The sequence below is a fragment of the Paraburkholderia phenazinium genome (assembly GCF_900142845.1).
Classification (GTDB): Bacteria; Pseudomonadota; Gammaproteobacteria; order Burkholderiales; family Burkholderiaceae; genus Paraburkholderia; species Paraburkholderia phenazinium_A.
Map to the genome: position 1 here is coordinate 3,257,290 of NZ_FSRU01000002.1, position 115,343 is coordinate 3,372,632.

The window sequence follows — 115,343 nt, forward strand, 5'->3', positions numbered from 1 at the left end:
CACCGGGAAGCTCATGGTCGGCGCGTGGAAGCCGTAGTCGGCGAGACGCTTGGCGACGTCGTCGACGGTGATGCCGCTGGTTTCCTTGATCGGACGCAGATCGAGAATGCACTCGTGCGCGACCAGTCCGCCCGGGCCCGAATACAGCACCGGATAGTGCGGCGCGAGCTTGTTGGCGACGTAGTTGGCGTTGAGGATCGCGGTTTCGGTCGCAGCGGTGAGATTCTTCGCGCCCATCATCGCGATGTACATCCACGAGATCGGCAGGATCGAAGCGGAGCCGTACGGCGCGGCGGACACTGCGCCAATGCCGTCAGCGGTGCGCTCGTAGCCCGACGACACCTGGTTCGGCAGGAACTTCGCGAGGTGCGCGCCCACCGCCACCGGACCGACGCCGGGGCCGCCACCGCCGTGCGGAATGCAGAACGTCTTGTGCAGGTTCAGGTGCGAGACGTCGCCGCCGAACTGGCCCGGCGCCGTGAGGCCGACCATCGCGTTCATGTTGGCGCCGTCCACGTAGACCTGGCCGCCGTGCGCATGCACGATCTCGCAGATTTCGCGCACGTTCGCTTCGAACACGCCGTGCGTGGACGGGTACGTGATCATGATGGCTGCGAGCTTGTCCGCGTGTTGCGCGGCCTTCGCCTTCAGGTCGTCAATATCGACGTTGCCTTGCGCGTCGCACGCCACCACCACGACCTGCATGCCGGCCATCTGCGCCGACGCCGGGTTCGTGCCGTGTGCCGAAGCGGGAATCAGGCAGACGTTACGATGCCCTTCGCCGCGCGAGGCGTGGTACGCGTGGATGATCAACAGACCGGCGTATTCACCTTGCGAGCCCGCGTTCGGTTGCAGCGAAACCGCCGCGTAACCGGTTGCCGCCACCAGCATCTGCTCGAGCTGATCGATCATTTCGCGGTAACCGACCGTTTGCTCGGCCGGCGCGAACGGGTGAATCTGACCGAACTCCGGCCACGTGACCGGCAGCATTTCCGAGGTCGCGTTCAGCTTCATCGTGCAGGAGCCGAGCGGGATCATCGAGCGGTCGAGCGCCAGATCCTTGTCCGACAGGCTGCGCAGATAGCGCAGCATTTCCGTTTCGGAATGGTGACGGTTGAAGACGTGGTGCGTGAGGTACGCGCTGGTGCGTTCGAGCGCGGGCGGCACGGTGCTCTCTGCGGGCAGTTCTGCGTCGAGCGCATCGATTTGCGGCACGTCGTTCACGAACGCCGCTTGGGCGAACACCGCCAGCAGATCGGCCAGATCGCTGCGCTTGGTGGTTTCGTCGATCGAAATGCCGACGCGCGTATCGCTCACGCGGCGCAGGTTGATGCGCTTGGCGGTCGCGGCGTCATGCAGTGCCTGGGTGCGGGCGCCGGTTTCGAACGTGAGCGTGTCGAAGAAGGTTTCGTTGACGAGCGTGTAGCCGAGCTTCTTCGCGCCGGCGGCGAGCAACGAGGCGATGCGGTTGACGCGTTGCGCGATCGTCTTCAGGCCTTGCGGGCCGTGATAGACCGCGTACATGCTGGCCATGATCGCGAGCAGCGCCTGCGCGGTGCAGACGTTCGAAGTCGCCTTTTCGCGGCGGATATGCTGTTCGCGCGTTTGCAGCGCAAGACGCAGGGCGGGCTTGCCTTGTGCGTCGACCGTGACGCCGACCAGACGCCCCGGCATTTGCCGCTTGAATTCGTCGCGCACGGCCAGATACGCCGCGTGCGGGCCGCCGAAGCCAACCGGCACGCCGAAACGCTGGGTGTTGCCGACGGCCACGTCCGCGCCCCATTCGCCCGGCGGCGTGAGCACGGTGAGCGCGAGCAGATCGGCGGCGACCACCACATGGCCGCCCGCTGCGTGGATCGCTTCAGCGAGTGCGCGGTAGTCGCGCACGTCGCCGTTCACGCCCGGGTATTGCAGCAGCACGCCGAACGCATTGGCGTTGGCGGCGTCCGCCGCCGGGCCGACCTTCACTTCGATGCCGACCGGCGTGGCGCGCGTCTTCACCACTTCGATGGTTTGCGGCAGCACGTCGTCGGCGACGTAGAAGACGTTCGACTTCGGCTTGCCCACGCGTTGCAGCAGCGTCATCGCTTCGGCGGCGGCGGTGGCCTCGTCGAGCAGCGACGCGTTGGAGATGGCGAGGCCGGTCAGGTCGATGATCATCTGCTGGAAGTTCAGCAGCGCTTCGAGACGGCCTTGCGAGATTTCCGGCTGATACGGCGTGTAAGCCGTGTACCACGCCGGATTTTCGAGCACGTTGCGCAGGATCACCGTGGGGGTGTGCGCGTTGTAATAGCCCTGCCCGATATACGAGCGGAACACCTGGTTCTTGTCCGCCAGTTCGCGCAGCGCGGCGAGCGCTTCGGCTTCGCTCTTCGGCTGCGTGAAGGGGCCGAGCGGCAGCGTTTCGCTGCGGCGGATCGTCTGCGGAATCACGGCGTCGATCAGCGCGGCGCGCGACGCGAAGCCGAGGGCTTCGAGCATCGCTTGCTGGTCGGCCGAGTCCGGGCCGATGTGCCGTTCAGCGAAGGCATCATGCACTTCGAGCGCGGCGAGCGAGAGAGGAGTGCGGTTCATCAGACGATCCGGGTGTTCGAGCTTCATGGGGTGTTCCTGGCGGTGCGGCCGTCCGCGTTCGTCGGACGCCGCACCTGACGGTTGATACGAGTGTTGAATGCCTCTTAGGCGCCGATGGACTTCGTATAAGCGGCGGCGTCGATCAGGCGGTCATGCGTGGCGTCGGCGGCCGGCTTGATCTTGAACAGCCAGCTTTCATACGGCGCGCTGTTGACGGAGTCCGGCGTGTCGGCCACGGCCGTGTTGGCTTCGATGATTTCGCCCGAGACCGGCGCGTAGATATCGGAAGCGGCTTTCACGGATTCGATGACCGCGACGGTGTCGCCGGCGGTCACGGTCTTGCCCAGTTCCTGGACTTCGAAGAAGACGATGTCGCCGAGCGCTTCTTGCGCGTGGTCGGTGATGCCGACCGTCAGCGTGCCGTCTGCTTCGGTGCGGACCCATTCGTGCGATTCGGTGTATTTCAGATCGGCCGGGATGCTCATCGGATGCTCCTATGCGGTGTGTTCGGGAATAGCTTAAAAGAGGGGGCGTACGCGACGGAGCCGCTTAAACCGCAAGCACCTTGCCGTTGCGCACGAACGGCAGTTTTACCACGCTTGCGGGAAGGGCTTTGTCACGGATTTGCACGTGGACGATATCGCCGGGTTTCACGTCCTTCGGCACGCGGGCGAAGGCGATGGATTCCTGCATGGTCGGCGAGAACGTGCCGCTGGTGATTTCACCGTCGCCGTGCGGCGTGACGACCTTCTGATGGGCGCGCAGCACGCCGCCCGCCTTGCCGTTTTCCTTCTGCAGGATCAGGCCGACGAAAGCGGCTTGCGAACCGTCGGCTTCGAGCTTCGACTTGCCGACGAAGTCGCGCGGCGAGGTCAGGTCCACTGTCCAGGCGAGACCGGCGTCCAGCGGCGAGACGTTGTCGTCCATGTCCTGGCCGTAGAGGTTCATGCCGGCTTCGAGACGCAGTGTGTCGCGCGCGCCGAGACCGGCCGGGCGCACGCCCTGGCGTTGCAGCGCGTCCCAGAACTCGCAGACGGAGGCGGCCGGCAGCACGATTTCGAAACCGTCTTCGCCGGTGTAGCCGGTGCGGGCAATCATCAACTCGCCGAACGGCGTGTTGTCGACAATGGCCGCGTTGAAGGGCTTGAGCAGTTCAGTGGAGGTGCGGCTGGACGGTGCGACTTGCCAGACTCTTTCGCGGGCGTTCGGTCCCTGCACGGCGACGATCGCCAGATCGCGGCGCGGCGTGATGGTGAGGCCGTAGTGGCCATCGGCGTTCAGCTTGCCGAACCAGGCGACGTCCTTCTCGGCCGTGCCGGCGTTGACGACCAGGCGGAAGTGATCTTCGCTGAAGAAATAGACGATCAGGTCGTCGATCACGCCGCCATTCGGGTTCAGCAGGCAGGAGTAGAGTGCGCGGCCCGGGGTTTGCAGCTTGCCGACGTTGTTGGCAAGGGCGTGTTCGAAGAAGGTGCGCACGCGCTCGCCCTGGAAATCGACGACGCACATGTGCGACACGTCGAACATGCCGGCGTCGGTGCGCACGGCGCGGTGTTCGTCGATCTGCGAGCCGTAGTTGACGGGCATGTCCCAGCCGCCGAAATCGACCATGCGGGCATTCAGCGCGCGATGGGTGGCGTTAAGCGGGGTGTGTTTGAGTTCGGTCATCAGGGCCTCAGGCAATCTCGACGGATACAAAAAGGCCATGCGGCTTGATCCCTCGCGGCCAAAATGCCTGCGAGCGATGCCATGCATGACCCCTCTGTCCTCGATACCTGAGAGATTGCGCTGCCGTGCGGGTTTGCAAGCCTTTGCAAGCCGTGACGGCGAAACGCGCGCCCCTTCGGTGGGCAGCCTGCCTGGCATCGACGATGTCCTATGCCGCTGGCTACTGCCGCTCTCCAGAGTGCGAAAAACCGGTGCCTGATGGAAGCCCGGACGATGCCGGTATCAGACGGGTTCTTCGACGCGGTCGGTCCTTTTGCCTGAGAGTTTGCGGGTGTGCCCCTTCGGCGGCGCGGCCTGCGAAAAACAATGCGGCCAGCGCGCTCTCCCGACGCGTGCGGCGAATGTACGCGAGGCCCGGAGGCTTGTCAAATGGAGGCTTGAGAGGACGGCGCGGTGGTGCGATGCACACGGCGCACGCCAAAAAAAAGCGCGGGGAATGATCCCCGCGCCTGTGCTTTCACAGCAGATTGCCGAGAGGCTTACTCGCCGATTGCGTGCGCTGCGCCGTCGAGTTCCTGGTTCAGCACGCGCTGTTCGTCGCCGGACAGGCCGCCGCCATGCTGCGCCGCCATGTCATGCGCTTCCTGACGGATCACGTCGAGGCGGTGATGCAATGCGCCGCCTTGCGGGGGCGGGTAGTAGCCTTGATTGACATGATTGTCGATGCGGTGGCTCAGGTTGTCGGCACGACCGTAAACCTGATTCAGGCGTTGAATGGCGATTTCATGCTGGTCGGGGTGCGGTGCCGGGGGCGGCGGCGCGACCACGCAGGCGGCCAGCGAAGAAACCAGCGCCACACCTGCCAGCGCACGGATGAAACGTTGCATACCTACTCTCCTAAGTCGTCGTCTTTTCGTGATCGATGCTCAGATCGATATCGTGTAGCAACGGCTAGCCGCTGCTACACGCTGACCTGAACTCAGCAATATATTGTAACGGAGCGTTCCTTTCGGAACTGTTGGCAGCGGTTACCGTCATGTAAGCCGCAACTTGCGATGACTTGCCACGACCTGCGCCGCGTTCTCAGCGAATCCGCTCGAATGGCAGGCGCTGGCCTTCCTCTTCGCTACGCGCGGCCAGTTCGATGATCGTCATGACGTCGACGGCGTCTTGCGGCCTGACCGGGAAGCGTTCGCCGTCGAGGATCGTGGCGGCCAGCGCCTGATAAAAACCGACGTAGTCGCCATCACGGGTGGGCAAAGTACGCTCCACTTCCTGATTGTTCGCGTCCAGCACGCGCAGCAACCCCGCCGCATTGCCGCCGCCGAAACCGGCGTCGCCAGGCCGCAGCCCCGCTTTCAACTGATCTTCCTGAGTGTCGAGTTCGCGTTTGACGTAGCTGCCGCGCGTGCCGTCGATGGCGAAACGCGGCGGCGCGAGAGCGTTGAGGGCGCTCGCGTGCAGCACGACTTCGAGGCCGGGGTAACCGAGTTGCAGATGCACGTAGTCGGGCGCGCCGCCGCCGTCACGATACGTCTTGACGGTGGCCGACACGGTCGCCGGCGCGCCGAACAGCGCAAGCGCCTGGTCGATCAGATGCGGCCCGAGATCGAACAGCAGACCGCCGCCGCGCGACGCCTCTTCGCGCCAGCGCGGCCGCACATCCGGACGAAAGCGGTCGAAGTGCGATTCGTAGTGCGTGACGCGGCCCAACTCGCCGCTCGCGAGCAGATCGCGAACGGTGAGGAAATCGCCGTCCCAGCGGCGATTGTGAAACGGCGCGAAGGTGAGGCCGCGCGCCAGCGCCAGATTGGCGAGCGTCATGGCCTCCGTGGCCGTCAGCGTGACCGGCTTGTCGACCACCACGTTTTTGCCGGCTTCGAGCGTGCGTTTGGCGAGGTCGAAGTGGGTATCGTTCGGCGTTGCGATCACGATGCACTGGAGGTCGTCGAGCGCGAGCAGTGCGTCGAGATCGGGCACGACGGTGGCGCGCGGATAGTCGGCGCGGGCCGGCTCGGGCTTGCTGGTGGCGATCGCCGCGACGGTGGCCCGGCCGCAGTGCTCGATCACCGGCGCGTGGAAGGTTGCGCCAGCAAAACCGTAACCCATCAATCCTGTTTTCAGCGGTGCAGACATGTGAGTTTCCTGCAAAAAAAGCGCGCCGCTTTGCCACCGCGGCGGCGGCGCGCGGCCTGTAATTGTGGCATGTCCCGCGTGCGGCCTGTTTCGGCGGCTCAGTTGGCAACCTGGTTGGCAACTGGGTTGGCTATTTCGCCGGCAACCGGGTTGGCAACCAAGTCGGCAACTGAGCGGACGGCACGCGGGGCGCGGCTCGCGGAGTGCGTGCGGGCTTCGTGTTAACATCGCTCCTCTCGCGCGAATCGGCTCAGCCGACCTGCCGCCGCAGTTCCCCCCTCAACCGTAAGACCCCATCCACACACGATGTCCGCAGGCCTGAATCCCGCCCAAAACGAAGCGGTGCGCTATCTCGACGGTCCCTGTCTCGTGCTTGCCGGCGCAGGCAGTGGCAAGACGCGCGTGATCACGCAGAAGATTGCGCACCTGATCGAAGTCAAAGGCTTCGAGCCGCGCCACATCGCCGCCGTGACCTTCACGAACAAGGCGGCGGCGGAAATGCGCGAGCGCGTCGGCAAGCTGCTCGAGGGCAAGACGCTGACGACGCCCGGCAAGGAAGGTCGCAAGGTGCCCGTCAATCAGTTGACGGTGTGTACCTTCCACTCGCTTGGCGTGCAGATCCTGCGTCAGGAGGCGGAACACGTCGGGCTGAAGCCGCAGTTCTCGATCATGGATTCGGACGACTGCTTCGGCATGATCCAGGAACAGGTCGGCTCGACGGACAAGGGGTTCATCCGCAAGATCCAGTCGATCATCTCGCTGTGGAAAAACGGCATGATCATGCCCGACGAGGCGATGGCGATTGCCGCGAACGAGGACGAACATCAGGCCGCGATCGTCTACCGCAATTACGTGGCGACGCTGCACGCGTACCAGGCCGTGGATTTCGACGATCTTATCCGCGTGCCCGCCGAGCTCTTTGCGAAGAACGAGCAGGTGCGCGAGCGCTGGCAGAACAAGCTGCGCTATCTGCTGATCGATGAGTACCAGGACACGAATGCCTGCCAGTACGAACTCGTGAAGCTGCTGGCCGGGCCGCGCGCGGCCTTCACGGCGGTGGGCGACGACGATCAGGCCATCTACGGCTGGCGCGGCGCGACGCTCGAGAACCTGGGGCAGCTCAGCAAGGATTTCCCGAAGCTGCATCTGATCAAGCTCGAGCAGAACTACCGTTCGACGGTGCGCATCCTGACCGCCGCGAACAACGTGATCGCGAATAACCCGAAGCTGTTCGAAAAGAAGCTGTGGTCCGAACACGGCATGGGCGACACCATCACCGTGACCGGCTGCAACGACGAAGAGCACGAAGCCGAATCCGTGGTGTTCCGTCTGTCCGCGCACAAGTTCGAGCGGCGCGCGCAGTTCCGCGATTACGCCATCCTCTACCGCGGCAATTTTCAGGCGCGCATCTTCGAACAGGTGCTGCGGCGCGAGCGGATTCCGTACGTGCTGTCGGGCGGGCAGTCGTTTTTCGACAAGGCCGAGATCAAGGATATCTGCGCGTATCTGCGCCTGATCGCCAACGCCGACGACGATCCCGCGTTCATCCGCGCGATCACCACACCGCGGCGTGGCGTGGGCAACACGACGCTCGAAGCGCTTGGGTCGTTCGCGGGCCAGGCGAAGGTGTCGCTGTTCGAGGCGGTGTATATGGGCGGCATCGAGGCGCGGCTGTCGGTGCGCCAGGTGGAACCGCTGCGCACCTTCTGCGATTTCATGCAGCGCCTGACCGACCGCGCGGACAAGGATCCGGCCTCCGAGGTGCTCAACGACCTGATGGACGCGATCCACTACGAGGCGTACCTGTACGACGCATTCGACGAGCGCCAGGCGCAGTCGAAATGGCAGAACGTGCTGGAGTTTATCGAGTGGTTGAAGCGCAAGGGCACCAAGCCGGAGCCTGCGGCGGGGTCCGAGGCCACCGGCTACGACAACGCCGACGGTCTCGCGGATACCGGCAAGAACCTGCTCGGCCTGATCCAGACGGTCGCGCTGATGTCGATGCTCGAAGGTAAAGAGGAAGATCCGGACGCGGTGCGGCTTTCGACGGTGCATGCGTCGAAGGGGCTCGAGTATCCGCACGTGTTTCTGGTGGGCGTCGAGGAAGGCATCATGCCGCACCGCGGCGGCTCGGACGACGCGCCGATCGACGAAGGACGCATTGAAGAAGAACGCCGGCTGATGTACGTGGCGATTACGCGTGCGCAGCGCAGTCTGCATCTGAACTGGTGCAAGAAGAGAAAGCGCGCGCGGGAGACGGTGGTGTGCGAGCCGTCGCGTTTCATTCCCGAAATGGGCCTCGACGAAGCGCCGCCGCCGACAGCGGATGAGGCGCCGATGTCGCCGAAGGACCGGCTCGCGAGTTTGAAGGCGCTGTTGCAGAAGCCTTGATTCGGGGGCCGCGGTGGGTCTTGTTGGCAAGACCCCGGGCGCGGCAGGTGCATCGGCGCTTTGCGGGCGGTGTCGCGCTACAGTGGCGCGGCCTGCTCAACGGAGACCCGCCCGCATGACCACCCCGCCGCTCGCGCGCTGCCGTAGCGCGCTCGAAACCTATCTCGACGCAAAGGACAACACGCGTGCCGAGCGCATCGCCGAAGTCTTCGCGCCCGATGCGGTACTCACCTTTTCCCTCGCCACCTCGAATATTGCGTTCCCGGCCCGCACGGTCGGGACGGCGGCGATCGCCAGGACGCTGGTCAGCGATTTCGGCGCGCAGTACGTGCAGTGCCGGACCTACTACGTGTGCGATGCGCTGACGGTGAGCGGCCACGAGATCGAAGCGTTGCCGTGGCTCGTGCTGATGCGCGAGCCGGCCGCGGACGCGCTGCGCGTCGGGCACGGCGTGTACCGATGGACGTTTGGTTTCGACGCAGCGACAGATGAATGGCGCGTGACGCACTTCCATATCCACATTGCACGGATGGACGTGGTGCCCGATCCGGATGGCGCCTTGCTCGCGGCGTTGCAGGACGGCTTGAGCTATCCGTGGCTGACGCCCGCCGCACTGCGCGAGCGCTTCGAGACGCTGGCACGGTCGACGCCTGCCCTGGCGTTCATTCATGCGTTTGCTGCGCCGGCTACTAGTCCGTCGCCCGATGTCAGCATGTAAAAAATCCCTGCCCGTATTGCTACGGGGCAGGGATTTTTGCTTTCCTGCTGCGACGACGCGCGAAACTCGCGCGCCGCTTATTTGGCCGCGCTGACCATGTAATCGACGGCGGCCTTCACGTCCGCATCCGACGCGTTCGATCCGCCCTTGGGCGGCATCGCACCCTTGCCGTGCAGGGCGTAGTTGTAGACCGTGTCCATCGGATCCTTGAGGCGCGGCGCCCAGGCGGTCTTGTCACCGAACTTCGGCGCATTGAGGACGCCGGCGGCGTGGCACGCCTGGCAAACCTGCTCGTAGAGCGCCTTGCCGGCCTGCGCGTTGTCGGCACTCTGCGTGGCGCCCGCGGGCGCGGCCGCCGGTGCGCTGGCAATGGCGGCGAGCGCGGCCGCCGCCTGGGACGCCGCCGCGCCTGCATCCGCCGTGGCGCCGGACGCGGGAGCTGCCGCTGCTGCGCCTGAAGCGGCTTGCGCCGCGGTCGGCACCGGCGGTTCGGCAAGGTTGCCACCCGAGTTGTTCGCCATATAGACGACGGCGCGGGCGATTTCGTAGTCGCTATAGTCGTCCGGGCTGGTGCCGCCGCGTGCGGGCATGGCGCCCTTGCCGGTCAAGGCGGTGTGCCAGAGCGTGTCGAAGCCCTGCGCGATGCGCGGCGCCCAGTCGGCGGAGTTGGTGAATTTCGGTGCGCCTGCCGCCCCGGTGGCGTGACAGGCCGAGCAGACCGCCTTGTAGACTTCCTCACCGGTCTTGTAGACGCGCGGCGCGTTGGCGTCGCGAATGTCGACCTGGGCGAGCGGCGCGATGCGCGCGCTGACCTCGGCGTCGGAGAGGCTGTCGGTACCGGCGCCCGTGCGGGTCCAGTTGTTCGCGTAGACCGCGAGCAGGATGATGACTACAACCGGGATAGCAAAACTGGCGATGATCGCCGCAATGAGCTGTCCAGGAGTTTTGATCGGGGCTTCGTGATTATTTGGTGCTTCGCTCATGCTTGTCTCGTCTCCCGTGGGTATTGTGAGCGGTACAGCGTGACGGCAACGACCTTATTCTTTATTTAGCCACGGACGATTATAGACGCAGAGTTTCGGCGGCGGCGAGCGGCGGCTGGGGGTCTTCAGCGGGCGTTTACCCGAATTGGGGCTGGCGCCCCCAGGCCGGGTGCGGGCGCTGGCGGGGCCTCTCCAGGGCGGTCGGTGGACGGGTCGACGGAAACCGGGTATCCTCTCGGTCTCGCTTTAGCGCCACTTCCCCAGTGCCGCTCTCGTGGTGAAGCGCCCGTAGCTCAATGGATAGAGTACTGCCCTCCGAAGGCAGGGGTTGCTGGTTCGATCCCAGCCGGGCGCACCAATAGCGATAAGGCTTTCAGCGATTTCTCTGCTTCGTCGTTTCCTCCCAGTACAGTGAAAATACAGTTGGTACAGTCAGCCGGCGGCCGTCTGCAGATCGACGACCTGGGTGTGCGGCTGAACCCAGCGCGCCAGATGATCGGCCGACAGGTGCGCGTAGCGTTGCACCATCTCCAGCGTTTCCCATCCTCCCAGCTCCTTCAAGACCTGTAACGGCGTGCCGCGCTGCACATGCCAGCTTGCCCACGTGTGGCGCAGATCGTGCCAGCGAAAATCGCGGATGCCGGCGCGTTTGCATGCTTCCCTCCACACCGTGTTCACCGTCTGCTAGACCGGCCTGCCGTGATACACGAACACGCTCTCTAGGTATTCCGGCCGCTTTTTCTTCGCCACCTGCCGCCGCAGCACCGCAACAGCCGTGTCCGACAGCGGCACCGTGATCGCCTTGCGGGCTTTCGCCTGGTCCGGATGAATCCAGGCGACCTTTCGCACCAGATCGACCTGTGACCATTGCAGCCCGGTCACGTTGGAGCGGCGCAGTCCGGTTTCGAGGCTGAACTGCGCCATGTCGGCCAGGTGCACAGGCAGCTCCGCCAGCAGGCGCCCAGCTTCCGCTAACGTCAACCAACGTATCCGGCGGGAGACAACTTTCGTCTTTTTCGTCCTGGGCACCCGGTCGATCCACTCCCATTCAGCCGCGGCGTTCAGCACGGTCTTGAGCACGCCGACAACCCGATTCACCGTTCACGCACTGACGTTGCGCCCGAGTTTCTTAGGCCCTTTGCGCGTCTGCACGACCCGCGGCTCCATCCGCTTCGCGTGCGCAATGGCATCAATCCGGTTGCGGTCGATATCGGCCAACTGCACGCCCGACAGGTGCTGATCGAGCCACCGGAGGTGTGTCTTGCTGGTTTCGAGACTCGCGATGCCCTCGCGTTCGCTGACGTAGCGGACCACTGCATCATTCCAGGTATAGCGCGGCTTGTGACCGAGCCTGGCCTGATTCCACGGATCCACCTTCAGGCGGTCGTAGAACTCCTGAGCCTGCTCCCTGTTGCTGGTGCCAGTGCTGCCTTGTATCACTGGACCGCCATCCAGCGGGGAAAGCCGGTAATACCAGTTTGGACTTCTACTCCGTTTGTAGAGCGACATGTTTTGACTTCCTCAACGTGCTCGCCCTGTACAACTCGCGGAATCCATTCTCCGATGAGATAACGCTGCGGGGCAACTACCGAAAACATCCAGCGCTACTGGCTGTGCTCAATACAGGAATATGTGACTGAGATTTTCTGGAATTGCGTCGGTCGGGAGGATTGGCAGTTGGAAAATCCCTGTGCCCCAGATACTTCTTTATTCGAAATGCATATTTGCAAGTGATGAGTTCGTATTGCGTGCAAGTTCAGAAAGTATTTGAGGATGCCCGGAGTGCATAACTCGTGACAGGTCTTACCTGCTGAATAGCGTTGCTGCGCAGTGTTCCTGCCTGAGCAAGTCACGTATGGCCAAAAGATACTTTCAAAGTATTTCTAAAGTTTTCCTGCGGCTTGCCGAAACAAGAAAGTAGGGACCGCATGTTTAAGGTTCCACGCGTGGCAGATAAATCACCAGCAAGCACGATCGCACGTCAGATACTGCTGCGGATTCGCATACCTGACAACATGGCCAATTATGAACGTTTGTAAAGTTGACACTCCTTGATCTTTGATGTTCGGCGTGTCCTTTAAAGTGTTGGCAAAGCAGTTCAATTAAAACGAATAACCTGACAACAAATGGGCCAATCGGGGCAACAAATCTCCCTGCGTCTGGGGCAACGGGACGCAGCACGTGAGGCGGCGCGCTTTGCAGTTAGCGTGTTGAGCGTTGATGCACGCCGGCCGTGGTGGATGCGTGCGACCGCGTCGGTCATGGCGGTCGTGATGTATCTGAGTCCGCTTCTGGTCCTGTTCGACGAGATCGCGCAGGCTGCGCCGATTGTGGACCCCCGTGCACCGATTCAGTTCCAGCCGACGATTACCCAGACGAGCACGGGCGTACCCGCCGTCAATATTGCCGCGCCCAATGCCAATGGCATCAGCATCAATAGCTATCAGACGTTCGATATCGACGGCACCGGACTGGTTCTGAACAACAGCCTCGTATCGGGCACACCTCTCCTCGGCGGCACACTGGCGCCCAATCCGAACCTCGCGGGGCGCACGGCGAGCGTGATCGTCAATCAGGTCACTTCCACGGGTCCGGCTTCGACACTGGTCGGGCCACTCGAGGTATTCGGCAGTCCCGCTTCGATCATTATCAGTAATCCGAATGGAATTTCAGTAAATGGACTTTCACTGACCAACTCTTCGAGCTTGGTGCTGACCACCGGGACTCCGCAGTTTCTCACGGCCGTAGGCGGTACCTCGACGAGTTTCACGAACGCCGGCGCACTTGCGTATAACGTTACGTCGGGAAACATCACGATCAACGGACCCGCAGGCACAAACGGCCCGGGTTCGGGGATCGAGGGCACGGTCGGCAATATCGATGTGATTGCGCAGACGATCAACCTTAACGCGCCGCTACTCGCGAGCCAGCGCATCAATCTGATTGCCGGCAACCAACTGGTGACGCCTGCCACCACCGACTCGTCGGGGACGAATTACGGCACCACAGCGAACGGTGTCACGAACACGGCGGCGTCGATCGGCAACAACGCGGTGGCGATCGATGCGAATCAGTACGGATCCGTCACAAGCGGGCAGATCTATATCGTGTCGACGGCCGCCGGCATGGGCGTGAACACCTCAGGCGCACTCTCTGCGACCGCGGGCAATCTCACGGTGACATCCAATGGCGACATTGCCGTCGCCTCGACCTACGCGCAGCAGAGCGCGACGCTCTCGGGCGCAGGCACGATAAGCATGGCTGGCGGGAGCCTGGCGAATCAGTACACCGTCAACGCGGCAGGCGACATCGCGGCTGCCACTGCGTCCGTACAGTCAGTGCAGGACCTGAACATGACGGCGGGCGGCAGTTTCAGCCTCGGCGCGGCGCAGTCCAACGGCAGCGTCAATCTGAAGTCTGGCGGCGATATGTCCGTGGGTTCGGTGGCGACCGGCAATAACCTGTCGTTGATCACCAGCGGCACCACCGGCAACGGCGACCTCACTGTGGGCGGCGCAGCTGCCGCACCGGGGACGATCACGATTACCTCCGCCCGCGACGCGACGGTGAATGGGTCGGTGACCGGTGGCAGCACAGTGCAGCTTGTAGCGCAGCGTAGCGCAACCGTGAACGGACGGGTCGCGGCGACCGGCGATCTTTCGCTGGTCGGACAGACGGGCAACGTGACCACGACCGGAGGGGTAGAGGCGAGCGGCAATCTGAACGCGAACGCCGGACAGACGATGACGCTTGGCGGCAACGTCAGCGCGACCGGTAACACGCTGTTGAATGCAGGTGCCGATCTGAACGTAGCGGGCGACGTGACGGGTAACGGCACGGGCGTGCTGAGCGCAGGGGGCAATCTCACCGCGAGCGGCACGGCAAGTTTCGGTCAGGACACCACGCTCAGCGCAGGGCAGAGCGTGAGCTTGCCCGGTGCCGTCAAGACGGGCGGTAACCTGGCGGTGACCGCAGGTACCAGCCTGACGGTCGGCTCCGCGAGCGCTGCGGGCAACGCGACGCTCACCGCGACGGCCGGTGCGGCCACGGTGAATGGCGCTCTCGCCAGCGGTGGCAATACGACGCTCACGGCCGGCACCGATGTGATCGTTTCAGGCACGCTTGCCGGGAACGGGACTGGCACGCTAAGCGCGGGGCGCAATCTGTCGGGTGGCGGTTCGGCACAGTTCGGATCCGATGCGACGCTGACGGCCGGGCAAAGTATCAACCTGTCCGGCTCATTGCAAACGGGCGGCAATCTCAATGCCACGGCCGGCACGAGCCTCGCAGTCGGTGCCGCAACTTCGGTGGGCAACGCAACGCTCAAGGCCAACGGCGGTGACGCAACGATCAACGGTGCGGTGCTGAGCGGTGGCACCCTATCGGGCCTGGCCACGGGCAACCTGACCGTGACGGGGAGCGTGACCAGCCTGGGCGCGACGACACTGACGGCGCAGACGGGGAACCTGCTGGCCCAGGGCGGGCTGAATTCAACCGGTGACGCGACCCTGTCAGCCGGGCAGACACTCGCGGTCACAGGCGCGACCCAGGTGGGCGGCGACGCGACGCTAACGGGTACCAACATCACGACCGGCGGCACCACGACGGTCTCGGGCAACCTCACTGCGAGCGCCCAGAACAGCGTCGATCTGTCCGCCGGTCAATTGAACGTCGTCGGCAATGCCACCGTGTCCGGCGCGAATGTGACGACTGGCGGCGCACTGATCGGCGGCAACCTGACGGCGACTGCATCGAACAAGGCAACGACGGCGGGCAGCCAGACCCTGGTGCAGGGTTCGGCGACGATCTCGGGGCAGAACGCCGTCACGAACACGGGCAACGTGCTGGCGGGGGGCGCGCTATCGGTCACCGGCGCGAATGTCACGAACGGTACGAACGCGAGCCTGATCTCAACCGCCGCGACCACCGTCAACGCGACGAACCTGAGCAACCAGGGGTCGATTGCCGGTCTGACGACGGGCGTCAGCGCCACCGGCTCGCTCACGAACAACAACGGCGCCATCATCGGCACCAACCTGCTGAACATCACGACGGGTAATCTGGCAGGCAATCAGAACGGCATCCTGTTCGCGGGCAACACGAGCTCGACGACACCCGGTGCGCCGGGCAACGCGACCGTGACGGTGATGGGCGGTAACGGCACGTTCAACAACACTGGTGGCCAGATACTTGCCCAGAACAATCTGACCTTGAATCTGCAGAACCAGGTATTCGATCCGTCGGCTGCAGCCAGCGGCACGCTCAACCTCGGCAACGTGCTGACGATCAATACGCTGCAACTGAACAATGCCGGTACGTGGGCGATGCCCGGCAATAGCGTGGCGATCAACGCGACGCAAGGCATCAGCAACAGCGGAACGATCAGCAAGGCCGGCGACATCACATTGTCGACAAACGGCACGCTGAACAATAGCGGCACGATCTCGGCGGGCAGCGACGTCAATCTCTCCGGTACGGTTGTCAACGAAGCGGGCGGGACGATTCACGCGAACGAGGACGTGAATCTGACCGGTGTCACGACCAACGCCGGCACGATCGCCGCGGTACGGGACGTCAATCTGAACGGGAGCAGCTTCGACAATAGTGGCGCGACGACAAAGGCCGGGCGGGACCTGAACGCGAATCTCTCAGGAAACCTGACCAATGTGGGCGGCATGATCTCCGCACAGAACAACATCACGATCAATGCCGCGAACGTGGATAACAGCCGGGCCGGTGCGAATGCCACGACGACCACGGTTACGACGACCACGGTCAACGCCGCCGGTCTTGGCGCAGCACTGTTGTCCTCACCGATAGGATCGCTGACTCTGAGCGATCCCATCACGACGCCCGATGGAACGACGACTGACTATACCGCGACCATTACGGGTCGGGTAGGCGATCTGCAGCCATCGACCGCGACGACTTCGACCGCGCCCGATCTGGGCGGCGGTACGTTCAATGGCATCGCGCTTCCGACGGTTGACCAGACAACTACGACCACACAACCATCGGGCGTGGGCGGCGTAATCGCCGCGGGACAGAATCTGTCGATCACCACGGGTGCCCTCAACAACCATGGGAGCACGATCTCGGCGGGCAACAACGTGTCGTTGACCGTCTCATCGCTCGACAATGGGGGCGATACCGGCGTCACCACAATTAGCGACAGCATCGACGCGGCCTCGTATGCGAGCTTCCTCACCCAGCTGAAGGCCGCCTATGGGGCGGGCTCACTGGTCGCGATGCCGGGACTGACCGATGCCGGACTTAACAACCCGGGCGGCAACCCGGTGAGCGTCTCGGCCAACATCATCACGAGTACCGCTCCACCCGCCGCGCAGATCTCCACATTGACGACCTATACCAGCGAAAGCGCGGGGCAGATCGTCGCGGGCAACAACCTGTCGTTGACCGGTACCGGTGGGAGCCTGACGAACGCTGGCAATCTGTACGCCGGGCAGGACCTCGTCATCACAGCAAACAGCTTTACGAATCAGGGCTATCACGCTTCCAGCCTGACCTCGAGCACCGGTTGTGTCGCAGGCGTCGCGGCAGTGGATTGCGGTTACTTCGGGACGACGCTGGGGTCTGCCAACGAGATGGTGATGTACGAGCGCCCGGGGCAGAATTTTACCGACGCATTGACCAACGCTGCGGCCGCACAGGAGCTTCTGCACTTTTACGCGATCTTTGGGCCCAACAACGATTCAGCCAGCATCTACGGCGACCAGACCAGTACCCAGACTTACAGCTACACGCAGACCAGCAACACGGTATTCGCAGGGCGCGATCTGATCATCGCTGCACCGACCGTCACCAACGTCGATGGCAATCTGACCGCTGGGCGCGACGTGGTGATCGGCGGAGCCGGGACGACCCGCAACAATACGGATCCGGACAATCCGCAGACGAACCTCACGCAAGCTTCAAACGTCACGAACACATCGGGCAACATCCAGGCGGGCCGCAACCTTGCGATCAGCACGGCAGCGCTGACCAACAGCCTGTCAGCCCCGGTTCAGATCTACCAGAACTACGGCACAACGGCCATGTATGGCTGTAGCGGTGCCTCGTACCACTATTGCGATGCCTTCGTCGATCAGCAGTCGGGCAATGCGTCGACGATTTCGGCGAACCAGAACGTCGCGATCACTGCCGGTACCGTGGTCAATACCGGCAGTCTGATCACCGCCGGAACCCAGGTGACGATCGCGGCTACGTCAACGGTGACCAATCAGAACCAGACGCTGAATGCGTACTGGCATGACGCTTTCTATGGCGGCGTGATCGGCGGTTCGGTGCCGCCGGACAATTTTGGCTGTGGGACCTCGTCCAATTGCGCGACGCTATTCGGCAGCGCGTACAACACGAGCGACGGAGTCCAGCCACCCACGCCGTACAGGAGCCTGCCTGGGACGATTCAGGCGCCGTCGCTGGCCGTGACCGCCGGCGGACAGGTGCAGAACTCCGGCAACGTCATGGGCCAGCAGGTTTCGGTCACCGGCGCCTCGATCGTCAACGGTCTGACGTCGCCGGGCACTTATACGCCGCAGTCAACGGGCTCGCAGCAGGTGATCTCGCTCGGGCCGGTCGGTACACCGGTCGTGGTGGCGAATGCCGTGAATCAGGCTGGTCTCATCGGGCAGGTCAGCGGTGGTCTGTCGGGCGCCTCGGGTATCGCGGGGGGCATCACAGTAGCGGCGAGCGGTTCGCTTGCCGCGGCAGGGAGTACGTCGGCAGGCCAGAGCCCGACATCGCTGAGCGTGCCGGCCATCACGGTCGCATCGATTTCCGTGCCCGCTTCGCCGGGTGTCGCGGTGTCGTCCAGCACGACGGCGCAGGCTGGAGCGAATGTCACTTACCTGATCAACAACCCGGCCTCCGCGGTGATAGGTGGCGTCGGGCCGGCCCAGTTGCTGGACAATTTGCCGGCGAACCTGCAACCGGCTACCACGCAGTTCTACTACGACCCGTTCACCGAGAACCAGTTGCTGCAGCAGGCGGCCCTGACGCAGACCGGCCAGGCGAGCTTTATTAGCGGCCTCAGCTACGACAGCAAGACGCAGGCCTCTGTGACGGATCAGGAGAAAGAGGATCTGTATGGCAATGCGATCCAGTATGCGAAGACGAATGGAATTGCGTTGGGGACGGCGCTCAGCCAGTCGCAGATCGCTTCGCTGGACGCGCCGATGTTGTGGTACGTCGAAGAGACGGTGCCTGAGCCAGGTTGCACGGCAACGGGTAACGCAACCTGCCCGACGGTGACGGCGCTGATGCCGCAGGTTTATCTGCCGCAGAACTACGCGGCGGTTCAGTACGACGGGACGATCAGCGGTCAGAACGTGACGCTGACCGCGTCGAACGGCGGCACGATCACGAACACGGGTTCGATCAGTGCGACCGGTACGTTGACGGTCAATGCGGGGACGCTGACGAACGAGCAGCGTTCGACCGACATCGGTACGCAGTACACGTATCTGCCCGATATCTACGGGTTGCTGACCACGACCGGGACGGTGGTGCAGGACGGCGGATTCATGTCGGCGGGCAACTACCAGATGAACGTCGACGCTGTGAACCAGATCGGTGGGGCGCTGCAGAAGCTCAACGCCGACGGGACTGTCGATACCACGGGAACCGAACAGCAGCTGGCTGCGCTCAAGGCGCAACTGGGTGACAGTTTTACCCAGAGCACGGTTCAGAATAATCTGCAGACGACGTTCAAATCGACGGCCGATAGCGAGGGGCTGTTCCAGGAAATCGGGATGCTGGCCGTCATGGTCGTCGCATCGGTCATGACGGCGGGCGCGGCATCTGCCGTGATCGGCGCCGCCGCACCCGCAGGCAGTACGTTTGCAGCCGCTACGGCGAGCACGACCGTCGGCGGTGTCGTAGTGCCGGGCGTTGCGGCCGGGTTGGGGAATATCGCGTTGTCAGCCGGTATTGCGGCAATGGCCAGCAGTGCGCTCGGTCAGGCGGCGGGCAACGGTCCGTTCAGCGTTGGTTCGATGTTCGAATCCGGCGGCGTCGCGATGCTGACCGCGGGACTGACCAACGGCATCACGTACAACAGCAACACCGGAGCACTGGGCTTCAGTCTGGGTGGCGCCAGTTCGCTGCCGGGCGGGGTGAGCACGCTGGGGCAACTGGCGGGTGTCACGCCGGGGCTGGGGACGGGGATTCCGCAGTCGACTGCAACGCTGGCGGGAAATGTGGCCGAGCAGGGCGTGGCGATTGCGGGTGAAGCGACCCTTCAGGCGGGTGTGCAGAGCGCGCTGGAGGGCGGGAGTTTCCTGAACAACCTGAAAAACGCTGCGGTCTCGGATGTGGCGGCGGCTGGGGCGTTCGATATCGGTAGCAGTACCGATCCGTTGACGTTTGAAAATGTAGCTGAGCACGCCATTCTCGGGTGTGCGGCGAGCGCGGCGGAAGGGAGTGGATGCGCCGGAGGTGCCATTGGCGGAGCCGTGTCGGCGGGATTGAACCCGATCATCAACAGCAGCGGTAACCTCTCGCCTGCTGCCTTGGCTGCGGTCGAAACGCTCGTCAGTGGCAGTGTCGCGGGCGCGCTTGGGCTCAATGTTCAGGGGGCGGTGACGGCGGCGCAGAACGAGACGCTGAACAATTTCTGCGAGCACAACTCCTGCGGGAAGTGGCTTACGGCGGTTGCGAACAACGTCAGCAATGCACTCAATGCAGGAGCCGACGTTCCGGCGATGGAGTCGGCGGCAGGTACCGACGTGCTCGCGGGTATCGGGAATACGGCGCTGAACGCGGCGACCTTCTCGCTGCCGGGGATGCCGGATTACGTGCCATATTTCCAATACAGCAATCCGGCGCTTGGTGCGCTGGGTGAGCTTTACGGCACGTTCGGGCTTGGCACTCTTGCTTCTTCGGCGTTCGCCGAATCAGTTGCCACAGACACCGCGGTGTCGGGCACAAGAGGCTTGGGGCAATATGGTGGGATTTTTTCTTCTTCGACGAACGCCGCAGGCGGGCAGGTATGGACGTCTGTTGGCGACATTTCGCAGAATGATTTTGCTAGTCTCGTAAATAGTGGCCTGTACACTGGAGAAGTCAATATTATTACTGGTGTTCATGGAATGGCGGATGGGACTACGATCGTTGATTCAAGTTTGTATCAGGCTGACATGAACGCATTTGGTCATATGTCGGGGGTCAACGTTTATAATTTCCCAGATTTGACCCCGGCGCAAATCAACTCCATTCTTAATAGCCGGGGGACGACAATTGGTGGATTCTGTAATAGTGGAGCATGCTTGGCTCCCTATAAGTGAGATGCTGATACTGAGTGTGAATTATGAAAACCTACCATGCAATAGTTTGGGTTGATGGTCCGGAGCAGCCCGGTAAGCGCGTCGTTTTGATTGCGGAAAACTTGGATGAGGCAAGAGAGAAGTTGGAGGCTGAATATGGAAAGAATTGCGAATACACGCTGAAAAACGAGGAGGATGCAGCAAAGCGGCGGTTATTTTAGGTGACACAATTCGAGCAATTTTAAGATGACGTGCCACAGATAGCGCTGCAACGCTCCGTGTCTCCAATGGTGTGACGCTTAATCCTGCATTGCCTACCCCACTGGCAGGTCTGGATTATGAGCCGACAATTTTGAATTCGACCAATCCCAATATTGCTAACTCTCAGCTCAACGGATACGTTGCAGAACTGAACTTGGCTAATCAGGTCGCAGAGCTGCCTGGGCAGACTGTAGTGGCATACGGTGACGCGGTGGGTACGCACGGTGCCGACGTGGTGTCGGTCGACGCGAGTGGTAATGTTACGCTTTGGGATAGCAAGTTCCGCAGCAGCAGTCAGTCGATACAGTCGTCCCCAACGTTTACACCGGGCTCGGATGCGGTGAATAATGCTGTTAATCAGGCGGTAAGCGCAATAGAAAATTCGAATTTGCCGCAGTCGACTATTAATAACGCACTTCAGAATTTGCAGGATGGGAACTTTACTGCCAATACGGTCGGATCAGGCAGTGTAAAAAATTCGGTTCAGGTGAAATTCTGTGGCGGAAAGCCGTGCTGAGGAAGAGATGAGATTTGATCCGGAAAAAACGAGAGAGGCTAAGCTGCGTCGGGATGGTGCGTTACTCCAGTTTTTATTGGATACCAAGTATGATCCGAATCGACCCATGGGGAACGTGGCTCAAAGCCAAATAGGAGACGTCATCAGCGCTTGGTTGGTCGGCCTTCATAAGGAAGTTTCGCTTGTGATTCATAGGTCAAATGAGTGGCTGGATCGGGCTATTGAGGAAGATGAGGGGTTTGGTGTTGATAAAAATCTTCATCGTAGAACTTTGCATTGGGCTAGGGCTATTGGTGAATGGCTTGAGACGGGGTGGAACGCGGAAGGCTGTTGGGACAATGCTCGTGTATTTGAAGAGGCGGCTTGGCGCTATGAAAAACGCCCTTGGTCAGCAAACGAAATCGTTAAGTCAGGCTTGGGCGATTACATGGCGTTTGCTTATCTCGGTGGAGAGCATAACGGTGGCTTCGATGCGGGAATTGACACATACGAACGCTGGGTCGGTGAGACAAAACCGTCGCTAAGAAAAACTCTGACGCCATATGAGTATGGTTACCTACTTTGCTTGCACCGAGAACGCCAACAGTTCGACGCAGCTGAGTTGTTTACTGCGGGACGAAGAATGCTACAGGCCAACCTAGAAGAAACGTGGTTGGGAGGGGGGCAGTACATAAGAGCGGCCACTTGGTTGAAGATTGTGTACTGTGATCATGACCCAAGTTTGACGCCGCTGCAGGTAGTACTCAGTGCCTATGACAATATGCCCAAGGTGGCTCGCCCCGAATTTTTGTGAATGGATAACAAGCCACAGACAGCGCAGGCGCGTTTGCTGCGGATGCGGGAAGTGTCAAGAATGTTAACCCCACGGGGTCGTTGCAGAACTGTACGAACTGCGTAGCGGTTGTCGACAACTTACTTACTACCGGGAATCCAGCTAGTGCATTGCCCAGAGCAACGCCCGTGCCCTTTAGTCAACTCGGTCAGATGTATGGGACTACATTTAGTGGCTGGACGACGCAAGAGAATATCGAGTCCGCGCTGCTCGCTGGTGGAAATGGTCACACGAGCTGTTGTGTACGGAACGGACGGGGTTACTGGGCACGTATGGAATGCTGTCGTGCAAAATGGCAGTGTGAACTACATCGATGGTCAAATTGGCGGTAGTGGCGCTGCTAACTTCCAGAACTTCTCGCACTTTCAATTTGGGATACTGCCATGACGCTGGATCTTGTCACTGCAAAGAGGATGGCGCTTGAGTATCTCGCGGAACAACAGACCAAACCTGGAGGAGTGCCCTATTCCATTGTTGATTCTCGAATCGTGGAAGATGACGAGGGATGGTACTTCCCTTACCAGTCGGTTGAGTTCTTGACGACCGGAGATATGAACGCTTCTCTCGTGGGAAACTGGCCGATATTTGTTCGTCGAGACGGTCTCCATGTTGGCCCGTGCCGACCTGAAAAATGGCTGCGTCGCAATTGACGTTATGAAGGTCGGTTCAACGTGCGGGCAGGATAGGCAAGCGCCGGTTTTTACCCGGCCACGGCGGTATCGATGAGCAGTGAACCAGACCCGGCTTCGGGCGGGTTCGTGCTTTATGGTCTCTGCGAGCATCGCGGCACCGTCGTCCGGTTTGAGCAATTCGCGGCGGTTGTGTGCGTACACCGGTTGGCTAGAAAAGCCGCTTTGCGACTTCGCGGCGGAAGTCTTCGTTGCGGTGCATTTCCTTCGAAGTCCGCATCGCGCTCTGGATCCACTCGGAGGCACAATCCCGCTTTGTGTCCTGCTGCGTGTCGGGCGGCAGTGCCGTGGAAATACCGGAATTGCCGCGCGGTGCCGGGCCGTCACCGGCCGGGTTAATTGCCGATTGGTCGTTGTGGTTCAACATCAAAACCTCCCCTGTTAGGAGCACACACATGACGCACGCGCACGTGCAACGTCAAGCGGTTTGTAACCTGATGATTCGTTGGAGCAAAGACGGATCAATATTCGTGGCACCGCCCCCTGAAGGCCCATACACTCCCGGAATTGTAATGTGGTGATGGCTTTGGGGCTGTACGAAATTCACGTACATGATGCCGGAGCAGCTGGATAACGAGGAGTGTCGAATGAAGAGCCGCTAGATCGAATTCGCTGCTCAGCGTAAGGGAAGTACAACCAATTGTTATTCGGCATCAAGAACCACAAGAAACAAGAATCGGGGAAGCATTTGAACACCACAAAACAAGCGACGATGCGCCTGCCGCATACGTCCCGCGCCATACTGTCTGTCGCCGTTCACGCATCGTTCGCACTCTCGGGCGCCCACGTCCTGGCCGCGGGCATTGTTCCTGACGGCGGCACGGCGACAGGCGTCAGCGCATCGTCGTCCGGCCGCCAGACGGTGACCCTCGCGCCCACGGTCGGCGGCGTCTCGAACAACACGTACTCCTCGTTCAACGTGACTTCGGCGGGCGCCGACCTGAACAACGTCGGCGTGAACGCACGCACCATCGTCAACCAGGTGACGAGCACCAATCCATCGCTGATCCAGGGGCCGATCAACGTCCTCGGTCCGCGCGCGAACGTGATCCTTGCCGACCCGAACGGCGTCACAATTGATGGTGGCAGCTTCTTCAACACCGGACACGTCGTCGTATCGACCGGCCAGGTAAGCTTCCAGGATTCGACGCAGGGAACCAGCGTAACGCAACGCAACGTTGTGCTAACGACCAACGGTGGAGCCATCACGATTGGCCCAGGCGGTCTCTCCGGAACCCTCGTCAACCTCGACCTGATCGCGAAGCAGCTCTCGGTGAACGGGCCGGTCACAAACAGCTTCACCAGTTCGGTTGGCGGCGTGCGTGCCATTGTGGGCGATAGTACGGACACCTACGACACAAGCTACTCCCCCGGTGACAATAGTCACGACTGGCTCGTCAGTTCCACCTCTCCCGGTGCGACCAGTTCGGCGCTGGCGGTGGACATCACGGCACTCGGCGGCATAACCGGCGGGCGGGTGCAACTGGTGATCACGGACAAGGGCGCGGGGGTTCGCAATCTCGGCGCGATTTACGCCAGCGCGGGCGATGTGGTGGTCTCGACCCAGGGCGACATCAGTGTGGCCGATGGCTCGATCAAGGCCGAGAACGATATCCAGATCACGACGCCTGGGGCATTCTCGATGCAAGGCTCGCAGGTATCCGCCACCCACAGCGTCACGGTCAATGCAAACGGCATCAGCCTGAGCGACGATGCGACCGGGCCGTCGATCCTGAGCGCGCTGACCGGTGCCGTCAGCCTGACCAGCACCGGCGATATTTCCAGCACAGGCAGCCTGATTCAGGCCGGTGCAATTGCGGCCAACGGGACGGCAAGCGGCGGTGACGTGACGCTGAGCGCGAGCGGCAGCATTACGAACCGCTCGACCGCCGCGAACCTTGGCATCATCTTCTCGGCTAATGGAGTGGCGTCATTGACGGCCAAGGGCGATATCACCAACGATAACGCGCGGATCCTGTCGAACGGCAACACGAGCCTCACTGCTCAGGGTGACGTGTTCAACGTGATCGACCACACCAGCGGTATCGACGGCGGCCAGCCCGTTGCCTACTCGGACAAGGGTGGCAGCTTCCTGTTTTTCACGCACAGCACGAACGGTTTCTACGTGGACTATGGGACCGTCGCTCAACCGGACCAGCTCGCCTACATCGCATCGACGGGCGGTTCGGTGACTATCGCCAGCCGCAACTTCACCAACTCCGGCGGCATCATCCAGTCGAACGACGGCAACGTCTCGATTACCGCGCAACAGGCATTCACCAACGAGGCAGTCTTCGCGGGTCAGGCGAGTTATTCGCAGGGTTGCTGGATTTTCTGTCATGCGAGCGCATCGAGTACGGTGATGCCGTACGGCGGCACGATCCAGTCCGGCAAGGACATCACCATCACGGCGGGGACGAGCGCCAGCAATATCGGCGGCAATGTCTTTGCCGCTGGCGATCTCAAAGTCTCGGCGCCGACGAGCTACGCAGAAGGTGTCACCGGATATTCGGCGATCAACCAGGAGCGTGGGTTCAAGGCATTCTTCGGCAGCACATGGGCGCAGATCATTGCCACGGACGTCGGCGGCGGCTTCACGGCCGATGGTTCGGTGACACTGGTGGGGCAGGCGTTCATCGATGGCGGCTACATCACCGGAGCGACGGGTGTTTCGGCAACGAATGGGATCACGACGCTTCGCGCCCCCACCACCACGCCGGTGCAGATTGGCCAGCATCTGGGCCTGACGACCTGGTGGTGGCGCTGATGCGGGACGCTGTGAAAGTGACGCGTGCAAAACGCGCTGCCCTGTTGCGTGCTGTCGCGATCGGTTGCATGCAGGGTATGACAGTTCACGCCCAGACGCCGCCCGGCGCTCCGCCCCCACCACCCTCGCCACCGCCCGTGCGTCCGATCCAGGACCCCGCGCAACTGATCATCGATCAGCAGCGCGCGCAGGCCACACAGCGTCAGCTTGCGCAGCCACCGGCATCGATATCGTTGCCGGCAGCGGCGCCGCAGACGTCGCTCGACATTCCGCCAGACACGCCGGTCGACCAGATTGTCGAAGCGGGGCCGACTTTTCCGGTCAGTCGAATCGACGTGGAAGGCAACACCGTGCTGCCGCAAAAACGCATTGACGCGATCATCGCGCCGTTCGTCGGTCACGCGCTCGGCTCGCATCGCCTCAATGTGCTGCTTAAAAGGCTGACCGACGCGTTTGTGAAGTCGGGCTACATCACGACACGCGCTTTTCTGGGCCCGCAGAATCTCGAATCGGGCACCCTGAAGATCCGGGTACAGGTTGGCCGCATTGCGGGCTACACGCTTAATGGCAAGCCGCTTGGCCCGCGTTTGAAGACGAATGAAAAGTCGGCAGGCGGCGGGCTCTTCACAGACGCGGGTTCGGAATGGGCGTTTCCCGCCGCGCCTGGCGACGTGCTGAATATTGCGGATATCGATCAGGGGGTATCCCAGATCAACCGTCTGCGACGTAACCAGGCGGAAATCCAGATTCTTCCGGGCCAGAGTCCGGGTGACTCGATTGTTGCGATCAACAACCGGCCGGGTGACCGCCTGTATTACACGTTTGGCGTCGACAATTACGGCAGTGAATCGACCGGCCTCACGCGGTATCGCGCGGGCGTCGAAGCCGATAACCTCATCGGCCTGCAGGAATCCGTCAACCTGAATTTCGTCGACAGTGCGGACAGCAATGCGTTCGTCGGCTCTTTCGCCATACCGTACGGTCGCCATACGTTCAGCTATACGCTCTCGGAGTCGGACTACCAGCAGGTGATCGGCACCTCGGCGCTCGAGTATGGCAATACGCTCAGCCACATTCTGGGCTGGAACTATGCACTGGACCGTACCCAGGCGGGAACGGCCGGTCTTGACGCGACGTTGTCGTGGCGCCGGACTGATCGCGAGGTGAACGATATCGATCTTGACCCGCAACATATCGCGGTGTTGCGATTTGGCGGCAACTGGCTGCGCAAGTTCGTGCTGAACGACGCGCCGGGCAACATCACGCTCGATGCGGGTCTGTCCGAGGGGCTTCCGTGGCTGGAGGCAGACCACGACGCGCATGGCATCGACCGTACCGATGCGCACAGCCAGTTCACCAAGCTCGATGCGACCGCCACCTTCACCGTGCCGCTGCCGAAACTGGGGCCGGTTTCGTCGGCTTACCGCGGCGCGCTTGGCGGTCAATACGTGAACGTCGCACTGTACGGCTCCGAGCAGCTCTATCTTGGTGGCATGGACACGATACGCGGCTTCCGGTCCGGTGAAATCGCGGGAGACCGCGGCTTCTATTCGCGCAACGAGATCGCCTGGGTGAACATGCCGGCCTGGCACGACGGCAGACTCGAGCCGTATGTATTCCTCGACGCAGGCAAGGCGAGCCTGATTGCTGTGCCCGGTTTTCCGACGCTGGCTGCAACCGGTGCCGGTCTGCGGGCGCAGTGGCAGTGGCGCCAGCAGATGCTCTCGGGCGAACTGACCGTCGGTCGTGCACTGGCCCAACCGGCGAGCCTCGGACCGAAGACGACGCTGGTACTTGCAACATTCAACTGGAACTTTTAGGCATGAAACTGATGAACTGCTCCTTGCGCACGATTGCGCTTACGACCCTGGCCTGGAATCTTGGTACGCCCGCGATGGCTCAGACCGATGCGGCTGCCCAACCAATGGCGGCACAGGTCGCGCTTCCCGCTGGAACAATTGCGGTCGTCAACGGGGTAAGTATCCCGGCCACGCAAATCGATGAAGCCTTGCAGGCATCACATCAGCCGGATACGCCACAGGTGCGCCAGGCGCTCAGGGCGCAACTGATTGCGCGCGAACTGTTCCGGCAGCGCGCGGAGAAACAGGGCTACGATACGAAACCCGAGGTGCTGCAGGCGATGAGCGCTGCGAAAGTGAATGCAGAAACGCAACTCTTCCTGAAGGACAGCATTAAACCTGAGGCGGTGACGGATGCACAGGTGAAGGCGCGTTATGACGAGATTGTCGCCGCGCTCGGCAAGGAGGAGTACAAGCCGCGCATCATCTCGGTGGCGGACGAGGCGACGGCGAACGCAGTGCTTGCGCAACTGAAGGTCGGTGTCGCGTTCGATGCGCTCGCCCGCCAGTACAGCGTGGCGCCAAGCAAGGCGGCCGGCGGTGAGATGTCGTGGTTAAGCTTCAGGACACCGGTCGAGGAGGGCAAGACGCAGGGCTTGCCATTCCCGGTTGCGCAGGCCATCACGCAATTGCCGGTCGGCGCAGTGACGCCTGCGGCGATCACGGTTGCGCAGGGGAACGGTGCGCTGTACGTGATTGTGAAGCTCGACGCGAAGCGGCCGACTCAAGTGCCACCGTTCGATCAGGCGAAGGACACGATCCGTCAGCAGTTGCAGGCGTTGGCGGTGCAGAAGGCGAGCGCACAGTTTGTTGCCGGTCAGCTAAGGGACGCAACGATCCAGCAATAGGCCCCGGCCCGTCCACGACGCGTGGCGAACACGCAAATCTGTTCGTGGACGACAAATCAGGAATCGCCGTGAAATCACCATGAAGCGATGTGGGTCCAATGCGGAGTTAGGATCGATTGATGAGATTCGGCGATCGGAGTGCTCGATTGGCAGGTCGCTCGTCCTAGGTCTCTCCAGTCGCTCGATGGCTTCTCGATGATGTGGAGCGGCGCCGTCCGCAGTTGCCTGTCGTGCCACGTGCTGAGCGCCCGGCATAGCTCTAGTGGGCGGCCGTGGAGATACCATTGATCCGTTTCCTGCCCCCGAAAAAAGGCTTCGTTGATACTCTGCTCCGCAGCGACGAGCGCTTCAGGTCAGATCTCATTCGATCGGGCGTCGTCAATAACGCTCGTCAACATGACCATTTGCAGGAGAATGGGCAAACGGGACGCTGAACCCTGATGGGCTTCCAGGGCGGAGAGCACGAGGTGATTCTGTAGCGAGAGGCGATCAGAATCCTGGCGAGGCATGGGCAAAAGCATTGGTTTGCTCATGCACTGGCGCGCAGCGGTTCGAGCTTGCTGATTTGATTGCGAGGTACGAGGAGGCATACGGCAGGTATCTTGAAACGTGCCGATTCGGCCAGTTTACCGCACGCAGGCTTGGCGCCGGCGTGCGACCCTTATGCCCCTTGCTTGATGTCCCGTGTTGGTTGGTACGCGCGAAAGCCGGGTATCGACGTATGGATCGACGCAAACCCCAAATGTCTGCACTGTGCCTACATGAACTCCAGAAAGCACTTAGCCCGGTCACTACGACCGGGCTAAGTGCTTGAGACTGTGGGTGTCCCTGTCTGATTCGAACAGGGCACCTCATGATTACAAGGCTCGATCAGTGTGCAGTCTCTTATCGCGGCGTTTTTTCTGCCTTTGTGCAGATTCGCTTGATGAGACTGATCATCGCTTTGGACAGATTTGCCACTCCCCATGCGTAGACTGCAAAGCCCAGCCGAATGCAAGGAGCATCGCATACTGGATCAACCTGGCCGTAATCTCGAACCCGGGGTAGCCTGGAATGGAAGGAAACCGCCCGCCGAGCGCTGTGCTTGGTTGCGTGACGTCTCCAATACCCGAAGGCAGTCCGATCAATTGAACGGCGAGGAAGTAGATGGGCAGTGAAAGCGCAGTTCCGGCGCAGAAGGCGCGGAACGAAAGTCGCCGGTTTGATCCCGCTAGTGCCACGCAGGCCGCGGTGATGGCCGGGACAGCTATCACGAGAAAGAGCGAGCCGATCAGGTATTTTTGAGCTTCGACATCGCCGATATCGGTGAAGAAGAGCATCTTTGCGTTCTCAAGCCGGTCAAGGCTGGTCAATTGGGTTACGAACGCAAGGCTGGTGAAGAGGAGCGCATAAACGCTAACTCCAGCAACCAGGAGTGCAGTGGCGGCGTCAGACTGCCTTCGCTGTGACAATACTGCAGCATCACCCGTTGTCGGAAGGTTCGTGGGTGCAGCGTGACGAAAGGATCCGGTTTCTACCCACGTTGTCAGAACCTGACCGAACGGGGCAGCGACAACGTTGGTAGAAAATGCTACCAGCAGGACGACCCTGACGTTAGTCGCCTCCGCACCGAGGTAAATGAAGATCGCAACGATCACGGCAATGACCCAGACTCTTTTGACGGCGCGTAAACTGCCAAGGTAATCACATATTTGCCCAGAGACATTGCATGCTGACGAACGACGCCGATCTGCGGGAATTGCGTGATCGATGGAACATCGGGAAGTACAAGGACCTGCTCGACGCGCTCAAGGGTGCGTTACCAGAGGACGAATGGGTGCCTTTGAGCGACTCCTTGCTACACCCGCTGGATGGGTCACCGGCTATCGACCTTCGCGGGCTGTCGTTGCCGGGCGGTAAGCTCGAAAACCTGGACCTAAGCTACAGCCATCTCGACTTTGCCGTGTTCGATGCGACAGAGTTCGATGAAGTCGGTTTTCAACATGCGATCCTGGACGGCGCCTCGTTCAAGGAATGCACGTTCCATCTGGCGCAGATGCTTCCGGTCTACGGTAGCGGCGCTGATTTTCGCCATGCGAGACTCCGGCAATCGTTCATCGAGTATGCGCGGTTGAGCAATAGCGATCTTTCCGGTGTGACGATGTCCGACGCAAGTGTGAATTCTTCTGAGCTCACTGCATGCAATTTTTCCGGCGTGCTGGCCGAGCGGAGCGAGTGGCGCTGGAACACGACGACGCGATGCGATTTCGTGGCGGCCCGTTTCGTCGAGTGCAGACTGACGGCAACCCGGTTCGAGGGCGCACGGCTGATCGATGCCACGTTCGAAAATTGCGATCTGAGCGGGGTTGACTTCAGGGGCGTGGACCTGACGGGTGTGCGGTTTCTTGGCGGCACGTTCGGTGACGTGCTGCAGGGCGAGACCACATACCGGACGCGGTTCGACGATACGCCGGAAGCCCGCCGGGCGGTTGCCGCGAGCAGTACGGAGAATCGGGACGCTGTCGCATGGTGCCCCGTCGTGTCTGGTTCGAGCGAATCCGTGCAGCCGGCCACCTCGTCGAGATTGAAGGGCAATCCCGGCGAGGTTGTACCGCAGAGCGGCTGGTGGATCAGCCCGGCGCTCGGCAGCGAGGAGGGGCGGCGCTATTTCAAGGCGGGGGAGAGGTTTCCTGAGATCAAGTCGACGAACTGGGGACTCGTGATCTGGAGTTACAACTCTGCCGATCAGGGCTGATCAGCCCACTGCACCTCTGCGGTGACTAAAGCGGCCCTATGAGCCGCCGTTATCGACCAGCGATCGACACCCCAACCAGCTACACTGAACGGGCGGCGAGCCGCAAAAACCCGCCTCGTCGAAATAGAACAGGCGACACCAGCCATCACGCGCGGCGACCTGAAGGAGTGGAAGGAAAGAAAGGATGAATCTACATTTTTTTAAGGATGGGGTCTCATACGTCGAGAACATGCTGCCAAAGGAGACTTGCCAGACGATCCTGTCGCTTTATGAAAAGGACGCTCGCAAGCAAACCGGGAGAGTGCTGCGCGGACTTGGCGAAAAAGAGGTGCAGGAAGACATCAAGGTCAGCACCGACCTGGTGATCCGCGACTCGGATGTCTGGCAGGAGGCCTACGCGGAAGTGAACGCGGCAGTCAAAGAAGCGTTGCGCCGGATCGTCGAGGAAGTGGAGGCCTTGCAATTGTGGCCGCTTTGCTGGACGGGCTACAAAATCCAGCACTACACGAAAGGCGAGGGGCAATTCAAATGGCACTTCGACGCTATCGGGCCCGGCACGTGGGCGCGGCAATTGTCGATGGTGCTCTATTTGAATACGGTGGAGGAGGGCGGGGAAACGAGCTTCCTGAGGCAGGGACTGAAATTGAAGCCCTTGGCCGGGGATGGGGTCTTCTTTCCTCCGTTCTGGACGCACGCCCACTGCGGCGAGATTCCACTTTCCGAAGACAAATTCATCATATCGACCTTCGTGAGCTTCGACATTCCCGGCGCGGGCCCGCCAGGCTGAATCGCGCGTGCGCGACTCAATGGGGGGCGAGTCGAGCGGTTCGTAGCCATGAGACGACGTGGCACGCGACGACTCGTCCAGCGCACGGGCACTCTCTGCACTCTCTGTCTACGCGGCGGTATTTTCCACTGCAACCCTCCGCGCCACCAACCCCTCAATAGCCCGCTCATCCGCTACCGATACCGGCGAAAACACCACCATACTCAACCCCTCCGCCCCGCTAACCGCAAAAGCGGAATACTCAAGCGTAAGCACCCCGGCAATCGGATGCCGAAAGTGCTTAACGCCACCCCAAAGGCTATGCACTTCGTTCTCGGCGTAGAGCCGCCGAAACTCCGCACTGGATTCCTGTAACTCCGCAGCAAGCGCCGCCGCTTCAGGATCCCCACCCACCCGCGCGACATCGATCCGAAACACCCCCACCGCAAGCCGCGCACTTTCCTCCCAATTCTCCTGCGACCCACGAGCGGTTTTATTGCCAAAGAGAAGCCGAAGCACATTCCGCTCACGAACGGGCAGCGCGGCATAATCGGTCAGCACGGCAGCCGCGGCAGCATTCCAGGCCACAACATCCCAGGTAGGTGTCTTCACAATTGCGGGACTGGTACGCAGCCCATCCAGCACGCGTTGCAGGACGGGCGTAACCGCAGGCGACACCTCCGGATAAAGCGGCAGCGGCGGCCGCCGCTGAGCAAGCAGAAACAGCATCTCCCGCCCAGCCGCATCCAGCTCCAGCGCCCGGGCCAGCCGCTCCAGCACCTCATCCGAAGGCGGCCCGCCACGTCCCTGTTCGAGCCACGTGTACCAGGCAACACTGACATTCGCCCGCATGGCCACTTCCTCACGCCTGAGCCCAGGCGTCCGACGCCGCCCTTGGGCATCCGCCCTAGGTTGCAGGCGCGACCGGCGATCGCGAAGGAAGCTGCCTAACGAGGCAACGGGATCGGGAAGGGTATTGACTGTCATAGCGGTGTACGCCTCCAGCTTTTACAGCCCGAAGGTACGCAAGGAAAAGTGCTGATTCGTTCCACGCGTTCACTGGCGAATCCATGGAACGGTCAGAACGCGTGAATTCGCAAAGGGAAACCCACAGGCTCGAATGATGGCAAAGCCATCCCAATCGAGATTATCACAGCAGAACCCGCGCCAGCATCCGCCGCCGGACCCCAGCAACCCGGCCAGCAACTCCGCCGCATTGCACAAAATCCGCCCGTCCAAGGCACACAGCATGGCAAACCAGATCACCCCAATTGAGCGACTTGGACATCGAACCCCGCTGGCAGATTGGCCTACACTCTTAAGAGACCAGCGCGCGCTACCAGCGCGCGCCGGCTTTGGCACCCACCCGGCTACCCCGGCAAGCTGCCTAACAGCGTGAGACACAATCAAGCGTGGAGACAACACAATGAGCTTGTATGAGCCGTTGCGTCTGCATGTGCCGGAGCCCACCGGGCGCCCAGGCTGCAGAACCGACTTTTCCTATCTACATCTATCCCCCGCCGGATCGGTGCGCAAACCGCCCATCGACGTCAGCGCCATCGACACCAGCGACCTCGCCCACAGCCTCGTCCGCGTTCTCGACGACGAAGGCCGCGCCGTCGGCCCCTGGGCCCCGGATCTCACTGACGAGCAATTGCTGGCCGGCATGCGGGCCATGCTCAAGACGCGCATCTTCGATGCGCGCATGCAGATCGCCCAGCGCCAGAAAAAGATCTCCTTCTACATGTTGAGCCTCGGTGAAGAGGCGATCGGCGCGGCCCAGGCCATGGCCCTGCGGCGCGACGACATGTGCTTTCCCACCTACCGCCAGCAGAGCATCCTGATGGCGCGCGAGGTGCCGCTGGTGGGCATGATGTGCCAGTTGATGTCCAACGAAGCCGATCCGCTCAAAGGCCGTCAGCTACCGGTGATGTATTCCGACCGCGAGGCCGGCTTCTTCTCGATCTCCGGCAACCTCGCGACGCAGTTCATCCAGGCGGTGGGCTGGGCGATGGCCTCGGCCATCAAGGGCGATACGAAGATCGCCTCGGCGTGGATCGGCGACGGCGCCACCGCCGAGTCCGACTTCCACACCGCGCTCACCTTCGCGCACGTCTACCGCGCCCCGGTCATCCTGAACGTGGTTAACAACCAGTGGGCAATCTCGACCTTCCAGGCCATCGCGGGTGGCGAGGGTGCGACCTTCGCGGGACGCGGCGTCGGCTGCGGCATCGCCTCGCTGCGCGTCGACGGTAACGACTATCTCGCGGTGTACGCGGCCTCGCAGTGGGCCGCGGAGCGCGCGCGCCGCAATCTCGGGCCGACGCTGATCGAATGGGTCACGTATCGCGCAGGCGCGCACTCGACTTCCGACGATCCGTCCAAATACCGTCCCGGCGACGACTGGACCGATTTCCCGCTCGGCGACCCGATCGCGCGCTTCCGGCAGTACCTCAACGTGAAGGGCATCTGGTCGGATCAGGCGCACGACGGGTTGGTGGCGTCGCTGGAAGCCGAGATCATCGCGGCCCAGAAGGAAGCCGAACAGCACGGCACGCTGAACGACGAGCGCATTCCGAGCGCCGCCAGCATGTTCGACGATGTCTACAAAGAGATGCCGGAACACCTGCGCCGTCAGCGGCAAGAACTAGGAGTGTGACCATGGCGGAATTCGATCCTATCCATGAGACGAGCACGGCCACCACGCCGATGACGATGATCCAGGCGCTGCGCTCGGCGATGGACGTGATGCTCGGACGCGACGACAACGTCGTGGTGTTCGGTCAGGACGTGGGCTATTTCGGCGGCGTATTTCGCTGCACCGAGGGCCTGCAGGCGAAATACGGCACCTCGCGCGTGTTCGACGCGCCGATCTCCGAAGGCGGTATTGTCGGCGCCGCAGTCGGGATGGGCGCGTACGGTCTGCGTCCGGTGTGCGAGATCCAGTTTGCCGACTACTTCTACCCGGCGTCGGACCAGATCGTGTCGGAAGGCGCGCGCTTGCGCTATCGCTCCGCGGGACAATTCATCGCACCCCTGACGATTCGCATGCCATGCGGCGGCGGCATCTACGGCGGCCAGACTCACAGTCAGAGCCCCGAGGCGATGTTCACGCAGGTCTGCGGACTGCGCACGGTGATGCCGTCGAATCCGTACGACGCCAAAGGACTCCTGATCGCCAGCATCGAGAACGACGATCCGGTGATCTTCCTCGAACCGAAGCGCCTCTATAACGGCCCGTTCGACGGCCATCACGAACGGCCGGTGACGTCATGGGCGAAGCATCCGTCGAACGCCGTGCCCGAGGGTTACTACACCGTACCGCTCGATTCGGCGGCGGTCGTGCGTCCGGGCAATGCGGTGACGGTGCTCACCTACGGGACCACCGTCCACGTGTCGCTCGCGGCGGCGGAAGAAACCGGCATCGATGCCGAAGTGATCGACCTGCGCACCCTCTGGCCGCTCGATCTCGAGACCATCGTCAAGTCGGTGCGCAAGACCCGGCGCTGCGTGGTCGTGCACGAGGCGACCCGCACCTGCGGTTACGGCGCGGAGTTGGTGTCGCTCGTGCAGGAGCATTGTTTCTATCACCTGGAAGCGCCGATCGAGCGGGTCACCGGCTGGGACACGCCGTATCCGCATGCGCAGGAATGGGCCTATTTCCCCGGCCCGCGCCGGGTTGGGGAAGCACTACGACGCGTGATGGAGGCCTGAAATGGGTGTGCATGTAATCAAAATGCCGGATATCGGTGAAGGCATTGCAGAAGTGGAACTCGGCGCCTGGCACGTGGAAGTGGGCCAGATCGTCAAGGAAGACGGGCCGCTCGCGGACGTGATGACGGACAAGGCCGCAGTCGAGATTCCATCGCCGGTCGCGGGCAAGGTGATTGCGCTTGGCGGCAAGGTCGGGGAAGTGCTGGCGGTGGGCAGCGAGTTGATCCGGCTGGAGGTGGAGGGCGAGGGGAATCTCAAGCCAGGTGTTGGCGGACACGCGCCGGCAGTCGCAAACGAAGGGCGCGGTACGAACGGCGTTAGTGGCGGCACGAACGGCCACAACGGAACGCATGCCGCAGCGCCGGCGAATGAAGGGGCAGCAGGTCTCGCGCCGCAAGCGTCTTCAGCAGCCCATACGTCGCGCAGCTCACCCACACCCGCTGCACGTCTGCCCTCGGCAGTGCGTCAGCCCGACGAACGCCCGCTCGCCTCACCCGCCGTCCGCCAGCGCGCCTGGGACATGGGCGTCGAGCTGCGCTTCGTCCACGGCTCCGGCGAGGCCGGCCGCATCACCCATGCAGACCTCGACGCGTACGCGCAGACTCGCGGCAACGCATCCTCCCCGACGACGCAAGCCCGCTCGGGTTACGTCGAACGTCTCGACGAAACAGCGGTGCCGGTGATCGGCATGCGCCGCGCTATCGCCCGCAAGATGCAGGAGGCGAAGCGCCGCATTCCGCATTTCAGCTACGTCGAAGAGATCGACGTCACCGAACTCGAAGACCTGCGCACGCAACTGAACCAGCGCTGGGCCGAAACGCGTGGCCGCCTGACGATGCTGCCGCTGCTGATCCGCGCCATGGTGATCGCGCTGCGCGATTTCCCGCAGATCAACGCGCGCTTCGACGACGAAGCCGGCGTGGTCACCCGCTATGGTGCGGTGCACGTGGGCGTCGCGACGCAGACCGACGCGGGTCTCACTGTGCCGGTGCTGCGCCATGCCGAAGCACGCGACGTCTGGTCGATGGCGGCCGAGATCGTGCGTCTCGCCGAAGCCGTGCGCAGCGGCAAGGCGAGCCGCGATGAACTGACGGGCTCGACCATTACGATTTCCAGCCTGGGTGCGCTCGGCGGGATCGTCTCGACGCCGGTCATCAATCATCCTGAAGTGGGCATTGTGGGCGTCAACCGGATGGTCGAACGTCCCATGATCCGTCAAGGCGCCGTGGTGGCGCGGAAGATGATGAACCTGTCGTCGTCGTTCGATCATCGGGTGGTCGACGGCATGGATGCCGCCGAATTCATCCAGGCGGTTCGAGTGCTGCTGGAGCAGCCCGCCCTGCTTTTCGTGGAGTGAGCATGAGCCAGATCGAACATACCAGCCTGCTGGTCATCGGCGGCGGGCCGGGCGGCTATGTCGCCGCGATTCGCGCGGGGCAGTTGGGCATTCCCACCGTGCTGGTCGAACGCGAGCAACTGGGCGGCACGTGCCTGAACATTGGCTGCATTCCGTCCAAGGCGCTGATTCACGTCGCCGAGGAATTCGACAAAACTCTCCAGTACGCCGAAGCATCGCCGCTCGGCATTCGGGTCGGCGCGCCGGAGATCGACATCGCGCGCACGGTGGCCTGGAAAGACGGCATCGTGCAGAAGCTGACCCGCGGCGTGGGGGCGCTTCTCAAGAAGCACGGCGTCAAGGTCGTGAAGGGCGACGCGCGCGTGATCGACGGCAAGACTGTCGAAGTCACCGCAAGCGGCCAAGGGCAGAACGAGGGCGAGCGTGTGCGCATCCACTGCGAACACCTGCTGCTGGCCGCCGGCTCCGAACCCACCGCCTTACCGTCGATGCCGTTCGGCGGCAAGGTGGTGTCGTCCACCGAGGCCTTGTCGCCGAAGACGCTGCCGAAGCGGCTCGTCGTGGTGGGGGCCGGCTATATCGGGCTGGAGCTGGGCACGGTGTATCGCAAGCTCGGTGCGGAGGTGACGGTCGTCGAGGCGCAGGACCGCATCCTGCCCGCCTACGATGCCGAACTCGTCAGACCGGTGGCGGATGCGCTGGCGAAAAAGGGCGTAGGGGTGCTGCTGGGGCACAAGGTGCTGGGTCTCAGCGCGGACGGTGAGGCCGTGCGTGTACAGGACCGCGACGGCAGCGAGAAAGCGCTACCGGCCGATCAGGTGCTGGTGGCGGTTGGCCGCCGTCCTCGCACTCAGGGATGGGGGCTTGAGACTCTCCAGCTCGACCGCAACGGTGCCGCGTTGCGTGTCGACGATCAATGCCGCACGTCGATGCGCGACGTGTGGGCGATCGGCGATCTGGCCGGCGAACCGATGCTTGCCCACCGGGCGATGGCGCAAGGCGAGATGGTCGCGGAAATCATTGCGGGCAAAGAGCGCCGCTTTGTGCCCGCGGCGATCCCGGCGGTGTGCTTCACCGATCCCGAGATCGTGACGGCTGGGATGTCGCCAATCGAAGCCGAAGCCGCGGACCTCGACTGCGTGAGCGCGTCGTTCCCGTTCGCTGCAAACGGCCGCGCGATGACGCTCGAGGCAACCGACGGCTTCGTTCGCGTCGTGGCGCGTCGCGACAATCATCTGATCGTCGGTTGGCAGGCGGTGGGTCGCGGAGTGTCGGAACTGGCCGCGGCGTTTTCGCAGTCCATGGAGATGGGCGCGCGTCTGGAGGACATCGCCGGGACCATTCACGCGCATCCGACCTTGGGCGAAGCGGTCCAGGAAGCGGCGCTGCGTGCACTGGGTCACGCGCTGCACATCTGAGCGGGTTTGCGATCCCAGGTGGCTAGAGGCATCCGGGCTGGGCGTGGCAAACTCCCGGCCCGGCTCGGCCCGCTCCATCGTCCATGTCGGGCAGGGAATCCTGTAGTCTGAAGGCCTGCCAACCTGATAGCGGACCACGAACCCATGAGCAGCCTGAAGCCCATCGAATACAAGGACGCCGCACCGGAAGTCAAAGCGGTGTACGACGACATCAAGAGCACGCGCGGCGTCCCCGACGTCAACAACTTCTGGAAGTTCATCGCCCAACACCCGCCGACCCTGGCGCGCACATGGGACAGTCTCAAGGACGTGATGTCGCCCGGCGCGCTCGACCCGCTCGTCAAGGAACTGCTGTATGTGGCGGTGAGCGTGACCAACAACTGCGGCTACTGTGTCGCGAGCCATACGGCCGCTGCCCGGCGCGCGGGCATGACCGATGAGATGTTCGGCGAACTGATGGCGGTGGTCGGGATGGCTAACGAGACCAACCGCCTGGCAGTGGGATACCGCGTGCCGATCGATCCGGCATTCGAGTAAGGCACGCTCGCCGAGACGAGACGAGACGAGACGAGACGAGCGGCCGCTTCCATGCCGCTGCGCCGCGCGGTTTATTTCCCCGCCGCCGCCGCCGCCGCCGCCGCCGCGCCGTCCGTTTCGCCCTTGAACACCGTGCGCCAATCGTCCTTCATGTCGACGATCAGCCAGCCCTTCACGTTCGCCTCTTCCAGTCCCTTATCCAGCTTGCCGCTGCGGGCGGTGCGGTCGTACGCATACTCGCGCTGCGCGTCGGTGTGATGCACGAGGGCGGCAAAGCGCGGGCCGTCACCGGAGGTGGTCCATTCGAGCATCGGCAGGTCGTCGTCCGAACTGCCGAACGCCATCAGCGGCCGCCGGCCGATCACCGCCTGGATGGTTTGCGGCTTCAGCGTGCCTTCGTTGATCGTATCGATCTGCGCGGTCCGGGTAAGCGAGGCCACGCCGTTCACCAGTCCATACTGATACCGGACCGTGCTGCCGATCACTTCATCAGACGGCACGCCATACATGCGCTGCGAAATCGCGCGGATGAATTCGACGCTCTCGGGCGCCACGATGTAGGTCTTGAAACCATTGGCGCGCAGATAGGCGAGCAGGTCGACCATCGGCTGATACGCGAGACTCGTGTACGGCCGGTTGAAGCGCGGGTCGCTCGCCGTGTCGAACCAGTCGTGCACGATCGACGCGAAGCTGTCCGTCGTCAGCCCGGCATGGGTCGCGGCGAGCAGTTTCATGGCGCCCGCATCGCCGCTGCTGGCGACGCCCTTCAGATTGCCGCGCAGGATGGAGCGGAACGGCTCCTGGCGTTTCCATTCCGGATGATGCGGCGCCAGCGTCTTCACCCGTTGCAGCGTGAAGACGAGTTGCACGGAGGCGGGCTGCTCGACCCACAGCGTGCCGTCCAGATTGAATACCGCAATCCGTTCGGCGCGCGGCACGAAGTCTTTCGATTCCGGCGTCGTGACGCGGGTGACGAAGTCGATAATCGAGCGCTCCGCCGGCGTGTCGTTCCACGACGCCATGGTTGAATTGCCGGACGGCGCGCGGGCCGGGCGGGCGGCTTGCGCCGAGCCCGCATGGGGTGTGCTTGTGCAGGCGCAGAGAACGACTACGGTCAACCCGGTCCAGCATCTGCGCATCCAGCCAATCATGAAAGCCTCGTTAGTGTGTGATGTGGTGCGGCCCGTCGTGCGCCGCCATTTCGATTCGCGCTTACTAGATATCACATTCGGCGCGTTTGTTTAACGGTTTGCGATGCGGATGGGAGATGGCGGGCACCCGCCGCGGCGTCCGGTTCGCATTGTGGTTCGTATTGCGGCGCCGGGATGCGCTGCGGGACCATCGCGCATCCACTCTGCGCCACGCAGCTCCGCGCTAACCACGCGCAATTGTTTATTTATCTGCATCAATTCGATAAAAAAACCATCGGCATTTCAAAAACAGATTTATCCGACAGAATGTCCGTTCAATAAGCATCGAAAAATCGGCTTTTCTGTCGTGTTACAAATTTATCTCTGTGATTTCAGAAAACGTTTGCTAGTATTTTGCAAGGATGACAGTGATTCACCGCGACCTTTAACTGCCGTACAGACATAGTCCTGTGCGGCGTCCTGTCCTATACGAGGAGCGTCCATGCCAGCCCCGGGGTTCTGCCGTCGAACTCCATAACAGCGCACTTCATACCCGGCGCCAATTGAGCCATCAATATTCGCGTTTCAGGATTTCCCCGCCACATTCGGTGATAGCGGGCAGTATGAATTCGCACCAGTATTAATCAACTGATTGCGTTATTAGACGATCTTCTGTTTGCGCTGTGCAAAGGAATGCGCTCGCCTATTAATAACGCGAGAACCTGGGAAATCTACATGGCCATGAAGCGATCCCTTGGAGCGAGTGCGGTGGCGTGCGCGGCGGTGTTCTCGTCAGCCGCTTATGCGCAGGCTTCGGCAGACGATGCCAACAAGAGCAATAACCCGCTGAATCTGGCGCCGTCGTTCAACCTCCAGGATTACTACACTCCGAGCCTGTTCGGCGTCAGCGGTCATACGAACGACCTGCTGCTGCGGCCGACCGTTCCGGTGGGGCCTATCGGCCCGATCGGCGTGCCGCAGATTTTCCGCGCCACCGTGCCGATCAGCACCCGCCCGGACCCGAGCGGCGGCTACAACACGGGGCTCGGCGACATCAACCTGTTCGACATCTTCCTGCTCTCGCAGTCGGAGGTGCAGATCGGCGTCGGCCCGTTGATCACCATGCCCACCGCCACCGACCCAAGTCTCGGCACCGGCAAATGGCAGGGCGGTCTGGCGGCGGTGGCCGTCAATGCCACCCCGGCGCATCTGCTCGGCGCGCTGGTGCAGTGGCAGCACTCGTTTGCCGGCCAAAGCGAGCGGCCGACCACCCAGTCGCTCACGGCCCAGCCGTTCGCCATCTTCAATCTGCCCGGCGGCTGGTACATCCGCTCCACCGGTATCTGGACCTTCGACCTGCAGCACGGCACCTACTACATCCCCGTCGGGCTCGGCGGGGGCAAGGCGTGGAAGAGCGGCTCGACCATCTACAACGCGTTCATCGAACCGCAGTATTCGGTCGCCCACTCGGGCGCCGGCGTACCGCAAGTCACCATTTTTGCCGGTCTGAACATGACGTTCGGCAAGTGACGAATCTAACCCGAGAGACCACCCTATGAATCTTTCTACGCTCCTGCGCCTTGGCGGGATATCACTAGGACTCACGCTCGCGATGCTGCCGCAACAGTACGCCGGCGCCCAGGCGAGTACGCCGGCGGCCACGGTGAGCGCCGCGCCGGACGAAGCCCGCGCCATCGCCAAAGACGCGTACATCTACGCCTATCCGATGCTGTTCAACTACAAGACGCTGTATGAGCAGGCGGAGGATCCCGGCTCGAAGTCGTACGTAGGCGGCTTCGGCAAATTCCGCAACTACTCGCATCCCTACGGTCCCGAGAACAAGGATATCGTCACGCCCAACAACGACACGCCGTACTCGTGGGCCTGGCTCGATCTGCGTCGCGAGCCGTGGGTGCTGACCGTGCCGGCGGTGAAGAACGACCGCTACTACGTGTTCCAGTGGATCGATCTGTTCACGTACAACTTCGCCTACGTCGGCTCGCGGACTACCGGCAACGGCGCGGGCCACTACCTGTTTGCCGGTCCCAACTGGCACGGCGATACGCCGAAGGGCATCGACAAGGTATTCCGCTCCGAGACCGACATCATCCTCACGCTGGGGCGCACCGCGCTCAGCGGCCCGTCCGATGTGAAGGACGTAGAGGCAATCCAGAAGCAGTACCGGCTCACGCCGCTGTCCGCGTTTGAACACAGCAGCGCGCCGCCGCCGGTCGCCAAGGTCGCGTTCCCGAAGTGGGACGAAGCGAAGGCCACCTCGATCGATTTCATCGCGTACCTGAACTTTCTGCTGCAGTTCACGCAGCCCACGGCGCCCTCCGAAACGGAGCTGATGCAGCGCTTCGCGAAGATCGGCATTGCGCCGGGTGCGGCCTTCGATCCCGCCGCGCTGCCGGCGGCGACGCGCGAGGCCATCGAACAGGGCGTCGCGGACGGCAAAGCGGCGCTTGCCGACGCGGAGAAGCACACCACCAGTTCTTACGACCTGTTCGGTAGCCGTCAGGATCTGAACGGCGATTACATGAAACGGGCAGTCGCCGCCGCGATGGGGATCTACGGCAACACCAAGGAAGAAGCGGTGTACGTCGGCACGCGAATCAACGCGGACCACGAGCAACTGGTGGGCTCGCAACCGTACGTCATCCACTTCGACAAGAAAGACCTGCCGCCCGCGAAGTTCTTCTGGTCGATGACGATGTACGACCTGCCGGCCCGTCATCTGGTGGCGAATCCGATCCATCGCTACTCGATCGGCGACCGCACCAAGGGTATCAAGTACGGCGCCGACGGCTCGCTGGATATCTACGTTCAGCACAACTCACCTGGCGCCGACAAGGAATCCAACTGGCTGCCCGCTCCGGAAGGCGCCTACGACGTGATTGCGCGCATTTACGGCCCGGACGCTTCGGTCTTCAACGGCAGTTGGACCTTCCCGGTGCCGCAAAAGCGATGACCCCCAATGGACGAGTCGGAGCCCGACATGAATAAGAAAACCGCAACGTGGGTCACGGCCGCTGTGCTCGCATCCCTCGCGAGCCCGATTCTGGCGAGGGCGCCCACGGCCCAGGTGGGCACAGCGACGGCGCAATCGATACCCGGCCCAGTGCCTGGCTACGCCGTCTCCGAAGCGTACGCCCGGCTGGTGGCGCGCCAGACCTATTTCTGGGCGTGGCCGATGGTCAACGTCTACAACCGCTTGCTGGCGATGAGGCAGGTGCCGCAGCCGGGCCTGAACGGCGGCATCGTGCCGGTGGCGCCGCCCAATCATCTCTCGATGCTGCACGACTATATCGAGCCGCAGGAGCGTTTCGTGGCGTGCCCGAACCAGGACGTGGTGTACGGCTCGGCCATCTTCGATCTGAACCAGACGCCAGTGGTCGTGCAGGTGCCGGATTTCGGCAACCGCTTCTGGGTCTACCAGGCCGTCGATCTGCGCACCGACGGGTTCGCCAGTCTCGGCAAGCTCTACGGAACCAGGCCGGGCTTCTATCTGTTCGTCGGGCCGGACTGGCATGGCCAGGTGCCGAAGGGCATTCGCCAGGTGTTCCGCTCGGCCACGGCGGTGGGCAGTTTCATTCCGCGCGTGTTCATGGACGACACGCCGGAAGACCGGGCGGCCGTGCAAACGGTCATTGGCAAGATCGGCCTGTATCCGTTGTCCGAGTTCGACGGCAAGGTGAAGGTGACCGACTGGTCGAAGCTGCCGAGTTTCGGTTCGGGTGAAACCAGCGCCGCCGAAATCAAATGGGTGGACCCCGACAAGTTCTGGGACGAGCTGCCTGCGGTGCTCGATCAGACGCCACCGCAGCCCGGCGAAGAGGCGCTGTACGCCCAGGCGCGCGCGCTGCTGGCCGCCGCGCAGAAAGATCCTGCGATCAAGGCCGCCATCGTGGACGAGGCGGCGCAAACCGATGCCCATCTGGTCACGCCGCTGTTCGACTTCAACACGTTCGGCAAGCCGTTGCCGGCCCACTGGAACACCATCAGCAACGGCGCGGAATTCGGCACCGACTACTTCACGCGTACAGCGGTGGCGAAGTCCAACATCTTCGTCAACAAGCCGAACGAGACGAAGTACTTCTATGCCGACGCCGACGCTTCGGGCCAGCGTCTCAACGGCGCGCAGCGCTATACGGTGACCTTTCCGAAGGGACAGTTGCCGCCGGTCAAGGGTTTCTGGTCCTTGACCCTGTACAACGCGCATCACTTCTTTTCGCCGAACGAGCAGAAGCGCTATTCGCTCGGCACCAAGAACAAGACGCTGAAGTACAACGACGACGGCTCGTTGACGCTCTATGTGCAGAGCGCGGCGCCCGACGCCGACAAGACCGACAACTGGTTGCCGGCGCCGGCCAACGAAGACTTTTCGCTCTACGTGCGGGCTTACTGGCCGGAACAACCTGCGCTGGACGGCACGTGGACGCCGCCGCCGGTCGTGCGGGACACACGGTAGTGGATAGCAAGGCGTATAACCTTCCTCGCCGCAACGGGCGAGGAATCAATTGGTGAGGATCGCTATGAATGAACTTCGCAGCTTGTTCCGAGGCCATTCCGTCGCGGCCCGGCTTTCCGCCGGCGCGTTCGTCGCGGCCACCGGCATGGCGCTCTCGCCGCATGCGCTGGCGACGGAAGGTGGCGTGGGGCGCCCGATTACCGGCATGCAGATCGCCCCGTATGCGGGCATTGTGCCGCCCACCGACGACTGGATCGTGTCGATCACCTCGATTTACTACGAGGGCTCGCTCGGCGCGAGCAAGACGCTGCCGATTGCCGGGAAAGTCACGGCGGGTCTCGATTACCACATCTCGTACAACATCGTGAACGCAATCAAGACATGGGGTATCACAGCGGGCGGCTGGAATTTTGCGTCGTCGTTTGGCGTGCCGCTGCAGTACACCGACGTGTCGTCGTTTCATGGCCGCCTGCCGGACGACCACGCCACGCAGTTCGCCGATATCTTCTTCACGCCGGTGGTGGCCGGCTACCACCTGACCAAGACCGACCATATCGCGTTGAGCGTGCAGATCTACGCGCCGACCGGCGCCTACAACACGGACCGCCTCGCCAATGCCGGACAGAACACGTGGACCTTCACGCCGACCTTCGCCTACACGAAGCTGCTGCCGAAGCAGAACATCGAACTGTCGCTGAACTACGGCGTCGAGTTCTACACCGCCAACAACCAGACGCAGTATCACAACGCGCCGCTCAGCGTGCTCGATCTGCTGGCGCTCAAACGCTTTGGCGAGGGTTGGGGCGCGGGTGTGGTGGGCGGCTATATCCAGCAACTCGGCCATGACAGCGGCGGTCTCGCGGACATTGTGGGCGGTGCTCAAGGGCACGCGGTGGGGATTGGTCCGATCGTCACGTGGAACGGCAAGATCAGCAAGACGCCGGTAGGCGCGACGTTGCGTTGGGTGAATGAATTCAACGTCAGCAACCGGCCGAAGGGGAATGCGGTCGAGTTGTCGGTCAATGCGACGTTCCAGTAATGGGACCTGGGGCATTGTTACGTCATCTGAAGGGAGCGCGGCGATGGACTGGACCGCAAGCGGCACGCGTGACGATGGGAATTGACGTCGCGCACGGGCCAGGGCAGAACGCGTTCTATGTGCAGGTGGGGAGTGCCTGGCGGTGACGGAGTCGGCACGATAAGGGACGCCCGGAGGGGTAAGCAGGGCAATGTGTCGCCCAGTGGGCGATCGCTGCGACCGGCGAATGCGAACCGAATAACGGTCATTTATCGAGCTTGATCGGCAAATTGAATACCGGCCACGCCGGTAGCATGACGCAATCACGATGTTCGTCCGTGGCTGCTCGAGTCTGAGCTTAAGAGCCCGAGGGAACTTCGTTGACTGCCATTTGGACCTCAGGCCAGCGCGGACTCCTCAGCAGACGAGGAATTTGTGCATCTAGTACTTATGTCGTCATGAAGCCAATTCGAATCGTTTGCGGCACACGCGCTTCACGCGACGAGTTTCTGCAAAAGACCGCCTTGGGGCGGTCGCTTTCCCTGGTCCGGTTCCAGCCCCAACCCCAGATTCTTCTGTTTCCAGAGAACAAGGCGGGCCTTTCGACCATCTACAACATCGCCATCGAACGATCAAAGGCGGATCCCGCCATCCTCATTTTCGTTCACGACGACGTCCACTTTTGCGATTTCTTCTGGCCTGGCACCATCCGCGAAGCGGTTCAGAGCTTCGATGTGGTTGGCCTCGCGGGCAACCGGCGACGTGTACCCGCTCAGCCTGGCTGGGCGTTCGTCGATCCGCAGTTCACTTGGGACAAGCCGGAGCATCTCAGCGGGGTGGTGGGGCACGGCAAGGGTTTTCCATGCGACACGATCTCGGTCTTCGGCGCGTCCGGCCAGGAGTGCAAGCTGCTTGACGGCCTGTTGCTTGCCGGTGATAGCGCCCGCCTAAACGAGGCAGGCATCAAGTTTGACGAACAATTCGCATTCCATTTCTACGATATGGACTTCTGCCGCCAGGCTGAACAAAAGGGATTGAAGATGGGGACGTGGCCGCTCAGCGTCGTCCACGAAAGTGGCGGGGCGTTCGGCTCGCCCGCCTGGCAGGAGGCTTATCAGCGGTACTTGCGAAAGTACACAAGCTAATCCCTGTGCGCGGCTCGCACTCTGAGCGGACCGTCTCACGATCAACGGTAGGACAGATATGGAACAGACCCCGATTCATCAGGCGCATAACCCTGATCTGCTGAAGCTTATGCCGACCAACGCGCGCAGAGTGGTCGAGGTAGGTTGCAGTTCCGGCGCACTCGCGCGCGAGTACAAGAGGCTCAACCCCAACGTTCACTATATCGGCATCGAACTGGTTCCGGCATACGCCGAGGCCGCACGTGCCCACTGCGATGAGGTCATGGCGTTCGACATTGAGGCGGTCGACGAGTATGTGCTGCGCTCCGAACTTGCAGCTGATTGCTGGGTATTTGGTGACGTTCTCGAGCACCTGAAAGACCCGTGGCTGCTCCTTCGGAAAATTCGGGCGGCGATGGGCGATACGGGTCACATTGTGACGTGCATTCCGAACATGCAGCATTGGAGCGTTCAGGCGCGCCTGAGTTGCGGCGATGTCCGCTATGAAGATTCGGGCCTGTTCGACCGAACCCACTTACGCTGGTTTTCGCGCGTGACCATGCTCGAAATGTTCACTCAGTCCGGTTTCCGCGTCGAGGATGGCATGGCGCGCATCTTTGACGAGCCACAACGCGAGACCTTTTTGCCGATTATCAAGGCGATGGCGACCGCGGCCCAGGCGGACGTCAACGCGGCGGTGCAGGACGCGCTCCCGTTGCAGTATGTGCTGCGTGCGGTACCCGACGTTGCGGCGCGAGCGGCCTGAGGCGAACTGCGACAACGAGCGGAGCCTGCTGAATCACGGAATCATCAATCACCTCAATTTTGCAGTCCAAAACAGATCAAGGAGAAGGCGTGAATCTTTACGCGGATTTTTTGCAAAACCAGATGAAGGTCGTGCATAAGTGGAAGCACTACTTCCCGGTTTATGAGCGGCACTTTCAGAACTGGGTCAACAAGACGGTGACCGTGCTGGAAATCGGCTGCGGCCGCGGTGGTTCGCTGCAAATGTGGAAGCGATACTTCGGCCCGCACGCGACGATCGTCGGGATCGATATCGAGCCGCGCTGCAAGAACTACGAAGAAGACCAGATCTCGGTCCGTATCGGCGGCCAGCAGGATCCGGCGTTTCTTCAGAGCGTACTGGACGAGTTCGGGCCACCGGATATCGTGATCGACGACGGCAGCCACGTGATGAGCCATATCGCTGCGACGTTCCGTTACCTATATCTGAAGCTGCCCAAGAACGGCGTGTATCTGGTCGAGGACCTGCATACGGCGTATTGGCCGGAGTATGAAGGTGGCTTCGCGCGCGAGGGCTCCTTCATTGAGATGGCCAAATGCCTTATCGATGAACTGAACGCCGACCATACGCTGGGTGTTGTGCCGGTCAGCGAGTTCTCGAAGACAACGACGTCGATGCACTTCTACGACAGCATGGTCGTTTTCGAACGCGGCGTGCACACCCGTAAATTTGCTCCGATGACCGGGACCGATCCGGTCTAGCCTACGCGTTCCTCAGGGCTACGGCGCCGCTTCGTTCGCGGCAACACCTATGCAAATGGCCGGCCCTAGGGCCGGCCATTTGCATTCAGGTTCATTCAATCAGCGGCGTTCGTGCATCTGCACATCAGCTTAAATCGCCTGTTGCCGCGGTTTAAGCCGATGGGTTTTTCACTCTGGCAGCGCGCTTACGCCGATACTTCTTCGGCTACCTCGGGCACCTCGAACGATTCTGCCGGCAGGCCTTCGCACCAGCGGCGCCACATTGTCCGCAGCGCCCGTGTGACGCTGTCGGCGACGACATCGGCACGGAACATCGGCGAGCGTTCGCAGCGCGCGCGCATGTTTGCACGCAGCGCAGCGAGAGATTGCAGGTCGGTTGCGAGATGCGCTGCCCTGCGCACGTAATCGTCTGGGTCGTGAGCTACAAACGCTTCGAGCCCGACATGGGACATGGCCGTCAGGCCGCTTCGGCCCGGCACCGTTTGCCCAGGCAGCGTCAGCGTCGGCACACCCATCCAGAGCGAATGGAGCGCGGTTGTGAGCCCGGAAAAGGGGAAGCTGTCGAGGCAAAAGTCGACGTGGTGATGTGTCTGAAGATAAACCGGCACGCTGGAGCGGGCGTGGAAGTCGAGTCGTTCGCGGACGATGCCTTCCTCGGCAAACCATTCCACCAGTTCGCCGAGGCTGCCGTCGCGCGGCATCGCACCGATCACCATGCGTGAATTGGGGACTTCGCGCAGCACGCGAGCCCACAGGGCAATCACATCGCGGCGCAGCTTGTCCATCCGGTTGAAGCTGCCGAAAGTGATGTAACCGTTACGCAACGCGGGCAGCCCATTGACCGGCGGGCACAGTTTGTCCGCTTCGAAGGGAGCGACGGCCGGAAGATAGGCGATCTTCTCGGTGAACTGGCTGCTGAACTGTCCGGACGGCACCCAATGGCGATCAGCGAGAAAGTAGTCGACGGCATCAAGGCCGGTTGTGCCCGGGTAGCCGATCCAGGTTGCCTGCACGGGGGCCGGTTTGCGAGCCAGGGTGAGCAACCGGTTGTGGGCCGTGTGGCCGGCCAGATCGACCAGGATATCTATGCCGTCGGCACGAACCATCTCGGCGATCTGCTCGTCAGGCACGCCCACCACGGTGCGCCATTGGCCGAACAGTTCACGCAATCGCTCGCTCGTCGAATCGTAGAGGTAGGTGTTTGAGTAGGCGTGAAGTGAGAGATTCGGGTCGACCGAGAGGTGCGTCAGAACGGGCTCGAGAAAGCTTGCGACCGCGTGCCGGCAGAAGTCTCCGGAAATGAAGCCGATCCGCAGTTTTCGGTCCGGATCGCGGCTGTTGGTGTGCGGCGGCCAGTTCGGCTTGAGTGGAGTTTCGAAGCGCTCGGCGAAACGCCGGGATTCCGCAAACACCTCTGCAGGCGGGCTTTCCTCGCTGTGCGTCATGCAGAACACGAGGTTGTTGTAGGCCATTTCGAAATTTTCGTCGATTTCCAAGGCGCGGCGGAACATTGCGATGCCTTCCAGCAGGCGGCCTTGCTGCATCAGTGTGACACCCAGCGTGCAAGGAGCATACGAGGAATTGGGGTCAAGTTCCATCGCGCGACGGCCGGTCTGTTCGGCTTCGTCTAGCCGGCCCGTTGCCTGCAGGATGATACTTAGAATCCGGAAACCTTCTGCGCGGTTGGGGCTTAGTTCGAGCAGGCGACGGCATGCAACCTCCGCTTCGGCATGGCGCCCCTTCGACTCGAGGACGCTCGCCATGATCTGCAACACGTCGATGTCGTTCGGCCAGATGCGCTGGGCGCTCGGCAGATGCTCGAGCGCTTCGTCGTACCGCCCGAGGCGGTGAAGTGCAACGACCAGGACTTTCCAGCCGAAGCCCTGATCCGGGAAGTCTTGCGTCATTTCGCGAGCACTGACTATCGCTTCTTCGACGCGCCCGTTGTTGAACAGTGCGCCGAGGGCGTTGATCTGCGCCTGGTCGAGCTTGGCGGTAACAGCGCCGCGCCGCGCTGCTTTGGGGGCTGAATCCGTGGACTTTTCCGGTTGCGTCGGGTTCGGACTGGGCGCTTGAGGCAGTTCCGTGCGTGCGACCTTGTTGGTCGGTTGGGTGGACACTACCGTCATGATACCGATCAGCTTCTCGATGGCGGGGCCGGCCAGGCCGCGCTGTTGCGCCATTTCCAGCGCGATCCACGCCGCTTTTAACTGACCCGATTGAAGCAGGGCGTCGATGTAATTGGCCCAGTACTGAAGCTGGTTCGGATCGCTGCCCAAGGCACGCTCAAGATAGGGAATGGCTGCGTCAGGCTGGAGGATACGGATGCCGATTACGCCCAGCTTGTGGTTGGCGTCCGGATGTTCCGGGTAGACACCGAGCACCGCCTGATAGAGCTTGCCGGCTTCGCGAAAATCGCCGCGTTCGTCCAGTGCCAGCGCGTCGCGCATCGCCTCGGCCGCGCCCAGATGCCGCCGTAATTCAGCGTCTTGGGGCAGCAAGTTCGTGGCCTGCTCTAGCGGTACGAGTGCGCCCGCCAGATCGCCGCGTCGCAGATAAGCATGAACGAGGATCACCCAGCCGTAGGCGTGGTCCGGAAACGTCTCCGTCATCTGGCGCGCCAGGGCCTCTGCGCTATCGTGCAGACCTTTCGCAGACAGCGTTTCCACGGTTGCGACGAATTCGTCTGCGAGGGCCGAAAGCTCCCCGGCGCCTGGCTCGTCCTGGGGCGTGACGGCCGGAATTGAGTCGGCCGGAATCGAGTCGGGTGCCGTAAGCGGGCTGACTGGTGCAAGCGACAAGCCCTGCTGGAGGCCCTGCTCATGGACACGTTGGGCTTCGTCGAGTTGCCCGGCCAGCACCAGTGCTTCGATGTAGACCGCCCAATACTCGGCCCGTTCGGGTGACGACGCCACGGCTGCCTTAAGAAACGGCAGTCCTTCCGAGATCTCTCGCGTCTGCAGCGTGAGAATCCCGAGGTTGTGATTGGCGTCGGGGTGCTCCGGCTCGCTCAACAGAATGGCGCGATAGAGCTGTTCCGCTTCTGGAAACCGTTGCGCCTGATGATGGCTCACAGCATGGTGCAGATCGGCATCGGTAGTCATGTATTCCCTTGTGTGCTTGGACGAAGAGCGTAGAGGCGAACCGCTCGTCATCAACGACAGCACCTTGCGTCGTCGGCGAGGCCAAGTTCCAGGCGCAGTGCGGCACGAGCGCCGCGCACGTGGCCTGCACGCGCCCAACCTTGGGGACGCACTGCCAGGCCGTGCGGCCGGGCTGAACACGGACGCACTACGCTGCAAATAGTCTAGCGACTCGCGCTTCAGGCGATTCGGGGAGTAAAGGCCGGATTCCCATGCTGTTCGGCCGTCGGCGGGGCGTGCGGGGGCCGCGCGGGCAAAAAAAAGCCCGCGGGAAGCGGGCATGAGTCGAACGAGCACGCCTCTATTTCAGCGTGTTGTTTTTGTATGAAGCGGTACGCGGCGGCTTGCGTGCGGCAAGCCGGAGAAGCCTAGAACCGCGCGACGCGGTGGTATTGGCTGGCTGCCTTGGTGCGTTCCATCGCGGCGCGATATTCCGTTTCCAGTTCGTCCCGCGATTGCCGCGCGTCGGCCAAAGTCGTGTGGTCGACAGTCTGAATACGGCGGATCAACTCGAGTGCGGCGGGTTCCTGCTTCGCGGTAATCGACATCAGGAGCGGCGAGCGCTCCTCTGCGATGTCCGCAGCGCGTTGCCAGTCGGCGAGGCGGGCGGCCTGTTCGATCGCTTTCGTCAACTCGTACACCTGCTCGACGAGCTGGGTCTGATTGATTGCGCCACGTTCTTGAGTCATGTCCGCCTTCCTTGTCAGGATGAAGATCCGCCGTTGGCCAGCGCGCCTGCGCTATTGGCACCACCGAACAGTTGCGTCAGATATTGCGAGTTGCTGTTGGTCGTTGCCATCAGCGAATTCAGCGCGGTGAACTCGTTGTTGTACTGCGAGGTCAACTGTGCCGTATACGCGGTCAGCGCAGTCGACTGCGTCGTCACGCTCTGCAGGTCCGACGTGAGCTGGTTGGTGCGGATGTCAATGATGCCGCCGGTTTGCGTGAACGCGTTGATAGCCGTGTTCATTTGCTGCGCAACGCCGTTGGTCGAATTGAACAGCGCGCCGACTTCCGACGGGTTGCTCTGTACCGCGGTGGTGAGCGTGGTCGTGTCGACCGACAACTGGCCGTTCGATTGCAGCGTAATGCCGAGCGAGGAGAGCGTTGCCGTGATCCCGTCGCTGGTAACGCTGCCGCTTACCAGGTTGCCGAGTGTGGTCTGGATCTGGTTGAGCATCGAGTCGCCCAGCAACGGACCGCCTTGCGAGCCGGCCGACGCGCTCGAATTGAACGACGACAGGCTGCTCATCGTGCTCACGACGGCGTTGTAGTCCGACACGAAGGTCTCGATGTCGTTGACCTGAGTCGTGGTGTCCGGTGCGATCGTCAGTTGCTGGGTCGCGCTCGTGGTGGAGCCGGCGGCCGGGATCGCCGCGGCGGTCAGATTCAACGTTACGCCGGGCAGCACGGTCGTGACCGTGTTGCTGCCGGTGTCTGCGGGGGTGCCGTTCAGCGTGAACTGGGCATCCTGGGCCGCCGTGCTCTGAGTCCATGCAATGGTGCCGCTCGACGCGATGCTCGAAGCGGCGCCCGCGGGGCTGCCTGCCGTCGAGGTGACGCCGAGGCTCGAGAGCCCATTGTCGCCCGCGAGGTTGCTGACGTTCACGCTGATCGTATTGGCCGCGCCCGTGGTGGTCGAGCTGAGTACCAAATGCTGCCCGTCGGAGCCGCTGACGACAGTGGCCGAGACGCCGGGGTTGCTGCTCGAACTGTTGATCGCCGCGGCGATGCCGCTCAGCGAGTTGTTCGACGAAGTCACGGCAAGCTGCATCGACTTGCCGCCCACCGAGATGGTCAGGTTGCCGGTGCCGAGTCCTGCGGCCTGCGTCGTGCTGAAGGCACCTGAGGAAATGCTCTGCGCCTGCGCGATCTGAGTCACTTTGATCGAATACGAGCCCGCCACCGCGCCGGTTCCGGCGCTGGCGGTGATGCCCGTGCCGCTCAGGGTCGCGCTGAAAGTGGACTGCAGCTGGCCGTTAAAGAGCGGCGCGAGTCCGACCTGCAGCGACGACAGCGCGGCCGACAGCGAGCCGATCGCGGAAATCTGGGTGTTGTCGTTGGTTGCTTCGGCGGTCAGTGCAGCGGTTTGACCGGCGACCTTCGCATTGACGAGCGCGGTCACGATGGACTGAACGTCCAGCGTCGAGTTGCCGGTCGAGCCGGCGATCAGCGACTGTCCCGCTTCCTGCAGCGCGGATTGGGCTGCGGCTTCCGCGGCGGCTGCCGCTGCGGACGAGGAGATAGTGGACGTGGTGCCCGACGTCGTACCGGAAATCGTTGACATGAAAAAAGCTCCATACGTGGTCGCGACCACGCGACGGGTGTCTTCTTAAGGGGCTGGTCTTGCAATGCACTACGGGAGGACGAGCCTCCCGGTAATTCTTTAATGCGCGGATGAGCTGTTCGCGCTGCCTGTGGGCTCATCCGCGCATGACGCCGAACTCTAGCTTATTGCAGCAGCTTCAGAACTTGCTGCGGGTTCGAGTTAGCTTGTGCCAGCACCGAGATACCAGCTTGTTGCAGCACCTGCGCCTTGCTCAGGTTAGCGGTTTCCTGTGCGAAGTCCGCGTCCGTGATTTGCGACTGTGCGCTCGACAGGTCGGTCGACTCATCTTGCTGCGACGTTGCAATACCCGTCATCCGGTTTTGCGCTGCGCCGAGCGTTGCCTGGATGTTGCTGATCGTTGCGAGTGCGTTGGTGATCGTTTCGATCGCCAGGTTTGCACCAGCCGTCGTGCTGACGTTCACGTTCGCCACCGAAGTCGGAACGTTGTTCGTGTTGACGGTTGCCAGAACCGAACCTGCCGGTTGACCTGCAGCCGTCGAACCGATCGTCGTTTGCGCGCCGGCAAACGTGACGCCGGTCGTCGAGTTGCTCGTGAACAGGTTGCTTGCAGCCGTCGTCGACAACTGGTTGCCGTTCTGGTCGACGTATTCGAAGCCGCCCGTGCCGTTCGATTCAACCGTGATCGACGTGATCGCGTTCGGCGTACCTGCCGTTGCTGCTGAACCGTTGGTCGAGTTCAGGTCGAGACCCGAGTACACGCCCAGCACCGTGCCGGCTGCTGCTGCCGAACCGCCACCCGTTGTGAAGTCGGCGTTGATGGCCGTCGTTTCGTTCGCCGTCAGCAGACCGTTATTGGCGCCCGTTGCCAGCGAGATCGTCGAGATGCCGCTTGCCGAACCGGCAACCGAGAACAGGTTGTTCACAGCCGTCGTCGACAGAGCCTGGTTGTTCTGGTCGGTGAAGGTGAAGCCGCCCGTGCCGTTCGACAGGATGTTGATCTGGGTGATCGCGCCCGTGCCGCCCGACGAGTTAGCCGTACCGGTCGCGGTCAGGTCGAGGCCCGTCAGCGTGCCGATCGTGTTGCCTGCTGCCACCGGGCCGCTGCCCAGCGATGCTGCCGACACGCCTTGGCTCAGGTTCAGGTTGATCGTCTGACCGACGTTCGCGCCAACTTGAACCGTGACGTTGCCAGCCGAGCCGTCCAGCAGGTTGATACCGTTGTAGCTGGTTTGCGATGCGAGACGGTTCACTTCAGCAACTTGCTGGGCAACTTCCTGTTGCAGCGCTTGCTGGTTGCTTGCGGACAGCGTACCGCCGGCGGCTTCGTCAGCCAGCGAACGGATGGTTTGCAGCGATTGCGTGATTTGCGACAGACCCGTGCTGGCCGTTTGGACCATCGACACGCCGTCGTTCGCGTTCGACACGCCTTGGTTCAGGCCGTTGATGGCCGTTTGCAGCGTCGTCGAAATTGCCAGGCCAGCTGCATCGTCTGCTGCGCTGTTGATACGCTTGCCCGAGGACAGGCGGGTAATAGCTTGCGACAGTGCGCTACCCGAAGCATTCAGGTTTTCCTGCGCGGTCAGCGACGAGATATTACTGTTGATGCTGAGCATGAAAATCTCCCAAGAGGCTGTTGCCCTAAAGTTACTGCCACGTTGACATGGGCGGTGCACTCGTTCTTTGCTGGCCGCCTCTGAGCAGGATGTCGGCGCAGGAAAAAAAAACTTGAGGGACTTTGTTCAATTCGGACCCAATTGTTTTACGGCGAATTACGCCGTCGGCCGGTCGGAGGCCGCCGTGCGACGCCGGTTGGCCGAGTGTCGGGGTGCGACGCAGAGCTTGAAAAGTCGGCGTATTCTTTTTCTCTCTCTAGTCGAAAACCTTGGAGAAATCATGCAGAAGAGAAGGATCGGCAATTCAAAATTGCAGGTTGCGCCGCTCATGTTCGGCGGCAACGTGTTTGGCTGGACCGCCGACGAAGCGACTTCGTTTGCCATACTCGATGCGTTCGTGGACGCCGGCCTCGACTTTATCGATACCGCGGATGTGTATTCCGCCTGGGTGCCGGGCAACCAGGGCGGCGAGTCGGAAACGATCCTCGGCAAGTGGCTTCGCCGCAGCGGCAAGCGCGACCAGATCGTGCTGGCGACCAAGGTGGCGAAGCATCCGCAGCGTAAGGGGCTGTCCGCCGGCAACATCCAGGCGGCCGTCGAGGATTCGCTGCGGCGTCTGCAAACCGACTACATCGACGTGTATTTTTCCCACGAAGATGCGCTCGATACGCCGCTCGCCGAAACGCTCGGCGCCTATCAGCGGCTGATCGAGGCGGGCAAGGTGAGGGTGGTCGGCGCGTCCAACTATAGCGGCGCGCGTATCCGCGAGGCACTGGCGGTGTCGCGCCAGCACGGGCTGCCCGAATATCAGATTATTCAACCCGAATACAATCTCTACGACCGCGAGGCTTACGAAACCGACCTCGAACCGGTTGTGCTGGCCGAGCACCTGAGTTCGGTCGTGTACTACAGCCTTGCAAGTGGCTTTCTATCGGGCAAGTACCGTTCGACGGCCGATCTGGCGAAGAGTGCGCGCGGCAGCCGGGTCGAGAAATACCTGAACGAGCGCGGCACGCGGATCCTCACGGCGCTCGATACCGTGGCGGACCAGCACGGCAGCACGCCGGCCGCCGTGGCGCTGGCGTGGCTGATCGCCCGGCCTAGCGTGACGGCGCCGATCGCCAGCGCGACCTCGGTGCAACAACTGGAGAGTCTCACCGCGGCTGTCCACCTGATGCTGACCGGCGCCGACATGCGCCTGCTGGATGACGCAAGTGCCTGGCGGAATGGCTAAAATGGTGGTAGGCACGGTATTTTCCTGATATCATCGGGAGTGAATTGAGATCTTTGCCTGTTTCGTCTGCTCTTGGGTAGACGAAGCGGCAACAGACGCGGCGTTTGGCGATGTGCGTCTGCCCGCGTTAAGCGGTGAACTCCCCACCTCTCTTTTCCGGCCTCCGTGGCCGCTTGCCTCTCGCTTCGTGCATGGTTTCGTTTTCCTGTTATTGGCCATGAAATCGAAGCGACCGGAGGACCGGCGCGTGAGCGGTATGCCGCCGCGCAATTACCCGTATCCAGCGATTTAGTTAGGAATTACATGACGACGATTCTTCTGAAGGAAAACGAGCCGTTCGAAGTGGCGATCCGCCGCTTTCGTCGCGCAATCGAAAAGAACGGCCTGATCGCAGAACTGCGTGAACGCCAATCGTACGAAAAGCCGACGACGGCCCGTAAGCGCAAGAAAGCGGCTGCTGTGAAGCGCCTGCACAAGCGCCTGCGCAGCCAACAGCTGCCGAAAAAGCTGCACTAAGCACGCTTTTCAAGCACAGCCGAACGGCGGTGTGAGCTTCGTAAGAAGCCACATCGCCGTTTTGCTTTGTGCGCTTATTTTGCCTTGTGCGTTTGCTTTGTAGGGTGCGATGCCGCCCGGCCGCCCTCAGGCGGCGTTCTTCAACTGGGCGGTGGACAAGCCGAACTGACGAGCAATCGACACCAGCCGCTCGTGCCATTCCCACGTGCCGAAGACATCGTGCACGTTTTGCAGGCAACTAAGCAGCTCGACGGTGGCGGGGTCGAAGATATTGATGTGTGCCCGCAGCAGCGCCTTTTTCAGCGCGACGATGCCGACATCCATATAGGCGGGCACTTCCGCCGGCGTCTTGCCGATATAGCGAACCGGAATGCCTTCCATCGCTGTCATGTAATCGCGCGGCTTGATGAAGCTGCCGACCGGGCAGCCACCGCAGTAACCCCGATAGGCGCCGCCGCCGCGCGGCAGAAGCGCGGCGCGCCCTTGCCCGTCCAGATGGCTGGCGGCCCGGTCGAATATCTCCTGATGAGTCAGGAAGTCTGGATTTTTCATCGTTGTTCTCCCCTGCGTCTGCGCGCAGCGGTCAATCATGGGTGGTTCGAGCGACGTGGCCGCCCTTCAATTGTTATAACGACTGAATCAGGTAAAAACGTAGCGGTGTAGCGCACATAGGCGCAATTTTGACATGAAGGAGCGAGATGCGGGTTCCGGGCACTTCCTGCAAAGGCAAGCTGGGTAAGGCTCCGGCCTGGTGACAGGGCCGCGCTCGGGACTTTCCCGCAGACGCTGAGTTTCGCGCCCGAAGTGTGGCGAAAACCACACGGGATTGGGCCAGGTGTCGAGGCGTCCTCAAGCGGCGCTCGGCTGACCTCTGGGTCCGCTCCTGGGTCGCCTTCGGTGCCTCTCGATATGTCCTCAGGTCACCCTCGGTTTGCCGGCAGTTCAGCCTCGGTCCGCCCTCAGCCCGCCTTCCGGTTGCGCCCCTTTTTACCGAGCGCCGCGCAGCGGGCGCGGCAGTCGCAATCCGTTTGATGGTCGTTGACCATGCCGACCGCCTGCATGAACGCGTAGCAGATGGTCGTGCCGACGAACTTGCAGCCGTAGCGCTTGAGTTCCTTGCTGAGGGCGTCCGAGATTTCGGTCGAGGCCGGCGCATGCTGGTACGAGGCCCATTCGTTCTGGATCGGCGTCTGATCGACGAAGGACCAGATGAAATTGGCCAGCGAGCCGTGTTCCGCCTGGATCTGCTGCACCGCGCGCGCGTTGGTGATGGCCGCCTCAATCTTGCCGCGATGGCGCACGATGGATTCGTCGAGCACCAGCGCATCTACATGCTTCGGCGTGAAGCGGGCCACCTTGTCGATCTCGAAGTCCGCGAACCCCCGACGATAGCCGCTGCGCTTGTTCAGGATCGTGGACCACGACAGTCCGGCCTGCGCGCCCTCCAGCACCAGCATTTCGAAGAGGTGCCGATCGTCGCGTGAAGGCACGCCCCATTCGGTGTCGTGGTAGTGTGCGAGCGCTTCGCTCGTTGCCCAGTTGCATCGCTGTGTCACGTTCCGGCTCCTGCTTGGTCATGTGTCGAAATCCCGGTTTGTCCGGGCTCTGCCAGCATATCGGAACGCTCTCGCGCTGCAACTAGGCCGTTCGGCCAGTTGCCGGATCGAAATGGACCTGCCACGCTATGCGGCAACTCTTCACTGATAGTCATTCGATGAACACAGATCTCTTTCTCATCGGCGTCGACGGCGGCGGCAGCGGCACGCGCGTGGTGCTCGGCGACGCGCACGGCCGCGAACTGGCGCAGGCGGCAAGCGGGCCGTCTGGCCTCGGACTCGGTATCGAGCGCGCCTGGCAGTCCATCCAGGCGGGTTGCGCCGAAGCGTTCAACCGGGCCGGCGTCGCGCCGCAATGGGAGCAGTGCGTGCTCGGTTGCGGGCTCGCCGGGGCCAATAATCGCGACTGGCTCGCCGCGTTTCGGGCGCAGGCGCCAAAGCTGGCCGGGCTTGCCGTGGAGAGCGACGCCTACACGACATTACTAGGCGCGCACGGTGGCGCACATGGCGTGATCGTGACGCTCGGCACCGGCAGCATCGCCGCAGCGGCGGACGGCGAGGGCGAATGCCGCATCGCCAGCGGTTTCGGCTTCCCTTCGGGGGACGAGGCAAGCGGCGCGTGGCTCGGCTTGCGTGCCATCGTCCACGCGCAGCAGGCGCTCGACGGCCGCGTCCCGCTGGACGAGTTCGCGCAGGCGTTGCTCGAACGGGTGGGGGCGCACGACCGCGACAGCCTGATCGTCTGGCTGTGTACGACCAATCAGACCGCTTACGCGAGCCTCGCGCCGGTGGTGCTTGCTCACGCGGGCCATCCGTTCGTCGCGCGCCTGCTGGCCGAAGCGGGCGAGGAAATCGGCAAGATGATTGCGGCGCTGGATCCGTCCGGCACGTTGCCGGTTGCCCTCTGCGGCGGACTCGGCGCGCCGCTGCGCGCTTACGTGCCGCAGCGTTATGAGGTGCGCTTGCGTGCGCCGCTGGCCGACTCTGCGCACGGCGGTTTGCAACTGGCGCAGCGCGAAGCGGCGACGAAAGCCTTGAAAGCGACGCTAAAATAGACCCCTTTACGCCGCCGGCCGCCCACACCATGTACAAAGTCATCGCCACCGATCTCGACGGCACCCTGCTCAACGGCGACCATCAGCTCGATCCGTTCACCGTCGCCACGGTGCGTCGGCTGGAGGCGGAGGGTCTGCACTTCGTCATCGCGACGGGCCGCCACTACCGTGACGTGGCGGGCATTCGCGACCTGCTGGGCATCCGTCCGTACCTGATCACGTCGAACGGTGCGCGCGTGCACGCCCCGGACGACACGAGAATCTACGCGGACGATCTTCCGCCCGCCGCCGTCCATCGCCTCGTGCAGCCGGAGATTGTCGGGGCGCACGGCCGGGTGATCGTCAACCTGTTCGCCGATCAGGAATGGCTGATCGACCGCGAAGCGCCGGAATTATTGCGCCTGCATCAGGATTCGGGCTTTGGCTACGCAGTGACCGATTTGCAGCGGCACGACGGCGCCGGTATCGCCAAGGCCCTGTATATCGGCGAGACCGCCGACCTCGCGGCGGTCGCGGCAAATCTGCAACGCGAGTTCGGCGACGCGCTGTACGTCACCTACTCGCTGCCGGATTGTCTTGAAGTCATGACATCGAATGTGTCGAAGGGCCGCGCGCTGAAGTTTGTGCTCGAGCGCCTCGGCGTGGATGCCGCCCGCTGCGTCGCGTTCGGCGACAACATGAACGACATCGACCTGCTGGAAACCGCCGGCCATCCGTTCATGATGAACAACGCCAATCCGGACCTCATCACGCGTCTGCCGAATGTGCCGCGCATCGGCAACAACTTCGACGCGGGCGTCGCGCATCATCTGCGCAAATTATTCGCCCTGAACGACGAAGTGGCGTCGTAAGGCGCCGCTGATGTCAGGGCGCCGCGCCTGATGCGGCCGCCGGCGGCAGCGCGGCGCACGGGCAATCCGTGGATCGTCCGTTCAACCCCTCCACGCTATGCTGGAACGTCGCGTGCGGCGTGCCGTCTTGCCAGTCGAGCTTGACGATATAGATGCTGTCGAAGTCGTCGCTGTGCCACTTCGGGACATCGCTGGCGTTGCCGCCATGGGCGCTCACGATCTGCCGCACCAGCTTCTCGATCAGCTTGTGCTCCCACGCCACCACCACCAGCTTGTTGCGATACGCGGGGTCGACCAGCGCAGCGCCCAGTTTGTCGATCTGCGCAAAGCCATAAGGCGTTTGCACAGGTAGCTGGAATTGAATCGCGGTGGGCTCGATGGTTGCCAGCGGGCGGACGTAGTAGTACGGGTGTCCGCTGTCGTCCTTCTGCTGGCCCGGGTCGGGCGCGAAGATCGCATCGGGTTTGCCGAACTTGGCTGCAATGACCGCAGGCAGCGCCAGCGAGCGGTTGAGGCCCTGGCAATCGAGCTGGCCGAAGCCCTGCGCCGGCTTTTCGCCGTGACGGACGAACACCAGTGTTTCAACGGGATGTCCGGCCACTGGCGTGTCGGCCACAGGAGCGCCGGCCGCATGCGCCGTGGCGGGCAGCAGCGCCGCACCGCACGAAGCGGCGAGCCAGAGTGCGGCGCCAGACAGGAATCGGCGGGAACGGGTCATCGGGAGCCTCTTTGCGAGCCGTATGAAAGTCGGACGATTCTAGCAGTGCCCCTCTGGTTTGCTGCGGATCGGTCGCAGGACCGGTGGCGGCAAAAGCAAAGCGGGCGCTGTAGCGCCCGCTTTGCCGATTAGCCCACCAATGCGTCAGCCACTACGCATAGCGTCAGCTACTACGCATCAATCGGCCAGCGCCGCGCGCGAGTTGCCGGTTGCGCGATTTTCCGCGATGGCCGGGTACAGGAAGCCGGCAATGACCGCGCCGAGGATGGGCGCCACCCAGAACAGCCAGAGCTGGTCCACCGCCGCGCCGCCGACGAACAGTGCCGGTCCCGTCGACCGCGCTGGATTGACCGAGGTGTTGGTGACCGGAATCGAGATCAGGTGGATCAGCGTCAGGCACAGGCCGATGGCGATGGGCGCGAAGCCGGCCGGCGCGCGCTTGTCGGTCGAGCCCAGAATCACGAACAGGAAGACGGCGGTCATCACCACTTCGCAGACGAACGCGGCCATCAGCGAGTAGTGGCCCGGCGAGCGGTCGCCGTAGCCGTTGCTGGCGAAGCCGCTTGCCACCAGGTCGAAGCCCGGCTTGCCGGTGGCGATCAGGGACAGCACCAGCGCGCCGAGCACCGCGCCCACCACCTGCGCGACGATATACGGCACGAGGTCGCGCGCCGGGAACCGGCCGGCCACGGTCAAGCCGACGCTCACCGCCGGATTCAGGTGGCAGCCCGAAATGTGGCCGATGGCATACGCCATGGTCAGCACCGTCAGGCCGAACGCGAACGAAACGCCCACGAAGCCGATCCCCAGCCCGTGTACCGGGCCGGCGAAATTAGCGGCGAGGACGGCGCTGCCGCAGCCCCCGAGGACAAGCCAGAAGGTGCCGAACAACTCGGCCGCGAGGCGCTTTGACAACTGCATGATATGGAATCCTAAAAAGTTTGACTTGCTGGCAGCGGCACAGGGTTATTCAGGTGCACACCTCCGAGCGCGAAATTTTAGGCAAATATCGTCGAATCAGGTGTCAAGAATTGTCAATGTGGTGGTTTGTGGCCGGGATTATTTCGCGGTAAAGCACAGACTGATTTAACAATTCACGCGGCATTAATAAATTATCAGACGATTTCGTGAATTGTGAGTATTAGTGTCCATTGCGAAATTCGCTAATTGCGGCTAGTCTCCGTGACAATGCGTTCTACAAAAAGGGAGAAGTGAAATGTCGCAATATGCAGAGCTTAAGGCGCAGATCGCCAGATTGCAGGCGCAGGCGGACGAAGCGCGGCGTACCGAACTCGGCAATGTGATCGAGGAGATTCGCGGCAAGATCGCCGAATACGGCTTGACGGCCCAGGACCTGGGCTTTGCCGTCGCGGCGCGGCGCGGCCGCCCGCCCAAGAAGGCGCCGCTGCCGCCGCGGTACCAGGATCCGAAGTCGGGCAACACGTGGAGTGGGCGCGGCAAGCCGCCCAAGTGGATTGCCGGCAAGAATCGCGAGCGCTTTCTGATCGAGCAGGTTTAGTCGCAATAGATCATTTTCGCTGTGAAAGCTTCCTGAAGGTTAATGACGCCCGGGAGGCTATTCGTTGCGCAATATGTATCAGATTTGTGGCGGAATTTACCGGTTAAAAAAGCCGCCTTTCAAAGGCGGCTTTTAGAAGATGCGGGGCTTATCGACGCGTTTGCGCTCGCGCAAACGATTCACATAGGGTTTTTCCGCGCAATCCAACGCCCGGAGACGCTTCAACCCACTGCGACACGGCGCAACAGCGGGCGGCGTTCCGCTTCGATAAGCGCGGTATAGCCGTCCAGATAGTTTTGCGCCATGGTCTTCGCGCTAAAGCGGCGCTCGAACTGGGCGCGGATATCCGTACGCGACAACTCGTCCAGCCGTTGCAGGGCGGCCACGGCGCCTTGCACGTCTTCCACGACAAAGCCCGTCACGCCGTGATCGATCACCTCGGGTACCGAGCCGCGGTTAAAGGCGATCACGGGCGTGCCGCACGCCATCGATTCGATCATCACCAGCCCGAACGGTTCGGACCAGTCGATCGGAAAGAGCAGCGCCTTGGCGCCCGACAGGAACTCCGGCTTCTGCGCTTCGTTGATCTCGCCGACGAATTCGACGTGCGCCTGCGACAGCAGCGGCTCGATCTCCGTCTTGAAGTATTCCTGGTCGACCTTGTCCACCTTGGCGGCGATCTTCAGCGGCAAACCGCTTTGTGCAGCGATCTTGATAGCTGTATCGACGCGCTTCTCCGGACAGATACGGCCGAGGAACGCCAGATATTCGGGCTTCTTGTGCGGCTGCGGCGTGAGCAGTTGCGCCGGCAGGCCGTGATAAATCGTGTTGAGCCAGTTCGCCTGTTTGAGCGGCAGGCGCTGCGAATCGGAGATCGACACCACCGGCGCTTGCGAGAAGGTGTCGAAGATCGGCTGCAGCTCGGGCAGGTCCAGACGGCCGTGCAGCGTCGTGACGAACGGCGTGTCGAGCGTCGAGAACAGCGGGAACGGCAGATAGTCGAGGTGGAAGTGCAGCACGTCGAATTCGTGAGCGATGCTGCGCACCCGCTCCATCAGCAGGACGTGCGGCGCCATGGCGTCGCGCACCGTCGGGTCGAGGCGCAGCGCGCGCGGCCAGGCCGCTTCGAGCTTGGCGGAGGTGACCGAATCGCCGCTCGCAAACAGTGTCACATCGTGGCCGAGCTCGACCAGCGCTTCGGTCAGGTAGGACACGACACGTTCGGTGCCGCCGTAGAACTTCGGCGGAACAGCTTCGTATAAAGGCGCGATTTGTGCGATTCGCATACGTACTCTCCTTTGTAGACCGGGGTGAGCGCCTGGCGCTTTACTCCGGTCCCGTGCAACATGGTTGCGGTCATAACGGCTTCGCACAGCGGCGCCCGGATCGAGCGAGGGGCGAATGCCTTGCGGACGGTCGGGCGCGGTCAGCCCGCCGCCCAGAGGCAACCCGTCATTGCATCGGGTTATCCCTTAAGGCCATTATCGGGATCGGCCGACGCAATTCGAGTTGTTTTTCAAACACTTAATGTTGTTACAGCGCGAAACATGCTGCGTTACAGGTCGCGAAGCCTTCTCTACAGCGGTTTTCCGGGATCGCAGGTCGGCAGCATGACACCCCTCAGCAAGGCATGTGCCGCAGCCGGGTGGGATCGCGTCTGGCGGCTCGCAATGCGTCGCGCATAACGAGCGCGTGTTGCCGCAGTGTGAAAAGCATCTATAATCCGGCCTCACCGGTGACGGTGCGTGAAACGCACCGGATTCGCGCACCGGTCGTGCCCCCAAATCCCGCCTGAGCTTTCAACCCTCTTTCAGATCGCCACTTTGTAGGAAAAATTCCTACATCATTTATGGATGAATCCGTCATCCAGATGGGGTGTCTGTCCGATTTCCGTTCGCTTTCCCTTTGGACACAATGCTGGCAAGACCATAAACGGGCCGTTCGGGCGGATGTAGTGCGCGCGATCGAGCAAACGTTTCCGTAACGGCCTGACCAGCCAGATCGACTCGGGGGAATCATGAGCACCACAAGTGACATGCTCAATGAGATAAGGGAAGTGAATCTTTCTTATCTCCTGCTCGCTCAGCGTCTGCTGCGTGAAGACAAACCTATGGGCATGTTCCGCATGGGCATTTCGGATCAGTTGGCCGACGTCATTGCCAATCTGTCTCTGGCGCAGACCGTCAAGCTGGCCGCATCCAGCCAGGTGCTATGCCGCTTCCGCTTCGATGACCACGCTGTCCTGTCCACGCTTGCGGACAAGGGCAAGACCAGCGCCATTTCTCAGGCGCATTCCGCGATCCTGATGGCTAGCCAGCCCGTCGAGCAGATCGGCTGATGCCGGTACTCCACGGCAGCAATGCCAACCAGCACGACCAGGATGCGGGAAGCCAAGCGGATGGCCACTAAAAGCGTAATTCTCGAAGTCAGGGAAATCACCCTGGCGATCGAACTGATCGAACTCGGCGCGCGCCTGCAATTGCTCGAGGCCGAGACGAGCCTGTCGCGCGACCGGCTGATCAAGCTGTACAAGGAATTGAAGGGGGTCTCGCCGCCCAAGGGCATGCTGCCGTTCTCGACGGACTGGTTCATGACCTGGCAGCCGAATTTCCATTCCTCGCTGTTCTACAACATCTACCGCTTCATGGCCGACCACGGCGGCTGCGAGACGATCCAGTCGATCGTCAAGAGCTACCGGCTCTACCAGGAACACGTCAAGCTGCACGACGACGAACCGGTGCTCAGCCTGACCCGGGCGTGGACCCTCGTGCGCTTTTTCGACTCCGGCATGCTGCAGATGACGCCGTGCTGCCGCTGCGGCGGCCACTTCGTCGCGCATGCGCACGACCCGCAGCACGCCTTTGTCTGCGGACTGTGCCAGCCGCCCTCCCGCGCCGGTAAGACAAAGAAAGTTGCCGAAGCGAAGGTGCGCGCGAGCCAGCTCGCCGAACTGGAGCTTTGAGCCGCGGGGCGGGCACGCCCGCCCCGCTTGCAGCGCAGCCCGGCGCCCCGGCTGGGCCTCTACCGCGTGCCTGTGGTTTACACCGGCTCTCCAACTTGCTTTTCCACCAAAGTTTTCCGCTCCGTTGCCGTAAACCAGTTTAACGACGGTCTCCGTCGCTTCCTTGTGAGGGCTCGGCTGTGCTGATTTTCGTGGGAACACTCGTGACGCTGTTGTCCGTTTTCGGCGGTTATGCGCTGGAAGGCGGTCATTTGGGCGCGCTGCTTCAGCCAGTCGAATTGCTGATGATCGGGGGCGCCGGCGTCGGCGCGTTCGTTCTCGGCAACGGGATGAAAACCATCAAGGCGACGCTGGGCGTGCTTCCGACCCTGTTCAAGGGGTCTAAATACAACAAGGATGTCTACATGGAGCTGATGGCGCTCCTGTACGTCCTGCTGGCCAAGGCGCGCAAGGAAGGCACGCTGACGCTCGAAGCCGACATCGACGATCCGTCGAAGAGCCCGATCTTCACCCAGTATCCGAAGATCCTCGCCGACAAACACATCATCGAGTTTCTGACCGACTACCTGCGTCTGATGGTCGGCGGCAACATGAACGCTTTCGAAATCGAAAGCCTGATGGACGAGGAAATCGAAACCCATCACACCGAGGGCGAAGCCCCGGCGCATGCGCTCGCCAAGGTCGGCGACGCGATGCCGGCGTTCGGCATCGTGGCGGCGGTGATGGGCGTGGTGCATACCATGGCCTCCGCCGACAAGCCGCCTGCGGTGCTCGGCGAGATGATCGCCCAGGCGCTGGTCGGCACCTTCCTCGGCATTCTGCTTTCGTATGGTCTGATCGGGCCGCTCTCGAGCGTCGCGGAACAGCGCGTCGCCGAGTCGACCAAGATGTTCCAGTGCATCAAGGTGACGATCCTCGCGAGCCTGAATGGCTATGCGCCCGCGATCGCCGTCGAATTCGGCCGCAAGGTGCTCTTCTCGACTGAACGCCCGTCGTTCAGCGAGCTGGAAGAGCACGTGCGCCGGGTGAAAGCCAAGTAACCGCACAGGCCAGGGACCGGATCGATGAGCAAGGACAAAGACCGCGCGATTGTCGTCAAGCGCGCCGCGCCGAAGAAGGCGGGCCATCACGGCGGAGCGTGGAAGCTCGCCTACGCGGACTTCATGACCGCGATGATGGCGTTCTTCCTGCTGATGTGGCTGCTCAGCTCGGCGACCACCGTGCAGTTGCGCGGCATTGCCGACTACTTCAACCAGCCGCTGAAGATCACGCTGTGGGGCGGCGACCGCAGCGCCGAGGATTCGAGCATCCTGAAGGGCGGCGGACGCGATATCTCGACGGATCAGCAGGGCATCACGCGCCAGAGCGACGGTTCGATGAATCGCGCCGAGCGTACCGCCGCGCACAACGACGAAGACGCCGTGAAGCAGATGCAAGGCGAGCTCGAGCGCCAGGAACAGGTCCGCCTGCACGACCTGCAGATCAAGCTGATGGCCGCGATCGAAGCGAACCCGGTCCTGCGCCAGTTCAAGCAGCAGATCCGCATCGATTCGACCTTGACGGGGCTGCGCATCGAGATCGTGGACTCGCAGAAGCGGCCCATGTTCGACACCGCCAGCGACGAGGTCCAGCCGTACATGCGCGACATCCTGCGCGAAATCGGTCACACGCTGAACGACGTGCCGAACCGCATCATCGTGCAAGGCCACACCGACGCCGTGCAGTACGCCGGCGGCGAAAAGGGTTACAGCAACTGGGAGCTGTCGGCAGACCGCGCGAACGCGTCGCGCCGCGAGCTGATTGCGGGCGGCATGGACGAATCGAAGGTGATGCGCGTGATCGGCATGGCGTCGTCGCAGAACCTGAACAAGACCGATCCGCTCGACCCGGAGAACCGTCGTATCAGCATTCTCGTCCTGAACAAGAAGTCGGAGGACGCGATGATGCACGACGATTCGACCACGACGACCTTGTCGGACGACGCAGCGGGCTCGGCACAACAGCCGCTGCTGCAGCAAATTGCGCAACCGGTGACGGTTGCTCCAAAGGCGCCCGGCGTGGCGCCGAAGTGAAGGACATGATCGCCCGGCCCGCGCAGCCGCTCACGCGGCGCGCAGCCGGGCGATCCATAGTGAGCGCAGCGAGGTTTTAATGATCAGGCACATTCTGGCAATCGACGACTCGGCAGCGATGCGGCAGATTCTCTCCGCGACGCTGACGACAGCCGGCTATCAGGTGACGCTCGCGGCCGACGGCGAAGAGGGTCTGGAGAATGCGCTGGCGACGCCGTTCGACCTCGTGCTGACGGATCAGCATATGCCGGGCAAGACCGGTCTCGATCTGATCGCGGCGCTGCGCGGCAACCCGGCCTATCAGGTGACGCCAATCCTCGTCCTCACGACGGAATCCGGCGAACCCTTCAAGGCGGCGGCGCGAGCGGCGGGGGCGACGGGCTGGATCGAAAAGCCGCTCGACCCCGACATGCTGACCGAACTGGTCGCAGCGCTGGCCGAGTCAGGTAACGCCTGAACTCATCCACCATTTACAGAAGCATAGAAGCGGCACGGCAGCCAAAGCCTAGACAGGATCTCTCGCGGTGACCCAGGCATGACACTCGACATCACTCAGTTCTATCAGACGTTCTTCGACGAAGCGGACGAACTGCTCGCGCAGATGGAGCAGTTGCTGCTCAATCTGGACATCGGCCATCCCGATCCGGAAGACCTCGCGGCCATTTTCCGCGCGGCCCACTCGATCAAGGGCGGTGCGGCGACGTTCGGTTTCACCGCGCTGACCGAAACGACCCACATTCTCGAATCGCTGCTCGATCGCGCGCGCAATAACGAACTCGTGCTGCGCAAGGACATGATCGACACGTTCCTCGAAACCAAGGACGTACTGTCCGGCCAGCTCGCGGACTACCGCGCGAGCGCCGAGCCGGATGCGGCTGTGGCGAAGGCGATTTGCGCCAAGCTCGACCAGCTCTATAAGGAAAGCCTGGGACAACCGGCTGCCGCCACACCGGCTCCGGTCGAAGCCAGCGCACCGGCGCCGGCCGCGTCCGCCGCCGACGAAGGACATCCGCCCGAACACGTCGTGCAGCAGGCTGTCGAGGCTGCCGGCGAACTGGCGGGCAACGAACCGGCACAGACCGGCGCAGCAACAAGCGGGACCGCCGGCGCAGAGGGCGGCCCGCATCTGAAAATCACGCTACGGGGTGTAGGTGAGAAGGACCAGGAACTGCTGGCCGAAGAGCTCGGCAACCTGGGGCATATCGTTGGGCAGGTCAAGGCAGGCGGCGATCTGACGCTGTGGCTGCAGACCGATGTCACGTCCGACGACATTATCGCCGTGTGCTGTTTCGTGATCGACGACAGTCAGATCCTGATCGGCCGCGGCACCGCACCGGCGGATGAATCGCAGCAAGGCGAACCTGGAACGCCTGCCGCTGCGGAGCATGCTCCGGCGCCTGCACCGGCACCGGCCCCCGCGCCGGTTGCCGCGCCGCAGGCAAGCGTTGCAGCACCGTCGCACGAACTGTTCAGCGCGCCGGCGGCCACGCCGGCGCCGCCGCCTGCTCCCGCGCCCACGGCCGTTGCACCGGCGCCGGCGCCCGCCGCAGCGCCGGCCGCGGCCGGCGGCGAGAACGACCGCAAGGCGCGCCCGGCTGCGGCCGGTGCGGCCGAAGGCAGTTCGATCCGCGTCGGCGTCGAGAAGGTCGATCAGCTGATCAACCTCGTCGGCGAACTGGTGATCACGCAGGCCATGCTGGCCGAGACCACCAGCACCTTCGATCCGGCCTTGCACGACCGCCTTTTCAACGGCATGGCGCAACTGGAGCGCAATGCCCGCGATCTGCAGGAAGCGGTGATGTCGATCCGCATGATGCCGATGGATTACGTCTTCAGCCGCTTCCCGCGTCTGGTGCGCGATCTGGCGGCGAAGCTCGGCAAGGAGGTCGAACTGGTCACCTTCGGTCAGGCGACCGAACTCGACAAGAGCCTCATCGAGCGGATCATCGACCCGCTCACCCACCTCGTACGCAACTCGCTCGACCACGGTATCGAAACCGTGGAAGCGCGCCGCGCCGCAGGCAAGGATTCGACCGGCCAGCTGGTGCTGTCGGCAGCGCATCACGGCGGCAACATCGTCATCGAAGTGAGCGACGACGGCGCCGGTCTGCGCCGCGACAAGATTCTCGCGAAGGCGGCCAAGCAGGGCATGCAGGTCAGCGAAAGCATGACCGACGACGAGGTCTGGAACCTGATCTTCCTGCCGGGCTTCTCGACCGCCGAGCAGGTGACCGACGTGTCGGGCCGCGGCGTCGGCATGGATGTGGTGAAGCGCAACATCCAGTCGATGGGCGGCCACGTCGAAATCAGCTCGCAGGCAGGCAAGGGCAGCACCACGCGCATCGTCTTGCCGCTCACGCTGGCGATTCTCGACGGCATGTCGGTGAAGGTCGGCAACGAAATCTTCATTCTGCCGCTGAACTTCGTGATGGAGTCGCTGCAGCCGCAAGCCGAAGACATCTACACGGTGGCCAACGGCGAGCGGGTGGTGCGGGTGCGCGGCGAATACTTGCCGCTCGTCGCGCTGCATGAAGTGTTCTCGGTGGAGGACGCCAAGTCGGAACCGACCCAGGGCATCGTCACCATCATGCAGACCGAAGGACGGCGCTTCGCCATGCTGATCGACGAACTGGTCGGCCAGCAGCAGGTGGTCGTGAAGAATCTGGAAACGAATTACCGCAAGGTGCACGGCATTTCCGCCGCGACCATCCTCGGCGACGGCAGTGTCGCGCTGATCGTGGACGTGGCGGCGCTGAACCGCGAGACGCGCAATGCGCACGGCGCAATGAGCCTCGCTTAAGCCGCGCGCAAGCTCGGGCAACTTTTTACTTAACTTATTTCATCCCAACCGTTTGGGGGCTAACGTGGCAGAAGTCCAATCCATCAATTCGAGCGTCGGCCGCCGCGATGCGCTGCAGGCAGATGCCGGCGGTCAGGAATTTCTCGTCTTCACGCTCGGCGCGGAAGAGTACGGCATCGACATTCTCAAGGTGCAGGAAATCCGCGGCTACGACAGCGTGACGCGCATCGCCAACGCACCGGATTTCATCAAGGGCGTGATCAATCTGCGCGGCATCATCGTGCCGATCGTGGACATGCGCATCAAGTTTCATCTGGGCCGGGTCGAGTACGACCACCAGACCGTCGTGATCATCCTGAACGTCGCGCATCGCGTGGTCGGCATGGTGGTGGACGGCGTGTCGGACGTGCTGACGCTGCAGATGGACCAGATCATGCCGGCGCCGGAATTCGGCGCCACGCTCACCACCGAGTACCTGACGGGTCTCGGCACGGTCGACGGCCGCATGCTGATCCTGATGGACATCGAAAAGCTGATGACCAGCCGCGAAATGGCGCTGATCGAGTCGCTCGGCGGCTAAAGCCGCCAGCGTGCACATGACGGGACAACAGGGAGCATCAAGATGCTAAGCAGGTGGTCGATTCGTACATCGTTGACCATGGTCGGGATCGTGCTGGCCGCGCTGACGATCGTGGTCGGCGCACTCGGCCTCACCGCGCTCAATCGCGCCAGCCAGTCGCTCGACGGGATTGCACGCGGCGATCTGGTGGCCATTCATGCGCTCGACGATGCGTCGGCGTACCTGTTGCGCTCGCGCGTCGCCATCGACCGGTACAACACGCTGATCGCCGCCGGCAAGGCCGACGAAGCGAAGACGGTGCTGGACCGGGGGCAGGAACTGCTCGGCAAGGGTAACGAGAGCTGGCAGACGTTTGTGGATGCGCCGAAGGCCGGCATCGACCAGGCTCTGCTCGACGATCTGTTGGCGCGCCGCGCGACGGTGATGAACGACGGCGTCAATCCGGAATTCGCGGCGCTGCACGCGGGCGACTCAGCCGCTTTTCACGCGATTGCCGACACTAAGATTAGCCCGCTCTTCATTGCCTACGACACGTCCGCTTCGGCGGTGGTGAAGGCCTTGCAGCAGCGCGCGGCCGATCAGCAGACGGCGGCGCAGTCGAACGTCACGCTGATGACCTCGCTGATCGTCGCGGTGGGCGTGTTCGCGCTGGTGATGGTGGTGCTGATCCGCTTCGCGCTGCGCGGCCTGATCGTGCAGCCGCTCAACGACGCCACCGAATGCTTCGAGCGGATCGCCGCGGGCGACCTGACGCATCCGGTGAACGTGTTCAGCACCAACGAAATCGGTCGCCTGTTCCGCAGCATCAAACAGATGCAGGACAGCCTCTCGACGATGGTGAAAGCGGTCCACACCAGCACCGAATCGATCGACACCGGCGCACGCGAGATCTCGATGGGCAACACCGATCTGTCGCAGCGTACCGAGCAGCAGGCCGCTTCGCTGCAGCAGACCGCCTCGAGCATGGAGCAACTGACCGGCACCGTGCGGCAGAACGCCGAGAACGCGCGCCAGGCGAGCCAGCTCGCGGTCAACGCGTCGGACATCGCCACGCGCGGCGGCGACGTGGTGGGCCAGGTCGTGCATACGATGCAGGACATCGCCACAAGCTCGAACAAGGTGGTGGACATCATCGGCGTGATCGAAGGCATCGCGTTCCAGACCAACATCCTCGCGCTGAATGCGGCGGTGGAAGCGGCGCGCGCCGGCGAACAGGGCCGCGGCTTTGCGGTGGTGGCCGGCGAAGTGCGCAGTCTCGCGCAGCGCAGCGCCAGTGCGGCGAAGGAAATCAAGGAGCTGATCGGCGACTCGGTGGACAAGGTGCAAAGCGGCTCGGTGCTGGTGGGCCGGGCAGGCACGACGATGGAAGAGATCGTCCAGGCCGTGCGCCGCGTGACCGACATCATGGGTGAGATCAGCGCGGCCTCGGAAGAGCAGTCGACCGGCATCGAACAGGTCAACCGCGCCGTGGTGCAGATGGACGAAGTCACGCAGCAGAATGCGGCGCTCGTCGAAGAAGCGGCCGCCGCGGCGGCTTCGCTCGAAGAGCAGACGCGTCAGTTGCAAACGGTGGTGGGCGGCTGGCGCGTGGAAGGCGGTCAGCGTGCGGCTCCGGTTTCGGCTTCTGCTACGCGCGGCAGCACGTCTGCGGCGCGCAGCAAGAGCGTGTCGCGTGCATCCACTGCGGCGGCGCCGAAAGCAGCAGCTACGCCGGCAAATGCAGCGGCCCATGCAGCGGCTCAACCCGCGGCCCATGCGGCAGCACCGGCTGCGCCGAAACAGGACGCAGCACGTACGGCCGCGCCGGCGCGCACCGAACCGGCGCTCAAACCCAGATCGTCGGCCGGCGCCGAACCGACCGTGCGCCCGGCTGCGGCAGGCGCAGCGGCGGTCGGCTCGGACGCGGACTGGGAAACGTTTTAAGGAATGGCAAGCAGATATGCAGGCTTTCGGCACCTCGCCCCGCCATGGGCGATTCATTGAAGGACGCTCACAAGGCGTGCTTCGTGCCGTCGGCCGGTTGGACACCGAGCTGGAAAAAATCGCGGGCGGGCGCGACCCCGCGATGCAAGTCCCTGCTGGGGACGCTTCGTATCGCAAGCAGGAAACCTCATGATGGCAACGCGCGCACAGCTTCGCCCCGACAAGGTGGAACCGGCCAAGGCCGGCGACCAGGGGCGTGATTTCGAATTCACTTCGGCGGACTTCGCTCGCATACGCGAGCTGATCCATCGCGGTGCCGGCATCTCGCTGTCGGACCACAAGCGCGACATGGCCTACAGCCGGCTCGCGCGGCGCCTGCGTGCACGAGGCCTCGACAGCTTCCGCGAATACCTCGACCTGCTCGAGTCGGAAAACGATCCGGCCGAGTGGGAGGCCTTCACCAACGCGCTGACCACCAACCTGACCGCGTTCTTTCGCGAGGCGCACCACTTCCCGATTCTCGCGGAGTTCGTCGCGAAACGGCCGGCGCCGGTCTCGGTGTGGTGCTCGGCGGCGTCAACCGGCGAAGAGCCGTATTCGATCGCGATGACGCTGATCGAAGCGCTCGGCGACAGCGCCGCGCGCCAGGCCACCGTGCTTGCCACCGACATCGACACCCAGGTGCTCGCCAAAGGCGAGGCCGGCATGTACCAGTTCGACCAGGTCAAGCATCTGTCGCAGGAGCGGCTCAAGCGCTTTTTCCTGAAGGGCACCGGCGCGCATGCGGGGATGGTGAAAGTGCGTCCCGAAGTGCGCGCCATGATCCGCTTCCAGCAACTGAATCTGACCGATCGCGATTACGCGTTGCGCTCGCAGTTCGACGCGATTTTCTGCCGCAACGTGATGATCTATTTCGACAAGCCGACCCAGGCGCAGGTGCTGTCGCGCTTCGATCCGCTGATGAAGCCGGGCGGCCTGCTGTTTGCCGGCCACTCGGAGAACTTCACTTACGTCACGCAGTCGTTCCGCCTGCGTGGCCAGACCGTCTACGAACTGACTCGCGACGGCGGCGGCGCACGCGCCCCGCAACGCAGCCAGACCCAACCGGCCCATTCGTCGACTAGCGGGGTGAGCGTATGAGCAGCGCTCTGCCGATTGCCACCAATCTGTATTTCGACAACCACTTCAAGCGCCCCGGCGTGAAGCTGTTGCCGAACGAGTTCTATACGACGAACGAAGACATGGTGCTGGTCACCGTGCTCGGTTCGTGCGTGGCGGCCTGCATTCAGGACCGCACGGCGGGCATCGGCGGCATGAATCACTTCATGCTGCCCGACGACGGCGCCGACGTCGGCCAGGCGGCCTCGGACTCGATGCGCTACGGCGCCTACGCGATGGAAGTGCTGATCAACGAGCTCATCAAGGCGGGTGGCCGGCGCGAACGCTTCGAGGCCAAGGTGTTCGGCGGCGCGGCGGTGCTGGCGGGCATGACGACGATGAACATCGGCGACCGCAACTCCGAATTCGTGCGCCGTTATCTGGCGCTGGAAAAAATCCGCATCACCGCCGAGGACCTGCAGGGCGGTCATCCGCGCAAGGTGGCCTTCATGCCGCGCACCGGCCAGGTGATGGTGAAAAAGTTGCGTCTGCAGCAGGAAGCAGGCGTGGCCGAGCGCGAACAGGCGCTCGCACGGCAAACCTCCGAACAGCGGGCCGAACGGCTCGCGCGGGCCCGGGAACGGGTCGAGTTGTTCGCCGCGCCGGCTACCCAGGCTGGGCGGCCACGTGTCGAACTGTTTGGCGCAGGCTCGACCGCGAATGCAGGATCAGGGACGAGCGCCGCTGCTGCCAAGCCGCGCATCGAGCTATTTGGCGCGAGCCCGCGCCCGATTAATTCAAACAACGCCAGAACCGCAGAGGAGGCGTGAGAGCTGTGCAAAAGATCAAAGTGTTGTGCGTCGACGATTCGGCGCTGATCCGCAGCCTGATGACTGAAATCATCAATGGCCAGCCGGACATGACCGTCGTAGCAACCGCGCCCGACCCGCTCGTCGCGCGCGAACTCATCAAGCAGCACAACCCGGACGTGTTGACGCTCGACGTTGAAATGCCGCGCATGGACGGCCTCGACTTCCTCGAGAAGCTGATGCGCCTGCGGCCGATGCCGGTGGTGATGGTGTCCTCGCTGACCGAGCGCGGCAACGAAATTACGCTGCGTGCGCTGGAACTGGGCGCGGTCGACTTCGTGACCAAGCCGAAGGTCGGGATTCGCGACGGCATGCTCGACTACTCCGAGAAGCTCGCCGACAAGGTTCGCGCCGCTGCGCGCGCCCGCGTGCGCCAGGCCGCACCGGTGCAGCACGCCGCGGCGGCCGGCCAGGCGGCGGGCCATGCCGCCACGCCGGCGCCGAACTTCAACAATCCGCTGCTGAGTACGGAAAAGCTGATCATCGTCGGCGCCTCGACGGGCGGCACCGAAGCGATCCGCGAAGTGCTGGTGCCGCTGCCGCCCGACGCGCCCGCCGTGCTGATCGCGCAGCATATGCCGCCGGGTTTTACGAAATCTTTCGCGCAACGCCTTAATGGCTTGTGCAGAATTACCGTTAAAGAGGCTGAGCACGGCGAACGTGTGCTGCCGGGACACGCTTATATCGCCCCTGGCCACGCTCACCTGTTGCTGGCGCGTAGCGGCGCGAACTATATTGCACACCTGTCCGACGACCCGCCGGTGAACCGGCATCGTCCGTCCGTCGACGTGCTGTTCCGTTCGGCTGCGCAGCATGCCGGCAAGAACGCAGTGGGCGTGATCCTCACGGGGATGGGCCGCGATGGTGCGGCTGGACTGCTGGAGATGAAAAAAGCAGGTGCGTATACGCTTGCGCAGGACGAAGCGAGCTGCATCGTGTTCGGCATGCCGCGCGAGGCCATCGCACTGGGCGCTGCCGACGAGATCGCCTCGTTGCCCGAGATGAGCCGGCGTGTCATGGCGCGCCTCTCGTCGATGGGCGAACGCGTACAGCGGGTATGATGCGCGGGCCTGAACGCAAGCGTCTTACCTGGGACCGCAGTAAGCGCCAAGGGCGCTCGCTCCGGTCGACACCGCACCACCTGGGATAAGGGTTAAGGGAAAGGGAATTGAAATGGATAAGGGAATGAAGATTCTGGTCGTAGATGACTTTCCGACAATGCGTCGGATCGTGCGCAATCTGTTGAAGGAACTGGGCTACTCGAACGTCGACGAGGCGGAAGATGGCGCAGCGGGTCTGGCGCGTCTGCGCAGCGGCAAGTACGACTTCGTGATTTCCGACTGGAACATGCCGAACCTCGACGGTCTGGCCATGCTGAAGGAAATCCGCGCCGACGCAAGCCTCACGCACCTGCCGGTGCTGATGGTGACGGCCGAATCGAAGAAGGAAAACATCATCGCGGCGGCGCAGGCCGGCGCGAGCGGTTACGTGGTCAAGCCGTTCACCGCGGTCACCCTCGACGAGAAGCTGAACAAGATTCTCGAGAAGATGGCGAAAACCGGGAGCTGACGTGAACCAGCCCACCAACGCGGCAGCCGCCGACGCGCACGACGGCGGCGACCTCGCCAGCGACCGCATCCTTGCCCGCATCGGGCAACTGACGCGCACGCTGCGCGACTCGATGCGCGAACTGGGGATCGACAAGCACGTCGAGCGCGCCGCGGAAGCGGTGCCCGACGCGCGCGACCGTCTCAAGTACATCGCCAACATGACCGAGCAGGCCGCCGAAAAGGTGCTGAGCTCGATCGAGGTCGCCAAGCCGATGCAGGAACAACTGCAGCAGGACGCGGCGGTGCTCGATGCGCGTTGGGAGCAATGGTATGCGGCGCCGATCGAACGCGAGGAAGTGCGCGCGTTGATGAACGACACGCGCACCTTCCTGCGCGGCGTGCCCGAGGTGACCACGGCGACCAACGCCCAGTTGCTCGAGATCATGCTGGCCCAGGACTTTCAGGATCTGACCGGTCAGGTCATCAAGAAGATTACGGAAGTCGTGTATCTGATCGAGCAGCAACTGCTCGGCGTGCTGATCGAGAACATCGCGCTCGAACGGCGCGAGCAGTTCGCGGCGACCGCGGCGGCGCTGGCGGCTGAGCCGTCGTCCACCGGCAGCCCGGAAGGCCTGCTGAACGGGCCGCAGATCAACCCGGAAGGCAAGGCCGACGTGATGCAGGATCAGGGCGAGGTCGACGATCTGCTGGCGAGCCTCGGCTTCTAGGCAGACCCTGGTTCGGCTCCGCGGTTGCGCCGGCGGCTCGGCCTATGGCCCGGCTCGCCGGCGGGCCGCCGGGCCTTAGGGCGTGGCGTACCGCAGCGCGGCCGCTACGCCCGGTAAGACTCTGTAAGCATGGAAAGGTGTGACCTGAGCGCCCGGCAGCGCGGGCACACCGGCAAAATACCCCCGAAGAAACCTTCATGCGTGCCGTCACCGCAGTGCCGTATGATCTTGCTTAAATGCGGGCGCTCGTGCGGTGCATGGGCCGTCGCGCAGTCGATCGGGAGGAGTCAGGCCATGCTGAGTCGTGTAAGCCGCACTGTCTTCATGACAGCGCTCGGATTGTGCTGTGCCGTATCCGCCGTTCAGTCCGCCTATGCGGCGCTGGGCGGCGCGCCCTTGACGCCGCCCGCCGGCGCCTCTGTCAATTCTCAAACCGTTTCGTCTGCCGCCGTCGCGCATGCCGCGTCGGGCACCGCGTCCGCGGCCAGCATCGCCTCGTCCTATACCGTGCGCACGACGACGTTCGGCAGCGGCACCGTCGTGCGGGAATACCTCGCGCCGGACGGCAGCGTGTTCGGCCTCGCGTGGAACGGGCCGCAAATGCCCAACCTGAACGATCTGCTCGGAACGTATTTCCCGCAGTATCTGGCCGGCGTGCAGGCCGCCCGCGCGGTGCGCGGCGGGCACGGGCCGGTCGCGGTCGACCAGGACACTCTGGTGGTCCACTCCGGCGGCCATATGGGCGCCTTCGCGGGTCAGGCGTGGCTGCCGCAGGCGTTGCCTGCCGGCATCAGCGGTTCCGATATCCAGTGACAGTGACGGACGGGAGACGAGCCATGCAATTTGCAGCGAAGCTCAAAGGATGGGCGCAGGTGGCGGCCACGGTCGCCCTGGTGTCGCTGGTCGCCGCGTGCGGCGGCGGGGGCGGCAGCAGCGACAGTTCCAGTTCCAATTCGTCGAGTTCGAGTAACAGCGGGTTGCCGGCAAGTCCGACCGCGCAGCCGGTCTCGGCAAACGCATCGAACACCGCGGCGATCACGGTGGGAACGGGCGTGGCGAACGTCATCAACATTCCAACCGTGACCGTGACGGTTTGCGTGCCCGGCACGACGACCTGCCAGAGCATTCCCAACGTGCAGGTGGATACCGGCTCGTATGGGCTGCGGATTGTCAGCAGCGTGTTGAGTGTTGGCCTGCCGCTGGCCGCCATCCCCAGTGGCGGGTCCGGCACGCTGGTGGAATGCACGAATTTCGCCGATGGCTACTCATGGGGCTCGGTGCGCACGGCGACGGTACAGATTGCCGGCGAGACCGCAACCAGCATTCCGGTCCAGGTCCTCGGCGACGTGAACTTCAGCGTGCCGAGCGGGTGCGCGAGCGGCGCCGAAGAGAACACCGCCAGCGCGATCGGCGCCAATGGCATTCTCGGCATCGGCGTGGCGCCGTACGACTGCGGCACAGCCTGCGCGAGCTCGACGACATTCCAGCAGTACAGCAATTATTACGCGTGCTCCGGCTCGAGCTGCGCGGCTACGCAGGTGCCGACCGGCGACCAGGTGGCGAATCCGGTGGCCCACTTCGCCACCGACAAGAACGGCGTGATCGTGGAGATGTCGCCGGTCTCGAATAACGGCAGCGGGTCGGCCACCGGCACGCTGGTGTTCGGCATCGGCACGCAGTCGAACAATACGCTCGCGGCCTCGCAGACCTTCACGACCGATGCCTACGGAGACCTGGTTAACAGTACCTTCAACGGCAGCAAGCTGACCGCGTTCTTCGATTCCGGCTCGAACGCGTACTTCTTTGCCGACAGTAGCCTGGCGCCGTGCTCCAGCACCTACAGCGGCTTCTACTGCCCGAGTTCGGGGCAGACGCGTTCGGTGAACATAGTCGGGCTCAACGGCGCATCCACTACGGCCAACCTCGGGATCCTCAGCGCGGCCACGCTGTTCAGCAACGGCAACAATTACGCGTTCAACGATCTCGCCGGTCAGGTCGGCGTGGGCAACAGCTTCGATATCGGCTTGCCGTTCTTTTACGGCCGCTACATGTACTTTGGCATCGACCAGACGGCGAACGGCGGCCAGACGCCTTACGTCGGCTATTGAGCGAGGGGAGGCCTCGCGGCCTCCATCGCTCGAAATACCCCCGTTTCCCTGTCCTTATCCGCCGATCATGGCTTGAGTTCTCCGTGAATAATCGCTCTCACTAGAAATAGGCATGGTGCCTTGACCGACTGGAGAGCTGCGTGGCAGGGGATAGCGACCTCGAAAAAACCGAATCCGCCACTCCCCGGCGCCTCGAAAAGGCGCGGGAAGAGGGGCAGATCGTACGTTCGCGGGAGCTGACGACGTTCGCCTTGCTGTCGGCCGGCTTCTATGGCGTCTGGGCCATGTCGGGTTCGATTGGCGATCATCTGGGGTCGATGTTGCGCGGCGCCCTGATGTTCAATCACGCGAGCGTCTTCGAAACGCGCCGGATGTTGATTGGCGCGGGCGCCGCGGGCCGTGAAGGCTTCTATGTGCTGATACCGATCCTCGCCATGACCGGCCTCGCGGCGCTGCTGTCGCCGCTCGCGCTGGGCGGCTGGCATGTGTCGGCCAAGTCTCTCGAGCCCAACTTCAGCCGGCTCGATCCGATCGCCGGCCTCGGCAAGATGTTTTCGATCAACGGGCCGATCCAGCTCGGCATGTCGCTCGCCAAGACCCTTGTAGTCGGCATGATCGGCGGGGTATCGATCTGGAATCGTCACGATGAGATCCTCGCGCTTGCGACCCAGCCGCTCACCGTGGCGTTCGCCAATGCGGCGCATCTGATCGCGGTCTGCTGCGGCATCACGGTCGCGGGCATGTTCGTGATCGCGGGACTCGACGTCCCGTATCAGATCTGGAATTACAACAAGAAGCTCCGCATGACGAAGGAAGAAGTGAAGCAGGAGCACAAGGAAAGCGAAGGCGATCCCAAGCTGAAGGCTCGCATCCGCGCGCAGCAGCGCGCGGTTGCACGGCGCCGGATGATGGTCAACGTGCCGAAGGCGGACGTGGTGGTGACCAACCCGACTCACTTCGCGGTCGCCCTGCGGTATAGCGACGGCGAGATGCGGGCGCCGAGAGTCGTGGCCAAGGGGGTGAACCTGGTCGCCTTGCGGATTCGCGAGATTGCTGCGGAGAACAACGTGCCGCTGCTCGAAGCGCCGCCGCTCGCGCGAGCGCTGTATCACAACGTCGAGCTCGACCGCGAAATTCCCGGCCAGTTGTACGGCGCGGTCGCGGAAGTGCTCGCCTGGGTTTATCAATTGCGCCGCTTCAAGGCCGAAGGCGGGGTGGCGCCGGTCGCGCCGACCGAATTCGACGTCCCCGCCGATCTGGACAAGGGACCGGTATCCGACGAGGACGCGAGCGAAGAAGCCGCCGACGCCCTGAACGACGGTAACGACAACAAGGCACCTGGAGCCTCCGCATGAACGCACGCGCCGGTTTCCTGTCCCGACGGCCGGACTCGTTGAGCAACACCAACCTGCGCGCACTCGCGGGGCCGGTGCTGATCGTGATGATCCTCGGCATGATGATCCTGCCGTTGCCGCCGTTCCTGCTGGATCTGCTGTTCACCTTCAACATCGCGCTTTCCGTGATGGTGCTGCTGGTCAGCATGTACACGATGAAGCCGCTCGACTTCGCGGCCTTCCCGAGCGTGCTGCTGTTCTCGACGCTGTTGCGCCTGTCGCTGAACGTCGCCTCCACGCGGGTGGTGCTGCTCGAAGGCCACACCGGGCCGGATGCGGCCGGGCAGGTGATCGAGTCGTTCGGACACTTCCTGGTGGGCGGCAACTTCGCCGTCGGTATCGTGGTGTTTATCATCCTGATGGTGATCAACTTCATGGTGATCACCAAGGGTGCGGGCCGGATCGCCGAAGTGTCCGCGCGCTTCACGCTCGACGCGATGCCGGGCAAGCAGATGGCGATCGACGCCGACCTGAACGCCGGCCTCATCAACGAAGAGCAGGCCCGCAAGCGGCGCCTCGAAGTCGGCCAGGAAGCCGAGTTCTACGGTTCGATGGACGGCGCGAGCAAGTTCGTGCGCGGCGATGCGATCGCCGGCCTGCTGATCATGGTGATCAACATTATCGGCGGGCTGATCGTCGGCGTGGTCCAGCACAACATGGATTTCGCCGCGGCCGGCAAGGTCTACACGCTGCTCACCATCGGCGACGGGCTGGTGGCGCAGATCCCGTCGCTGGTGATTTCGACGGCCGCCGGTGTGATCGTGTCGCGCGTCGCGACCAACGAAGACATCGGCACGCAGTTGACCGGGCAGTTGTTCACGAACCCGCGCGTGCTGGTCATCACGGGCTGCATTCTCGTACTGATGGGCCTGATTCCGGGCATGCCGCACTTTGCCTTCCTGCTGCTGGGCGGCGGCCTGATCCAGATGGGCCGGATGATGAAGAAGCGCGCGACCGACCTGAAGACCGCGTCGGCCCAGGTCGATGTCGTGCCGGCGGCGCTCACGCCGGCCGAGAACACCGAGGCCAGCTGGGACGACGTGACGATGATCGACACGCTCGGTCTCGAAGTCGGCTACCGGTTGATTCCGCTCGTCGACAAGAATTCGGACGGCGAACTGCTTAAGCGCATCAAGAGCATCCGCAAGAAGTTCGCCCAGGAAATCGGCTTCCTGCCGCCGGTGATCCATATCCGCGACAACCTCGAATTGCGGCCCAACGGTTACCGGATCGCCTTGAAGGGCGTCGAGGTCGGCGTCGGCGAGGCTTATCCGGGCCAGTGGCTCGCCATCAACCCGGGTCAGGTCAGCGCGGCGCTGCCGGGCACGCCGACCCAGGATCCGGCGTTCGGCCTGCCGGCCATCTGGATCGATACCAATCTGCGCGAGCAGGCCCAGGTGTACGGCTACACGGTGGTCGATTCGAGCACGGTGGTCGCGACGCACCTGAACCATCTGGTCGTCACGCATGCCTCCGAACTGCTCGGCCGCCGCGAGATCCAGGCGCTGATCGAGCGGATGCAGAAGGACACGCCGTCGCTGGTCGACGATCTGATTCCGAAGGCGCTCTCGCTCACCACGCTGCAGAAGGTGCTGCAGAACCTGCTGGAAGAAGGTGTGCCGATCCGCGACATGCGCACGATTCTCGAAGCGCTGGCCGAACATACGCCGAAGGTCAGCGATCCGCACGAGCTGACCGCGGTGGTGCGTCTTGCGCTGGGCCGCGCGATTACCCAGCAGTGGTTCCCCGGCGTCGGCGACATGCAGGTGATGGGCCTCGATTCGAACCTCGAGCGCGTGCTTTCGCAGGCGCTGTCGACGGGCGCGAACCCCGGCCTCGAACCGGGCCTCGCTCATACGCTGATGACCGAGACGCAAAAGGCCATGACGCGGCAACAGAACCTGGGGCTCTCGCCTGTGCTGCTGGTGCAGCACGCGCTGCGGCCGATGCTCGCGCGTTTCCTGCGGCGCAGTTTGCCGCAACTGAAAGTGCTGTCGTATGCGGAAGTGCCCGACACGCGCAACGTCAAGGTGGTGAATCTGATCGGCGGGTAGGGCGTGTCCGTCTCAGCCCGCAACGGAACCGGCGCTCCATGCGCCGGTTTTCGTTTGCGCCTTACCGATGGTTTTTCATCCCGTCCGCAAGATCCCGCCATGCGGGTTTACCGCCTGCGCGGAGCGGCGCCGGTCCCCTGTCCATCAAGCGAATTGCCCACCTTTCCCGGCCTTTATCAACCGATCGTCGCTCGACATCTTTCGCAATAATTGATCTCAATGGGAAGCGGTATGTTGCCGGTCCGTTAACCTCATCGGGGGTCCAGCTTGAACATTCGTAAATTTGTCGGTGCTACCAGTCGCGACGCGCTGCGCCTCGTTCGCGAGGCTCTGGGCCCCGACGCGGTCGTGCTGTCGAACCGCACGATCGAAGACGGCACCGTCGAGATCGTCGCGCTCGCCGATAGCGACCTGGCAGCGATCACCCCGAAGTCGCGCGACGGCGCGAGCGCAGCCGCGCCCGCCCTGGCCGCCCCCGCGCGGGCCCCGATGATGCAGGCCAATCCGTACGCGAGCGGCATGCCGGACGTGTTTTCGTCGGTGTTCGGCGCCAGCCCGGAAGCCGGCACGGAGAGCATGTCGGCCAGCAACACGCCGGCGGCAAGCGCACACGCCGCACCGGCAAGCGCAGCCACGGAACAGCCGGCCGGCGCGCTGCCGCAAACCGGCACGCCGGCGCCGCTGAACTCGCAAGCCGCCCACGCCCCGCAGATCGCTCCAGCGCCGCAAGCTGCCCCGTCTGCACAGGCCTCACCGATCCCGCAGGTGCCGCGTAGCAGCGACGATATCCGCGCCGACGTCCTGAAGGCCGCCGGCGTGCCTCCGGCGCCGGTCGCCCCGGTTGCTCCCCGCACGATGGCCGAATCGAACCCGTGGCTGATCGATCACGCTCGCAATATCGCCGGCAAGCAGCAGGGCGCCTACAGCGCCCGTCCTTCGTCGATGACGCCGGCTGCGGCGATGGCGAAGGGCCTCGGCGCACCGGTCGAGATCCAGGTCGGTGCGCGCACGTCGTTCGGCACCGCCGACACGCCCGACTGGGCCCGCGAAGCCGCGCAACTCGCGGCCCGCCGCGCCGCCCAGAAGATGAGCCCGGCGGACGATGCGCGCGCAGCCGGCAACAGCGCCGCCAGCGTCACGGAAACCATCAAGGCGCGCATGGAGCAGGTCGTCAACGAAACGGTGATGAGCGAGCTCTCCTCGATGCGCGGCATGATGGAGGAACACTTCGCCGGCCTCCTGTGGGCCGACCGCCAGCGCCGCAGCCCGACGCGCGCCTCGCTCACCAAGCACCTGTTCGCTGCGGGCTTCTCCGCGCAACTGGTGCAGATGATGGTCGACAACCTGCCGGCCGAAGTCGACAACATGGAAGGCGGGATGGACTGGGTGCGCAACGTGCTCGAGTCGAACCTGCCGGTGATGGAAAACGAAGACGCGCTGATGGAGCGCGGCGGTGTGTTCGCCCTGATGGGCCCGACGGGCGTCGGCAAGACCACCACCACGGCCAAGCTCGCCGCCCGTTGCGTGATGCGCTTCGGCGCCAGCAAGGTGGCGCTCCTGACCACCGACAGCTACCGGATCGGCGGCCACGAGCAACTGCGCATCTTCGGCAAGATCCTCGGCGTCTCGGTGCACGCGGTGAAGGACGGCGCCGACCTGCAACTGGCGCTCGCCGAGTTGCGCAACAAGCACATCGTGCTGATCGACACGATCGGCATGAGCCAGCGCGACCGCCTCGTGTCCGACCAGATCGCCATGCTGTGCCGCGCCGGTCAACCGGTGCAGCGCCTCCTGCTGCTCAACGCGACCAGCCACGGCGACACGCTCAACGAAGTCGTGCAGGCCTACCAGCGCGCGCCGGATCAACAGCCGCTCGCCGGCTGCATCCTCACCAAGCTCGACGAAGCGACCAACCTGGGCGGCGTGCTCGACACGGTGATCCGCTACAAGCTGCCGGTGCACTACGTCTCGACCGGGCAGAAGGTGCCCGAGAACCTGTACGTCGCCACCAGGAAATTCCTCATCAAAAGCGCCTTCTGTATTCCGCGCGACAGTTCGCCGTTCGTGCCGCACGACGACGATATTCCGGCCTTGCTTTCGGCGCTCTCCGCGCGCTCGACGGCCGAACTGCACGAGGTACGTTTTGGATAAAGTCGTTTCCGATCAGGCAGAAGGACTGCGGCGCCTGCTGGCGCGCAGCGGGTCACGGGTCGTGGCGGTGACGGGCGGCTCGACCAGCGTGGGTTGCACCACGACGGTCGTCAACCTGGCGGCGGCACTGGCCGAACAGGGCAAGGATGTACTGGTGATCGACGAGTGTCTCGGCGATCACTCGGTGAGCGCGATGCTCGGCGGCATGCGCGGCGCGGGCAACTTCGCGGCGGTGGTGCGCGGCGAGATGCCGCTCGACGCGGCGGTGGCGCGCCACCCACTCGGTTTTGCCGTGCTGAGCGCCCCGCGCGGCAATCGTGAAGGCTACAGCGCGGCGCAATTGAGCGTGGTGCTGGAAGGTCCCGCGGACGTCGTGCTGATCGACGCGCAACTCGACCGGCTCGGCCAGCTCTCCGCGCTCGCCATGCAGGCGCATGACCTGATGATCGTGACGCGGATGGCCGCGCAGGCGATCACCGACGCCTACGCCTGCATGAAGCGTCTGCATTACGCACACGGCATCGGTCAGTTCCGCGTGCTGGTGAATCACGTGCAAAGCGTCACCGACGCGCACACGGCATTTGAAAACCTCGCGGGGGTGGCGGGGCGTTATCTGACCGTGTCGCTGGACGACGCCGGCTGTATCGCCGCCGATCCGCGCATGGCCCGGGCGCTCGAACTGTCGCGCTGCGTCGTCGACGCGTTTCCGTCGACACCTGCTGCGCGCGATTACCGGCACCTCGCCGCCGAATTGCAGTACTGGCCGATGCGGCCAGCGATGTCGTCACGTCACCACTGGGTAGCGCAGACGACAGTAACAGCGGCGCAACACGCCGACCAACCGTCTGCGCAGCCCGCCTGAAGGGGCGGTGCGGACAAGGGGAGCACGATGTACAACGCTCAGGGAAAGATTTCCCAAGCCGAGGTTCTGACGAAGTACGCGCCGCTGGTGCGGCGGCTCGGCTTGCAGCTAGTCGCGAAAATGCCGGCGAGCGTCGATCTCGACGATCTGATTCAGGCCGGCATGATCGGGCTGCTGGATGCTGCGAGCCGGTACAAGGAAGACCAGGGCGCGCAGTTCGAGACCTATGCGAGCCAGCGGATTCGCGGCGCGATGCTCGACGAACTGCGCAGCAACGACTGGTTGCCGCGCAGCCTGCGCCGCACCTCGCGTGAGGTGGAGACAGCCGTGCATCAGGTCGAACAGACGCTGGGCCGCTCGGCGAGCGAGACCGAAATTGCCGGCCATCTGAAGATGCCGCTCGACGAATATCAGTCGATGCTGCAGGACCTGCATGGCAGCCAGTTGATCTATTACGAAGACTTCGACCGTTCCGCCGACGACGAGCCGTTCCTCGACCGCTACTGCGTCGATCACTCGGACCCGCTCTCCGCGCTGCTCGACGAAAGCCTGCGTGCGGCGCTGGTCGATGCGATCGAGCGTCTGCCGGATCGCGAGAAGCTGTTGATGTCGCTGTACTACGAGCGCGGCATGAACCTGCGCGAGATCGGCGCGGTGATGGAAGTCAGCGAGTCGCGGGTTTGCCAGTTGCACAGCCAGGCGGTGGCGCGTCTGCGCACGCGTCTGCGCGAGATGGCGTGGGCGAAGGCCGAGGCTGAATAATGCGGGTGATCTGCCGACGGTTCGCCGTCGCAGACGCTGGTCGAATCAAAGCGATAGAACGCGATTGAACCGCGCGAATGAGCGCAAATGATGCCGTCCTCGTGACGGCATTTTTTTGCGGCGGAGCGCGAAGCAGGGAGGAAACAGCAGAGCGGCGCACGACACACCGTGCGCGCGGAGAAGGTGCGGATAAAGCGCTATGCAAGCGGGGCGGAAGCCATGCCACCGCCCAGGCGCAAACTCAGAGTGCGCCGAACCCCGGCACGCGTCCATCCGGCCCGTAGAGCGAAGGTTTCGGCGGACGAACCTGCAGCACGTCGAGGGCGCGCTGGTTGTATTCCATGCGGGTACGGATCAGCACGCCATTGGTCTTGTTGGAGCGATGCGCGCGCTCCACGGACTGCTGCAGCAAGGTCCATTGCGCGGCGAGCTTCGGGTTGCGGCCGGCGGCGAGTTCGATGCCGCTCCAGCCACCCGGAAAGCCCATTTCAGCGAGCTGGGCGTCGCGCAGCTTCTCCAGCGTCGCCAGCTTGCCAACCAGTTCGGTTTTCTTTTCGACGATCGGCCGCAGCATCTCGGCCGGATCCACCTGGGTCAACGCCTTCTGTTCGACGACCAGCACCGAGGCGAATTCTTCGATGGTGGTGTACTCGTCGATGACGGTGGCAAGCAGCGCGTCTTTCATCACAACTCGCTTTCACAGCGGCCCGCACGTGCTGTGAGGGTCAGGGTTTCAAGGTGTCGCCTGACGGCGTCCAGCCTTAATTGCCGGTCGCCGGGGCTCTCGTTTGCAGCAGGCTGCGCGTGGTTTCGAGCACGCCGTCAGCAATCTTGCCCGGATCGATGGTCAGCGTGCCATTCTGGATGGCCGCCTTGATCGATTCGACGTGAGCGGTGTCGATGTCCGCCGAACCCGATGCTGCCAGGTTGCGCAGGTCGGACGACAGGCCCGACAGGCTCACATTCGCGTCGCCCCCCGAACCGGTGGCGGCTTGCGCGGTGGATGCCGCGCCTTGGGCGGTGGTAGCCGCCGGAGTCAGACTGTCCTGCTGCGTACGCGTCGCGCCGTTAGTCAGGCTGTCTGGCTGGGTGTTGGTGGTGGAATCGATTTTCACGATTGGCTTCCTGAACGATTTGATTCTTATAACGGCACTCAAGAATCCAAACTTTAGCGCAATCGGTGTATCCCTTTGTAACGGCGCCGCCGGCCAGACTGTCCTGTGAATCCCCCGGTCGCCCTCCCGGTTTCAGGTCCGGATCACATCTGGATCTGAACCGTCGAACTGTCCTTGACGATTCCCATGAGGATCTGCCCACTGGACGTCCTCACCTTGACCGGCTGACCCGGCGTCGCATTGCTCAGGGCGTTGCCTTCCGACGAAATCGAAAAGCCGTCGCCCTGCGCCACTACCCGCACCATCGACCCCGCTGTCACCGAGGCCGCACTCTTCAACATGTCCTGACGCAGCGGCAGGCCTGCGCCCACCCGCATCAATGTGACCGAACCGATCGCCTGCGACGGCGCGGTGATGATCGACATCGGCAGCATCGTCAGATCGCCGTCGCGGCTGACCATGTCGGCTTCCGACACCACCTCGCCGGGCATCATGGCGCGCGCGGCGACGTAGTAAGTGGCATGCACCGAGACCTTGGCCTGCAGCCAGACGGTCCACGGATGCCCGCTCGTGCAGCGCACGCCCACCGTCGTGCGGCCCCACAGGCGCGCGCCGTTCGGCATGAAAGGCTGCAGCGTGGCGCAGGCCGCGAGGCCGCGCGGGAAGGCCGGCGCGACGCTCAGTTCGACCTTGCCGGGCAGACCGTTCACCTGCTGCTGGAGGAAATCCATTGCCGCGGCGTGGATCAGCTCGCCGTCTTCCTGGCCTGCCGGCACCGGCTGGGCGGCCTGAACCGGTTGGGATGCCTGAGCGATCTGTGCGGCTTGAGCCATCTGGGCGGGCTGAACCGCCGGGCTGAACACGGGATGGGCCGCCGCTTGCGCCGCCTGGGCGCGCTGCAGGGCGCGCACCGCCTGTTCGCGTTGCGCCGCCTCGGCCAGGGCCTGCGTGCGGTTTTGCGCCGGCACCAAGGTTTGAACCGGTGCGGCGGCGACACGCGGCGCCGGATTGCGGACCGGCGCGCTGGCGCCGAGTTCGGGCGGCTCGCCGCGCGAAGCCAGGCTGTCGATCTGGACATCGCTCGCGGGTGCCGCGGTCGGCGCGACAGCCGGCGCCGCATTGACTGGCCGCACGGACGCGGCATAGGGGCGCTGCGGCGCCGCGCTCACGATCACCGGCACGACCTGGCTGGCGGCGAGCGCCGGACTCAGATTGACGCGGGTGAGGTTGGGGTTGTTCGCGGGACTGCCTTGCGGCGCGGCCACCATGACGGGGGTGTTGGGCGCGGCATCCTCGCCGGATCCGGGAATCACGATTGCCCCACTGGCATTCGCCAGCGCGGTGAAGCGGTCGCGGACCGGCGGTGTGCCCGACGGCGCCACGGCCGGCGCGTACTGAGCGGCCTGCGCGCCCGGCGTCCGTGCGCTGCTGTTGCCGCTGGAGGTGGTCGCCATCGCCGTCATTCGGGCGAGGTCGGCGGGGTTCTGTTCGCCGGGACCGGGAATCACGATCGGACCGCCGGCCTGCTGGGCCAGCGCCACGCTCGCGAACGAGGCACCCGCCACGGCGCACACCAGCCAGGCGGCAGTGCGTCGCGCAACGATGCGGCGCAGTCGCTGCGGCACATCGCGAGTGGATCGGGCCATCGTGAATCTCCAGCATGAGGCAAGGGTACGAATTGCATTCTAGTGACGCCGCTTATCGGGCAAGCGTTGAATAGAGGCGACCTTCCCCGGTTATTCCGACGATTGCCGCTTGCACGGCGCGCCTAAGATGCATCTCATGCAAAAAGGCCTTTTGGGGCGCCGCAGCTTGTGTGCACGTTGAAGCGCACGTCAGACGCGGGAACGTTATCCGGAGATTTCAATGCTCGACAAACTCGATGCCGAACTCGCCTTTGGTCGTCAGGCGCTCGATGTCCGCTCGTATCGGCAGGAATTGCTGTCGTCGAATATCGCGAACGCCGACACGCCCAACTACAAGGCGCGCGATGTCGATTTCGCGTCGACCCTTGCGGGGGCGCTGAGAAAGAACGACGGCACCCTCGCCGGCACCGGCGCCTCGAACGGCTCGACGCTGGCGATGACGAAGTCCGCCGATGTCACGACCGGCATGACGATGGCCGCCGACGAGCCGGGCCACATGGCCGGCAAGGCGAGCCTGATCCCCACCGGCGGCCCGAGCGACGACTACGGTCAACTGCAGTACCGCATTCCGGTGCAACCGTCGCTCGACGGCAACACGGTGGACCTCGACGCCGAGCGCGTGCAGTTCGCCGATAACTCGCTGCATTTCGAATCGGCCATGACGGAAGTGTCAGGCCAGATCAAAACGATGCTGTCGGCGATCACGTCCGGCTCCTGAGGGAGTCCTGACGCGGCGACCCGCACACACTGGATGTAACCGCTAAAAACCACGCCCACGGGAAACAACCAAGCCGGAACCTGCCGGCAGGAGAGGTCAGAGAAGCCATGCCATCCCTGATGAATATATTCACTGTCGCCGGTTCGGCCATGTCGGCCGAATCGCAGCGGCTCAACGTGACGGCGTCGAACCTGGCGAACGCCGACAGTACGACAGGCCCCGACGGCAAGCCGTATAAGGCCAAGCAGGTCGTGTTCGCGGTCAACCCGCTCGGCGGTGCGCGCTCCGCGTCCGGCCAGCAGGTGGGCGGCGTGCAGGTGACCGGCGTGGTGGACGATCCGACGCCGATGAAGCAGACCTACGACCCGGGCAACCCCGCGGCCGACGCGAACGGCTACGTCACGATGCCGAACGTCGACCCGGTGGAAGAAATGGTCAACATGATCTCGGCGTCGCGCGCGTACCAGGCGAACGTCGAAACCCTGAACACGGCAAAGCAGTTGATGCTGAAAACTCTCACGATCGGAACCTGAGGAGTACTTCCTTGACCACCACAATCGGCAACAGCGGGACGACGGTCTCGCAGACGCTGCTCGATACGATGAACGGCACCAACTCGGCGACCAGCGCGTCGAGCAGCACGGCGTCCAGTTCAGCGAACGCGGGTTCGTCGCTACAGAACACCTTTTTGCAACTGCTCGTCACGCAGTTGCAGAACCAGGATCCGACCAACCCGATGGACAGCTCGCAGATGACCTCGCAGCTCGCGCAGATCAATACGGTCACGGGCATCAGCCAGTTGAACACGTCGCTGACGTCGCTGGCGACGCAGCTCAACGCGGGCCAGACCTCGCAGGCCGCGCTGCTGATCGGTTCGAGCGTGCTCGCCCCGGGCAATTCGATCACGGTGGCAAGCGGCAAGACCAACGCGTTCGGCGTGCAACTGGCCGCCGCTGCGTCCGACATGAAGATCAACGTCGTCAACTCGGCAGGCCAGATCGTCAACACGATCGATCTGGGCGCGCAGCCGGCGGGCACCGTGCCGGTTTCCTGGACGCCGGTCGACTCGACGGGCGCCGCGCTGCCGGCAGGGACTTACACGATCACCGCGACCGGCACCGTGAACGGCGCCGCGGGCACGGCCACCACGCTGACCCCGGGCACGGTGGAGAGCGTCGTGCAAGGGACCGGCGGTGCACCGAGCCTCGTGCTGTCGAACGGCAATACGGTTGCCCTGACCTCGGTCGCGGCAGTCCTCTAAGCAATCAGTTCAACCGAATTTAGACATTTCCCGGAACGGAGACCGTCATGGGTTATCAGCAAGGTTTGAGCGGCCTGTCGGCTGCATCGAGTGATCTCGACGTGATTGGCAACAACATCGCCAACGCGGACACGATCGGTTTCAAGAGCGGCACTGCCGTGTTCGCCGATATGTACGCGAACTCGGTCGCCACGGCCGTCAACAACCAGATCGGTATCGGTACGCAGCTCGCGGCCGTGCAGCAGCAGTTCTCGCAGGGCACCATCAACACAACCGGGCAGGCACTGGACGTCGCCATCAACGGCAACGGTTTCTTCCAGATGTCGAACAACGGTGCGCTCACGTATTCGCGTAACGGTGTGTTCCAGCTGAACAACGCCGGCCAGATCGTGAATTCGCAGGGCTTGCAGCTGATGGGTTATGCCGCGAGCTCCACCGGCATCATCAACAGCGCGCAAACCGTGCCGCTGACCGTGCCGACGACGAACATCGCGCCGACCGCGACCACCTCGATCACCGGCCAGTTCAACCTGGACGCGCAGGCTGCGGCCACCGTCGGGACCTTCGCGACCACTGCCACGGGAAATACCGGCACGCTCGCGAACGGCGCCGTGACCGTCACGACCGCGGGAGCTGCCTCGAACACCGACAGCTACACGATCAACTTTACGAGCGCGACCGCGTACACGGTAACGGACAACACCAATCCGGCCAACGACAGCACCGGCACCTACACGGCCGGCACGCCGATTACGCTGGGCACCGGCATGCAAGTGACCTTCAGCGGTACTCCCGCGAACGGCGACTCGGCGACGGTCCAGACCACCGCCTTCAACCAGAACACCTCGACCACCTACAACTATCCGACGTCCATCCAGGCCTACGACTCGCTCGGCGGCTCGCAGACGGTGGATATGTACTTCGCGAAGACGAGCGCGGGTAACTGGAACGTTTATGCAGGTGTCGCAGGCGGCACCGCGAGCCTGATCGGCACCGCGACGTTCAACAGCAACGGCGCGCTGACCGGCGTGACGAGCATCACGCCGTCGAACGCGTCGGACACGCTGGCGTTCTCGATTCCGAACACCGACGGCTCCGGCACGCCGCAGACGCTCACGCTGAATCTGACCGGCACGACGCAGTTCGGCAGCGCCAACGGCACCAACAACCTGCAGCAAAACGGCTTCGCGGCCGGGCAGTTGTCGAATTTCACGGTCGGCACCAACGGTATCCTGACCGGCAACTATACGAACGGCCAGACCGCCGACCTCGGCCAGATCGTGCTTGCCAACTTCAACGACCCGAACGGCCTCGTCGACCTCGGCAATAACGAATACGAGCAGACCGCGGCATCGGGTGCGGCGCAGATCTCCACCCCGGGCAGCACGAACCACGGCACGCTGCAAGGCGGCGCGGTGGAAGAGTCGAACACGGACCTGACCAACGAACTGGTCAACCTGATCACCGCGCAGCGCAACTACCAGGCGAATGCGCAGACGATCAAGACGCAGCAGACCGTCGACCAGACGCTGATCAACCTGTAAGCGTCTGAGGAGCCGAACGAATGACCGACCGTCTGATTTATACCGCGATGTCGGGCGCCACCCAGGCGCTCGAGCAGCAAGCCATTGTCGCGAACAATCTCGCGAACACCTCGACCACCGGGTTTCGTGCCCAGCTCGAGACGTTTCGCGCGGTACCGATGTCGTTCGGCGACGGCAGTTCAGTCAACGACCAGACCACGCGTACGTTCGTGCTCTCGTCGACCCCGGGCGCCGATGAGACGCCCGGACCGATCCAGCAGACCGGCAATCCGCTCGACGTCGCCGTGCAGGGCGACGGCTGGCTCGCTGTGCAGACGGCGGACGGCAGCGAGGCTTACACGCGCGCCGGCAATCTGCATATCGACCAGAACGGGCAACTGGTGAACGCGACCAATCTGCCGGTGCTCGGCACCGGCGGCCCGGTCTCGGTGCCGCCGGGTGCGCAGATCACCATCGGCAAGGACGGCACGATCTCCGCGCTGGCTCCGGGCGATCCGGCTTCGGCGATCGCGGTGGTCGATCAGCTGAAGATGGTGAAGCCGGCGGCGGGCACGCTCACGCGCAGCGACGACGGCATGTTTCGCACCGCCGACGGCAACCCGCTCGACGCCGATCCGAGCGTGACGCTCGCACCCGAATCGCTGGAAGGCAGCAATGTGAATCCGGTGAACGCCATGGTCTCGATGATCACCAATGCGCGGCAATTCCAGATGCAGACCAAGATGATCGAGAACGCCGATCAGAACGACCAGACCGCCAACCAGTTGCTCAGCTTCAGCTAACGGGACCGACGCGCGCGTCGACCCAGGAGAACACATACTGTGAACCGCTCACTCTATATCGCTGCGACCGGCATGAACGCGCAGCAGTCCCAGATGGACGTCATCTCGAACAACCTGGCCAACGTCAGCACGAACGGTTTCAAGGGTTCGCGCGCGGTGTTCGAAGACCTGCTGTATCAGACGGTGCGCCAGCCGGGCGCCGACTCGACCCAGCAGACCCAGGTGCCGTCGGGCATCCAGCTCGGCACCGGGGTGCAACAGGTCGCCACGGAGCGTCTGTACACCCAGGGCAACCTGCAGCAAACCGGCAACTCGAAGGACGTGGCGATCAACGGCAACGGTTTCTTCCAGGTGCAGATGCCGGACGGCACGACCTCCTATACGCGTGACGGTTCGTTCCAGACCAATGCGCAGGGCCAACTGGTGACGTCGAGCGGCTATCCGGTGATTCCGTCGATCACGGTGCCGGTGAACGCCACCTCGCTCACCATCGGCAGCGACGGCGCGGTGTCGATCACCCAGGCCAATTCGACCAACTCCACGCAGATCGGCTCGCTGCAACTGGCGACCTTCATCAACCCGGCCGGTCTCGACGCGCAAGGTGAAAACCTGTTCGCGGAAACCAGCTCGTCGGGTACGCCGAACGTCTCCGCACCGGGCGCGAACGGTACGGGTTCGCTGCAACAGGGCTACGTCGAAACCTCGAACGTGAACGTCGTGCAGGAACTGGTCAACATGATCCAGACCCAGCGCGCGTACGAAATCAACAGCAAGGCCGTAACCACGTCCGATCAGATGTTGCAGACCCTGTCGCAGATGCAGGTTTAAGGGTTCGGGACTACAGGCGGTAGGTAAACACGATGTCGCAATTCAATCTCAATCCGGTGCTGGGCGACGCGCGCGATGCGCTCGTCGCCACGGCCAGCGTGCTCGCTCTGGCGCTGGGCGGTTGCGCGCAGATTCCCAAGCAGCCGATCGTGCAGCAGCCGATGACGGCCGTGCCGCCGACGCCGCCGCACGCGCAGTCGCCGGGCTCGATCTTCAATCCGGGCTACGCGGGCCGGCCGCTGTTCGAAGACCAGCGGCCGCGGAATATCGGCGACATCCTGACTATCGTGATTCAGGAAAACATCAACGCAACCAAGTCGTCGGGGGCCAACACCAACCGCTCTTCGGCCACCTCGTTCTCCACCACGAGCGCCGGCTTTCTCAGCGGTCTGTTCGGCAAGGCCAACCTCAACTCGCAGGGCGCCAACCAGTTCCAGGGGACCGGCGGCGCGAACGCTTCCAACACGTTCAACGGCGTGATCACGGTCACGGTGACCAACGTGCTGCCTAACGGCAACCTCGTGGTGAGCGGCGAAAAGCAGATGCTCATCAACCAGGGCAACGAGTTCGTGCGTTTCTCCGGCGTGGTCAACCCGAACACGATCTCCGGCCTGAATGCGGTGTACTCGACCCAGGTGGCCGACGCCAAGATCGAATACTCGGCGAAGGGCTATATCGACGAGGCTGAAACCATGGGTTGGCTACAACGCTTCTTCCTCAACGTTGCGCCGTGGTGATCATGAGACTGCTCTCTTTCCGCCATTTCAGCCGCGCCTGCCTCGTGTTCGCGCTCGCCTGCGGGGCCCTGCCGCCCGTCACGCCGGCCGCTCACGCGGAACGGCTGAAGGATCTGGTCGCCATTCAGGGTGTGCGGGACAACCCGCTGATCGGCTATGGCCTCGTCGTCGGTCTCGACGGCACGGGCGACCAGACCACCCAGACCCCGTTCACGACGCAAACGCTCGCGAACATGCTCGCGAACCTCGGCATCTCGATCAACAACCAGTCGGCGGGTTCGTCGAACAGCAGCACCTCGGCGCTGACCAGCATCCAGTTGAAGAACGTCGCGGCCGTGATGGTGACGGCGGTTCTGCCGCCGTTCGCCCGGCCGGGCGAGGCGATCGACGTCACCGTGTCGTCGCTCGGTAACGCCAAGAGCCTGCGCGGCGGCACGCTGCTGCTCACGCCGATGAAGGGCGCCGACGGCTCCGTCTACGCACTCGCCCAGGGCAACATGGCAGTGGGCGGCGCAGGCGCCAGCGCGAACGGCAGCCGCGTGCAGGTGAACCAGCTCGCGGCGGGCCGCATCGCCGCCGGCGCCATTGTCGAACGCGCGGTGCAGACCAGCATCACGCAGGACGGCACGATGCAGCTCGAACTGAACGACATGGACTACGACACGAACCAGCGCATCGTGTCGGCGGTCAACAACGCCTTCGGCTCGGGGACGGCCACGCCGCTCGACGGCCGCACGATCCAGTTGCGCGCGCCGGCCGATCCGGCCCAGCAGGTTTCGTTCATGGCGCAGCTCGAGGATCTCGACGTGAAGCCGGCGCAAGGCGCGGCGAAGGTCGTGCTGAATGCGCGCACCGGCTCGATCGTGATGAACCAGATGGTGACGCTCGAGAACTGCGCGGTCGCGCACGGCAATCTCTCGGTGGTGGTCAATACGCAGCCGGTGGTGAGCCAGCCGGGCGCGTTCTCGAACGGCCGCACTGTGGTGGCCCAGCAGTCCCAGATCCAGTTGAAGCAAGACGACGGCGCGATGAAATACGTCAAGGCCGGCGCCAATCTGGCCGACGTCGTGAAGGCGCTCAACGCGCTCGGCGCGACGCCCGCCGATCTGATGTCGATCCTGCAGGCGATGAAGGCAGCAGGAGCCTTGCGCGCCGAACTTGAAATCATCTAAGGAACCGCGATGACTACCGATCCCACTTCAGGCCCGAACGATCTGACCCAGCGCTTTGCGCTGGACGTCCAGGGATTCGACAGCCTGCGTGCCAAGGTTGCCGCGTCGCCGCAGCAAGGCGTGAAGATGGCCGCCAAGCAGTTCGATGCGAGCTTCATCACGATGATGCTGAAAAGCATGCGCGATGCGACGCCGCAGGACGGCCCGCTCGATTCGCGCGACGGCGCGCAGTTCACCTCGATGATGGACGAGCAGATGGCGCAGCAGATGTCGTCCAAGGGCATCGGCGTGGCCGATGCCATGCTCAAGCAGTTGATGAACAACGCCGGCATGCAGAGCGGCTCGGCCGGCGGCAGCGGCGACGCCGCGCTGGACGCGCTCGCGAAGGCCTACGGCAATTCGCAGGCGAACGGCTCGCTCGCCAACGGCGTCGGCTATTCGCGCAACAGCGCGTTGACGCCGCCGTTGCGCGGCGACGGCACGACCAACGTGGACGCGTTCGTCGACAAGCTGGCGGCCTCCGCTCAGGCGGCGAGCGAAACCACCGGCGTGCCGGCGCGTTTCATCATCGGCCAGGCGGCGCTCGAATCGGGCTGGGGCAAGCGCGAGATCATGAAGGCGAACGGCGAGACCAGCCACAACGTGTTCGGCATCAAGGCGAGCAAGGACTGGACCGGCAAGACCGTGTCGACGGTGACCACCGAGTACCGCAACGGCCAGCCGCAGCGGGTGGTCGAAAAATTCCGCGCTTACGACTCGTACGACGAGGCGATGGCCGATTATGCGCAACTGCTGAAGAACAACCCGCGCTACGCCCAAGTGCTGAACGGCTCGCACGACGCGGCGGGCTTTGCGATCGGCATGCAGCGGGCGGGCTACGCCACCGATCCGCATTACGCGAAAAAGCTGATGTCGATCATGGAACGGATGAGCTGAGCGGCCTGGACGGGCCGGCAAGACGAAAAGCAGGCGACGGGGCCATGTCGCACAACAAGACGGTGGGGCCGGCCGGCACGCGTGCGTGCCGCCGGCCGAGCCGCACAGATGGGTGGGTATTGCAGGGTTGATGCGGGATGGGTGAAGGGTCGAGAACGGAGTGGAACGTGACCGGTTTAACGTTTGCGCCAAATATTTCCCTCGGTTACCCTAAACTTTGGGTCCAGACTGCCGCTATTCAGTCAGACCTTAATACCGGGGTAACGTTTTTCCCGGTCAACGCGCGTGTCACGGGCCCCGGCACTGGACCTCGGGCACGGGCCCGTAAGAACATGCATACCGGCAAGCCCATGGATACCACTGAGACGAACGGCCAGACGGACGGCTCTTCTGAAACCGGCAACGACTTCGGTCGCCGCAATCCGCTCGAGATCGGTGTCCAGTTGCGCAATCTCGTCAACCGCGGCGATTTCCTCACCGCGCAGTACAAGGGAGGCCAACTTGTCACCCGGATTCTCGACGTCGACGTGCGCGAGCGCACGTTCACTTTCGACTGGGGCGCGCTCGCCGAGCAGAATCGCGGCCTGATCGCTGCGCCCCGCTGTGTGTTTCACGCCCAGCCCGAAGGCGTGCGCGTCGAATTCGTCACCGGCACGCCGCGCGAGACCACCTTCGAGGGCCGGCCCGCGTTCGAAGCCGACTTCCCCGACGTGCTCTTCTACGTGCAGCGCCGCGAGTTTTTCCGCGTCGACGCGCCGGTACTCAACCCCTACCTGTGTACGGGGCAGTTGCCTGACGGCGAGGGATTCCGTTTCGAAGTGCACGACCTGTCGCTGGGCGGCGTGGGCATGCGCACCACCGACGTCCGCGTGGTCGATCTGCCGATGGGCTGCGTGCTCGACGATTGCGAACTGAGCCTCGGCGCGCCGGGCAAGCTCGCGGTGGATCTGCAACTCGTGTCGTTCCGCGCCATCGACCTGCCGAACGGCACCCAGCGTTACCAGCTCGGCATGCGTTTCGTGGCGCTGCCCGGCAATGCCGAGAACACCTTGCAACGGCTGATTACCCAGCTTGAAATGAAGCGTCGCTCGCTGGTGCGAACCTGATTGCGGCGCGTGTCGCGGCAATACTGCGGCGTGCGTTTAAATCCGGGTTGCCCCCTCAATTTTGTCGCCAGTGCGCCGATATACAGAGAGTCTTGGCAACTCGGTGGGCGCGTTGCCAGCCCTTCAGGATGACGCATGTCCAGCAACCTAATCAATATCGGTCTCAGTGGACTTAACGCAGCCCAGTGGGGGCTGAATACGACCAGTGAGAACATCAGCAATTCGGCGACGCCCGGCTATGACGTCGAGAGTCCCGTCTATGCGGAAGCCTCGGGTCAGTACACCGGCTCGGGCTATCTGCCGCAAGGCGTGAACACCACAACGGTTCAGCGCGCCTACAGCCAGTATCTGACGACCGAGCTGAACAACGCCCAGTCGCAAAGCGGCTCGCTTTCCACCAACTACACGATGCTCGCGCAGTTGAACAACCTGGTCGGCAGTCCGACCTCGGGGATTTCAACCGCGATCACCAGCTACTTCACCGGCCTGCAGACGGTGTCGAGCAACGCCTCGAATCTGGCGACGCGCCAGACCGCCGTGAGCGATGCGCAGACGCTGGCCACCGAGTTGAATACGGTGGGCTCGCAGTACGCGCAGCTCGGCCAGAGCGTGAATACGCAGCTGGCTTCCACGGTGGCCCAGATCAACACGTACACCACGCAGATCGCGTCGCTGAACCAGCAGATCAACGCCGCCAGTTCGCAGGGCCAGCCGCCTAACCAGTTGCTCGACCAGCGCGACCAGGCGATTTCCAGCCTGTCGTCGCTCGTCGGCGTGCAGGTGGTGTCGAACTCGACCGGGGACAGCGTGTTCCTGCCCAGCGGCCAGACGCTCGTGTCGGGCACGACCAGCTACAACCTCGGTACGGCGCCGTCGCCGGCGAACTCCGCGGAGATGTCGGTGACCTATCTGGGCGCAGCGGGCACCACGCCGACTGCCGCCACCACGCAATATCTGTCCGACAGCACCATGCAGAGCGTGGGCGGCTCGCTCGGCGGCCTGGTCACGTTCCGCTCGCAATCGCTCGATCCGGCAGAGGCCCAACTGGGCGCGATCGCGACCAGCTTTGCCGCGCAGGTCAACAACCAGAACGAACTGGGTCTCACGTTGTCCGGCAGCACCGGCGGCGCGCTCTTTTCGGTGGCGCCGCCGGCGGCCAACGCCAACGCGAATAACACGGGCACGGCCGCGCTGAGCGTGTCGTTCGTCAACGCCACGCAGCCCACCACCAGCAATTACACGCTGTCGTATAACGGCTCGACCTACACGCTGACGGACAACCAGAGCGGCGACGTGGTGGGATCGGCCAGCAACCTGTCGGCGCCGATCGACGGCCTGAATTTTTCGATGACCGGCACGATGAACGCGGGCGACTCGTTCAACGTATCGCCGACGAGCGGCGCCCTGACCAGCTTCGCGCTCACGACGACCCGCGGCTCGGCGATCGCCGCGGCCTCGCCGGTGCTGGCGACGGCCAGTTCGGCGAATAGCGGCACGGCGACGATTACGGAGGGCACGGTTTCGGCCGGTTATTCGCTGCCTGCGACGACGACCACGCTCACCTACAACTCCACCTCGGGTGGCCTGACCGGCTTCCCGGTCGGCTCGGTCGTGACGATCAACGGCACCAGCACGCCGATTACGACGGCCACGACGGTCGTGCCGTATTCGCCGGCCAGCGGCGCCACGATGACGATCAACACGACGCCGGCCACCGCCGGCTCGATGAACGGCATTACCGTGACGTTGAGCGGCACGCCGGCGAACAACGACACCTTCACGATTGCGGCGAATACCGGCGCGCAGAGCGACGGCCGCAATGCGACGCTGATGTCGAACATCGTCAGCGCCCAGACGTTGAACGGCGGCACCACGACGCTGACGACGGCGTACGCGAACTACGTGAACACGGTGGGTAACACCACCAATTCGGTCAATGCATCGAACACGACCCAGACCGCGCTTGTGACGCAGATCACGTCGGCGCAGCAGTCGGTCTCGGGCGTGAACGTCAACGAAGAAGCAGCGAACCTGTTGCAGTACCAGCAACTGTACCAGGCCAACAGCAAGGTCATTCAGACCGCTGACACGCTGTTCCAGACCATTCTCGGCATATTCTCTTGAGGCGTTGAGCGATGCGCATCTCTACTAGCCAGTATCTCAGCATGAATGTCCAGAGCATGGACAATCAGCAAAGCGAACTGTCCCAGTTGTACGGCGAAATCTCGAGCGGCACGAACCTGACCACGCCGGCGGACAATCCGCTGGGCGCGGCCCAGGCGGTGCAGTTGAGCATGCAGGGCGCGACCCTGTCGCAGTACTCGACCAACCAGAGCTCGGCGCTGACTGCACTGGGCTCGGAAGATTCGACGCTCTCGAGCGTGACCCAGGCGCTGCAAAGCGTGAACACGCAGTTGCTGAGCGCGGGCGACGCCACGCTCAACGATACGAACCGCAGCGCCATCGCGGCCACGCTGCAGCAGTTGAACACCACCTTGATGACGCTCGCCAACACCAAGTCGCCCTCGGGCGGCTACCTGTTCGGCGGGTTTCAGTCGGCCTCGCAACCGTTCACGCAGAATTCGGCCGGCACGGTGGTCTACAACGGCGACAACGGCATTTCGAGCACCGAGATCTCCAGCACGACCTCGATCGCGACCGGCGATAGCGGCGCGGCGGTGTTCATGAGCGTGACGCCGGAAACGGCCAGCCCGGTCGCCTACGCGGCGGCGGGCAATACCGGCACGGCGATCGTCGGCGCGGTCAGCACCACCAATGCGGTGGCCTCGGCGAGCGGCGACACGTATGGGATTACGTTTAGCGTGACGGGCACACCTGCCGTCACGACCTATACCGTGTCGGACACCAACAGCGCGGGGACGACGACGTCCGCGGCGCAGCCTTTCACGGCGGGTTCGGCGATCACGCTGGGCACGAGCGGCCAGAGCGTGACGGTGACCGGCGTGCCGGCCAATGGCGATGCCTTTACTGTGCAGCCGGCGACCCAGGTACCGGCTTCGCAAGGCGGCACTAACATCTTCTCGACGATCCAGAACATGATCACCGCATTGCAGACCCCGGCCGACACGCCGACGACTGCAGCGGCGCTGACCAATACGCTGAACGTGGGGCTGACGCAGGTCCAGAACGCGCTGTCCAACATCACGACGGTGCAGGCGACGGTCGGTGGACGCGAGCAGCAGCTTCAGGCGATGCAGACGGTGAACCAGAGCGAGTCGCTGCAGAACACGAACTCGCTGGCCGATCTGACCTCGATCGACTTGCCCTCGACCATCAGCAAGTACACGCAAACGCAGTACTCGCTGCAGGCGTCGCAGGAGGCGTTCGTGCAGGTCCAGCAGATGTCGCTGTTCCAGTATCTGAATCAGTAAGCGAAGGGTTTGGCAGGTGAGGCGGGAGGCGCTGCGGCGGCCTCCCGTTTTTTATTGGCGCGCGGCGAATGCGAAGGTCGGATGCCGGCTCGGCGGCTAATGCAAGCCCACCGCAACCCGTCCCATCTGCTCGATCCCGTTATCGAACAGCCGCGAGAAAAACGGAATCATATTCGGCACCATCAACTGCAACAGCAGCATGCCGACCAGCATCGTCAGCGGAAAGCCGATCTGGAACACGCCGATCTGCGGCGCCGCGCGGTTGAGAATGCCGAGCGCGAGGTTGGCGATCAGCAGCGCGGCGACTACCGGCAACGCGAGCAGCAACCCCATCGAAAAGATCGTTCCGCCCCACATCGCGAGCGAGCGCCAGCCTGCCGCGCCGAGCAGGTCGCTCGAGATCGGCAGCGACTGAAACGTGGCGATCAGCGCGCTCAGCATCTGCAGGTGGCCGTCGAGCACGAGGAACACCAGCATGCCGAACACGTTCATGTAGCTCGACAGCACCGCGCTCGAACCGCTCGCCTGCTGATCGAAGAAGGTCGCAAAGCCGAGACCCATGCCCAGCCCGACGAATTCACCGGTCGCCTGGATCGCGGTGAAGACGATCTGCATGGTGAGGCCGAGCGCGGCGCCGATCAGGAACTGGTTCACGATGATCCACACGCCCATCGCCGAAAAGACCGTGACTTGCGGCAGGGGCCCAAGCGTCGGCGCGACGATGATCGTGATGAACGAGGAAAGACCGATTTTCACCGGCGTCGACACCGACGCATTGCCGAACACCGGCCCGGTGCCCACCAGCGCCAGAATCCGCACGAGCGGCCACAGAAACGCGGCCATCCACGTGTTCAGTTGCGCATAGGTGACGGAAAACATGACGGGGGCGCGACGCTCAGTTGGTGAGCGTGGGGATGTTGGTCAGCATCTGACGCAGATAGTCGAGCATTGTCGACAGCATCCACGGGCCGGCAATCACGAGCGTGATGGCGATCGCCAGCAGCTTCGGGATGAACGACAGCGTCGTCTCGTTGATCTGCGTGGCGGCCTGAAACAGACTCACCATCAGACCGACGACGAGCGCCACAAGCAACAGCGGTGCGGCAAGCAGCACGGCGACGTACATCGCCTGATGCGCCAGCGCCATGACTGATTCGGGTGTCATGATGAATGGGCCGGAAGCGGTGAGGGTTAGTGAGTACGACTAGGTGAAGCTCTGCGCGAGCGAGCCGATCAGCAACTGCCAGCCGTCGACGAGCACGAACAGCATCAGCTTGAACGGCAGCGAGATCGTCGCGGGCGACACCATCATCATCCCCATCGACATCAGCACGCTCGCCACCACCATGTCGATGATCAGGAACGGAATGAAGATGGTAAAGCCGATCTGAAAGCCGGTCTTCAGTTCGCTCGTCACGAAGGCCGGCACCAGCAGCGGCAGCGGCACGTCTTCGGGGCCCTGCATCGGCGGCGCATGCGAGATGCGGGCGAACAGCGCGAGATCGGTTTCGCGGGTCTGCCGCAGCATGAACGTCTTGAACGGCGCGAGGCCGCGCGTGACCGCCTGCTCCATCGGCATCGAGCCGTCGGAGAAGGGCTTGTAGCCGTCGTTGTAGGCCTTGTCCAGCACCGGCGACATGATGAACAGCGTGAGGAACAAGGCCAGCCCCACCAGCACCTGGTTCGGCGGCGTGGTGGTGGTGCCGAGCGCCTGGCGCAGCAGCGACAGCACGATGATGATGCGCGTGAAGCTCGTCATCATCAGCACCATCGCCGGCAGGAACGACAGCATCGTGAGCAGCAGCATCGTCTGCACGCTCAGCGAATACGTCGTGCCGCCGTTCGGTCCGGGACTCGTGTTGAAGGCGGGCAGGCCGGCTGTCTGCGCAAACGACAACGACGGCAGCGCCATCAGCGTCGCAGTGAGCACGACCGGTAAAGCCGGCAGTGCCAGGCTTGCGAGGCGCCGCAGCGTGCCGGCGGATCTGGCGAGGAGACTGCGCCGGCGGGTGACGGCGACACGGCTCGAGGGCGCGTGCTCGCGGCGCGCTGGTGGATGACTGAACTGCATTTACTGATCCCTGCCGTCTGGCCGGTTGAAACGTTTGCCCACTTCGCCTTTTAGCGCTTCGCGAAAGCGCTGTCCGAAGGTGCCCGGCAGCGCGCTGCCTGAGCCGCCGTTGCCCGTCGCACTGTCGGGCGACAGCGCTGCTCCGGACAGTCCCACACCGGTTGCCGAACCGGCGGGCATGGTGTGCAGCAGACGGACATTGCCGGGTGCCGCGCCGAGTACGAGCCAGGTATCGCCGATCTCGACGACGGCGACGCGCTCCTTGCCGCCGAGCGACGCGCCGCCGATGGTCTTCACGAGACCGCCGCGGCTGCCCGGTTGCAGGCCGAAGCGGCGGGCGAGCCAGGCGCAGGCGAACACCAGGCCGATCACGACCAGCAGGCCGAAGATGGTTTGCAGCACCGCGCCGACACCCAGCGAAGGCACCGCGGAACCGGCGCCCACAGTGGAAGCGATCGGCGCGGGATGATTGACCGCATTCATGTCGGCTGCGGCGGCGCTTAGCGAAGGGAGGGCCAGCAGCGCGGTCAGCAGGACCCGCCCACTCACGCTCGCCATGCGCCCGGCAAGGCGTTTCATCGATTCAGCTTCCGGATCCGCTCGGACGGCGTGATGATGTCGGTGAGGCGGATACCGAACTTGTCGTTGACCACCACGACTTCACCCTGCGCGATCAGACAGCCGTTGACCAGCACGTCCATCGGCTCGCCGGCGAGGCCGTCGAGTTCCACCACCGAACCTTGCGCGAGTTGCAGCAGGTTGCGGATGGCAATCTTGGTGCGGCCGAGCTCGACAGTCATCTGGACCGGAATGTCCAGGATCATGTCGATGTCGTTGCGCGTCGTGTTCGGTTCGACCTTCGAGAGCGGCTGGAACACACCGGCGGTCGTCGCGTTGACGGCGCTGTTGTCGTTCTGCTCGGCGAGGGCGCTGGCCCAGTCGTCGAGCGAAGCCTCGTCCGCGTCCGCGCCGGGCAGTTGCGGCTCTGCCGGCAGTTCCTTCTCCGGCGTTGCATTCAGCTCAGTCATATCCACCTTCCTTCATCGTGTCCGCTGCGCTGATCATTTTCTGAACTCGCAACGAATATTGACCATTGAAAATACCGTAGCCGCATTCCATCACCGGCACGCCATCCACCTTCGCGGTGATGTGTTCGGGGATGTTGATGGGCAGCACATCGCCTTTGCGCATGTTCAGAATCTGTTCGAACGTGATCGGGATCTGCGCGAGATCGGCGGTCAGTTCGACTTCCGCGGCCTGCACCTGCTGCGACAGCACGCGGACCCAACGGCGATCGACGTCGATCGCTTCGCCCTGGATCGGCGACGACAGGATGTCGCGGATCGGTTCAATCATCGAGTAGGGCATGCAGATATGCAGCGTGCCGCCGGTGGTGCCGAACTCGATTGAGAACTGCGTGACGATGACAATTTCGTTCGGCGTCGCGACGTTGGCGAACTGCGTGTGCATTTCCGAGCGCACGAACTCGAACTGCAGCGGGCGAACGCTCTTCCACGAGTTCGAGTAGTGCTCGAACACGAGGTTGAGCAGCTTGCTGATGATGCGCTGTTCGGTGGCCGTGAAATCGCGGCCTTCGACGCGGGTATGGAAACGCCCGTCGCCGCCGAACAGGTTGTCGACCACGAAGAACACCAGGTTCGGATCGAACACGAACAGGGAGGTGCCGCGCAACGGCTTCACGTGGACCAGGTTCAGGTTGGTCGGGATCGGCAGGTTGCGGGTGAACTCGCTGTACTTCTGCACCTTCACCGGGCCGACGGAAATTTCCGCGGTGCGCCGCATGAAGTTGAAGATGCCGACGCGCAACAGACGGGCGAAGCGGTCGTTGATGATTTCGAGGCCGGGCATCCGGCCGCGGACGATGCGTTCCTGCGTGGCGATGTTGTACGGCCGGACACCGGAGCGATCTGACTGCTCCGCTTCCGAGTCGGACTCGCCGGTTACGCCCTTGAGGAGTGCATCGACCTCCTCCTGGGACATGAACTCTTCGTGGCCCATTCCTATTCCTCGTGCGTCCCTTGGCGGTTGATGATGGCAGCAGCGTTACGCGGCGTCACTGCACGACGAATTCGGTGAACAGCACGTCTTCGACATTGACGGGCGCGGCGCCTTTATCGGTCGGCTGTTCGATCAGCGTCTTGAGTTCGGCGGCGAGCGCGCGCTTGCCGTCGAGGGGCGCGAGATCGTCCGGGTGTTTGTTCGACAGCGCGAGCAGGACGCGGCTGCGGATTTCCGGCATGTGGTCGGTGAGCTGTTGCTGGACCTTGGGGTCGTTGAGCTTGAGCGTGAGACCGATGCGCAGATAGTGTTGCTGGCCGTCGTCGGATTGGAGGTTGACGGTCATGGGTTCGAGCGGGAAGAACACCGGGATCGCGAGCGGCGCGGCGGCGGCCGCGGCGGACTGAGCCGGGGCGGGGGCGGGTTCGCGGCGGGACATGAAGAACCATGTGCCTGCGGCGGCTGCGCCTGCGGCGATCAGCGCGATCAGCACGATCAGGATGATGCGCTTCATCGGGCCTGGAGCGGCCGGCTGAACGGTTGCTTGCTGGTTTGCGGTCGTCGATGCCATGGGTGCTTGGTTGCCTCAGTGCTGGTAGGGTGAATTGTTGTTCACTTGCGCGTGGCGCGATGGGTCGAAAAGAAGGGGGTTTGGGGGGTATCTCTAGTCTTTGATGTTTTTTCGTTTGTCTGGATGTTGGGGCTTTTTTTTGCCTGCGGCGCTTTGGTGGTTTGCTTATGGGGTTGGCCTTTCCTTGATTTCTTAGTGGTCTATTGGCGTCGCCCCTGTGCGGGGCGGCACTTACTTTCTTTGCCGCCGTGTACAGACTGGAGACATGGTTGACACATGTACGAGGACATCGTTGACACATCATGGTCAGCGTTTTGCTCCTCCGAGGTCAAGTTTTGCAACGCGATGATGGGCAAACCAGAACTCGATAACGCCGTCTTCGTCGGGTTTCGGACGTGCGGCGACCGGCAGGCCTTTAAGCGCGATTGACAGGCGCACAGCCTCCCCGCGGAAGCGGACCAGACCGTTTGAGTTGACCCGCAGGACCTCGTCGTGTGGACCGTATTGCGGCTCCGGCAAATGATCAGGCATCGTCCGTAGGCTGGGCCGGTAACGCGTGAGCGGTGTCGCCAGGTCAAGGGCTTCATGCGGGCGCTCGGTGTTGTACACACTGCGCCAGCGCTCCAGTTCCTGCTGCACGTGTGCGTGGGTGGTGAACGTGTAGCGCTGCAGCACCTCGGCCTTCAGCGAGCGGTGAAACCGTTCGTCCTTGCCGTTGGTCTGCGGATGATAGGGACGGCTGTAACTCACCCGTATGCCCAGCCTGATCATCCATACAGCGAGCTCGGTCACCTGTCCCGGCGCGCTGGGAGAGCCCCACGGCGCACCGTTGTCGACATTGATGCGTGCGGGTAGTCCATAGCACCGGAATGCCCTGTCCAGTTCGGCCTGCACGACCTGCGTGGTGGTGCGTGCGCAGGCGGCCAGCACGATGTTAAAGCGCGAATGATCGTCCAGCACCGTGAGCGGATAGCAGCGGCCTCCTTCGAGCGTCGGGAAATCGCCCTTGAAGTCCATCTGCCAGAGTGCATTCGGATGCTCGTGCTCGAAGCGCTGCCAGGGCTCGCGCTGCGCGGATTCGCGCGGATCGATCAAACCATGACGCCGGAGGATTTCCGTTACCGTGGCGGGCGCTGGAACGTCGGCAAAGCCCATGTCCTGCAGCCGTCGGGCGATCTTGCGCCCACCCCAGCCGTGCGCCTGACGCAAGGCGATCACGGCCTGGGCGACCTGATCCGATGAGCGGGCGGGGCTGCAATGCGGGCGACGGGAACGGTCGGCCAGACCGTCCTCGCCTTGCGTCTTGTGGCGTTCAAGCCATTTGTAGCCGGTCTGGCGGCTGATGTTGAAGCGCCGGCACAACTCGCTGAAAGGCACTGTCTGCACAGCGGCCAGACAAACGAATTCCTGTCTGAGACTCATGGTGTCTTTTACGTTCCAGGGCATGGATGGGTCCGGGCGTTCGATTGCCCGAAAGTGTCAACCATGTCCCCGTACACCTGTCAGCTATGTCTCCAGTCTGTACACCGCCGCAAAGAAAGTAAGCAAAGAAAGCGGGCTGCAACCGCCAGCCCGTAGTGAGCCATCTCATATGCTTCGGGAAACGGCCCAACACGAGACCCGCCCTCGCATTTCCACCGCTCGTGACAAGGCAGTCATTCGTTCCAGCGTTGCGCTACGCGCTCCGCCGTCGGGCATAACCGGGTCGTGGGCGTGGGCGTGGGCGTGTGGGTGCTGTCGGGGCGAACCTGACCGCCGCGCACTTGTGCGCGGGCGGGATGAATGACTGCTGTGTCACAGACGAGTGCGGAGCGAGAGAGGGTCTCGTGTTGGGCCGTTCCCCGTAGCAGTCCTAGATGGCTCACTAAACGCTAGCGGTGTGAGCCCGCTTTCTTTGCTTACTTTCTTTGCGGCGGCAAAGAAAGTAAGTGCTGCCCCGCACAGGGGCGACGCCAATAGACCACTAAAAAATCAAGGAAAGGCCAACACCCCAAGAACACCACCAAAGCGCCGGCAAGGCAAAAAAATCAGGCAAACGTATCCACCAACCCAACAGAGCGCCGAACAGCAACATTAGCAACAGAAGCATCGCCATCGGAATCCCCGCCGGAGGCAACTCCATCACCAGAAGAAGAGCCTTTGCCAGACCCACCAGACGACTGCCCCTGCTGCCCAGCCTGCTTGGCAAAGCCATCACTGACACTAGCACTCCCCAACCCAATCCCATTCTGCTCCATCGCTTCCCGCAGCTTCGGCAGCGCCGCCTCCACCGCCTCCCGCACCTGCGGATGCTGCGAAACAAACAGCGCATGCGCATGGTTATCCGCCACCTGCAACACCACCTGCAACGGCCCAAGATCCTTCGGATTCAGCGTCAACTCCGCACTCTGCTGATGCGCGTTCGACAGGAACACCACCTTCTGCCCCAACGCATCCTCCCAGTCCGACGTGCCCACCGTCGGCGCCAACGTGCTCGCCGCCGCCGCGGCCGCCGCCGGATTGGCTCCCGCCGTCGCCGTCGTCGCACTCGATGCGCTCGCCGCCGCCTGGCTCGCCGCAAGCGCCGCGTTCGCCGCGTCCGCCGTGCTCTTCAAGCTCGACAAGCTGTCCTGCGTATTCGTCGTGGCCGTCGCCTCCAACGCGTCAGCCGCATTCTTCGCCACCGTGTCCGCATTGCTCGCGCTCGCGGCCGCCGTCTGCTCCATCTTGTCGCCCAGCTTGCCCTTCGCATCGCCCAGCATCGAACCGCTCGCCTGGCTCTTGCCGTTCGTCGACGCATGCAGCGACAGCCCCATGTCGCCGCTCGATCCCGTCGTGCCCGTCGCACTGGTTGCATTGCCGACATTCGCCGCCTGCGCCGGTACCGCGCCCTGCGCTCCGCTGAGCGCGGCAAGCGCCGCCTGCAACGCATCGCTGACCGACTTCGCGTCCCCCGATCCCACGTGCTTGCCGTGATGCGTACCGTCCGCCGTCGTCGCACTGCCCGCTGCGCCCGGCTGGTCGGTCGTGGTATCGGTCAGTGCATTGGTAGCATCGGTGGTCGTCTGGCCGTTCGCGCCGTTGGCGTTCGCCTGAGCCTGAAGCTGGGCCTGCGCCTGCAATTGCGCCACCACCGACGCCGTTGCCGCCGAGGTCGTCGCGTTGCCCGAACTGTTGCTGCCTTGCTGCGACGTCGAGCTATTGCCGTTCGCGGCGCTCTGTTGCGTGTTGCCCGAAGCCGAAGCCGAATTCGTGCTGCCGCCATTGCTGTTGGCGTTGCCGCTGCTGTTAGTGCTGCTCTGGCTGTTGCTGGCGCTGCTCGTGCTGCTCGAACTCTGGCTGTCCGACGGCGCGGGCGTCGGTGTGGGCGCCGGCGCGCTCGCAGCCGACGACGGCGCCGGAGAGGGGGCAGGCGCCGGTGTGGGCGTCGGGGCCGGCGCGCTCTGCACACTGCTGCTCGCGCTTTGCGACGCGTCGTTCTGCGAGTCGATGCTCTGCTGCAAGGTCTGCGAGAACGGCTGGCTATTCACGATGTCCACCGGCGAACTCGTCTGCGAGTTGTCCGACGAGCCGAACAGTGAACTGATATACGAAAGTGGCGACATGGCTGATCCTGTCTATCCGGTGGACCCGGTCAAATTCCGCTCGGCGCCGGTCAGGCGCTCATACGGTCATGGGTCGGGCAAGCGCGCGGGTTACACACCCTCGGCGCGCATCCTGAGAATTCGTGCGGCATGTTCGTCGGCGTCGCGCTGTTCGCGCCGCGCCATCTGCTGGGCTTCCGCTGCGTCGCCGCGGGCCTGCAGGACTTCATACGAGCCTAGCTTCTGTTTGTGACGCTGCCATTCCGGTTTCGCCGCTTCAACACGCGTGTAGGCCGCCTGCAACAGCTTGCGCTGCTGTTCGATGGCGGCGTCGAGCGTGTCGATGAAGGCCTGGAAGTTACGCATGTTGCCGGCCGGCATGCCCGACTGCGCGGTGGCGTTGAAGCGGGCGTGGTACTCGTCGCGGTAGCGCACCAGCGCGTCGAGCTGCGCCTGCACTTCGCTCGCCTCGCGCTGCGCGCGGCCAAGGCGTTGCGCGGCGGCGTCCACATCGTCCTGGGCGAGGCCGATAAGCGTCTTGATCGGAAAGTGTTTCGCCATCGTCAGCCTCCTTGGGCAAACAGGGCATCGAGTCTTTGCAGACTCGCTTCGAACTCCGCGCACTCGCGGAACCCTTGCTGCAAAAACGCCTCGATGCGCGGATACAGCGCAATCGCGCGGTCGAGTAACTGGTCGCGGCCGCTCGAATACGCGCCCACGTTGATCAGGTCGCGGTTGCGCTGGTAACGCGACAGCATCTGCTTGAAGAGACGTGTCTTCTCGAGGTGCGGCTCGTCGATCAGCGATGTCATCGCGCGGCTGATCGATGCTTCGATGTCGATCGCCGGATAGTGGCCGGCCTCCGCCAGCGAGCGCGACAGCACGATATGGCCGTCGAGAATCGCACGCGCCGAATCGGCAATCGGATCCTGCTGGTCGTCGCCTTCGGTCAATACAGTGTAGAACGCCGTAATCGAACCGCCGCCCGCCGGGCCGTTGCCGGTACGCTCGACGAGCGCCGGCAGCTTGGCGAATACCGATGGCGGATAACCCTTGGTGGCCGGCGGTTCGCCCACCGCCAGCGCGATCTCGCGCTGCGCCATCGCATAGCGGGTCAGCGAATCCATCAGCAGCAGCACATGTTTGCCCTGATCGCGGAAATATTCGGCGAGCGAGGTCGAGTAGGCCGCGGCCTGCATCCGCAGGAGCGGCGAGACATCCGCAGGCGCCGCGACCACGACCGAGCGCGCGAGGCCGTCCTCGCCGAGAATCTGTTCGATGAATTCCTTCACTTCGCGGCCGCGCTCGCCGATCAGGCCGATCACGATCACCTCGGCGCTGGTGTAGCGCGCCATCGTGCCGAGCAGCACCGATTTACCGACGCCCGAGCCCGCGAAGAGCCCCATGCGCTGGCCGCGGCCCACGGTGAGGAGCGCGTTGATCGCGCGCACGCCGACGTCGAGCACCTTATGAATCGGCTCGCGGTTCAGCGGATTGATGGTCGGGGCGGACAGCGGCGCATCCGCTTTGGCGCCGAGCGGTCCGAGCCCGTCGAGCGGCCGGCCCGACGCGTCGAGTACCCGGCCGAGCAACTCCCAGCCCACCGGCAGGCGCTTGGCGCCCGCCATCGGATCGGCGATCGGCGCGCTTTCCAGCGGATAGACGCGCGCACCGGGCAACAGGCCGATTACTTCGGTGGTCGGCATCAGGAACAGCTTGTCGCCGGCGAAGCCCACCACTTCGGCTTCCGCCATCGGCAGCGAGCTGCCCTGCGGCAGTTCGATCATCACTTCGGCGCCGACCGAGAGGCGCAGGCCGACCGCTTCGAGCACGAGGCCCGCGGCGCGCGTGAGGCGTCCGCAAGCGCGCATCGGCCGGGCGATCGCGTTACGGGCGCGCAGCCCATCCAGATGCGCGCGCCATGCGTTCATGTGCGGGTTGTTGGCGAGCGCCGGGTTCGGCGCCGGACGGGCCGCGGCGCTTGCGTCCGCTGCTGCCGGTGTGGCGTCGCGGCTTGCGGCCGCGAAGGCGCTGGTTGAATGACCGTGTCGCGGATCGTGCGGGGCGGCCGTGCGCGAAGCCGCTTTCGGACGCTGCGCGTCCTGCGGTTCGGTCGGCAGCGCCTGAGCGCCGAACGATGCCAGCGCCAGCTCCTGTTCGAGCGGCGTCAGATCGCTGGCGCGGATCTCCGCGATGGTCGGCTTTACCATGTGCTCGCCTTGCCGAGGGCGGCGGCAACCCGCTCCCAGCGTGTGTCGATGCCGGCATCCACTTCGCCGGTGCCGGCGTGGGCGCGGCAACCGCCGCGTTCGACCGCCGGGTCGGTGCGCACAGACCAGCCGCGCGCCTGCAGTTCTTCCATCAGATACGCTTCGACCACCGGCAGGTCGGCCGGGCTCACCACCAGGTGCGGCGCGCCGGTCAGCGCCGGTTCGGCCGCCAGCACTTCGCGGGCGGCGGCGATCAGCGCGGCCGGGTCGTGCTGCACGTGCTGGCGCACCACCTGCTGCGCGATGTCCAGCGCAAGCGCCACCAGCATTTCCGAAATTTCGTGTTGCGCGCCGTCGAGTGCAACCTTGAAGGTTTCCGCCAGCGCGGCGAGGCGCGCGGCTTCTTCGCGCGCTTCGTTCTGCCCCTGGGTGAAGCCTTGCGCGTGCCCTTGATCGTAGCCGGCCTGGTAGCCGAGCGCCTGGCCGGCCACATGACCGGAGGCGACGCCCTGGGCGTGCGCGGCATCGCGCAGGCGTTGCAGTTCGGCTTCGAATGCGCCGTCGTCGACCGCCTCCTGGGGCGGCGCCGGCGGCACCGGGTCGAACGAGGCCATCTCCCAGCGCTGGTAGGCCGAGAGGCTCCCCTTGCGCGTGGGATCCTGATCAGACATATGCATCTTCCGCCTTGCCGCCTATCGCGATCTGGCCGCTTTCTGCCAGGTTGCGCACGATCTGCAAAATGCGGCGTTGCTGCGTTTCCACTTCGGAGACGCGTACCGGGCCGCGCGCATCGAGGTCTTCGGCGAGCAGTTCGGCCGCACGCTGCGACATGTTCGAGAGGAACTTCTGCCGCAGCGCGGGCGGCGCGCCCTTCAGCGAAATGATCAGCGCTTCGGACTCGACTTCCTTCAGCAGCAACTGGATCGCGCGGTCTTCCAGGTCCAGCAGGTTCTCGAACACGAACATCTGATCGACGATCTTCTGCGCGAGTTCCGCGTCGTACTGGCGGACGTTTTCGAGCACGCCTTCTTCGTGGTTGCTCGACATGAAGTTGAGAATTTCCGCGGCCGTGCGGATGCCGCCCATCGGGCTGCGCTTGAGGTTGTCGCTGCCGGACAGGAGACCGGTCAGCACGTCGTCCAGTTCGCGCAGCGCGGCCGGCTGGATGCCGTCGAGCGTGGCGATACGCAGCAGCACGTCGTTGCGCAGCCGCTCGGTGAAGCAGGCGACGATTTCCGACGCCTGGTCGCGGTCCAGGTGAACGAGGATGGTCGCGATGATCTGCGGGTGCTCGTTCTTGATCAGCTCGGCCACCGCGGCGGAATCCATCCACTTCAGGCCTTCGATCCCGCTCGTATCGCTGCCCTGCAGGATCCGGTCGATGATCGCGCCGGCCTTGTCGTCGCCGAGCGCCTTGGTCAGCACCGAACGGATGTAGTCGCTCGAATCGAGCGACAGGGCCGTGTGCTGCTCGGCCTCGCGCACGAACTCGTGCAGCACCTCGTCGACCTGCTCACGCGTCACGTTCTTCAGCGCGGCCATCGCCACGCCGATCTTCTGGACCTCGCGCGGCCCGAGAAACTTGAATACCTGCGCCGCTTCTTCCTCGCCGATCGACATCAGCAGGAGTGCGCTTTTCACTACGCCTTCAGCGCTCATCGGACACCCAGCTCTTAACGACAGTTGCAACGATCTTCGGATCCTGGCGCGCGATGTTGCGTGCGTATTCCAGGTTCCGCTCGAATTTGTGTTTATCGCTTTCCAGCGCCATCAGCTCGGACTCGCCGTCGTCCTCGCGGGCCGCGCTGCCGCTGCGCTCGGCTGCCGGCAGGCCGTCGAGCAGGATCGGCTCGTCCGGCGAGGGCAGGGCGGCGGCAGCCGGGGCCGGCGGCGGGAAGGCGCGGCGCAGCGCCGGCTTGACCATCACGAAGTACAGGAACAGGGCGACCGCGCCGATGCCCAGGTACGTGGCGATCTGCTTGGCCAGCGCGATCATGTCCGGCGTGCGCCACCACGGCAGATTCGCGTTCGGGTCGACGTCGGCGGTGAAGGCGCTGTTGACCACGTTCACCGAGTCGCCGCGCTCGGCGCTATAGCCCATCGCATCCTTCACGAGCTGGGTGACCTGGGCGTTCATCTCCGGCGTCATCGGCTGCATGGTCGCGTGACCCTTCGCATCCACGACGCGCATGTAGTTCACCACCACCGCCACCGAAAGACGCTTGATGCCGCCCATCGATTGCTGGACGTGACGCACGGTCTTGTCGAGCTCGTAGTTGGTGGTGGCGTCCTTGCGGTCGCTCACCGGCGTGGTGGTCGCGCCGCTCGCGCCGTTCGGCGCGTTGACCGGCGCCGAGGCCGGTTGCGGCGGCTGGTTCGACAGCGCGCCCGGCACGCCCGAGGCGCCGCCTTGCGACAGCTCCGTGTCGGTGCTGGTCTGCTGGCTGCGAATGGCTGCCTGTTGCGGATTGCCGTTCGGGCCGTAGTTTTCCGAGGTCTGTTCGGACTGCGAGAAATCGATGTCGGCGCTCACCTGCGAGTGCGCATTGCCGCCGCCGAACAAGGGCGCGAGGATCGCGTCGATGCGCTGCTGCGTATTGTGTTCGACCTGCTGCACGTATTTGAGCTGGGTGGCGTCGAGTCCTGCGCCCGAGGGCGGCTGGGTCAGCAGGTTGCCGTCCTGGTCGACGATCGTCACGCCGTGTGCCGGCATGTCCGGTACCGCCGACGCCACCATATGGGTGATCGCGTTCACCTGGCCTTCGTCGAGCATGCGGCCCGGATACAGGTTCACCAGCACTGCGGCGGACGGCGTCTCATGGTCGCGCACGAACACCGAGGGCTTCGGGATCGCCAGATGCACGCGCGCTGTCTTGACGGCGTTGACCGATTCGATGGTGCGTTCGAGCTCACCTTCCAGTGCACGCTGGTAATTGACCTGCTCGGCGAACTGGCTGATGCCG

98 protein-coding genes, 1 tRNA gene, 1 pseudogene and 2 riboswitches (2 of these 102 only partly in view) are annotated in these 115,343 nt (G+C 63.4%); of the genes and pseudogenes, 63 read left to right on the top strand and 37 right to left on the bottom strand.

What is annotated here, in order from left to right; all coding sequences use genetic code 11:
• From gcvP to BUS12_RS31655, 5 genes are all read right to left on the bottom strand, one after another.
• Positions 1–2,601, bottom strand: the 5' portion of a protein-coding gene (gene gcvP / locus BUS12_RS31635; protein WP_074301252.1) for an aminomethyl-transferring glycine dehydrogenase. It extends 330 nt beyond the left edge of the window; the window shows 2,601 of its 2,931 coding nt (coding positions 1–2,601); its start codon is at positions 2,599–2,601; the stop codon falls past the left edge of the window.
• 77 nt (positions 2,602–2,678) lie between these two features.
• Entirely contained in the window at positions 2,679–3,059 is a 381-nt protein-coding gene (gene gcvH, locus BUS12_RS31640) for a glycine cleavage system protein GcvH (RefSeq protein WP_074301253.1), read from the bottom strand.
• A 64-nt stretch (positions 3,060–3,123) separates the two neighbouring features.
• A complete protein-coding gene (gene gcvT, locus BUS12_RS31645; RefSeq protein ID WP_074301254.1) occupies positions 3,124–4,242 on the bottom strand; it encodes a glycine cleavage system aminomethyltransferase GcvT in 1,119 nt (372 codons plus the stop codon).
• A gap of 84 nt (positions 4,243–4,326) precedes the next feature.
• A riboswitch (glycine riboswitch) is annotated at positions 4,327–4,489 on the bottom strand.
• A gap of 48 nt (positions 4,490–4,537) precedes the next feature.
• A riboswitch (glycine riboswitch) is annotated at positions 4,538–4,640 on the bottom strand.
• 141 nt (positions 4,641–4,781) lie between these two features.
• Positions 4,782–5,129 carry a hypothetical protein gene (locus tag BUS12_RS31650; RefSeq protein WP_074301255.1) on the bottom strand — a complete coding sequence of 116 codons (348 nt, stop codon included), beginning with the start codon at positions 5,127–5,129 and terminating at the stop codon, positions 4,782–4,784.
• A gap of 196 nt (positions 5,130–5,325) precedes the next feature.
• The gene (locus tag BUS12_RS31655; RefSeq protein WP_074301256.1) at positions 5,326–6,378 is read right to left on the bottom strand and encodes an oxidoreductase; all 1,053 of its coding nucleotides are present in this window, start codon (positions 6,376–6,378) and stop codon (positions 5,326–5,328) included.
• A 306-nt stretch (positions 6,379–6,684) separates the two neighbouring features.
• Between BUS12_RS31655 and BUS12_RS31660 the strand changes: the two genes are divergently transcribed.
• Together BUS12_RS31660 and BUS12_RS31665 are read left to right on the top strand one after the other, a co-directional pair.
• Positions 6,685–8,769: a UvrD-helicase domain-containing protein gene (locus BUS12_RS31660; RefSeq protein ID WP_074301257.1), complete on the top strand. Its 2,085-nt coding sequence runs from the start codon at positions 6,685–6,687 to the stop codon at positions 8,767–8,769.
• Positions 8,770–8,884: 115 nt separating this feature from the next.
• The gene (locus BUS12_RS31665) at positions 8,885–9,487 is read left to right on the top strand and encodes a nuclear transport factor 2 family protein (protein WP_074301258.1); all 603 of its coding nucleotides are present in this window, start codon (positions 8,885–8,887) and stop codon (positions 9,485–9,487) included.
• A 77-nt stretch (positions 9,488–9,564) separates the two neighbouring features.
• Here the strand turns inward: BUS12_RS31665 and BUS12_RS31670 are convergent, their stop codons facing one another.
• Positions 9,565–10,470 carry a c-type cytochrome gene (locus BUS12_RS31670; protein ID WP_074301259.1) on the bottom strand — a complete coding sequence of 302 codons (906 nt, stop codon included), beginning with the start codon at positions 10,468–10,470 and terminating at the stop codon, positions 9,565–9,567.
• A gap of 282 nt (positions 10,471–10,752) precedes the next feature.
• On the opposite strand from BUS12_RS31670, the gene BUS12_RS31675 reads away from it, so the two are divergent.
• Positions 10,753–10,828 (top strand) — tRNA-Arg (locus tag BUS12_RS31675).
• A 74-nt stretch (positions 10,829–10,902) separates the two neighbouring features.
• Here the strand turns inward: BUS12_RS31675 and BUS12_RS31680 are convergent.
• Positions 10,903–11,979, bottom strand: a pseudogene (locus BUS12_RS31680) (tyrosine-type recombinase/integrase).
• Positions 11,980–12,677: 698 nt separating this feature from the next.
• Between BUS12_RS31680 and BUS12_RS31685 the strand changes: the two are divergent.
• The 6 genes from BUS12_RS31685 to BUS12_RS31700 all read left to right on the top strand — a co-directional run bounded on the left by BUS12_RS31685 (position 12,678) and on the right by BUS12_RS31700 (position 23,013).
• Positions 12,678–20,774: a beta strand repeat-containing protein gene (locus BUS12_RS31685; RefSeq protein WP_253190238.1), complete on the top strand. Its 8,097-nt coding sequence runs from the start codon at positions 12,678–12,680 to the stop codon at positions 20,772–20,774.
• A 23-nt stretch (positions 20,775–20,797) separates the two neighbouring features.
• A complete protein-coding gene (locus tag BUS12_RS39020; RefSeq protein WP_171991740.1) occupies positions 20,798–20,974 on the top strand; it encodes a hypothetical protein in 177 nt (58 codons plus the stop codon).
• 71 nt (positions 20,975–21,045) lie between these two features.
• Entirely contained in the window at positions 21,046–21,531 is a 486-nt protein-coding gene (locus tag BUS12_RS38510) for a hypothetical protein (protein ID WP_143788515.1), read from the top strand.
• A gap of 7 nt (positions 21,532–21,538) precedes the next feature.
• Positions 21,539–22,324, top strand: coding sequence for a hypothetical protein (locus tag BUS12_RS31690; protein WP_074301261.1), 786 nt, complete (start codon positions 21,539–21,541; stop codon positions 22,322–22,324).
• Positions 22,325–22,585: 261 nt separating this feature from the next.
• Complete coding sequence (locus tag BUS12_RS39850; RefSeq protein ID WP_367117690.1) at positions 22,586–22,750, top strand: toxin glutamine deamidase domain-containing protein; 165 nt, start codon at positions 22,586–22,588, stop codon at positions 22,748–22,750.
• Positions 22,747–23,013, top strand: a complete 267-nt coding sequence (locus BUS12_RS31700; protein ID WP_074301262.1) for a YrhB domain-containing protein — start codon at positions 22,747–22,749, stop codon at positions 23,011–23,013. The genes BUS12_RS39850 and BUS12_RS31700 overlap by 4 nt, the downstream gene beginning before the upstream one ends.
• 190 nt (positions 23,014–23,203) lie before the next feature.
• On the opposite strand, the gene BUS12_RS31705 is transcribed toward BUS12_RS31700, so the two are convergent.
• Positions 23,204–23,419: a hypothetical protein gene (locus tag BUS12_RS31705; protein WP_074301263.1), complete on the bottom strand. Its 216-nt coding sequence runs from the start codon at positions 23,417–23,419 to the stop codon at positions 23,204–23,206.
• A gap of 321 nt (positions 23,420–23,740) precedes the next feature.
• Here BUS12_RS31705 and BUS12_RS31710 point away from each other — a divergent pair, with 321 nt between their 5' ends.
• The 3 genes from BUS12_RS31710 (at position 23,741) to BUS12_RS31720 (ending at position 28,526) form a co-directional block, all read left to right on the top strand.
• Complete coding sequence (locus BUS12_RS31710) at positions 23,741–25,819, top strand: two-partner secretion domain-containing protein (RefSeq protein ID WP_367117671.1); 2,079 nt, start codon at positions 23,741–23,743, stop codon at positions 25,817–25,819.
• A gap of 77 nt (positions 25,820–25,896) precedes the next feature.
• Positions 25,897–27,639, top strand: a complete 1,743-nt coding sequence (locus BUS12_RS31715) for a ShlB/FhaC/HecB family hemolysin secretion/activation protein (protein ID WP_074301808.1) — start codon at positions 25,897–25,899, stop codon at positions 27,637–27,639.
• A gap of 2 nt (positions 27,640–27,641) precedes the next feature.
• Entirely contained in the window at positions 27,642–28,526 is an 885-nt protein-coding gene (locus tag BUS12_RS31720; protein WP_074301264.1) for a peptidylprolyl isomerase, read from the top strand.
• Positions 28,527–29,461: 935 nt separating this feature from the next.
• Here BUS12_RS31720 and BUS12_RS31725 read toward each other — a convergent pair.
• Positions 29,462–30,163, bottom strand: coding sequence for a hypothetical protein (locus tag BUS12_RS31725; RefSeq protein ID WP_074301265.1), 702 nt, complete (start codon positions 30,161–30,163; stop codon positions 29,462–29,464).
• A 71-nt stretch (positions 30,164–30,234) separates the two neighbouring features.
• Here BUS12_RS31725 and BUS12_RS37945 point away from each other — a divergent pair, with 71 nt between their 5' ends.
• Entirely contained in the window at positions 30,235–31,260 is a 1,026-nt protein-coding gene (locus BUS12_RS37945; RefSeq protein ID WP_083640694.1) for a pentapeptide repeat-containing protein, read from the top strand.
• Between the two features lie 184 nt (positions 31,261–31,444).
• Positions 31,445–32,047 (top strand): 2OG-Fe(II) oxygenase family protein, encoded by a 603-nt coding sequence (locus tag BUS12_RS31745; protein ID WP_074301266.1) that lies wholly within the window; start codon positions 31,445–31,447, stop codon positions 32,045–32,047.
• A 108-nt stretch (positions 32,048–32,155) separates the two neighbouring features.
• On the opposite strand, the gene BUS12_RS31750 is transcribed toward BUS12_RS31745, so the two are convergent.
• Complete coding sequence (locus BUS12_RS31750; RefSeq protein ID WP_074301267.1) at positions 32,156–33,013, bottom strand: helix-turn-helix transcriptional regulator; 858 nt, start codon at positions 33,011–33,013, stop codon at positions 32,156–32,158.
• Between the two features lie 439 nt (positions 33,014–33,452).
• Here BUS12_RS31750 and BUS12_RS31755 point away from each other — a divergent pair, with 439 nt between their 5' ends.
• The 5 genes from BUS12_RS31755 (at position 33,453) to BUS12_RS31775 (ending at position 39,052) form a co-directional block, all read left to right on the top strand.
• Positions 33,453–34,685, top strand: coding sequence for a 3-methyl-2-oxobutanoate dehydrogenase (2-methylpropanoyl-transferring) subunit alpha (locus BUS12_RS31755; protein WP_074301268.1), 1,233 nt, complete (start codon positions 33,453–33,455; stop codon positions 34,683–34,685).
• 2 nt (positions 34,686–34,687) lie between these two features.
• Entirely contained in the window at positions 34,688–35,740 is a 1,053-nt protein-coding gene (locus BUS12_RS31760) for an alpha-ketoacid dehydrogenase subunit beta (RefSeq protein ID WP_074301269.1), read from the top strand.
• Position 35,741: 1 nt separating this feature from the next.
• Positions 35,742–37,097 (top strand): dihydrolipoamide acetyltransferase family protein, encoded by a 1,356-nt coding sequence (locus BUS12_RS31765; protein WP_074301270.1) that lies wholly within the window; start codon positions 35,742–35,744, stop codon positions 37,095–37,097.
• Positions 37,098–37,099: 2 nt separating this feature from the next.
• Positions 37,100–38,515, top strand: coding sequence for a dihydrolipoyl dehydrogenase (lpdA, locus tag BUS12_RS31770; protein WP_074301271.1), 1,416 nt, complete (start codon positions 37,100–37,102; stop codon positions 38,513–38,515).
• A 144-nt stretch (positions 38,516–38,659) separates the two neighbouring features.
• Positions 38,660–39,052 (top strand): carboxymuconolactone decarboxylase family protein, encoded by a 393-nt coding sequence (locus BUS12_RS31775; RefSeq protein ID WP_074301272.1) that lies wholly within the window; start codon positions 38,660–38,662, stop codon positions 39,050–39,052.
• 71 nt (positions 39,053–39,123) lie between these two features.
• Here the strand turns inward: BUS12_RS31775 and BUS12_RS31780 are convergent, their stop codons facing one another.
• Positions 39,124–40,203, bottom strand: coding sequence for an HAD family hydrolase (locus BUS12_RS31780; protein ID WP_074301273.1), 1,080 nt, complete (start codon positions 40,201–40,203; stop codon positions 39,124–39,126).
• A 720-nt stretch (positions 40,204–40,923) separates the two neighbouring features.
• Here BUS12_RS31780 and BUS12_RS31785 point away from each other — a divergent pair.
• From BUS12_RS31785 to BUS12_RS31815, 7 genes are all read left to right on the top strand, one after another.
• Positions 40,924–41,712, top strand: coding sequence for a hypothetical protein (locus BUS12_RS31785; RefSeq protein ID WP_074301810.1), 789 nt, complete (start codon positions 40,924–40,926; stop codon positions 41,710–41,712).
• A gap of 25 nt (positions 41,713–41,737) precedes the next feature.
• Positions 41,738–43,153 (top strand): DUF1254 domain-containing protein, encoded by a 1,416-nt coding sequence (locus BUS12_RS31790; RefSeq protein ID WP_253190239.1) that lies wholly within the window; start codon positions 41,738–41,740, stop codon positions 43,151–43,153.
• A gap of 27 nt (positions 43,154–43,180) precedes the next feature.
• Positions 43,181–44,653: a DUF1254 domain-containing protein gene (locus tag BUS12_RS31795; protein WP_074301275.1), complete on the top strand. Its 1,473-nt coding sequence runs from the start codon at positions 43,181–43,183 to the stop codon at positions 44,651–44,653.
• Between the two features lie 64 nt (positions 44,654–44,717).
• Complete coding sequence (locus BUS12_RS31800) at positions 44,718–45,692, top strand: SphA family protein (protein ID WP_083640695.1); 975 nt, start codon at positions 44,718–44,720, stop codon at positions 45,690–45,692.
• 437 nt (positions 45,693–46,129) lie between these two features.
• The gene (locus BUS12_RS31805; protein ID WP_074301276.1) at positions 46,130–46,816 is read left to right on the top strand and encodes a glycosyltransferase family protein; all 687 of its coding nucleotides are present in this window, start codon (positions 46,130–46,132) and stop codon (positions 46,814–46,816) included.
• A 58-nt stretch (positions 46,817–46,874) separates the two neighbouring features.
• Entirely contained in the window at positions 46,875–47,561 is a 687-nt protein-coding gene (locus BUS12_RS31810) for a class I SAM-dependent methyltransferase (RefSeq protein WP_074301277.1), read from the top strand.
• A gap of 89 nt (positions 47,562–47,650) precedes the next feature.
• The gene (locus tag BUS12_RS31815) at positions 47,651–48,301 is read left to right on the top strand and encodes a class I SAM-dependent methyltransferase (RefSeq protein WP_216352740.1); all 651 of its coding nucleotides are present in this window, start codon (positions 47,651–47,653) and stop codon (positions 48,299–48,301) included.
• A gap of 185 nt (positions 48,302–48,486) precedes the next feature.
• Here the strand turns inward: BUS12_RS31815 and BUS12_RS31820 are convergent, their stop codons facing one another.
• The 4 genes from BUS12_RS31820 to BUS12_RS31840 form a co-directional block, all read right to left on the bottom strand.
• Entirely contained in the window at positions 48,487–51,726 is a 3,240-nt protein-coding gene (locus BUS12_RS31820) for an O-linked N-acetylglucosamine transferase family protein (protein WP_083640696.1), read from the bottom strand.
• Between the two features lie 86 nt (positions 51,727–51,812).
• Positions 51,813–52,133 carry a flagellar protein FliT gene (gene fliT, locus BUS12_RS31830; protein ID WP_074301278.1) on the bottom strand — a complete coding sequence of 107 codons (321 nt, stop codon included), beginning with the start codon at positions 52,131–52,133 and terminating at the stop codon, positions 51,813–51,815.
• A 14-nt stretch (positions 52,134–52,147) separates the two neighbouring features.
• Positions 52,148–53,731: a flagellar filament capping protein FliD gene (fliD, locus tag BUS12_RS31835; protein ID WP_074301279.1), complete on the bottom strand. Its 1,584-nt coding sequence runs from the start codon at positions 53,729–53,731 to the stop codon at positions 52,148–52,150.
• Between the two features lie 164 nt (positions 53,732–53,895).
• Positions 53,896–55,347 carry a flagellin N-terminal helical domain-containing protein gene (locus BUS12_RS31840; RefSeq protein WP_074301280.1) on the bottom strand — a complete coding sequence of 484 codons (1,452 nt, stop codon included), beginning with the start codon at positions 55,345–55,347 and terminating at the stop codon, positions 53,896–53,898.
• A gap of 280 nt (positions 55,348–55,627) precedes the next feature.
• Here BUS12_RS31840 and BUS12_RS31845 point away from each other — a divergent pair, with 280 nt between their 5' ends.
• Both BUS12_RS31845 and rpsU read left to right on the top strand, forming a co-directional pair.
• Entirely contained in the window at positions 55,628–56,581 is a 954-nt protein-coding gene (locus BUS12_RS31845; RefSeq protein ID WP_074301281.1) for an aldo/keto reductase, read from the top strand.
• Positions 56,582–56,884: 303 nt separating this feature from the next.
• Positions 56,885–57,097 (top strand): 30S ribosomal protein S21, encoded by a 213-nt coding sequence (gene rpsU, locus BUS12_RS31850; protein ID WP_074262890.1) that lies wholly within the window; start codon positions 56,885–56,887, stop codon positions 57,095–57,097.
• A 126-nt stretch (positions 57,098–57,223) separates the two neighbouring features.
• Here rpsU and BUS12_RS31855 read toward each other — a convergent pair whose 3' ends face one another.
• Both BUS12_RS31855 and BUS12_RS31860 read right to left on the bottom strand, forming a co-directional pair.
• Complete coding sequence (locus BUS12_RS31855) at positions 57,224–57,649, bottom strand: hypothetical protein (protein WP_074301814.1); 426 nt, start codon at positions 57,647–57,649, stop codon at positions 57,224–57,226.
• A gap of 407 nt (positions 57,650–58,056) precedes the next feature.
• Positions 58,057–58,653: a DNA-3-methyladenine glycosylase I gene (locus BUS12_RS31860; protein WP_074301282.1), complete on the bottom strand. Its 597-nt coding sequence runs from the start codon at positions 58,651–58,653 to the stop codon at positions 58,057–58,059.
• A gap of 158 nt (positions 58,654–58,811) precedes the next feature.
• Between BUS12_RS31860 and BUS12_RS31865 the strand changes: the two genes are divergently transcribed.
• Positions 58,812–59,708: a glucosamine kinase nucleotide-binding domain-containing protein gene (locus BUS12_RS31865; RefSeq protein ID WP_074301815.1), complete on the top strand. Its 897-nt coding sequence runs from the start codon at positions 58,812–58,814 to the stop codon at positions 59,706–59,708.
• 29 nt (positions 59,709–59,737) lie between these two features.
• A complete protein-coding gene (locus BUS12_RS31870; protein ID WP_074301283.1) occupies positions 59,738–60,559 on the top strand; it encodes a Cof-type HAD-IIB family hydrolase in 822 nt (273 codons plus the stop codon).
• A 13-nt stretch (positions 60,560–60,572) separates the two neighbouring features.
• Here BUS12_RS31870 and BUS12_RS31875 read toward each other — a convergent pair whose 3' ends face one another.
• Together BUS12_RS31875 and aqpZ are read right to left on the bottom strand one after the other, a co-directional pair.
• Positions 60,573–61,277, bottom strand: coding sequence for a histidine phosphatase family protein (locus tag BUS12_RS31875; RefSeq protein WP_074301284.1), 705 nt, complete (start codon positions 61,275–61,277; stop codon positions 60,573–60,575).
• Positions 61,278–61,454: 177 nt separating this feature from the next.
• On the bottom strand, positions 61,455–62,198 hold the full coding sequence (gene aqpZ, locus BUS12_RS31880; protein ID WP_074301285.1) for an aquaporin Z: 744 nt from the start codon (positions 62,196–62,198) through the stop codon (positions 61,455–61,457).
• A 295-nt stretch (positions 62,199–62,493) separates the two neighbouring features.
• Between aqpZ and BUS12_RS31885 the strand changes: the two genes are divergently transcribed.
• A complete protein-coding gene (locus BUS12_RS31885) occupies positions 62,494–62,796 on the top strand; it encodes an H-NS histone family protein (RefSeq protein ID WP_074301286.1) in 303 nt (100 codons plus the stop codon).
• A gap of 221 nt (positions 62,797–63,017) precedes the next feature.
• On the opposite strand, the gene BUS12_RS31890 is transcribed toward BUS12_RS31885, so the two are convergent.
• Complete coding sequence (locus tag BUS12_RS31890; protein WP_074301287.1) at positions 63,018–64,082, bottom strand: glycosyltransferase family 4 protein; 1,065 nt, start codon at positions 64,080–64,082, stop codon at positions 63,018–63,020.
• Positions 64,083–64,813: 731 nt separating this feature from the next.
• Between BUS12_RS31890 and flhD the strand changes: the two genes are divergently transcribed.
• From flhD to BUS12_RS31990, 20 genes are all read left to right on the top strand, one after another.
• Positions 64,814–65,134 (top strand): flagellar transcriptional regulator FlhD, encoded by a 321-nt coding sequence (gene flhD, locus BUS12_RS31895; protein WP_074301288.1) that lies wholly within the window; start codon positions 64,814–64,816, stop codon positions 65,132–65,134.
• Positions 65,135–65,194: 60 nt separating this feature from the next.
• Entirely contained in the window at positions 65,195–65,758 is a 564-nt protein-coding gene (gene flhC, locus BUS12_RS31900) for a flagellar transcriptional regulator FlhC (protein ID WP_074301289.1), read from the top strand.
• A 179-nt stretch (positions 65,759–65,937) separates the two neighbouring features.
• Complete coding sequence (gene motA, locus BUS12_RS31905) at positions 65,938–66,798, top strand: flagellar motor stator protein MotA (protein ID WP_074301290.1); 861 nt, start codon at positions 65,938–65,940, stop codon at positions 66,796–66,798.
• A 24-nt stretch (positions 66,799–66,822) separates the two neighbouring features.
• Positions 66,823–67,830, top strand: a complete 1,008-nt coding sequence (gene motB / locus BUS12_RS31910) for a flagellar motor protein MotB (RefSeq protein ID WP_074301291.1) — start codon at positions 66,823–66,825, stop codon at positions 67,828–67,830.
• 79 nt (positions 67,831–67,909) lie between these two features.
• Positions 67,910–68,287, top strand: coding sequence for a response regulator (locus BUS12_RS31915; protein WP_074301292.1), 378 nt, complete (start codon positions 67,910–67,912; stop codon positions 68,285–68,287).
• Positions 68,288–68,365: 78 nt separating this feature from the next.
• A complete protein-coding gene (cheA, locus tag BUS12_RS31920; RefSeq protein WP_074301293.1) occupies positions 68,366–70,630 on the top strand; it encodes a chemotaxis protein CheA in 2,265 nt (754 codons plus the stop codon).
• Between the two features lie 64 nt (positions 70,631–70,694).
• Entirely contained in the window at positions 70,695–71,210 is a 516-nt protein-coding gene (gene cheW, locus BUS12_RS31925; RefSeq protein WP_074301294.1) for a chemotaxis protein CheW, read from the top strand.
• A gap of 42 nt (positions 71,211–71,252) precedes the next feature.
• Positions 71,253–73,133 carry a methyl-accepting chemotaxis protein gene (locus tag BUS12_RS31930; RefSeq protein WP_074301295.1) on the top strand — a complete coding sequence of 627 codons (1,881 nt, stop codon included), beginning with the start codon at positions 71,253–71,255 and terminating at the stop codon, positions 73,131–73,133.
• Positions 73,134–73,322: 189 nt separating this feature from the next.
• Positions 73,323–74,273: a CheR family methyltransferase gene (locus BUS12_RS31935; RefSeq protein ID WP_074301296.1), complete on the top strand. Its 951-nt coding sequence runs from the start codon at positions 73,323–73,325 to the stop codon at positions 74,271–74,273.
• On the top strand, positions 74,270–75,061 hold the full coding sequence (gene cheD, locus BUS12_RS31940; protein WP_074301297.1) for a chemoreceptor glutamine deamidase CheD: 792 nt from the start codon (positions 74,270–74,272) through the stop codon (positions 75,059–75,061). The genes BUS12_RS31935 and cheD overlap by 4 nt, the downstream gene beginning before the upstream one ends.
• 5 nt (positions 75,062–75,066) lie before the next feature.
• The gene (locus BUS12_RS31945) at positions 75,067–76,161 is read left to right on the top strand and encodes a protein-glutamate methylesterase/protein-glutamine glutaminase (RefSeq protein ID WP_074301298.1); all 1,095 of its coding nucleotides are present in this window, start codon (positions 75,067–75,069) and stop codon (positions 76,159–76,161) included.
• Positions 76,162–76,273: 112 nt separating this feature from the next.
• Positions 76,274–76,669 carry a chemotaxis response regulator CheY gene (gene cheY / locus BUS12_RS31950; protein WP_074301299.1) on the top strand — a complete coding sequence of 132 codons (396 nt, stop codon included), beginning with the start codon at positions 76,274–76,276 and terminating at the stop codon, positions 76,667–76,669.
• Between the two features lies 1 nt (position 76,670).
• Positions 76,671–77,378 carry a protein phosphatase CheZ gene (gene cheZ, locus BUS12_RS31955; protein WP_074301300.1) on the top strand — a complete coding sequence of 236 codons (708 nt, stop codon included), beginning with the start codon at positions 76,671–76,673 and terminating at the stop codon, positions 77,376–77,378.
• Between the two features lie 294 nt (positions 77,379–77,672).
• Complete coding sequence (locus tag BUS12_RS31960) at positions 77,673–78,191, top strand: DUF2844 domain-containing protein (protein ID WP_074301301.1); 519 nt, start codon at positions 77,673–77,675, stop codon at positions 78,189–78,191.
• 23 nt (positions 78,192–78,214) lie between these two features.
• Complete coding sequence (locus tag BUS12_RS31965; protein WP_074301302.1) at positions 78,215–79,486, top strand: DUF3443 domain-containing protein; 1,272 nt, start codon at positions 78,215–78,217, stop codon at positions 79,484–79,486.
• Between the two features lie 140 nt (positions 79,487–79,626).
• Positions 79,627–80,841, top strand: coding sequence for a flagellar biosynthesis protein FlhB (flhB, locus tag BUS12_RS31970; RefSeq protein ID WP_074301303.1), 1,215 nt, complete (start codon positions 79,627–79,629; stop codon positions 80,839–80,841).
• Positions 80,838–82,934: a flagellar biosynthesis protein FlhA gene (gene flhA / locus BUS12_RS31975; RefSeq protein ID WP_074301304.1), complete on the top strand. Its 2,097-nt coding sequence runs from the start codon at positions 80,838–80,840 to the stop codon at positions 82,932–82,934. The genes flhB and flhA overlap by 4 nt, the downstream gene beginning before the upstream one ends.
• Positions 82,935–83,201: 267 nt before the next feature.
• Entirely contained in the window at positions 83,202–85,085 is a 1,884-nt protein-coding gene (gene flhF, locus BUS12_RS31980; protein WP_074301305.1) for a flagellar biosynthesis GTPase FlhF, read from the top strand.
• A complete protein-coding gene (locus BUS12_RS31985; protein ID WP_074301306.1) occupies positions 85,078–85,947 on the top strand; it encodes a MinD/ParA family ATP-binding protein in 870 nt (289 codons plus the stop codon). The genes flhF and BUS12_RS31985 overlap by 8 nt, the downstream gene beginning before the upstream one ends.
• 27 nt (positions 85,948–85,974) lie before the next feature.
• Entirely contained in the window at positions 85,975–86,709 is a 735-nt protein-coding gene (locus BUS12_RS31990) for an RNA polymerase sigma factor FliA (protein ID WP_074301307.1), read from the top strand.
• Positions 86,710–86,950: 241 nt separating this feature from the next.
• On the opposite strand, the gene BUS12_RS31995 is transcribed toward BUS12_RS31990, so the two are convergent.
• The 3 genes from BUS12_RS31995 to flgA all read right to left on the bottom strand — a co-directional run bounded on the left by BUS12_RS31995 (position 86,951) and on the right by flgA (position 89,470).
• A complete protein-coding gene (locus BUS12_RS31995) occupies positions 86,951–87,394 on the bottom strand; it encodes a flagella synthesis protein FlgN (protein ID WP_074301308.1) in 444 nt (147 codons plus the stop codon).
• A 76-nt stretch (positions 87,395–87,470) separates the two neighbouring features.
• On the bottom strand, positions 87,471–87,824 hold the full coding sequence (gene flgM, locus BUS12_RS32000; RefSeq protein ID WP_074301309.1) for a flagellar biosynthesis anti-sigma factor FlgM: 354 nt from the start codon (positions 87,822–87,824) through the stop codon (positions 87,471–87,473).
• 143 nt (positions 87,825–87,967) lie between these two features.
• Positions 87,968–89,470 carry a flagellar basal body P-ring formation chaperone FlgA gene (gene flgA, locus BUS12_RS32005; protein WP_074301310.1) on the bottom strand — a complete coding sequence of 501 codons (1,503 nt, stop codon included), beginning with the start codon at positions 89,468–89,470 and terminating at the stop codon, positions 87,968–87,970.
• Positions 89,471–89,690: 220 nt separating this feature from the next.
• Here flgA and flgB point away from each other — a divergent pair, with 220 nt between their 5' ends.
• From flgB to flgL, 12 genes are all read left to right on the top strand, one after another.
• On the top strand, positions 89,691–90,188 hold the full coding sequence (flgB, locus tag BUS12_RS32010; RefSeq protein WP_074301311.1) for a flagellar basal body rod protein FlgB: 498 nt from the start codon (positions 89,691–89,693) through the stop codon (positions 90,186–90,188).
• 107 nt (positions 90,189–90,295) lie between these two features.
• The gene (flgC, locus tag BUS12_RS32015) at positions 90,296–90,721 is read left to right on the top strand and encodes a flagellar basal body rod protein FlgC (protein WP_074301312.1); all 426 of its coding nucleotides are present in this window, start codon (positions 90,296–90,298) and stop codon (positions 90,719–90,721) included.
• A gap of 68 nt (positions 90,722–90,789) precedes the next feature.
• The gene (locus BUS12_RS32020) at positions 90,790–91,449 is read left to right on the top strand and encodes a flagellar hook assembly protein FlgD (protein WP_083640766.1); all 660 of its coding nucleotides are present in this window, start codon (positions 90,790–90,792) and stop codon (positions 91,447–91,449) included.
• A gap of 47 nt (positions 91,450–91,496) precedes the next feature.
• A complete protein-coding gene (locus BUS12_RS32025; RefSeq protein WP_074301314.1) occupies positions 91,497–92,993 on the top strand; it encodes a flagellar hook protein FlgE in 1,497 nt (498 codons plus the stop codon).
• A gap of 20 nt (positions 92,994–93,013) precedes the next feature.
• Entirely contained in the window at positions 93,014–93,775 is a 762-nt protein-coding gene (flgF, locus tag BUS12_RS32030; RefSeq protein ID WP_074301315.1) for a flagellar basal-body rod protein FlgF, read from the top strand.
• 39 nt (positions 93,776–93,814) lie between these two features.
• Entirely contained in the window at positions 93,815–94,603 is a 789-nt protein-coding gene (gene flgG, locus BUS12_RS32035; protein ID WP_074301316.1) for a flagellar basal-body rod protein FlgG, read from the top strand.
• A 32-nt stretch (positions 94,604–94,635) separates the two neighbouring features.
• Complete coding sequence (gene flgH / locus BUS12_RS32040; protein ID WP_074301317.1) at positions 94,636–95,340, top strand: flagellar basal body L-ring protein FlgH; 705 nt, start codon at positions 94,636–94,638, stop codon at positions 95,338–95,340.
• A 2-nt stretch (positions 95,341–95,342) separates the two neighbouring features.
• Positions 95,343–96,512: a flagellar basal body P-ring protein FlgI gene (locus BUS12_RS32045; protein ID WP_074301318.1), complete on the top strand. Its 1,170-nt coding sequence runs from the start codon at positions 95,343–95,345 to the stop codon at positions 96,510–96,512.
• A 9-nt stretch (positions 96,513–96,521) separates the two neighbouring features.
• A complete protein-coding gene (gene flgJ / locus BUS12_RS32050) occupies positions 96,522–97,448 on the top strand; it encodes a flagellar assembly peptidoglycan hydrolase FlgJ (protein WP_074301319.1) in 927 nt (308 codons plus the stop codon).
• A 350-nt stretch (positions 97,449–97,798) separates the two neighbouring features.
• Positions 97,799–98,554 (top strand): flagellar brake protein, encoded by a 756-nt coding sequence (locus BUS12_RS32055; protein WP_171991742.1) that lies wholly within the window; start codon positions 97,799–97,801, stop codon positions 98,552–98,554.
• A gap of 135 nt (positions 98,555–98,689) precedes the next feature.
• On the top strand, positions 98,690–100,678 hold the full coding sequence (flgK, locus tag BUS12_RS32060) for a flagellar hook-associated protein FlgK (protein ID WP_074301321.1): 1,989 nt from the start codon (positions 98,690–98,692) through the stop codon (positions 100,676–100,678).
• Positions 100,679–100,689: 11 nt separating this feature from the next.
• Positions 100,690–101,946: a flagellar hook-associated protein FlgL gene (gene flgL, locus BUS12_RS32065; protein ID WP_074301322.1), complete on the top strand. Its 1,257-nt coding sequence runs from the start codon at positions 100,690–100,692 to the stop codon at positions 101,944–101,946.
• A gap of 96 nt (positions 101,947–102,042) precedes the next feature.
• On the opposite strand, the gene fliR is transcribed toward flgL, so the two are convergent.
• From fliR to fliF, 14 genes are all read right to left on the bottom strand, one after another.
• Positions 102,043–102,825 (bottom strand): flagellar biosynthetic protein FliR, encoded by a 783-nt coding sequence (fliR, locus tag BUS12_RS32070; protein WP_074301323.1) that lies wholly within the window; start codon positions 102,823–102,825, stop codon positions 102,043–102,045.
• Positions 102,826–102,841: 16 nt separating this feature from the next.
• A complete protein-coding gene (gene fliQ, locus BUS12_RS32075) occupies positions 102,842–103,111 on the bottom strand; it encodes a flagellar biosynthesis protein FliQ (RefSeq protein ID WP_074301324.1) in 270 nt (89 codons plus the stop codon).
• A 39-nt stretch (positions 103,112–103,150) separates the two neighbouring features.
• Complete coding sequence (gene fliP / locus BUS12_RS32080; RefSeq protein WP_074301325.1) at positions 103,151–104,017, bottom strand: flagellar type III secretion system pore protein FliP; 867 nt, start codon at positions 104,015–104,017, stop codon at positions 103,151–103,153.
• Positions 104,018–104,596, bottom strand: a complete 579-nt coding sequence (gene fliO / locus BUS12_RS32085) for a flagellar biosynthetic protein FliO (RefSeq protein WP_074301326.1) — start codon at positions 104,594–104,596, stop codon at positions 104,018–104,020.
• The gene (gene fliN / locus BUS12_RS32090; RefSeq protein WP_074301327.1) at positions 104,593–105,045 is read right to left on the bottom strand and encodes a flagellar motor switch protein FliN; all 453 of its coding nucleotides are present in this window, start codon (positions 105,043–105,045) and stop codon (positions 104,593–104,595) included. The genes fliO and fliN overlap by 4 nt, the downstream gene beginning before the upstream one ends.
• Positions 105,038–106,036 carry a flagellar motor switch protein FliM gene (gene fliM / locus BUS12_RS32095; RefSeq protein ID WP_074301328.1) on the bottom strand — a complete coding sequence of 333 codons (999 nt, stop codon included), beginning with the start codon at positions 106,034–106,036 and terminating at the stop codon, positions 105,038–105,040. The genes fliN and fliM overlap by 8 nt, the downstream gene beginning before the upstream one ends.
• A 55-nt stretch (positions 106,037–106,091) precedes the next feature.
• Positions 106,092–106,607 carry a flagellar basal body-associated protein FliL gene (gene fliL / locus BUS12_RS32100; RefSeq protein ID WP_074301329.1) on the bottom strand — a complete coding sequence of 172 codons (516 nt, stop codon included), beginning with the start codon at positions 106,605–106,607 and terminating at the stop codon, positions 106,092–106,094.
• 306 nt (positions 106,608–106,913) lie between these two features.
• Complete coding sequence (locus BUS12_RS32105; protein WP_074301330.1) at positions 106,914–108,053, bottom strand: IS481 family transposase; 1,140 nt, start codon at positions 108,051–108,053, stop codon at positions 106,914–106,916.
• Between the two features lie 581 nt (positions 108,054–108,634).
• On the bottom strand, positions 108,635–110,191 hold the full coding sequence (locus BUS12_RS32110; RefSeq protein ID WP_074301331.1) for a flagellar hook-length control protein FliK: 1,557 nt from the start codon (positions 110,189–110,191) through the stop codon (positions 108,635–108,637).
• Positions 110,192–110,281: 90 nt separating this feature from the next.
• Complete coding sequence (fliJ, locus tag BUS12_RS32115) at positions 110,282–110,731, bottom strand: flagellar export protein FliJ (RefSeq protein ID WP_074301332.1); 450 nt, start codon at positions 110,729–110,731, stop codon at positions 110,282–110,284.
• A gap of 2 nt (positions 110,732–110,733) precedes the next feature.
• Positions 110,734–112,380, bottom strand: coding sequence for a flagellar protein export ATPase FliI (fliI, locus tag BUS12_RS32120; protein WP_074301333.1), 1,647 nt, complete (start codon positions 112,378–112,380; stop codon positions 110,734–110,736).
• Positions 112,374–113,057 carry a flagellar assembly protein FliH gene (gene fliH / locus BUS12_RS32125; protein ID WP_083640698.1) on the bottom strand — a complete coding sequence of 228 codons (684 nt, stop codon included), beginning with the start codon at positions 113,055–113,057 and terminating at the stop codon, positions 112,374–112,376. The genes fliI and fliH overlap by 7 nt, the downstream gene beginning before the upstream one ends.
• Positions 113,044–114,039 (bottom strand): flagellar motor switch protein FliG, encoded by a 996-nt coding sequence (fliG, locus tag BUS12_RS32130; protein ID WP_074301335.1) that lies wholly within the window; start codon positions 114,037–114,039, stop codon positions 113,044–113,046. Before fliG ends, fliH begins: the two co-directional genes overlap by 14 nt.
• Positions 114,029–115,343 carry the 3' portion of a flagellar basal-body MS-ring/collar protein FliF gene (gene fliF, locus BUS12_RS32135; RefSeq protein WP_074301336.1) on the bottom strand. Its footprint extends 473 nt past the window's final position, so the window shows 1,315 of its 1,788 coding nt (coding positions 474–1,788); the start codon falls outside the window, past its right edge; the stop codon is at positions 114,029–114,031. Before fliF ends, fliG begins: the two co-directional genes overlap by 11 nt.

Excerpts from the sequence above, each read along its gene's own strand:
- cheY (WP_074301299.1), top strand. The coding sequence starts at position 76,274 with ATGGATAAGGGAATGAAGATTCTGGTCGTAGATGACTTTCCGACAATG.
- BUS12_RS31935 (WP_074301296.1), top strand. The coding sequence starts at position 73,323 with ATGATGGCAACGCGCGCACAGCTTCGCCCCGACAAGGTGGAACCGGCC.
- BUS12_RS31780 (WP_074301273.1), bottom strand. The coding sequence starts at position 40,203 with ATGATTGGCTGGATGCGCAGATGCTGGACCGGGTTGACCGTAGTCGTT.
- BUS12_RS32055 (WP_171991742.1), top strand. The coding sequence starts at position 97,799 with ATGGATACCACTGAGACGAACGGCCAGACGGACGGCTCTTCTGAAACC.
- lpdA (WP_074301271.1), top strand. The coding sequence starts at position 37,100 with ATGAGCCAGATCGAACATACCAGCCTGCTGGTCATCGGCGGCGGGCCG.
- BUS12_RS31855 (WP_074301814.1), bottom strand. The coding sequence starts at position 57,649 with ATGAAAAATCCAGACTTCCTGACTCATCAGGAGATATTCGACCGGGCC.
- BUS12_RS31660 (WP_074301257.1), top strand. The coding sequence starts at position 6,685 with ATGTCCGCAGGCCTGAATCCCGCCCAAAACGAAGCGGTGCGCTATCTC.
- flhA (WP_074301304.1), top strand. The coding sequence starts at position 80,838 with ATGAACGCACGCGCCGGTTTCCTGTCCCGACGGCCGGACTCGTTGAGC.
- rpsU (WP_074262890.1), top strand. The coding sequence starts at position 56,885 with ATGACGACGATTCTTCTGAAGGAAAACGAGCCGTTCGAAGTGGCGATC.
- flgF (WP_074301315.1), top strand. The coding sequence starts at position 93,014 with ATGACCGACCGTCTGATTTATACCGCGATGTCGGGCGCCACCCAGGCG.
- fliL (WP_074301329.1), bottom strand. The coding sequence starts at position 106,607 with ATGGCATCGACGACCGCAAACCAGCAAGCAACCGTTCAGCCGGCCGCT.
- fliI (WP_074301333.1), bottom strand. The coding sequence starts at position 112,380 with ATGGTAAAGCCGACCATCGCGGAGATCCGCGCCAGCGATCTGACGCCG.
- BUS12_RS37945 (WP_083640694.1), top strand. The coding sequence starts at position 30,235 with ATGCTGACGAACGACGCCGATCTGCGGGAATTGCGTGATCGATGGAAC.
- BUS12_RS32020 (WP_083640766.1), top strand. The coding sequence starts at position 90,790 with ATGAACGGCACCAACTCGGCGACCAGCGCGTCGAGCAGCACGGCGTCC.
- BUS12_RS31810 (WP_074301277.1), top strand. The coding sequence starts at position 46,875 with ATGGAACAGACCCCGATTCATCAGGCGCATAACCCTGATCTGCTGAAG.
- BUS12_RS31720 (WP_074301264.1), top strand. The coding sequence starts at position 27,642 with ATGAAACTGATGAACTGCTCCTTGCGCACGATTGCGCTTACGACCCTG.
- cheA (WP_074301293.1), top strand. The coding sequence starts at position 68,366 with ATGACACTCGACATCACTCAGTTCTATCAGACGTTCTTCGACGAAGCG.
- BUS12_RS31960 (WP_074301301.1), top strand. The coding sequence starts at position 77,673 with ATGCTGAGTCGTGTAAGCCGCACTGTCTTCATGACAGCGCTCGGATTG.
- fliN (WP_074301327.1), bottom strand. The coding sequence starts at position 105,045 with ATGACTGAGCTGAATGCAACGCCGGAGAAGGAACTGCCGGCAGAGCCG.
- BUS12_RS31865 (WP_074301815.1), top strand. The coding sequence starts at position 58,812 with ATGAACACAGATCTCTTTCTCATCGGCGTCGACGGCGGCGGCAGCGGC.
- fliH (WP_083640698.1), bottom strand. The coding sequence starts at position 113,057 with ATGCATATGTCTGATCAGGATCCCACGCGCAAGGGGAGCCTCTCGGCC.
- BUS12_RS31760 (WP_074301269.1), top strand. The coding sequence starts at position 34,688 with ATGGCGGAATTCGATCCTATCCATGAGACGAGCACGGCCACCACGCCG.
- gcvT (WP_074301254.1), bottom strand. The coding sequence starts at position 4,242 with ATGACCGAACTCAAACACACCCCGCTTAACGCCACCCATCGCGCGCTG.
- BUS12_RS31750 (WP_074301267.1), bottom strand. The coding sequence starts at position 33,013 with ATGACAGTCAATACCCTTCCCGATCCCGTTGCCTCGTTAGGCAGCTTC.
- BUS12_RS31755 (WP_074301268.1), top strand. The coding sequence starts at position 33,453 with ATGAGCTTGTATGAGCCGTTGCGTCTGCATGTGCCGGAGCCCACCGGG.
- BUS12_RS31705 (WP_074301263.1), bottom strand. The coding sequence starts at position 23,419 with ATGTTGAACCACAACGACCAATCGGCAATTAACCCGGCCGGTGACGGC.
- BUS12_RS31690 (WP_074301261.1), top strand. The coding sequence starts at position 21,539 with ATGAGATTTGATCCGGAAAAAACGAGAGAGGCTAAGCTGCGTCGGGAT.
- BUS12_RS32025 (WP_074301314.1), top strand. The coding sequence starts at position 91,497 with ATGGGTTATCAGCAAGGTTTGAGCGGCCTGTCGGCTGCATCGAGTGAT.
- BUS12_RS31700 (WP_074301262.1), top strand. The coding sequence starts at position 22,747 with ATGACGCTGGATCTTGTCACTGCAAAGAGGATGGCGCTTGAGTATCTC.
- BUS12_RS31805 (WP_074301276.1), top strand. The coding sequence starts at position 46,130 with ATGAAGCCAATTCGAATCGTTTGCGGCACACGCGCTTCACGCGACGAG.
- BUS12_RS31745 (WP_074301266.1), top strand. The coding sequence starts at position 31,445 with ATGAATCTACATTTTTTTAAGGATGGGGTCTCATACGTCGAGAACATG.
- gcvH (WP_074301253.1), bottom strand. The coding sequence starts at position 3,059 with ATGAGCATCCCGGCCGATCTGAAATACACCGAATCGCACGAATGGGTC.
- fliJ (WP_074301332.1), bottom strand. The coding sequence starts at position 110,731 with ATGGCGAAACACTTTCCGATCAAGACGCTTATCGGCCTCGCCCAGGAC.
- BUS12_RS32105 (WP_074301330.1), bottom strand. The coding sequence starts at position 108,053 with ATGCCCTGGAACGTAAAAGACACCATGAGTCTCAGACAGGAATTCGTT.
- BUS12_RS31665 (WP_074301258.1), top strand. The coding sequence starts at position 8,885 with ATGACCACCCCGCCGCTCGCGCGCTGCCGTAGCGCGCTCGAAACCTAT.
- BUS12_RS31915 (WP_074301292.1), top strand. The coding sequence starts at position 67,910 with ATGATCAGGCACATTCTGGCAATCGACGACTCGGCAGCGATGCGGCAG.
- BUS12_RS31785 (WP_074301810.1), top strand. The coding sequence starts at position 40,924 with ATGAAGCGATCCCTTGGAGCGAGTGCGGTGGCGTGCGCGGCGGTGTTC.
- BUS12_RS39850 (WP_367117690.1), top strand. The coding sequence starts at position 22,586 with ATGGTCACACGAGCTGTTGTGTACGGAACGGACGGGGTTACTGGGCAC.
- fliG (WP_074301335.1), bottom strand. The coding sequence starts at position 114,039 with ATGAGCGCTGAAGGCGTAGTGAAAAGCGCACTCCTGCTGATGTCGATC.
- BUS12_RS31870 (WP_074301283.1), top strand. The coding sequence starts at position 59,738 with ATGTACAAAGTCATCGCCACCGATCTCGACGGCACCCTGCTCAACGGC.
- BUS12_RS31965 (WP_074301302.1), top strand. The coding sequence starts at position 78,215 with ATGCAATTTGCAGCGAAGCTCAAAGGATGGGCGCAGGTGGCGGCCACG.
- BUS12_RS31670 (WP_074301259.1), bottom strand. The coding sequence starts at position 10,470 with ATGAGCGAAGCACCAAATAATCACGAAGCCCCGATCAAAACTCCTGGA.
- BUS12_RS31995 (WP_074301308.1), bottom strand. The coding sequence starts at position 87,394 with ATGAAAGACGCGCTGCTTGCCACCGTCATCGACGAGTACACCACCATC.
- BUS12_RS31765 (WP_074301270.1), top strand. The coding sequence starts at position 35,742 with ATGGGTGTGCATGTAATCAAAATGCCGGATATCGGTGAAGGCATTGCA.
- fliO (WP_074301326.1), bottom strand. The coding sequence starts at position 104,596 with ATGAAACGCCTTGCCGGGCGCATGGCGAGCGTGAGTGGGCGGGTCCTG.
- BUS12_RS32045 (WP_074301318.1), top strand. The coding sequence starts at position 95,343 with ATGAGACTGCTCTCTTTCCGCCATTTCAGCCGCGCCTGCCTCGTGTTC.
- BUS12_RS31715 (WP_074301808.1), top strand. The coding sequence starts at position 25,897 with ATGACAGTTCACGCCCAGACGCCGCCCGGCGCTCCGCCCCCACCACCC.
- aqpZ (WP_074301285.1), bottom strand. The coding sequence starts at position 62,198 with ATGCAGTTGTCAAAGCGCCTCGCGGCCGAGTTGTTCGGCACCTTCTGG.
- motB (WP_074301291.1), top strand. The coding sequence starts at position 66,823 with ATGAGCAAGGACAAAGACCGCGCGATTGTCGTCAAGCGCGCCGCGCCG.
- BUS12_RS31875 (WP_074301284.1), bottom strand. The coding sequence starts at position 61,277 with ATGACCCGTTCCCGCCGATTCCTGTCTGGCGCCGCACTCTGGCTCGCC.
- flgC (WP_074301312.1), top strand. The coding sequence starts at position 90,296 with ATGCCATCCCTGATGAATATATTCACTGTCGCCGGTTCGGCCATGTCG.
- fliD (WP_074301279.1), bottom strand. The coding sequence starts at position 53,731 with ATGTCAACGATTTCCGGTACGACGTCGGGCACCACGTCCACTATCTCC.
- BUS12_RS32110 (WP_074301331.1), bottom strand. The coding sequence starts at position 110,191 with ATGTCGCCACTTTCGTATATCAGTTCACTGTTCGGCTCGTCGGACAAC.
- BUS12_RS31890 (WP_074301287.1), bottom strand. The coding sequence starts at position 64,082 with ATGCGAATCGCACAAATCGCGCCTTTATACGAAGCTGTTCCGCCGAAG.
- BUS12_RS31840 (WP_074301280.1), bottom strand. The coding sequence starts at position 55,347 with ATGCTCAGCATCAACAGTAATATCTCGTCGCTGACCGCGCAGGAAAAC.
- flgK (WP_074301321.1), top strand. The coding sequence starts at position 98,690 with ATGTCCAGCAACCTAATCAATATCGGTCTCAGTGGACTTAACGCAGCC.
- flgA (WP_074301310.1), bottom strand. The coding sequence starts at position 89,470 with ATGGCCCGATCCACTCGCGATGTGCCGCAGCGACTGCGCCGCATCGTT.
- fliT (WP_074301278.1), bottom strand. The coding sequence starts at position 52,133 with ATGACTCAAGAACGTGGCGCAATCAATCAGACCCAGCTCGTCGAGCAG.
- fliQ (WP_074301324.1), bottom strand. The coding sequence starts at position 103,111 with ATGACACCCGAATCAGTCATGGCGCTGGCGCATCAGGCGATGTACGTC.
- BUS12_RS31845 (WP_074301281.1), top strand. The coding sequence starts at position 55,628 with ATGCAGAAGAGAAGGATCGGCAATTCAAAATTGCAGGTTGCGCCGCTC.
- BUS12_RS31990 (WP_074301307.1), top strand. The coding sequence starts at position 85,975 with ATGTACAACGCTCAGGGAAAGATTTCCCAAGCCGAGGTTCTGACGAAG.
- fliM (WP_074301328.1), bottom strand. The coding sequence starts at position 106,036 with ATGGGCCACGAAGAGTTCATGTCCCAGGAGGAGGTCGATGCACTCCTC.
- flhD (WP_074301288.1), top strand. The coding sequence starts at position 64,814 with ATGAGCACCACAAGTGACATGCTCAATGAGATAAGGGAAGTGAATCTT.
- BUS12_RS31800 (WP_083640695.1), top strand. The coding sequence starts at position 44,718 with ATGAATGAACTTCGCAGCTTGTTCCGAGGCCATTCCGTCGCGGCCCGG.
- BUS12_RS31655 (WP_074301256.1), bottom strand. The coding sequence starts at position 6,378 with ATGTCTGCACCGCTGAAAACAGGATTGATGGGTTACGGTTTTGCTGGC.
- BUS12_RS31795 (WP_074301275.1), top strand. The coding sequence starts at position 43,181 with ATGAATAAGAAAACCGCAACGTGGGTCACGGCCGCTGTGCTCGCATCC.
- BUS12_RS39020 (WP_171991740.1), top strand. The coding sequence starts at position 20,798 with ATGAAAACCTACCATGCAATAGTTTGGGTTGATGGTCCGGAGCAGCCC.
- BUS12_RS31885 (WP_074301286.1), top strand. The coding sequence starts at position 62,494 with ATGTCGCAATATGCAGAGCTTAAGGCGCAGATCGCCAGATTGCAGGCG.
- cheD (WP_074301297.1), top strand. The coding sequence starts at position 74,270 with ATGAGCAGCGCTCTGCCGATTGCCACCAATCTGTATTTCGACAACCAC.
- flgL (WP_074301322.1), top strand. The coding sequence starts at position 100,690 with ATGCGCATCTCTACTAGCCAGTATCTCAGCATGAATGTCCAGAGCATG.
- flgJ (WP_074301319.1), top strand. The coding sequence starts at position 96,522 with ATGACTACCGATCCCACTTCAGGCCCGAACGATCTGACCCAGCGCTTT.
- flgB (WP_074301311.1), top strand. The coding sequence starts at position 89,691 with ATGCTCGACAAACTCGATGCCGAACTCGCCTTTGGTCGTCAGGCGCTC.
- BUS12_RS31930 (WP_074301295.1), top strand. The coding sequence starts at position 71,253 with ATGCTAAGCAGGTGGTCGATTCGTACATCGTTGACCATGGTCGGGATC.
- BUS12_RS31790 (WP_253190239.1), top strand. The coding sequence starts at position 41,738 with ATGAATCTTTCTACGCTCCTGCGCCTTGGCGGGATATCACTAGGACTC.
- BUS12_RS31820 (WP_083640696.1), bottom strand. The coding sequence starts at position 51,726 with ATGCCCGCTTCCCGCGGGCTTTTTTTTGCCCGCGCGGCCCCCGCACGC.
- fliR (WP_074301323.1), bottom strand. The coding sequence starts at position 102,825 with ATGTTTTCCGTCACCTATGCGCAACTGAACACGTGGATGGCCGCGTTT.
- flhC (WP_074301289.1), top strand. The coding sequence starts at position 65,195 with ATGGCCACTAAAAGCGTAATTCTCGAAGTCAGGGAAATCACCCTGGCG.
- BUS12_RS31775 (WP_074301272.1), top strand. The coding sequence starts at position 38,660 with ATGAGCAGCCTGAAGCCCATCGAATACAAGGACGCCGCACCGGAAGTC.
- BUS12_RS31650 (WP_074301255.1), bottom strand. The coding sequence starts at position 5,129 with ATGCAACGTTTCATCCGTGCGCTGGCAGGTGTGGCGCTGGTTTCTTCG.
- flgH (WP_074301317.1), top strand. The coding sequence starts at position 94,636 with ATGTCGCAATTCAATCTCAATCCGGTGCTGGGCGACGCGCGCGATGCG.
- fliP (WP_074301325.1), bottom strand. The coding sequence starts at position 104,017 with ATGCAGTTCAGTCATCCACCAGCGCGCCGCGAGCACGCGCCCTCGAGC.